This window comes from Streptomyces chattanoogensis (assembly GCF_001294335.1).
In the GTDB taxonomy this organism is placed as follows: domain Bacteria; phylum Actinomycetota; class Actinomycetes; order Streptomycetales; family Streptomycetaceae; genus Streptomyces; species Streptomyces chattanoogensis.
In genome coordinates, this window is the sequence record NZ_LGKG01000196.1 from 113,165 (window position 1) to 225,560 (window position 112,396).

General features: G+C 70.8%; 108 protein-coding genes and 3 tRNA genes (2 of these 111 cut by a window edge). 63 read left to right on the forward strand and 48 right to left on the reverse strand.

What is annotated here, in order from left to right; all coding sequences use genetic code 11:
• The 5 genes from ADL29_RS36985 to ADL29_RS37005 form a co-directional block, all read right to left on the reverse strand.
• Positions 1 to 215, reverse strand: partial view of a maleylpyruvate isomerase family mycothiol-dependent enzyme gene (locus ADL29_RS36985; protein ID WP_107095177.1) — the 5' portion only. Its footprint begins 556 nt before the window's first position; 215 of the gene's 771 nt are visible here — the first part of the coding sequence; it begins with the start codon at positions 213 to 215; the stop codon falls past the left edge of the window.
• Between the two features lie 104 nt (positions 216 to 319).
• Complete coding sequence (locus ADL29_RS36990; protein WP_053927875.1) at positions 320 to 682, reverse strand: cupin domain-containing protein; 363 nt, start codon at positions 680 to 682, stop codon at positions 320 to 322.
• A gap of 411 nt (positions 683 to 1,093) precedes the next feature.
• Positions 1,094 to 1,167: transfer RNA gene (locus tag ADL29_RS36995), tRNA-Ile, on the reverse strand.
• Between the two features lie 261 nt (positions 1,168 to 1,428).
• Positions 1,429 to 1,501: transfer RNA gene (locus tag ADL29_RS37000), tRNA-Asn, on the reverse strand.
• 5 nt (positions 1,502 to 1,506) lie between these two features.
• Positions 1,507 to 1,579 (reverse strand) — tRNA-Asn (locus tag ADL29_RS37005).
• 267 nt (positions 1,580 to 1,846) lie between these two features.
• On the opposite strand from ADL29_RS37005, the gene ADL29_RS37010 reads away from it, so the two are divergent.
• Positions 1,847 to 2,149: a hypothetical protein gene (locus tag ADL29_RS37010; RefSeq protein WP_053927876.1), complete on the forward strand. Its 303-nt coding sequence runs from the start codon at positions 1,847 to 1,849 to the stop codon at positions 2,147 to 2,149.
• A gap of 81 nt (positions 2,150 to 2,230) precedes the next feature.
• Positions 2,231 to 3,712: an FGGY family carbohydrate kinase gene (locus tag ADL29_RS37015; protein ID WP_053927877.1), complete on the forward strand. Its 1,482-nt coding sequence runs from the start codon at positions 2,231 to 2,233 to the stop codon at positions 3,710 to 3,712.
• A gap of 262 nt (positions 3,713 to 3,974) precedes the next feature.
• On the opposite strand, the gene ADL29_RS37020 is transcribed toward ADL29_RS37015, so the two are convergent.
• The 6 genes from ADL29_RS37020 to ADL29_RS37045 form a co-directional block, all read right to left on the reverse strand.
• The gene (locus ADL29_RS37020; protein ID WP_053927878.1) at positions 3,975 to 5,243 is read right to left on the reverse strand and encodes an RNA polymerase sigma factor; all 1,269 of its coding nucleotides are present in this window, start codon (positions 5,241 to 5,243) and stop codon (positions 3,975 to 3,977) included.
• A 116-nt stretch (positions 5,244 to 5,359) separates the two neighbouring features.
• Positions 5,360 to 7,264: a DNA primase gene (dnaG, locus tag ADL29_RS37025; RefSeq protein ID WP_046928158.1), complete on the reverse strand. Its 1,905-nt coding sequence runs from the start codon at positions 7,262 to 7,264 to the stop codon at positions 5,360 to 5,362.
• Positions 7,265 to 7,356: 92 nt separating this feature from the next.
• On the reverse strand, positions 7,357 to 8,388 hold the full coding sequence (locus ADL29_RS37030) for a pyridoxal-phosphate dependent enzyme (RefSeq protein ID WP_078971568.1): 1,032 nt from the start codon (positions 8,386 to 8,388) through the stop codon (positions 7,357 to 7,359).
• 9 nt (positions 8,389 to 8,397) lie between these two features.
• The gene (locus ADL29_RS37035) at positions 8,398 to 9,660 is read right to left on the reverse strand and encodes an NAD(P)/FAD-dependent oxidoreductase (protein ID WP_053927879.1); all 1,263 of its coding nucleotides are present in this window, start codon (positions 9,658 to 9,660) and stop codon (positions 8,398 to 8,400) included.
• Between the two features lie 218 nt (positions 9,661 to 9,878).
• Entirely contained in the window at positions 9,879 to 11,195 is a 1,317-nt protein-coding gene (locus ADL29_RS37040) for a deoxyguanosinetriphosphate triphosphohydrolase (protein WP_053927880.1), read from the reverse strand.
• A gap of 38 nt (positions 11,196 to 11,233) precedes the next feature.
• Positions 11,234 to 12,136, reverse strand: a complete 903-nt coding sequence (locus ADL29_RS37045) for a sirohydrochlorin chelatase (protein WP_078971569.1) — start codon at positions 12,134 to 12,136, stop codon at positions 11,234 to 11,236.
• A 161-nt stretch (positions 12,137 to 12,297) separates the two neighbouring features.
• Here ADL29_RS37045 and ADL29_RS37050 point away from each other — a divergent pair, with 161 nt between their 5' ends.
• Together ADL29_RS37050 and ADL29_RS37055 are read left to right on the forward strand one after the other, a co-directional pair.
• Entirely contained in the window at positions 12,298 to 14,430 is a 2,133-nt protein-coding gene (locus ADL29_RS37050) for a molybdopterin oxidoreductase family protein (protein ID WP_053927881.1), read from the forward strand.
• A gap of 114 nt (positions 14,431 to 14,544) precedes the next feature.
• Complete coding sequence (locus tag ADL29_RS37055; RefSeq protein ID WP_053927882.1) at positions 14,545 to 14,922, forward strand: 5-carboxymethyl-2-hydroxymuconate Delta-isomerase; 378 nt, start codon at positions 14,545 to 14,547, stop codon at positions 14,920 to 14,922.
• Positions 14,923 to 14,955: 33 nt separating this feature from the next.
• On the opposite strand, the gene ADL29_RS37060 is transcribed toward ADL29_RS37055, so the two are convergent.
• Both ADL29_RS37060 and ADL29_RS37065 read right to left on the reverse strand, forming a co-directional pair.
• The gene (locus ADL29_RS37060) at positions 14,956 to 15,966 is read right to left on the reverse strand and encodes an adenosine deaminase (protein ID WP_053927883.1); all 1,011 of its coding nucleotides are present in this window, start codon (positions 15,964 to 15,966) and stop codon (positions 14,956 to 14,958) included.
• Positions 15,967 to 15,971: 5 nt separating this feature from the next.
• Positions 15,972 to 16,493, reverse strand: a complete 522-nt coding sequence (locus ADL29_RS37065) for a gamma-glutamylcyclotransferase family protein (protein WP_053927884.1) — start codon at positions 16,491 to 16,493, stop codon at positions 15,972 to 15,974.
• A gap of 137 nt (positions 16,494 to 16,630) precedes the next feature.
• On the opposite strand from ADL29_RS37065, the gene ADL29_RS37070 reads away from it, so the two are divergent.
• On the forward strand, positions 16,631 to 17,338 hold the full coding sequence (locus ADL29_RS37070) for a SanA/YdcF family protein (protein ID WP_053927885.1): 708 nt from the start codon (positions 16,631 to 16,633) through the stop codon (positions 17,336 to 17,338).
• 23 nt (positions 17,339 to 17,361) lie between these two features.
• On the opposite strand, the gene ADL29_RS37075 is transcribed toward ADL29_RS37070, so the two are convergent.
• Both ADL29_RS37075 and cutA read right to left on the reverse strand, forming a co-directional pair.
• On the reverse strand, positions 17,362 to 18,438 hold the full coding sequence (locus tag ADL29_RS37075) for a trypsin-like serine peptidase (RefSeq protein ID WP_211274465.1): 1,077 nt from the start codon (positions 18,436 to 18,438) through the stop codon (positions 17,362 to 17,364).
• Positions 18,438 to 18,809: a divalent-cation tolerance protein CutA gene (cutA, locus tag ADL29_RS37080; RefSeq protein ID WP_078971571.1), complete on the reverse strand. Its 372-nt coding sequence runs from the start codon at positions 18,807 to 18,809 to the stop codon at positions 18,438 to 18,440. The genes ADL29_RS37075 and cutA overlap by 1 nt, the downstream gene beginning before the upstream one ends.
• A gap of 273 nt (positions 18,810 to 19,082) precedes the next feature.
• On the opposite strand from cutA, the gene ADL29_RS37085 reads away from it, so the two are divergent.
• Positions 19,083 to 19,448 carry a cupin domain-containing protein gene (locus ADL29_RS37085; RefSeq protein WP_053927886.1) on the forward strand — a complete coding sequence of 122 codons (366 nt, stop codon included), beginning with the start codon at positions 19,083 to 19,085 and terminating at the stop codon, positions 19,446 to 19,448.
• Between the two features lie 416 nt (positions 19,449 to 19,864).
• Here ADL29_RS37085 and ADL29_RS37090 read toward each other — a convergent pair whose 3' ends face one another.
• Positions 19,865 to 20,653, reverse strand: a complete 789-nt coding sequence (locus tag ADL29_RS37090) for a sulfite exporter TauE/SafE family protein (protein ID WP_053927887.1) — start codon at positions 20,651 to 20,653, stop codon at positions 19,865 to 19,867.
• A 108-nt stretch (positions 20,654 to 20,761) separates the two neighbouring features.
• Between ADL29_RS37090 and ADL29_RS37095 the strand changes: the two genes are divergently transcribed.
• Positions 20,762 to 21,613: an aldo/keto reductase gene (locus ADL29_RS37095; RefSeq protein ID WP_053927888.1), complete on the forward strand. Its 852-nt coding sequence runs from the start codon at positions 20,762 to 20,764 to the stop codon at positions 21,611 to 21,613.
• A gap of 25 nt (positions 21,614 to 21,638) precedes the next feature.
• Here ADL29_RS37095 and ADL29_RS37100 read toward each other — a convergent pair whose 3' ends face one another.
• The 3 genes from ADL29_RS37100 to ADL29_RS37110 form a co-directional block, all read right to left on the reverse strand.
• A complete protein-coding gene (locus tag ADL29_RS37100; RefSeq protein WP_053927889.1) occupies positions 21,639 to 21,833 on the reverse strand; it encodes a hypothetical protein in 195 nt (64 codons plus the stop codon).
• Positions 21,834 to 21,874: 41 nt separating this feature from the next.
• A complete protein-coding gene (locus tag ADL29_RS37105) occupies positions 21,875 to 23,179 on the reverse strand; it encodes a ferredoxin reductase family protein (RefSeq protein ID WP_053928064.1) in 1,305 nt (434 codons plus the stop codon).
• 435 nt (positions 23,180 to 23,614) lie between these two features.
• The gene (locus ADL29_RS37110) at positions 23,615 to 23,923 is read right to left on the reverse strand and encodes a hypothetical protein (RefSeq protein WP_053927890.1); all 309 of its coding nucleotides are present in this window, start codon (positions 23,921 to 23,923) and stop codon (positions 23,615 to 23,617) included.
• Positions 23,924 to 24,083: 160 nt separating this feature from the next.
• Here ADL29_RS37110 and ADL29_RS37115 point away from each other — a divergent pair, with 160 nt between their 5' ends.
• From ADL29_RS37115 to ADL29_RS37130, 4 genes are read left to right on the forward strand one after another with little or no spacing between them, the layout of a single operon-like run.
• On the forward strand, positions 24,084 to 24,914 hold the full coding sequence (locus ADL29_RS37115) for a helix-turn-helix domain-containing protein (RefSeq protein WP_053927891.1): 831 nt from the start codon (positions 24,084 to 24,086) through the stop codon (positions 24,912 to 24,914).
• Positions 24,911 to 25,132 carry a DUF397 domain-containing protein gene (locus ADL29_RS37120; RefSeq protein ID WP_053927892.1) on the forward strand — a complete coding sequence of 74 codons (222 nt, stop codon included), beginning with the start codon at positions 24,911 to 24,913 and terminating at the stop codon, positions 25,130 to 25,132. Before ADL29_RS37115 ends, ADL29_RS37120 begins: the two co-directional genes overlap by 4 nt.
• Complete coding sequence (locus tag ADL29_RS37125) at positions 25,129 to 25,353, forward strand: DUF397 domain-containing protein (RefSeq protein WP_053927893.1); 225 nt, start codon at positions 25,129 to 25,131, stop codon at positions 25,351 to 25,353. Before ADL29_RS37120 ends, ADL29_RS37125 begins: the two co-directional genes overlap by 4 nt.
• A gap of 12 nt (positions 25,354 to 25,365) precedes the next feature.
• Positions 25,366 to 26,571 carry a M20 metallopeptidase family protein gene (locus ADL29_RS37130; RefSeq protein ID WP_053927894.1) on the forward strand — a complete coding sequence of 402 codons (1,206 nt, stop codon included), beginning with the start codon at positions 25,366 to 25,368 and terminating at the stop codon, positions 26,569 to 26,571.
• A 9-nt stretch (positions 26,572 to 26,580) separates the two neighbouring features.
• Here ADL29_RS37130 and ADL29_RS43185 read toward each other — a convergent pair whose 3' ends face one another.
• Complete coding sequence (locus ADL29_RS43185; RefSeq protein WP_053927895.1) at positions 26,581 to 27,192, reverse strand: hypothetical protein; 612 nt, start codon at positions 27,190 to 27,192, stop codon at positions 26,581 to 26,583.
• 72 nt (positions 27,193 to 27,264) lie between these two features.
• On the opposite strand from ADL29_RS43185, the gene ADL29_RS37140 reads away from it, so the two are divergent.
• The gene (locus tag ADL29_RS37140) at positions 27,265 to 29,241 is read left to right on the forward strand and encodes a glycoside hydrolase (RefSeq protein WP_053927896.1); all 1,977 of its coding nucleotides are present in this window, start codon (positions 27,265 to 27,267) and stop codon (positions 29,239 to 29,241) included.
• A gap of 142 nt (positions 29,242 to 29,383) precedes the next feature.
• On the opposite strand, the gene ADL29_RS37145 is transcribed toward ADL29_RS37140, so the two are convergent.
• The gene (locus ADL29_RS37145; RefSeq protein ID WP_063788604.1) at positions 29,384 to 29,872 is read right to left on the reverse strand and encodes a hypothetical protein; all 489 of its coding nucleotides are present in this window, start codon (positions 29,870 to 29,872) and stop codon (positions 29,384 to 29,386) included.
• A gap of 182 nt (positions 29,873 to 30,054) precedes the next feature.
• Here ADL29_RS37145 and ADL29_RS37150 point away from each other — a divergent pair, with 182 nt between their 5' ends.
• The 10 genes from ADL29_RS37150 to ADL29_RS42185 all read left to right on the forward strand — a co-directional run bounded on the left by ADL29_RS37150 (position 30,055) and on the right by ADL29_RS42185 (position 42,492).
• On the forward strand, positions 30,055 to 31,332 hold the full coding sequence (locus ADL29_RS37150; RefSeq protein ID WP_078971574.1) for an NAD(P)/FAD-dependent oxidoreductase: 1,278 nt from the start codon (positions 30,055 to 30,057) through the stop codon (positions 31,330 to 31,332).
• Between the two features lie 2 nt (positions 31,333 to 31,334).
• On the forward strand, positions 31,335 to 33,974 hold the full coding sequence (gene nirB, locus ADL29_RS37155) for a nitrite reductase large subunit NirB (RefSeq protein ID WP_053927898.1): 2,640 nt from the start codon (positions 31,335 to 31,337) through the stop codon (positions 33,972 to 33,974).
• Complete coding sequence (nirD, locus tag ADL29_RS37160) at positions 33,974 to 34,339, forward strand: nitrite reductase small subunit NirD (RefSeq protein ID WP_053927899.1); 366 nt, start codon at positions 33,974 to 33,976, stop codon at positions 34,337 to 34,339. The genes nirB and nirD overlap by 1 nt, the downstream gene beginning before the upstream one ends.
• Before the next feature lie 83 nt (positions 34,340 to 34,422).
• Positions 34,423 to 34,926: an SRPBCC family protein gene (locus tag ADL29_RS37165; RefSeq protein ID WP_053927900.1), complete on the forward strand. Its 504-nt coding sequence runs from the start codon at positions 34,423 to 34,425 to the stop codon at positions 34,924 to 34,926.
• Between the two features lie 98 nt (positions 34,927 to 35,024).
• Positions 35,025 to 35,330 (forward strand): ArsR/SmtB family transcription factor, encoded by a 306-nt coding sequence (locus tag ADL29_RS37170; RefSeq protein WP_053928065.1) that lies wholly within the window; start codon positions 35,025 to 35,027, stop codon positions 35,328 to 35,330.
• Between the two features lie 119 nt (positions 35,331 to 35,449).
• Complete coding sequence (locus ADL29_RS37175) at positions 35,450 to 36,388, forward strand: oxidoreductase (RefSeq protein ID WP_053927901.1); 939 nt, start codon at positions 35,450 to 35,452, stop codon at positions 36,386 to 36,388.
• A 370-nt stretch (positions 36,389 to 36,758) separates the two neighbouring features.
• Positions 36,759 to 38,681 carry an APC family permease gene (locus tag ADL29_RS37180; protein ID WP_053927902.1) on the forward strand — a complete coding sequence of 641 codons (1,923 nt, stop codon included), beginning with the start codon at positions 36,759 to 36,761 and terminating at the stop codon, positions 38,679 to 38,681.
• A 129-nt stretch (positions 38,682 to 38,810) separates the two neighbouring features.
• On the forward strand, positions 38,811 to 39,638 hold the full coding sequence (locus tag ADL29_RS37185) for a maleylpyruvate isomerase family mycothiol-dependent enzyme (protein WP_053927903.1): 828 nt from the start codon (positions 38,811 to 38,813) through the stop codon (positions 39,636 to 39,638).
• 129 nt (positions 39,639 to 39,767) lie between these two features.
• A complete protein-coding gene (locus ADL29_RS37190) occupies positions 39,768 to 40,115 on the forward strand; it encodes a hypothetical protein (RefSeq protein ID WP_245689792.1) in 348 nt (115 codons plus the stop codon).
• A gap of 169 nt (positions 40,116 to 40,284) precedes the next feature.
• A complete protein-coding gene (locus ADL29_RS42185) occupies positions 40,285 to 42,492 on the forward strand; it encodes an SUKH-4 family immunity protein (protein ID WP_078971575.1) in 2,208 nt (735 codons plus the stop codon).
• Positions 42,493 to 42,749: 257 nt separating this feature from the next.
• On the opposite strand, the gene aac(6') is transcribed toward ADL29_RS42185, so the two are convergent.
• Both aac(6') and ADL29_RS37200 read right to left on the reverse strand, forming a co-directional pair.
• Positions 42,750 to 43,235 carry an aminoglycoside 6'-N-acetyltransferase gene (aac(6'), locus tag ADL29_RS37195; protein WP_245689801.1) on the reverse strand — a complete coding sequence of 162 codons (486 nt, stop codon included), beginning with the start codon at positions 43,233 to 43,235 and terminating at the stop codon, positions 42,750 to 42,752.
• 68 nt (positions 43,236 to 43,303) lie between these two features.
• Positions 43,304 to 43,597: a hypothetical protein gene (locus ADL29_RS37200; protein ID WP_053927905.1), complete on the reverse strand. Its 294-nt coding sequence runs from the start codon at positions 43,595 to 43,597 to the stop codon at positions 43,304 to 43,306.
• A gap of 306 nt (positions 43,598 to 43,903) precedes the next feature.
• On the opposite strand from ADL29_RS37200, the gene ADL29_RS46190 reads away from it, so the two are divergent.
• The 5 genes from ADL29_RS46190 (at position 43,904) to ADL29_RS37220 (ending at position 47,748) form a co-directional block, all read left to right on the forward strand.
• Positions 43,904 to 44,035, forward strand: coding sequence for a hypothetical protein (locus ADL29_RS46190; protein WP_281182021.1), 132 nt, complete (start codon positions 43,904 to 43,906; stop codon positions 44,033 to 44,035).
• A gap of 15 nt (positions 44,036 to 44,050) precedes the next feature.
• Complete coding sequence (locus tag ADL29_RS37205) at positions 44,051 to 44,356, forward strand: hypothetical protein (protein WP_244319188.1); 306 nt, start codon at positions 44,051 to 44,053, stop codon at positions 44,354 to 44,356.
• Between the two features lie 316 nt (positions 44,357 to 44,672).
• The gene (locus ADL29_RS37210; protein WP_053927906.1) at positions 44,673 to 45,914 is read left to right on the forward strand and encodes an ABC transporter substrate-binding protein; all 1,242 of its coding nucleotides are present in this window, start codon (positions 44,673 to 44,675) and stop codon (positions 45,912 to 45,914) included.
• Entirely contained in the window at positions 45,911 to 46,906 is a 996-nt protein-coding gene (locus ADL29_RS37215; RefSeq protein ID WP_425424311.1) for a carbohydrate ABC transporter permease, read from the forward strand. Before ADL29_RS37210 ends, ADL29_RS37215 begins: the two co-directional genes overlap by 4 nt.
• Positions 46,907 to 46,911: 5 nt before the next feature.
• A complete protein-coding gene (locus tag ADL29_RS37220) occupies positions 46,912 to 47,748 on the forward strand; it encodes a carbohydrate ABC transporter permease (RefSeq protein ID WP_053927907.1) in 837 nt (278 codons plus the stop codon).
• Positions 47,749 to 47,762: 14 nt separating this feature from the next.
• On the opposite strand, the gene ADL29_RS37225 is transcribed toward ADL29_RS37220, so the two are convergent.
• Complete coding sequence (locus tag ADL29_RS37225) at positions 47,763 to 49,307, reverse strand: MFS transporter (RefSeq protein ID WP_078971576.1); 1,545 nt, start codon at positions 49,305 to 49,307, stop codon at positions 47,763 to 47,765.
• 177 nt (positions 49,308 to 49,484) lie between these two features.
• Between ADL29_RS37225 and ADL29_RS37230 the strand changes: the two genes are divergently transcribed.
• Positions 49,485 to 50,543, forward strand: coding sequence for an Lrp/AsnC family transcriptional regulator (locus tag ADL29_RS37230; RefSeq protein ID WP_053927908.1), 1,059 nt, complete (start codon positions 49,485 to 49,487; stop codon positions 50,541 to 50,543).
• A gap of 475 nt (positions 50,544 to 51,018) precedes the next feature.
• Here the strand turns inward: ADL29_RS37230 and ADL29_RS37235 are convergent, their stop codons facing one another.
• A complete protein-coding gene (locus tag ADL29_RS37235; RefSeq protein ID WP_053927909.1) occupies positions 51,019 to 51,843 on the reverse strand; it encodes an ArsR/SmtB family transcription factor in 825 nt (274 codons plus the stop codon).
• Positions 51,844 to 52,300: 457 nt separating this feature from the next.
• On the opposite strand from ADL29_RS37235, the gene ADL29_RS37240 reads away from it, so the two are divergent.
• Entirely contained in the window at positions 52,301 to 53,131 is an 831-nt protein-coding gene (locus tag ADL29_RS37240) for an ornithine cyclodeaminase family protein (RefSeq protein WP_078971577.1), read from the forward strand.
• Between the two features lie 186 nt (positions 53,132 to 53,317).
• Here the strand turns inward: ADL29_RS37240 and ppdK are convergent, their stop codons facing one another.
• Entirely contained in the window at positions 53,318 to 56,014 is a 2,697-nt protein-coding gene (ppdK, locus tag ADL29_RS37245) for a pyruvate, phosphate dikinase (RefSeq protein WP_053928068.1), read from the reverse strand.
• 591 nt (positions 56,015 to 56,605) lie between these two features.
• A complete protein-coding gene (locus tag ADL29_RS37250) occupies positions 56,606 to 58,108 on the reverse strand; it encodes an MFS transporter (RefSeq protein WP_078971592.1) in 1,503 nt (500 codons plus the stop codon).
• A 101-nt stretch (positions 58,109 to 58,209) separates the two neighbouring features.
• On the opposite strand from ADL29_RS37250, the gene ADL29_RS37255 reads away from it, so the two are divergent.
• Positions 58,210 to 59,142 (forward strand): helix-turn-helix transcriptional regulator, encoded by a 933-nt coding sequence (locus ADL29_RS37255; protein ID WP_053927910.1) that lies wholly within the window; start codon positions 58,210 to 58,212, stop codon positions 59,140 to 59,142.
• Here the strand turns inward: ADL29_RS37255 and ADL29_RS37260 are convergent.
• Positions 59,139 to 59,753, reverse strand: coding sequence for a MarR family winged helix-turn-helix transcriptional regulator (locus tag ADL29_RS37260; protein WP_245689793.1), 615 nt, complete (start codon positions 59,751 to 59,753; stop codon positions 59,139 to 59,141). The two genes, ADL29_RS37255 and ADL29_RS37260, sit on opposite strands and share 4 nt — an antisense overlap.
• 201 nt (positions 59,754 to 59,954) lie before the next feature.
• Positions 59,955 to 61,091, reverse strand: coding sequence for a tRNA dihydrouridine synthase DusB (gene dusB / locus ADL29_RS37265; protein WP_053927911.1), 1,137 nt, complete (start codon positions 61,089 to 61,091; stop codon positions 59,955 to 59,957).
• 63 nt (positions 61,092 to 61,154) lie between these two features.
• Between dusB and ADL29_RS37270 the strand changes: the two genes are divergently transcribed.
• Positions 61,155 to 62,606, forward strand: coding sequence for an MFS transporter (locus ADL29_RS37270; RefSeq protein WP_053927912.1), 1,452 nt, complete (start codon positions 61,155 to 61,157; stop codon positions 62,604 to 62,606).
• Positions 62,607 to 62,614: 8 nt separating this feature from the next.
• Here ADL29_RS37270 and ADL29_RS37275 read toward each other — a convergent pair whose 3' ends face one another.
• Positions 62,615 to 63,529 carry a helix-turn-helix transcriptional regulator gene (locus tag ADL29_RS37275; RefSeq protein ID WP_078971578.1) on the reverse strand — a complete coding sequence of 305 codons (915 nt, stop codon included), beginning with the start codon at positions 63,527 to 63,529 and terminating at the stop codon, positions 62,615 to 62,617.
• Between the two features lie 101 nt (positions 63,530 to 63,630).
• On the opposite strand from ADL29_RS37275, the gene ADL29_RS37280 reads away from it, so the two are divergent.
• From ADL29_RS37280 to ADL29_RS37300, 5 genes are all read left to right on the forward strand, one after another.
• Positions 63,631 to 65,085, forward strand: coding sequence for an MFS transporter (locus ADL29_RS37280; protein ID WP_053927913.1), 1,455 nt, complete (start codon positions 63,631 to 63,633; stop codon positions 65,083 to 65,085).
• A gap of 133 nt (positions 65,086 to 65,218) precedes the next feature.
• The gene (locus tag ADL29_RS37285; RefSeq protein WP_053927914.1) at positions 65,219 to 66,223 is read left to right on the forward strand and encodes an aldo/keto reductase; all 1,005 of its coding nucleotides are present in this window, start codon (positions 65,219 to 65,221) and stop codon (positions 66,221 to 66,223) included.
• A gap of 166 nt (positions 66,224 to 66,389) precedes the next feature.
• The gene (locus ADL29_RS37290) at positions 66,390 to 66,980 is read left to right on the forward strand and encodes a TetR/AcrR family transcriptional regulator (protein ID WP_053927915.1); all 591 of its coding nucleotides are present in this window, start codon (positions 66,390 to 66,392) and stop codon (positions 66,978 to 66,980) included.
• A 113-nt stretch (positions 66,981 to 67,093) separates the two neighbouring features.
• Positions 67,094 to 67,711 carry a YwqG family protein gene (locus ADL29_RS37295; RefSeq protein ID WP_053927916.1) on the forward strand — a complete coding sequence of 206 codons (618 nt, stop codon included), beginning with the start codon at positions 67,094 to 67,096 and terminating at the stop codon, positions 67,709 to 67,711.
• A gap of 128 nt (positions 67,712 to 67,839) precedes the next feature.
• Positions 67,840 to 68,568 carry a hypothetical protein gene (locus ADL29_RS37300; protein WP_053927917.1) on the forward strand — a complete coding sequence of 243 codons (729 nt, stop codon included), beginning with the start codon at positions 67,840 to 67,842 and terminating at the stop codon, positions 68,566 to 68,568.
• 57 nt (positions 68,569 to 68,625) lie between these two features.
• On the opposite strand, the gene ADL29_RS37305 is transcribed toward ADL29_RS37300, so the two are convergent.
• Both ADL29_RS37305 and ADL29_RS37310 read right to left on the reverse strand, forming a co-directional pair.
• Entirely contained in the window at positions 68,626 to 69,264 is a 639-nt protein-coding gene (locus ADL29_RS37305) for a response regulator (protein ID WP_053928071.1), read from the reverse strand.
• 8 nt (positions 69,265 to 69,272) lie between these two features.
• Entirely contained in the window at positions 69,273 to 70,490 is a 1,218-nt protein-coding gene (locus ADL29_RS37310) for a sensor histidine kinase (protein WP_053927918.1), read from the reverse strand.
• A gap of 177 nt (positions 70,491 to 70,667) precedes the next feature.
• Between ADL29_RS37310 and ADL29_RS37315 the strand changes: the two genes are divergently transcribed.
• The 3 genes from ADL29_RS37315 to ADL29_RS37325 all read left to right on the forward strand — a co-directional run bounded on the left by ADL29_RS37315 (position 70,668) and on the right by ADL29_RS37325 (position 73,318).
• A complete protein-coding gene (locus ADL29_RS37315; RefSeq protein WP_053927919.1) occupies positions 70,668 to 71,108 on the forward strand; it encodes a hypothetical protein in 441 nt (146 codons plus the stop codon).
• Positions 71,109 to 71,292: 184 nt separating this feature from the next.
• Positions 71,293 to 72,351, forward strand: coding sequence for an RNA-guided endonuclease InsQ/TnpB family protein (locus tag ADL29_RS37320; protein ID WP_053927920.1), 1,059 nt, complete (start codon positions 71,293 to 71,295; stop codon positions 72,349 to 72,351).
• A gap of 25 nt (positions 72,352 to 72,376) precedes the next feature.
• Positions 72,377 to 73,318, forward strand: coding sequence for a hypothetical protein (locus ADL29_RS37325; RefSeq protein WP_053927921.1), 942 nt, complete (start codon positions 72,377 to 72,379; stop codon positions 73,316 to 73,318).
• Between the two features lie 107 nt (positions 73,319 to 73,425).
• Here the strand turns inward: ADL29_RS37325 and ADL29_RS37330 are convergent, their stop codons facing one another.
• Entirely contained in the window at positions 73,426 to 74,808 is a 1,383-nt protein-coding gene (locus tag ADL29_RS37330; protein ID WP_046928109.1) for a glycine--tRNA ligase, read from the reverse strand.
• A 156-nt stretch (positions 74,809 to 74,964) separates the two neighbouring features.
• Between ADL29_RS37330 and ADL29_RS37335 the strand changes: the two genes are divergently transcribed.
• The 7 genes from ADL29_RS37335 (at position 74,965) to ADL29_RS43870 (ending at position 80,570) form a co-directional block, all read left to right on the forward strand.
• On the forward strand, positions 74,965 to 75,927 hold the full coding sequence (locus tag ADL29_RS37335; protein WP_053927922.1) for a metal ABC transporter substrate-binding protein: 963 nt from the start codon (positions 74,965 to 74,967) through the stop codon (positions 75,925 to 75,927).
• Between the two features lie 32 nt (positions 75,928 to 75,959).
• A complete protein-coding gene (locus ADL29_RS37340; RefSeq protein WP_245689794.1) occupies positions 75,960 to 76,727 on the forward strand; it encodes a metal ABC transporter ATP-binding protein in 768 nt (255 codons plus the stop codon).
• 10 nt (positions 76,728 to 76,737) lie between these two features.
• Positions 76,738 to 77,631: a metal ABC transporter permease gene (locus ADL29_RS37345; protein ID WP_053927924.1), complete on the forward strand. Its 894-nt coding sequence runs from the start codon at positions 76,738 to 76,740 to the stop codon at positions 77,629 to 77,631.
• A gap of 104 nt (positions 77,632 to 77,735) precedes the next feature.
• Positions 77,736 to 78,179, forward strand: coding sequence for a Fur family transcriptional regulator (locus ADL29_RS37350; RefSeq protein WP_053927925.1), 444 nt, complete (start codon positions 77,736 to 77,738; stop codon positions 78,177 to 78,179).
• Positions 78,180 to 78,358: 179 nt separating this feature from the next.
• A complete protein-coding gene (locus ADL29_RS37355) occupies positions 78,359 to 78,724 on the forward strand; it encodes a WXG100 family type VII secretion target (RefSeq protein WP_053927926.1) in 366 nt (121 codons plus the stop codon).
• A 97-nt stretch (positions 78,725 to 78,821) separates the two neighbouring features.
• Complete coding sequence (locus tag ADL29_RS44340) at positions 78,822 to 79,889, forward strand: hypothetical protein (protein WP_053927927.1); 1,068 nt, start codon at positions 78,822 to 78,824, stop codon at positions 79,887 to 79,889.
• 84 nt (positions 79,890 to 79,973) lie between these two features.
• A complete protein-coding gene (locus ADL29_RS43870) occupies positions 79,974 to 80,570 on the forward strand; it encodes a hypothetical protein (protein WP_053927928.1) in 597 nt (198 codons plus the stop codon).
• Positions 80,571 to 80,659: 89 nt separating this feature from the next.
• On the opposite strand, the gene ADL29_RS37370 is transcribed toward ADL29_RS43870, so the two are convergent.
• Positions 80,660 to 81,478, reverse strand: a complete 819-nt coding sequence (locus ADL29_RS37370; RefSeq protein ID WP_046928102.1) for an isoprenyl transferase — start codon at positions 81,476 to 81,478, stop codon at positions 80,660 to 80,662.
• 73 nt (positions 81,479 to 81,551) lie between these two features.
• On the reverse strand, positions 81,552 to 82,298 hold the full coding sequence (gene recO / locus ADL29_RS37375; protein ID WP_044363845.1) for a DNA repair protein RecO: 747 nt from the start codon (positions 82,296 to 82,298) through the stop codon (positions 81,552 to 81,554).
• A 116-nt stretch (positions 82,299 to 82,414) separates the two neighbouring features.
• On the opposite strand from recO, the gene ADL29_RS37380 reads away from it, so the two are divergent.
• The 8 genes from ADL29_RS37380 to ADL29_RS37415 all read left to right on the forward strand — a co-directional run bounded on the left by ADL29_RS37380 (position 82,415) and on the right by ADL29_RS37415 (position 89,522).
• On the forward strand, positions 82,415 to 83,260 hold the full coding sequence (locus ADL29_RS37380; protein WP_053927929.1) for a helix-turn-helix domain-containing protein: 846 nt from the start codon (positions 82,415 to 82,417) through the stop codon (positions 83,258 to 83,260).
• Entirely contained in the window at positions 83,242 to 83,532 is a 291-nt protein-coding gene (locus ADL29_RS37385) for a DUF397 domain-containing protein (protein WP_053927930.1), read from the forward strand. The genes ADL29_RS37380 and ADL29_RS37385 overlap by 19 nt, the downstream gene beginning before the upstream one ends.
• A 240-nt stretch (positions 83,533 to 83,772) precedes the next feature.
• Positions 83,773 to 85,353: an ATP-binding protein gene (locus ADL29_RS37390; RefSeq protein WP_053927931.1), complete on the forward strand. Its 1,581-nt coding sequence runs from the start codon at positions 83,773 to 83,775 to the stop codon at positions 85,351 to 85,353.
• Positions 85,353 to 85,787, forward strand: coding sequence for a roadblock/LC7 domain-containing protein (locus ADL29_RS37395; RefSeq protein ID WP_053927932.1), 435 nt, complete (start codon positions 85,353 to 85,355; stop codon positions 85,785 to 85,787). The genes ADL29_RS37390 and ADL29_RS37395 overlap by 1 nt, the downstream gene beginning before the upstream one ends.
• Positions 85,784 to 86,143 carry a DUF742 domain-containing protein gene (locus ADL29_RS37400; RefSeq protein ID WP_046928098.1) on the forward strand — a complete coding sequence of 120 codons (360 nt, stop codon included), beginning with the start codon at positions 85,784 to 85,786 and terminating at the stop codon, positions 86,141 to 86,143. The genes ADL29_RS37395 and ADL29_RS37400 overlap by 4 nt, the downstream gene beginning before the upstream one ends.
• Positions 86,144 to 86,153: 10 nt before the next feature.
• A complete protein-coding gene (locus ADL29_RS37405) occupies positions 86,154 to 86,726 on the forward strand; it encodes a GTP-binding protein (RefSeq protein ID WP_078971579.1) in 573 nt (190 codons plus the stop codon).
• 238 nt (positions 86,727 to 86,964) lie between these two features.
• Positions 86,965 to 88,353 carry a cytochrome P450 family protein gene (locus tag ADL29_RS37410; protein ID WP_053927933.1) on the forward strand — a complete coding sequence of 463 codons (1,389 nt, stop codon included), beginning with the start codon at positions 86,965 to 86,967 and terminating at the stop codon, positions 88,351 to 88,353.
• A complete protein-coding gene (locus ADL29_RS37415; RefSeq protein ID WP_053927934.1) occupies positions 88,278 to 89,522 on the forward strand; it encodes a cytochrome P450 family protein in 1,245 nt (414 codons plus the stop codon). The genes ADL29_RS37410 and ADL29_RS37415 overlap by 76 nt, the downstream gene beginning before the upstream one ends.
• 182 nt (positions 89,523 to 89,704) lie before the next feature.
• Here ADL29_RS37415 and ADL29_RS37420 read toward each other — a convergent pair whose 3' ends face one another.
• Positions 89,705 to 90,412: a TerB family tellurite resistance protein gene (locus ADL29_RS37420; RefSeq protein ID WP_053927935.1), complete on the reverse strand. Its 708-nt coding sequence runs from the start codon at positions 90,410 to 90,412 to the stop codon at positions 89,705 to 89,707.
• Positions 90,413 to 90,761: 349 nt separating this feature from the next.
• A complete protein-coding gene (leuA, locus tag ADL29_RS37425; protein ID WP_053927936.1) occupies positions 90,762 to 92,540 on the reverse strand; it encodes a 2-isopropylmalate synthase in 1,779 nt (592 codons plus the stop codon).
• 332 nt (positions 92,541 to 92,872) lie between these two features.
• On the opposite strand from leuA, the gene ADL29_RS37430 reads away from it, so the two are divergent.
• The 5 genes from ADL29_RS37430 to ADL29_RS37450 all read left to right on the forward strand — a co-directional run bounded on the left by ADL29_RS37430 (position 92,873) and on the right by ADL29_RS37450 (position 97,782).
• Positions 92,873 to 93,967 (forward strand): M4 family metallopeptidase, encoded by a 1,095-nt coding sequence (locus ADL29_RS37430; protein WP_078971580.1) that lies wholly within the window; start codon positions 92,873 to 92,875, stop codon positions 93,965 to 93,967.
• Between the two features lie 65 nt (positions 93,968 to 94,032).
• On the forward strand, positions 94,033 to 94,302 hold the full coding sequence (locus tag ADL29_RS37435) for a protealysin inhibitor emfourin (protein WP_046928092.1): 270 nt from the start codon (positions 94,033 to 94,035) through the stop codon (positions 94,300 to 94,302).
• Between the two features lie 74 nt (positions 94,303 to 94,376).
• The gene (locus ADL29_RS37440; RefSeq protein WP_078971581.1) at positions 94,377 to 95,780 is read left to right on the forward strand and encodes a GH1 family beta-glucosidase; all 1,404 of its coding nucleotides are present in this window, start codon (positions 94,377 to 94,379) and stop codon (positions 95,778 to 95,780) included.
• Positions 95,777 to 97,018 (forward strand): MFS transporter, encoded by a 1,242-nt coding sequence (locus ADL29_RS37445; protein WP_053927937.1) that lies wholly within the window; start codon positions 95,777 to 95,779, stop codon positions 97,016 to 97,018. The genes ADL29_RS37440 and ADL29_RS37445 overlap by 4 nt, the downstream gene beginning before the upstream one ends.
• Positions 97,019 to 97,038: 20 nt before the next feature.
• Entirely contained in the window at positions 97,039 to 97,782 is a 744-nt protein-coding gene (locus ADL29_RS37450) for a hypothetical protein (protein WP_157878671.1), read from the forward strand.
• Positions 97,783 to 97,873: 91 nt separating this feature from the next.
• Here ADL29_RS37450 and era read toward each other — a convergent pair whose 3' ends face one another.
• From era to ADL29_RS37485, 7 genes are all read right to left on the reverse strand, one after another.
• On the reverse strand, positions 97,874 to 98,812 hold the full coding sequence (gene era, locus ADL29_RS37455; protein ID WP_046928088.1) for a GTPase Era: 939 nt from the start codon (positions 98,810 to 98,812) through the stop codon (positions 97,874 to 97,876).
• 49 nt (positions 98,813 to 98,861) lie between these two features.
• Positions 98,862 to 99,227 (reverse strand): cytidine deaminase, encoded by a 366-nt coding sequence (locus tag ADL29_RS37460; RefSeq protein ID WP_053928074.1) that lies wholly within the window; start codon positions 99,225 to 99,227, stop codon positions 98,862 to 98,864.
• A 153-nt stretch (positions 99,228 to 99,380) separates the two neighbouring features.
• Positions 99,381 to 99,788 carry a hypothetical protein gene (locus tag ADL29_RS37465; RefSeq protein ID WP_053927939.1) on the reverse strand — a complete coding sequence of 136 codons (408 nt, stop codon included), beginning with the start codon at positions 99,786 to 99,788 and terminating at the stop codon, positions 99,381 to 99,383.
• Positions 99,789 to 99,992: 204 nt separating this feature from the next.
• Positions 99,993 to 101,324 (reverse strand): hemolysin family protein, encoded by a 1,332-nt coding sequence (locus tag ADL29_RS37470; protein WP_053927940.1) that lies wholly within the window; start codon positions 101,322 to 101,324, stop codon positions 99,993 to 99,995.
• Between the two features lie 12 nt (positions 101,325 to 101,336).
• Complete coding sequence (ybeY, locus tag ADL29_RS37475; protein ID WP_053927941.1) at positions 101,337 to 101,834, reverse strand: rRNA maturation RNase YbeY; 498 nt, start codon at positions 101,832 to 101,834, stop codon at positions 101,337 to 101,339.
• A 56-nt stretch (positions 101,835 to 101,890) separates the two neighbouring features.
• The gene (locus ADL29_RS37480; protein WP_053927942.1) at positions 101,891 to 102,904 is read right to left on the reverse strand and encodes a PhoH family protein; all 1,014 of its coding nucleotides are present in this window, start codon (positions 102,902 to 102,904) and stop codon (positions 101,891 to 101,893) included.
• Between the two features lie 183 nt (positions 102,905 to 103,087).
• Positions 103,088 to 104,236 (reverse strand): carbohydrate kinase family protein, encoded by a 1,149-nt coding sequence (locus ADL29_RS37485; RefSeq protein ID WP_053927943.1) that lies wholly within the window; start codon positions 104,234 to 104,236, stop codon positions 103,088 to 103,090.
• A 66-nt stretch (positions 104,237 to 104,302) separates the two neighbouring features.
• Between ADL29_RS37485 and ADL29_RS37490 the strand changes: the two genes are divergently transcribed.
• On the forward strand, positions 104,303 to 105,631 hold the full coding sequence (locus ADL29_RS37490; protein ID WP_053927944.1) for a family 4 glycosyl hydrolase: 1,329 nt from the start codon (positions 104,303 to 104,305) through the stop codon (positions 105,629 to 105,631).
• Positions 105,632 to 105,870: 239 nt separating this feature from the next.
• Here ADL29_RS37490 and ADL29_RS37495 read toward each other — a convergent pair whose 3' ends face one another.
• Together ADL29_RS37495 and ADL29_RS37500 are read right to left on the reverse strand one after the other, a co-directional pair.
• Positions 105,871 to 106,500 (reverse strand): MBL fold metallo-hydrolase, encoded by a 630-nt coding sequence (locus tag ADL29_RS37495; protein WP_053927945.1) that lies wholly within the window; start codon positions 106,498 to 106,500, stop codon positions 105,871 to 105,873.
• Positions 106,500 to 107,585, reverse strand: a complete 1,086-nt coding sequence (locus ADL29_RS37500) for an S-(hydroxymethyl)mycothiol dehydrogenase (protein ID WP_053927946.1) — start codon at positions 107,583 to 107,585, stop codon at positions 106,500 to 106,502. Before ADL29_RS37500 ends, ADL29_RS37495 begins: the two co-directional genes overlap by 1 nt.
• Positions 107,586 to 107,880: 295 nt before the next feature.
• Between ADL29_RS37500 and ADL29_RS37510 the strand changes: the two genes are divergently transcribed.
• The gene (locus tag ADL29_RS37510) at positions 107,881 to 108,699 is read left to right on the forward strand and encodes an HAD family acid phosphatase (RefSeq protein ID WP_053927948.1); all 819 of its coding nucleotides are present in this window, start codon (positions 107,881 to 107,883) and stop codon (positions 108,697 to 108,699) included.
• A gap of 24 nt (positions 108,700 to 108,723) precedes the next feature.
• Here ADL29_RS37510 and ADL29_RS37515 read toward each other — a convergent pair whose 3' ends face one another.
• Together ADL29_RS37515 and ADL29_RS37520 are read right to left on the reverse strand one after the other, a co-directional pair.
• The gene (locus tag ADL29_RS37515) at positions 108,724 to 109,629 is read right to left on the reverse strand and encodes a ribonuclease Z (RefSeq protein ID WP_053927949.1); all 906 of its coding nucleotides are present in this window, start codon (positions 109,627 to 109,629) and stop codon (positions 108,724 to 108,726) included.
• 6 nt (positions 109,630 to 109,635) lie between these two features.
• Positions 109,636 to 109,995: a histidine triad nucleotide-binding protein gene (locus ADL29_RS37520; RefSeq protein ID WP_053927950.1), complete on the reverse strand. Its 360-nt coding sequence runs from the start codon at positions 109,993 to 109,995 to the stop codon at positions 109,636 to 109,638.
• Between the two features lie 331 nt (positions 109,996 to 110,326).
• Between ADL29_RS37520 and ADL29_RS37525 the strand changes: the two genes are divergently transcribed.
• Positions 110,327 to 110,755, forward strand: a complete 429-nt coding sequence (locus ADL29_RS37525) for an OsmC family protein (RefSeq protein WP_053927951.1) — start codon at positions 110,327 to 110,329, stop codon at positions 110,753 to 110,755.
• Between the two features lie 125 nt (positions 110,756 to 110,880).
• A protein-coding gene (locus ADL29_RS37530) for a hypothetical protein (RefSeq protein ID WP_053927952.1) crosses the window boundary here: on the forward strand, positions 110,881 to 112,396 show its 5' portion. Its footprint extends 1,019 nt past the window's final position; only the first 1,516 of its 2,535 coding nucleotides appear in the window; it begins with the start codon at positions 110,881 to 110,883; the stop codon falls past the right edge of the window.

Here is a 112,396-nt window from a genome sequence, read left to right on the forward strand (position 1 = left end):
CTGTCCGCGGCCCGCGCCACATGCGTGACGACATGGCCGCGGGTCCACGGCGGGATGAGCGTCGCCCCGGCGATCCCCCGCTCGGTGAGCCCGGCGACGGTCGCCACGAAGCGCTCGGTCGACGCGTCGACCGAGGCCAGAAGTTTCCCTCGCGCCGCCATCTCCGCCGCGTCCGCGTCCTCCCCCGTACCCCCCGCGTCCCCCCTGTGCCCCATGTCCCGGCCTCCCCTCCCGGCCCTTGGCAGGGCCGACCAAACGCCACAACTTCCACGAAACAAAAATTCAATACCGCATCACGGTAAACGCCACCGCGCGAACGTCAACTCTTCGCCTTGGCGTACTCCTTGGCCATACCGCCCGCGAAGTCGTACACGACGACCTGCTCGTCCCCGACCACCCAGGCGTCGTGCCCAGGCGGAACGACGAAGACGTCACCCTCGCCGATCTCGGCCTCCGAGCCGTCGTTCATCCTGATCCGCATCCGGCCCTTGACCACGAAACCGTTGTGGTGGACCTCGCAGCTCCGGGTCCCGGCGAGCGGTCCCACGGACTCCGTCCAGCGCCAGCCGGGCTCGAAAACGCCCACCGCGAAATCCAGTCCGGTCAGGTGCAGTGCCTCGAGGTGGCCCCGCGGGAAATCACGGCGCTCATCCGGCTTGTCGATCGTCTTGACCTCGATCATCGGGAATCCTCCCTTCTCCACCGGTGCTTCCATGGTGCGCCGCGGCACACCCCCCGGCCACAGGGAAAGACCGGCCCGCCGCCACGGCCGCCCCAACGCCCCGCATGCACCGCACCATTGGGAGCCCGCACGCCGTACGCGGGAGTCCGGCACGGAGCCGGCCCCCACCCGGACACCCGGACGGGCCTGGGAGCGCGGCGCGCGGGGCGGCCGTGAACATCCGGTCCGAGAGGCGGTTATCCAGCGGTCGCATTGGGTAGTCGCTTGATGACCATGCGTAGCTAGGGGGAGGGGGTGCCGTATGGCAGCCGGGGACGGGACGGGACGGACGCGAGGGCCGCCACGCCATGCGTGACGACCCTCGTCCGTGCGCTCGCCTGGGTCTGATCGTTTCTGCGCTGCCAGGCTGTGTGGGGCGGGTGGGACTCGAACCCACGGCCGACGGATTATGAGTCCGCTGCTCTAACCGGCTGAGCTACCGCCCCCTCACGGCGCGCCGCGCACATTTGTGCGCGCCGTCTGCCGCAGCATAGCCGCTCATACGATCTGCTGCCCGTGTGGGCTGCCGTTGGGCTGCCTTTGGGCTGCCGTCGTACGGCCATGCATGCCCAAGAGGACTTCGATCACCGGTGGTTCGGTTCCATCGCAGGGGAAATTCGGTTTCCCGGCACCTTCACGGCACGGCTTTCCGGCACGGTTGCACGGCATAAGAAAAAGGACCCCTTGCGGAGTCCTCGTTCTCTCTGCTCCCCCGACTGGACTCGAACCAGTAACCCTCCGGTTAACAGCCGAATGCTCTGCCAATTGAGCTACAGGGGACCGAGCTCCCCCGACTGGACTCGAACCAGTAACCTGCCGGTTAACAGCCGGCTGCTCTGCCAATTGAGCTACAGGGGATTGCTCTGTGTGCCTCGAATGCGCCCTCGTCCGGGTCTCCGGACGGCGCGCGCTCGCTGCGACACATACATTAGCGCAAGCAGGGGGGTGCTCCGCCAATCGGTATCCCCGCCGGTGGCCTCGGGTGATCCGGTGCCCGTCGGCGGGTAGGCGGGGGACACGGCCCGGCGGTCCGGTGCGGGACGGCGCCGGACGGGATCGAGCGCCATCGGAGCGCGGCAGCTGCGGCAGCGGCGCGCGGGAGCGACGAGAGGAATAGGTGGAGCGATGCGCTACCGGCTCACGTTCATCGCGGGACTGGCCATCGGATACGTGTTCGGCACCCGGGCCGGCCGGGAGCGGTACGAGCAGCTGCACAAGGCCGCCCAGCGGATCGCGCAGAACCCCGCCGTCCGGAACACCGCCGAGTCCGCGGCGCTGAGCGGACGCCATGCCGCGACGCGCGCCTTCGGCACGGTTTCGGCCAAGGTGAGCGACCGGCTGCCGGCGTCCGTCACCGACCGGGTCCGCTCGCTGCGGGAGCAGCGCACGTACGAGAACGAGGACGACTGGGGCACCAGCAACACCTGAGGCCGCAAGCCGCCGGGATACACCCTGACGCACTTACCCTGACTCCTTCTTTATGCGCCCCATGGGGCAAAATCTGGTGCCATGGGGATCGTCGCCGGGTTGGACAGTTCGTCCGCGAGCACACGGATCGTGGTCTGCGATGCGGATACGGGTGCCGTCATCAGGCAGGGGTATGCACCGCACCCCGCCGAAAAGGGTCCCGAGATCGACCCGCAGGCATGGCTGATGTCGCTGGGCGAGGCCGCGGGCAAGGGGCTGCTGGAGGGCGTCCAGGCGATCGGGGTCGCGGCGCAGCAGCACGGGCTGGTGCCGCTGGACGCGGAGGGGAATCTCGTACGGCCCGCGCTGGTCGGCAATGACCGGCGGGCGCAGAGCGCGGCCGCGGACCTGCTGGACGCGCTGGGCGGGCGCAGTGCGTGGGCGCAGGCCGTCGGGACGGTGCCGCAGGCGGCGCACACGGTGACCAAGCTGCGCTGGCTGGCCCGTACCGAGCCGGAGAACGCGGCGCGGATCGCCGAGGTCATGCAGCCGCACGACTGGCTGGCGTGGCAGCTGCTGGGGCGGCCCGCACGGCGTACGACGGACCGGGGCGGGGCCTCGGCGACGGGTTTCTGGTCGGCGGCCACCGAGTCGTACCGGCCGGATCTGATCGAGCTGGCGTTGGGCCATCAGGTGCGGCTGCCGGAGGTGCTGGGGCCGTCCGGGACGGCGGGGTTCACCCCGGAGGGGCTGCTGATCTCGGCCGGTACGGGCGAGACGATGGCGGCCGCCTTCGGGCTGGGTGTCGGCGAGGGCGACGCGGTGGTGTCGCTGGGCGCCTCGGGGTCCGTCTTCGGGATCCATCACGAGGCGCTGGCGGACCCGACCGGGACGATCACCTCGTTCGCGGACGCCACCGGGCGGCATCTGCCCGTCGTGCACACGACCAATGCGGTGCGGGTGCTGCGGGGTACCGCGGAGATGCTCGGGACGGATCTGGAGGGGCTGTCCGAGCTGGCGCTGGAGTCGTCGCCCGGTGCGTACGGCATGGTGATGCTGCCGTATCTGGAGGGCGAGCGGACGCCGCATCTGCCGCACACCGCCGGGTCCCTGCACGGCATCCGGCGCGAGAGCATGCGGCCGGAGCATCTGGCGCGGGCGGCCGTGGAGGGCATGCTGTGCGGGATCGCGGACGCGCTGGATGTGCTGCGCGGGCGGGGCATGGCGGTGCGCCGGGTCTTCCTGCTGGGCGCGGCCGCGGACCTGGGTGCGGTGCAGGCGGCGGCGCCGGGCCTCTTCGGAGTGCAGGTCGTGGTGCCCCAACCGGCCGAGTACGCGGCCCTGGGCGCGGCCCGGCAGGCCGCCTGGGCCTGGGGCGTCGCCCACGGCACCCTCACCCCGGCCCCCGGCACGGAGCCCTCCCCCGGCGGCGGCTCCCCGTGGATCGACCCGCCCCCGTGGCCGGCTGCCGCGAGCCAGGTCTTCGAACCGGGGGACGGACTGGCGGTCGGACAGGCGGTGCGGCAGCAGTTTGCGGCGGTGCGCGACGAGACCCATCCGGGGGCGTTCCAGCGGGAGGGGTGAGGGGGCCGGGGCCTCGGCCAGACCCCCGATATCCGGGCACCGCAGGGGAGTTGCCCCGCACTGCGGTCCAAGACCATCGCTGATCGAGGCGCGGCGGGTGTCGCATGCGGGCTTCAACCAGGCATCTACGCCCAGGCATCTACGCCGAGGCACAGATGGTGACGCCGATGAGGTCCGGACGGCCGGCGGCGGGCTGGTTGATCAGCTGTCCAGGACCCGGACTCCCGCAAAACCCGAGGGATGCCGCGCCCCCGGACGGGCCCTAGTCCAGGTAGCCGCGCAGCTGGTCCGCGAACGCGTGGTCGCGGAGCTTGCCGAGGGTCTTGGATTCGATCTGGCGTATGCGTTCGCGGGTGACGCCGAAGAGGCGGCCGATTTCCTCGAGGGTGCGGGGGCGGCCGTCGGCGAGGCCGTAGCGGAGCTGGACGACCTTGCGTTCGCGTTCGCCGAGGGTGGACAGGACGGCGTCGAGGTGTTCGCGGAGCAGGAGGAAGGCCGCGGATTCGACGGGTGAGGCGGCGTCGCCGTCCTCGATGAGGTCGCCGAGGGCGACCTCGTCCTCCTCGCCCACGGGGGCGTGCAGGGAGACCGGTTCCTGGGCCAGGCGCAGGACCTCGCTGACGCGTTCCTCGGTGAGGCCGAGGTGGGCGCCGACCTCTTGGGGGGTGGGTTCGTAGCCGCGCTCCTGGAGCATCCGGCGCTGGACGCGGACGACGCGGTTGATCAGTTCGACGACGTGGACGGGGACGCGGATGGTGCGGGCCTGGTCGGCGAGGGCGCGGGACATGGCCTGGCGGATCCACCAGGTGGCGTAGGTGGAGAACTTGTAGCCGCGGGCGTAGTCGAATTTCTCGACGGCGCGGATGAGGCCGAGGTTGCCCTCCTGGACGAGGTCGAGCATGGTCAGGCCGCGGCCCACGTAACGCTTGGCGACGGAGACGACGAGGCGGAGGTTGGCCTCGATGAGGCGGCGTTTGGCGATCCGGCCGAGGACCACCAACTGGTCGAGGTCGTAGGCGAGTTGGGAGTCCAGGTCGGGGGTGCTGGTGAGCTTCTCCTCGGCGAACAGGCCGGCCTCGACGCAACGGGCGAGCTCGACCTCCTCGGCGGCGCTGAGCAGCGGGATCCGGCCGATTTCGCGGAGGTACTGGCGGAAGAGGTCGGAGGAGGGGCCGCTTGTGTCGGGGCGGCGTGCGGGGCCGGGAGGTCCGGGGGGTTCCGCGGTGTGCGCCGGCTCCGGGAGCTCCGGGCCGGCCTCCTCGGCGAGCGACTCTGCGGCAGGTGCCCCGGGCTGCTGTGGCACGGTGACCGGTTCCGCGGCCGGTTCCGCGGCCGGTTCGGCGGCGGCCGGCGGATCGGCGAGGGTCTGCGTCTGCACGGGGGCGACCTCCAGGGTGATCGCTGCGAGGGCGGCAGAGGGACCGGGTACGGATGCGGCCGAGCCGCCGTCCGTCCCGTACGTGAAGAGGGGTTCCGCGGGGGATTCCGGATGAGGGCAGCCGGACCCGCCGCGCTCCGAGGACTCAGGCACCGTCCCTCAGTGTGGAGTACGACACACTCCCGCCACGAGGGGCGTGCGGCCACTTTTTGAGTCCGGTCCGTGACCGGGCGGCTACCGCGGGGTGGTAAACGGCCGGTGGGCAGGCGCTAGAGGGCGTCGTAGCCGCGTTCGCGGAGGGACTGGCCGTATTGCTGGAGGACCCAGAGTTCGTTCTGGACGGCGGCGAGGTGTTCGGGGTCGGCTCGGGGGCCCAGGCGCTGGAGGGTGCCGCGGATCTCGGTGACGCGTTGGTTGACGGCGGCCAGGCGGACGGCGACCAACTGGACGCCGGCGTAGGCCTCGTCGGGGTCGCGGCGGGTGTGGAGGGGCTCGACGGCGAGCTCGCGGATCATGGCGCGGACGGTGTCGTCGGCGGCGGCGTCGATGACGCGGCGGAGGTAGTCCTGGTCGGCGGCCGCGGCGCCGCCGGCGTCCTCGACGCACTGGCGGACCGTGGCGTAGGGCGGGGCGGTGAACTCGTCGGTGCCGTAGGCGTCGAAGGCCGGGGAGACCAGGTCGGGGCGCTGGAGGGCGAGTTTGAGGAGTTCGCGTTCGACGCGGTGGGCGGGGCTGCGGAGGTTGAGGGCCGGGCCGCGGGGGGCGGCGGGCTGCGGGGGTGCCTCGGCGGCCGGTGCCCGGCGGGGTGTGCGGGAGCGATCCTGGCCGTCGCGGCCGCGTTCGCGGGCCCAGCGGGCGAGCTGGGCGACGCGCTTGACCACGAACTGGGTGTCCAGGATGCCGAGCATGCCGGCCAGCTGGACGGCGGATTCGTGCTGGATGGAGCTGTTCTTGATGTGGGCGACGATGGGCGCCGCCTCGTCGAGGGCGGCGGCGCGGCCGACGGCGGTGTCGAGGTTGTGGCGGGAGACGACATGGCGGAGGGCGAACTCGAAGAGCGGGGTGCGGGACTCGACGAGGCCGGCGACGGCGTCGTCGCCCTTGGCCAGGCGCAGTTCGCAGGGGTCCATGCCGCCGGGGGTGATGGCGATGGAGGTCTCGGCGGCGAACTTCTGGTCGTCCTCGAAGGCGCGCAGGGCGGCTTTCTGGCCGGCGGCGTCGCCGTCGAAGGTGAAGATGACCTCGGCGTTGGCGTTGTCCATCAGCAGGCGGCGGAGGATCTTGATGTGGCCTTCGCCGAACGAGGTGCCGCAGGTGGCGATGGACACCGGCACGCCGGCGAGGTGGCAGGCCATGACGTCCGTATAGCCCTCGACCACGACGGCGCGGTTGGTCCTGGCGATCTCCTTCTTGGCGAGGTCGATGCCGTAGAGGACCTGGGACTTGCGGTAGATCGGGGTTTCGGGGGTGTTGAGGTACTTGGGGCCGTTGTCGTCGTCGCGGAGTTTGCGGGCGCCGAAGCCGACGACCTCGCCGGCGATGTCGCGGATGGGCCACATCAGGCGGCCGCGGAAGCGGTCGATGGGCTTGCCGCTGCGGCTGTCCTGGGCGAGGCCCGAAAGGATCAGTTCCTTGTCGCTGAAGCCGCGGCCGCGCAGGAAGCGGGTGAGGTGGTCCCAGCCGGCCGGGCTGTAGCCGACGCCGAAGTGCTGGGCGGCGGCCTGGTCGAAGCCGCGCTCGGCGAGGAAGCGGCGGCCGATCTCGGCCTCGGGGCTGTCGAGCTGATCGATGTAGAACTGGGCGGCGGCCTTGTGGGCCTCCACCAGGCGGGTGCGTTCGCCCTGCTGGCGGCCGGGGGTGTAGCCGCCCTCTTCGTAGCGCAGGGTGATGCCGGCCTGGGCGGCGAGGCGCTCGATGGTCTCGGCGAAGGAGAGGTGGTCGATCTTCATGATGAAGTCGACGGTGTCGCCGCCCTCCTGGCAGCCGAAGCAGTGGTAGAGCCCCTTGGCGGGGCTCACGTGGAAGGAGGGGGACTTCTCGTCGTGGAAGGGGCACAGGCCCTTGAGATTGCCGCCGCCGGCGTTGCGGAGCTGGAGGTACTCGGACACGACGGCGTCGATCGGGACCGCGTCCCGTACCGCCTTCACATCGTCATCGTTGATCCTGCCTGCCACGCGAGAATTCTACGGCCGGGGTCGGACAGTCCCTGCCGCCCGGCCGCGGCGGCAGCCGTCGCGGCGGGCCTCTTCGCGCCAGTTGCCGCAGGTCAGCCCAGTAGCTCCAGGAAGCGGTCCAGGCCGATGTTGCCGCCGGAGACGATCACGCCGATGCGGGGCGGGAGGGGGTCGATGCGGCCGGCGAGGAGGGCGGCCAGGGCACTGGCGCCGCTGGGTTCGGTGACGATCTTGAGGCGTTCGAAGGCCAGCCGCATGGCGGCGCGGATCTCGTCGTCGGTGACGAGAACGATCCGGTCGAGGAGCCGCCGGTTGATCGCGAAGGTCAGCTCGCCGGGGGCCTCGACGGCCTGGCCGTCGGCGATGGTGCGCGGGACGGGGACGGTGACCCGGTGGCCGGCCTCCAGGGAGCGCAGGGTGTCGTCGCCCGTCTCCGGTTCCACGCCGATCATGCGGATGCCGGGCACCAGGGCGGTGGCGGCGGTGGCCGAGCCCGCCATCAGGCCGCCCCCGCCGACGGGGGCCAGCAGGGCGTCCAGCGGGCCGGTCTCCTCGATCAGCTCGAGGGCGGCGGTGCCCTGCCCGGCGATGACGTGCGGATGGTCGTACGGCGGGATCACGGCCAGGCCGCGTTCCCCGGCCAGTGCGCGGGTGAGGGCGGCGCGGTCGCCGGTGTAGCGGTCGTACGTGACGATCTCGGCGCCGTAGCCGGCGGTGGCGTCCAGTTTGCTGCGCGGGGTGTCCTCGGGCATCACGATGACGGCCCGGCTGCCGAGCTCGCGGGCGGCCAGGGCGACGGCCTGGGCGTGGTTGCCGGAGGAGTAGGCGGCGACGCCGCGGGCCAGCTGCTCCGGTGACAGCCGTGAGAGGGCGTTGTAGGCGCCGCGGAACTTGAAGGCGCCGACGCGCTGGAAGTTCTCGCACTTGAGGTGGACCTCGGCGCCGGTCAGCGCATCGAGGGTCCGCGAGCGCAGCACGGGCGTGCGGTGTGCCACGCCCGCCAGCCGCCGGGCGGCGTCCCGGACGTCGTCGAGGGTGACGGCCGGAACGGCGGCCCCGGGGGCGGCGGTACGGGCGGGACCGGTGGGGCTGCCGGTCGTGTGGTCGGCCGTACGGTCGGTCATACGGCCACGCTACGGAAGGAGTGACTCCAGCGGAACATCCGGATCGGCCAGGGTGTCGGGGTCCAGCGGGGTCCCGGCGCGGATCAGCCGCCGGACCGGCTCGGCGACGTCCCAGACGTTGACGTTCATGCCCGCCAGGAGGCGGCCCTCGGCGAGCCAGAAGGCGAGGAACTCCCGCTTGGCGACGTCGCCCCGGCACACCACCTGGTCGTAGCTGCCGGGCGGGGCGTAGCCGGAGTACTCCATGGCGAGGTCGTACTGGTCGGAGAAGAAGTACGGGATGCGGTCGTGGCTGACGTCCTGGCCGAGCATGGCGCGGGCCGCGGCCGGGCCGCCGTTGAGGGCGTTGGCCCAGTGGTCGACGCGCAGCCGGGTGTGCAGGGAGGGATGGTCGGCGGCGGCCACGTCCCCGGCGGCGTAGATGTGCGGGTCGGAGGTGCGCAGCGAGGCGTCCACCGCGATGCCGCCGCCGTCGTAGCGGTCGACCAGGGCCAGGCCGGCCTGTTCGGCGAGGGCGGTGCGCGGGGCGGCGCCGATGGCGGCGAGCACGTCGTGGGCGGGGTGTTCCTCGCCGTCGTCGGTGCGTACCGCGAGCACCATGCCGTCCTGGCCGATGATTTCGGTGAAGCGGGCGCCGAAGTGGAAGCGGACGCCGTGCTCGCGGTGCAGGTCGGCGAACATGGCGCCCAGTTCGGGGCCCAGGACGCCGTGCAGCGGTGTCGGTTCGGGTTCGACGACGGTGACCTCGGCGCCGTAGGTGCGGGCCGCGGCGGCGACTTCGAGGCCGATCCAGCCGGCGCCGGCGATGACGAGGTGGCCGTTGTCGCGGCCGAGCGAGGCGAGCACGCCGCGCAGCCGTTCGGCGTGCGCGAGGCGGCGCAGGTGGTGGACGCCGGCCAGGCCGGTGCCGGGGATGTCCAGGCGGCGGGGTTCGGCGCCGGTGGCCAGCAGCAGCTTGTCGTAGACGATCAGGGTGCCGTCGCCGAGGCGTACGGTTCTGGCCGCGGCGTCCAGGTGGACGGCGGGCTGGCCGAGGTGCAGTTCGATGTCGGCCCGGGCGTACCAGGCGGGTTCGTGGACGAAGACGCTGTCCCGCTCCTCCTTGCCGAGCAGATACCCCTTGGAGAGCGGGGGACGTTCGTAGGGGTGGTCGCGCTCGTCGCAGATGAGGATCACCCGGCCGGTGAAGCCCTCCGAGCGGAGCGTCTCGGCGGCTTTCGCCCCGGCCAGGCCACCCCCGACGATGACGAACGTCTGGTGTGCGTCGACCACTTGCTTCCTCCTCGTTGCGGTGCCGTACGGCCGCGTCCGTCGTCCGCGTCCGTGAACGCCCCGGTGGTGCCCCCGTCGTTCGTGCCCCGTTTGCGCTTGCCCCATGGATGTGTGTGGTGCGGTCAGGGTTCCCCGTGCGGAACAGCCGTGCTCGAGCGTCCCGCACGGAGCGTGATGGGGGAAGGGGGGCCTCCTCCCCAGGGTCACCCTCGGTTTCCCTATGCGTTACCAGGGCGACGGGTGAGGCGGGCGTGAAGAGAGCGTGCCGAGGCGTCGGTGAGTGCGGCGATCTGGTCGATGATCGCGCGCATGCGGGCGGTGTCGTCCTCGGCGGCGCCGAACAGCGAACGGAACTGCGGATCAAGGCCGTCGGGGGCACGGGCGAGCAGCGCCTCCGCCAGTTCGGCGATCACCACCCGCTGGTCGGCGCGGAGCGCCTCCTGGTCGGGGCGCTGCATGACGTACCGGTCCGCGACGGCTTTCAAAACGGCGCATTCCAGCCGGGTTTCGGCCGGAACCATCAGCTGCGCTCCGTAACGGGTGAGCCGCCCGGTGCCCCATGCGGCTCTGGTGGCGCCCTCGGCGGCGAGGCAGAAGCGGCCGATGAGCTGGCTGGTGGCGTCCTTGAGGCGGGCCTGGGCGAGCGCGGTGCCGTCGTAGCCGTGCGGCCACCACTCCTGCTCGAGGAGGCGGTCGAGGGCGGCGGCCAGCTCCTCGGGGTCCGCGCCGGGCTCGTAGCGCACGGCGGCGACCGCGAAGATCTCGGCGCGTTCGGCGTCGGCGAGCAGGAGGTTGGGGTCGAGATGCCCGGCGTGCAGCCCGTCCTCGACGTCGTGCACCGAGTACGCCACATCGTCCGACCAGTCCATGACCTGCGCCTCGAAGCTGCGTGCGGCGGCGGGGGCGCCCTGCCGGAACCAGGCGAAGACCGGCAGGTCGTCGGCGTAGACGCCGAACTTGGGGGAGGCGGGATCGGTGGGGTGCGCGCCGCGCGGCCAGGGGTATTTGGTGGCGGCGTCGAGGGCGGCGCGGGTGAGGTTGAGGCCGACGCTGACGGCCGAGCCGTCCGGGCCGGGCACGAACCGTTTGGGCTCCAGACGGGCCAGCAGCCGCAGCGACTGGGCGTTGCCCTCGAAGCCGCCGCAGGGCGCGGCCACCTGGTTGAGCGCCTGCTCGCCGTTGTGCCCGAAGGGCGGGTGGCCGAGATCGTGCGCCAGGCAGGCGGCCTCGACGAGGTCCGGGTCGCAGCCGAGGGCGGCGCCCAGTTCGCGGCCCACCTGGGCGCACTCCAGGGAGTGGGTCAGCCGGGTGCGGGGGCTGGCGTCCCAGACATGGGTCTGGGTGCCGGGGGTGACGACCTGGGTCTTGCCGGCCAGGCGGCGCAGCGCGGCGGAGTGCAGGACCCGGGCGCGGTCACGCTGGAAGGCGGTGCGCCCGGGGCGTTTGTCGGGCTCGGCGACCCAGCGTTCGGCGTCCGCCTCGGTGTAGCCCGGGGTGCCGGGGGCCCGGCCGGTGGTCGATGGTGTGCCCGTCATACAGCGACGGTAGCCGCCCCTGTGCCCTGGGGCCCGGATCAGGTGCGCGCAAGGAGCGCCTGGTCGGCTGTCCGGTGGGGCGTCCGGCCGTGGGTCCGGGCGCGTGCCTCGTCGTAGCGGTGCAGGACGAGGCGGGCCAGCGCGGGGTGGTCTCCCAGGGGTGCGGCGGCGGTTCCGGGGGCGTGTGCGGCGCACTGGGCGGCGAAGCGGCCGGGGGCGGTGAAGCAGGAGGCGACGGCGATGCGGTCGTGGCCGCGGGCGGTGAGCAGGCGGACGGCCTCGGGGACGGTGGGGGTCGCTGCCGACGCGTACGCGGGGAGTACGGGCACGCCGTCGAGACGGGCCGAGAGAAGGCCGGCGATCTGCGCGATGTCCCGGGCCGACTGCGCCGCCTTGGAACCGGCCGAGGCGAGGACGACGGCCGTGCGCCGGCGGGCGGGCGCCTGGGGGAAGCCGGCCTCCAGGAGGCGGGCGTGCAGCGCCTCCGCCAGGAGCGGGTGTGCGCCCAGTGGCGCGGCGGTCCGGCCGGAGAGGTGGGGAGCGGCTGCCAGGGCGGCGGGCAGGTCGTGGGTGACGTGGTAGCCATGGCCGAAGAGCAGCGGAACGAGGACGGCCTCGCCGCGCAGCTCGGCCAGGGTGTCGGAGAGCAGCGGACGGTTCAGCTCGATATGGCCGAGCCGTACGGGCAGGCCGGGGCGGAGCGCGCGGACCCGGTCGAGCAGGGCGCGGACGGTGTCCAGGGCACGCGGATCGCGGCTGCCGTGGGCCACGGCGACCAGGGTGGGCGCGGCCTCGGCGGGGGCGGGCCGGGGGTGCCGGAAGCCGTGCAGGCGGACCCGGCTGAGCTGGGCGCTCAGCCGGTCGGTGATCTCGGTGGCGAGGCCGGCGGGGCAGAGGTCGGGCGGGGCCGGGGCGGGCTGGTGCGATATCGACTCCGTCATGGCGGGAGACTGGCAGCCGGTCGTTGCGGTTCCGTTTCGCCGCGGGGAAATCCGTGTGCCGTGCGGCCTCCGCGCGCCGTGCGCCGCCTAGGAGGTGCCCGCCGCGCACCCGAAACAGTGGTGAACCGCGCACGTAACACGCGCGTACCACGCTGGCGCGTATGAACGCCGCGGATGCCCCAACGGTCGACACCCACTGCCCTTACTGTGCCCTGCAATGCGGCATGGGGCTGCGGCCCACCGGTGCGCCCGAGGGGCCCGGCGTCCGGGTCGTCGAGCGGACCGCTTTCCCGGTGAACCGCGGCGCGCTGTGCGGCAAGGGCCGTACGGCGCCCGAGCTGCTGGCCCCGGGGGCGCGGCTGGCCTCTCCTCTGGTGCGGGACGCCGCCACCGGGGAGCTCGTCCCGGCCACCTGGGACGCGGCGCTGGACCGGGTGGCGGACGGGCTGCGCAGAACCGGCGCCGAGCACGGCCGGGACGCGGTCGGGGTCTTCGGCGGCGGCGGGCTGACCAATGAGAAGGCGTACGCCCTGGGGAAGTTCGCCAGGGTGGCGCTCGGCACCTCGCAGATCGATTACAACGGTCGTTTCTGCATGTCATCGGCCGCGGCGGCGCACGGCAAGGCGTTCGGTCTGGACCGCGGGCTGCCGTTCCCGCTGGCCGATGTGGCGCGGACCGGCTGCGTCATCCTGGTGGGCTCCAACCTGGCCGAAACCATGCCGCCCGCGCTGCGCTATCTCACCGAGCTGAAGGAGAACGGCGGCCGGCTGATCGTCGTCGACCCGCGCCGCACCCGCACCGCCGAACAGGCCGATCTGCATCTGGCCCCCCGCCCCGGCACGGACCTGGCGCTGGCGCTGGGGCTGCTGCATCTGGTGGTGGCCGAGGGCCGCACGGACGAGGAGTTCATCGCGGCGCGCACCGGCGGCTGGGAGGAGGCGCGGGCGGCGGCGATGGCCCACTGGCCGGAAATGGTCGAACGCATCACGGGCATCGCGGTGCCCCAACTCCGCGAGGCGGTCCGCCTGTTCTGTGACGCCGAGTCGTCCATGGTGCTGACGGCGCGCGGGCCCGAGCAGCAGGCCAAGGGCACCGACACCGTGGGCGCCTGGATCAATCTGTGCCTGGCGACCGGGCGGGCGGGCCGGAAGCTGTCCGGCTACGGGTGCCTGACCGGCCAGGGCAACGGCCAGGGGGGCCGCGAACACGGCCAGAAGGCCGACCAGTTGCCCGGTTACCGCAAGCTCGACGACCCGGTGGCCCGCCGGCATGTGGCAGAGGTGTGGGACGTCGACCCGGACACGCTGCCGGGCCCCGGGCGCAGCGCGTACGAGCTGCTGGACGCGCTGGGCGGCGATATCCGCGCGCTGCTGCTGATGGGTTCCAACCCGGTGGTGTCGGCGCCGCGGGCCGCCCACGTGGAGGAGCGGATCCGCTCGCTGGACTTCCTGGCCGTCGCCGATGTGGTGCTGTCGGAGACGGCCGCCCTGGCGGACGTGGTGCTGCCGGTCGCCCAGTGGGCGGAGGAGACCGGCACCACGACCAACCTGGAGGGCCGGGTCCTGCTGCGCCGCCGCGCCCTGGACCCGCCGCCCGGCGTCCGTACGGACCTGGAGGTACTCAGCGGGCTGGCGGCCCGGCTGGACCGGGAGAAGGGCTTCCCCACCGACCCGGAGGAGGTCTTCGACGAGCTGCGCCGGGCGTCCGCGGGCGGGCCGGCGGACTACTCCGGCATCACCTATGAGCGGATCGCGGCGGAGGACGGGGTGTTCTGGCCCTGCCCGGAGACCGATGCCGCGGGCCGTCCCGGCGTCCATCCCGGTACGCCCCGGCTCTTCCTGGACCGCTTCGCCACCCCCGACGGCCGGGCCCGGTTCGTCCCCGTCGCGCACCGCCCGGCGGCCGAGGAACCGGACGAGGCCTTTCCGGTGGTCCTGACCACCGGCCGGGTGCTGGCCCAGTACCAGTCGGGCGCGCAGACCCGCCGGGTGGCCGAGCTGAACGCCGCCGAGCCGGGGCCGTTCGTCCAGCTGCACCCGCGGCTGGCGGAGCGGCTGGGCATCGCGGACGGCGAGCCGGTCGCGGTGGTCTCCCGGCGCGGCCGGGCCGTCGCCCCGGCCCGGGTGACCGGCACCATCCGTCCCGACACGGTCTTCATGCCGTTCCACTGGCCGGGTCCGGGCCGGGCCAACACCCTGACCAATCCGGCGCTCGACCCTACGTCGCGGATGCCGGAGTTCAAGGTGTGCGCGGTGCGGGTGGAGCGGGTGGAGCAGGTGGAGCGGGTGGGCTGACGGCCCGCTCACCGGAGCGCCGAGACGTCGGCTTTCGGTTCGTCGGCCTGGCTTTCCGCTAGGTTTCGCTGCGTCATACACACGCGCCGAAGCCCTCCAGGAGAGGAACCGAACATGCCGCAGATACTCGTCGATTACGACGCGACGCTGCAGGACTTCCTCGACCGCCGTCGTTTCGCACGCGAACTGCATGCGCTGGCCGCGCAGACGGTCGACGGCATCACCGTCGAAAGCTGCAAGACCCGGTTCCGCTGCGTCGATGAAGCCGTCATCGCCCACGACGAGCCCCAGCAGTCCCTGATCCACGTGGACTTCGCGATCCTGCCGGGCCGCACGACGGAGGCCAAGTCCGCACTGAGCCGGGCGGTCCTCGACCTGGTGAGCAGCCACACGGCGTCGGCGACGGGGGTAACGGTCCATGCCTCGGTCGACGTCCGCGACCTCGATGCGTCGTACACCAAGCGGGTGGTACCGGCGACCGGGCAGCGGTGAGGACGGCCCGGAGCCGGTGCTCCGGGCGCCGCCCTAGTAGGCCTCGAGCTCCTTCAGATAGGCCGCCCGGGTCCCCTCGTCCAGGAACGACGCCTCGAACGAGTTGCGGGCAAGGGTGCGCAGCGCCTCGTCGTCGAGGCCGAGGGCGTCGCGTACCGCGGTGAAGTTGTCGTGTGCGTAGCCGCCGAAGTAGGCGGGATCGTCGGAGTTGACGGTGACCAGCAGTCCGGCGTCCAGCATGGCGGGGAGCGGGTGGTCGGCGAGGTCGTCGACGACGCGCAGCCGGACGTTGGACAACGGGCAGACGGTGAGCGGGATCCGGTCCGCCACCAGGCGGGCGACCAGCCGCTCGTCCTCCAGGGAGCGCACGCCGTGGTCGATGCGGTCGACGCCGAGGACGTCCAGGGCCTCCCACACATAGGCGGGCGGCCCCTCCTCCCCCGCGTGCGCCACGCACTTGAGGCCGGCCTCCCGCGCCAGTGCGTAGACCTCCTTGAACTTCGACGGCGGGTGCCCGACTTCGGCGGAGTCCAGGCCGACGGCCGTGATCCGGTCGAGGTAGGGGCGGGCCGCCTCGAAGGTCGCCAGGGCCGATTCGGCGCTCTCGTCGCGCAGGAAGCACATGATGAGCCGGGTGGTGATGCCGTAGGTCTCCGGGGCGGCGTCCAGCGCACGGGACAGCCCGCGGATGACGGTGCCGATCGGGACGCCGCGGGCGGTGTGCGCCTGCGGGTCGAAGAAGATCTCGGCGTGCCGTACGCCCTGTTCCCGGGCGCGCGCGAGGTAGGCGTCGGCGAGGTCCGCGAAGTCGTCCTCGGTGCGCAGCACGGCCATCAGCGCGTAGTAGAGGTTGAGGAAGGACTGCAGGTCGGTGAAGGAGTAGGCGCGGCGCAGGGCGTCCTGGTCGGCGTACGGGAGGGTGACGCCGTTGCGTTCGGCGAGCGCGAAGGCCAGTTCGGGCTCCAGGGTGCCTTCGATGTGGAGATGCAGCTCCGCCTTGGGCAGCGGGGACTTGGGGGCGGAAGGGGTGGGGGCGGGAGGCATACGGGTCAGACCTGTTCTGCGGTGCGGGCGGGATCGTCCAGGTTATCCGGGGACCGCTCGGGGGCTCCGGGTCCCACCGGGTTGCGGGCCCGTGCCACCGCCGTGGCGCTCAGCCAGCAGCCGCCCTCTATGAGGGGCCCGGTGGCGCGCAGCCGGGCGGCGAGGGGTGCGGCGGCCAGGTAGACCCAGGCCCGGACGGTGCCGCCGTCGGGGCGTACGGCCTCGGTGACCACCCGTTCGTAGACGTTCTCCGGGTCGCCGGGGGCGTAGCCCTCGAGCCGGTCCAGCACCGCGCGTACCTCGTCGTAGTCGGTGTCGCGGGGGTGGACGAGGGTGCCGTGGACGACGGCGTCGGCGGGCCCGGCCACCGCGTACGGGTACCCGGGGCCGTCGTACAGCAGCGCGCCGGCTATCCGGGCGGGCTCCTCGGCGGTGGTCCGGCCGCGCAGCGTCCAGGTGTGGTTGGCCTCGCCGGGGCGCAGCGTTCCGTAGACGAAGAAGGGCAGCCGTTCGGGCTCGGTGGTCATGGGCGGTCGGTCCTTTCCGGGGCTGCCGGGTGCCGTCTGAGCTGTGACGTTGTTCTCCTTACTGCAACCATGCCAGGCCACCGCGCGTCGCACCCTGCGACATCGGACAGATGAGCGGGACGGACGGGGGACGACAGATGCGAGGGCAGGGGCCTGGGCTCGCGCGGCGCATACGGAACGGTGCGCGCCGTGTACGACTGCCGCGCACCCGGCGCGGATGGCGCCGCACCTACCAGGCCGTGGTCGCCCTGACGGTGCTCGCGCTGGCCCCCGCGACGTGGCTGAACGCCACGGCCGGCCCCCGCGTCCGTACGGTCGCCGATGCACCCGCCGCCCCGGTGGCCGTCGTCTTCGGCGCGGGCCTGTGGAACGGCGAACCGTCCCCGTATCTCGCCCACCGTCTGGACGCGGCGGCCGCGCTCTACTCCCGTGGCACGGTCCGCGCCATCCTGGTCACCGGCGACAACAGCACCCACGACTACGACGAACCGGACGCGATGCGCGGCTATCTGCTGCGGCACGGCGTCCCGGCCCGGAAGATCGTCAGCGATTACGCGGGCTTCGACACCTGGGACTCGTGCAGCCGCGCGCACCGCATCTTCGGCGTCGACCGGGCGGTGCTGGTCAGCCAGGGCTTTCACATCCGGCGGGCGCTGGCGCTGTGCGAGGCGGCCGGGATCGACGCGTACGGGGTCGGGGTGGCCGCCAAGCACGATGTGACCTGGGCCTATGGCGGCGTACGGGAGATCTTCGCGGCGGGGAAGGCGGCGGCGGACGCGGTGCTGCGGCCCGATCCGCGCTTCCTGGGGCCGCGGGAGAAGGGGGTGGCGGAGGCGCTGCGGTAGCGCCTCCGCGCGTCCGTGCCCCCTCAGCCCTCCTGGGTGGCGCGGGCGTACAGGGCGAGGATCTCCGTCCCGAAGTACGGGCTGTAGGAGGTCCGGTCGCTGTTCGGGCCGGTCGGGCCGCCGCCGTTGAGGCCGCCGATCAAGCCGACGATGCGGCCCGTGCGGGTGCGCTCGTCGTAGTGGGTCAGCCAGGGGCTGCCCGAGGTGCCGCCGTAGAACCCGCCGCACTCCATGCGCAGTTGACGGGTGCCGGACAGGCGGGCGGTGCTGGTGTCACAGCGTACGGCCCGGTCCTGCGGGTCGTTGCGGACGCTCGGATAGCCGACGACGGTGACCTTGTTGCGGTAACCGGGCGTGGGGGTGAGGGTGTTGCCCCCGGTGACCGACTCGAGCGAGCGGCCCTGGTCGTCCGGCGCGACGGTGGCGAAGGCGAAGTCGAGGTCGGCGCCGGGCCCGGTGGTGCCGCGGCCGGGGTAGTCGTATTTGGCGTCGATCGCCCAGATCCCGTACGGCTGGGTGGCGGCGCCGGAGGTGTACTGCGGGACGAAGGCGGCGCGCGTGCCCGGGTTGCAGTGGCCCGCGGTGAGGATCAGATTGCCGCTCGGGCTGTGCACCACGCTGGCGGTGCAGTGGTGCGCCTTGGAGTCGCCGTCGACGGAGAACAGCACGCCGACGGACGGGATGCCGTCGAAGTGCCGGCCGGCGGGCACGCGTCCGGACGTTTTCTTTGCGCCGGACCGCCCCGTGAGCGGTGCGGTCGAGGGCCGGGACACGGTTCTGCCGTGGGCGGGCGCTATGGCCGCGGCCATCCGCTGCGGCGTCCAGTAGGCGGCGGCGTCCTCGCCGGTCCAGGTGGTGCGGGTGGTGCGGGTGCCCTCGTCATTGCCCCCGTTGTCGCCCCCGTCCTGGCTCCCCTCCTGGCTGCCGTCCTGGCTGCCGTCCTGGCTGCCGTCGTAGCCCCCGTCGTCGGCCGCGCTGCGCGCCGGTGCCGCGGTCACACCGCCGGCCTGTGCCACGGCCACGCCGCCGACGGTGACCGTCGCCAGGCCGATCGTGGCGCCGAGCACCACGGCCGCCGTCCTCCCCCATTGCTGCCGCATCAGCTGGTCTCCTTCGCGATCCAGGCCAGGTAGTCGGCGCCGCCCCGGGTGATCGGGGTGGCGATGATCTCGGGTGTCTCGTAGTCGTGCGTGGCGCGGATACGGGCCTCGAGCACCTCGTACCGCGCCGCCGTCGTCTTGAACAGCACCTGCCACTCCCGGCCGGTCTCGACGGCGTTCTCCCACCGGTACACCGAGGTCACCGGCGCACTGATCTGCGCGCAGGCCGCGAGCCGGCCCTCGACCGCGCCGCGCGCCAGCCGCTGGGCCCTGTCCTCGCTGTCGGTGGTCGTCATGACGGTCAGGAACCCGGCCGACTGGCCGCCCGGATCGGGAAGTTCGGCTGCGGGGTTCGGTTCGGGATCGGCCATGGGCACGCATCCTTCGTGGTGGGGGACAAGGACGGATCACGGTCGGCGTACGCTTTTTTGCGGATGATCGTCTCGCATCGTACGGAGCGCATCGTACGGACCGCGATCATCGTCGTGCCCAGGACGGGCCGCCCTTGGCGCGCATCCACCCGGACGCCCCGTTTCGTCCGGGAACACCCGCCCCATACGGGATCCTCCCGGTTGCGGCAACCCGTGGAGCGGCAAGGATGGAAGGGGAGCCCCGCCGCCGGTCCGCACGGAAAGGCCCGCACCATGAATGACCTGCACACCCTCGCCCGTGACCAGATCGACGACGCCAGGGCCTCCGCGCACGGCCGCAGCGCCCACCTCTTTCTGCACGACGGCCCGCTGCGGCAGACCGTGATCGCACTGATCGCGGGGGCTTCGCTGGACGAGCACAATGCACCGCCGGCCGCGAGCCTGCAGGTGCTCAAGGGCCGGGTGCGGCTGACCCGGCCGCACGGGAGCGAGGACCTGAGGGAGGGTCAGGTCGCCGCGATCCCGCACGACCGGCACGGACTGCTGGCCCTCGAGGACTCTGCGGTACTGCTGACGGCCGTGATGACAGTGGAGCCGCGGCCACTGGGACCACCACCGCTGGTGGCGCCGCGCGGCTGAGCACCTGCACCGCCTCCCACTCTTCAGATTCTTCTGAATATTCCACATCATCGGCAGCATGGGTTGGAAGCCGGACACACAGGTGCAGCTGACCGGGGAGAAGGAGACGCTCCTCGCCACGCTCTACGGCCGTGCACCCGACAGTCGCGCCAAGCACCCGATCCTCGGCGACAGCATGGCCGTCGACGCCGTACGGCGACTCGACTACGACTTCCGGAAACTGCGTATGGGCCCCGCCGACGCGGCGGGCGTGGCGCTGCGCGCCCGGCAGCTGGACGTCTGGACGGCACGCTTCCTCAAGGCTGCCGCTGCCCTACCGTGCGGCGGCGCGCCTGATGGCTCTGCTTCCCCCGGTGCGGAACATGGCCCGGATGTACCGCTGCCGCTTCTGATCACCGGGCGCGGCCGCCGAGCCGTCATCCGGCCAGCCACTGGTCGAAGGCCAGCTTGCCCAGCAGTGCGACGACCACGACGACCAGCACGCCCCGCACGAACCCGGCGCCCCGCTTGAGCGCCATCCGGGCACCCAGCAGACCGCCGACGAGATTGAACGATGCGAGCAGTGCGCCGAGTTGCCACAGCACGGTGCCCTGCACGGCGAACATCGTCAGCGCACCGATATTGGTGCACACATTGACGACCTTGGCGGTGGCCGAGGAGGCGACCAGGTCCATGTGCAGGATGGCGGCCAGCGTGACGATCAGGAAGGCCCCGGTCCCGGGCCCGATCAGCCCGTCGTAGAAGCCGATGCCCAGCCCCGCAACGAGGACCGCAGCCAGCATCCGCGCCCGGGTGACCGGCTCGGAGGGCGCGGGGGCGGTTCCGAAGCCGGGCCGTACGAGCACGAAGACCAGCACCGCCAGCAGTACGGCCATGATCAGCGGCCGCAGCACTGCGCTGTTGATACCCGCCGCGCAGAACGCTCCGCCCAGTGACCCGGCCATCGCGGCCAGCCCGATCCGCAGCCCCGTCCGGGCATCGAACGGCGTCTTGCGGACGTAGGTCACGGCGGCGGCCGTGGTGCCGACGATGGCGGTGGACTTGTTGGTGCCGAGGACGTACGCGGCGGGCGTGTGCGGCAGTCCGACCAACAGGGCGGGGAGGAGCAGGAGTCCACCGCCGCCCACCACGGCGTCGATCCAGCCGGCGGCGAGGGCGGTCACACAGAGGAGGGCCAGAGTGAGCAGCGATATGTCATGGGGCACCGGTTGATCTTAGGGAGGCGCTCCGCAGGGCCGCCCGCCGACAGGAGCCGGGGAAGCCGTCGTCGGACGATCTCAGGCACCGTCCCACGACGGCCTAGGCTCCAGGCCATGGACGCTGAAACGCTCTTTCCCCTCGGTGGGAGTCTGCCGGTGCGGCGGCTGGGGTTCGGGACCGGTGGGCTGGTGGGGCCCGGGTACTGGGGTGTGCGCTACGAGGATTCCGGGCGGGCCGTGGGGGTGCTGCGACGGGCCGTGGAGCGCGGGGTGACGCTGATCGACACCGCCGACAACTACGGCCCGGACGTGGCCGAGGAGTTGGTGGCGCGGGCCCTGTACCCGTATCCGGCGGGGCTGGTGATCGCGACCAAGGGCGGGGTGGTCCGTACCGGGCCGGATGTCTGGCATATCGCGGGGCGGCCGGAGCGGCTGCGGGCCATGTGCGAGGCGAGTCTGCGGCGGCTGCGCGTCGAGACGATCGACCTCTACCAGCTGCACCGGCTGGACCCCGAAGTGCCGATGGCCGAGCAGCTGGGGGCGCTGACGGAGCTGCGGGAGGAGGGCAAGATCCGGCACCTCGGGCTCGACAGCGTGGGGGTCGCGGAGCTGACGCGGGCGCTGGAGCTGGCGCCCCTCGCGTCCGTGCAGAACCGGTACAACCTGACGGAGCGGGACTCGGATGCGGTACTGGAACTGTGCGAGCGGCGGGGCCTGGCCTTTCTGCCGTGGTTCCCGTTGGGGCACGGGGCATTGGCAGAGAGTCCCCACCAGGGGCTGACGGAGGTCGCGGCCCGGCACGGTGCCACCACCGGGCAGATCGCGCTGGCCTGGTTGCTGCACCGCTCCCCCGCCCTGCTGCCCACCCCCGGTACGGGGTCGCTCGCCCATCTGGACGAGAACCTCGACGCGGCCGGGATCGCGCTCACGGACGGGGACATGGCGCGGCTGGACGGGGCCGGGTGACGGGTTGGGGTGACGGATTACGGGTTCACGGCGCGGCCTGCGGCCCGGGGGACGTATGGCTCGTCGGCGCCCGGTCCGGGGCGGCCGGGGCGGCCGGGGTGACCGTCAGCGAGAGGAAGGTGGCGGTGAGCGCGCTCGCCCCCGTCAGACAGGCGGCGAGCTGACGGCGGGCCCGGAGGGTGACGGTCGGGATGACCGGCGGTTTGCGATGTCTGGCCATGGAAGCGTTCAAGTCCTCTCGGTGGAGCCGTGGTCCGTGGTTCAGAAGGTGAAGCGCTCCGCATGGATGCGGGAGGCCGGGATGCCCGCCCGTTTCAGAGCGGTGATCGCTGCCCTGGCCATCCCGGGCGGGCCGCACAGATACACATCGTGTTCGGGCAGGTCGGGGACGAGGTTGCCCAGAGCGCGCGGGGCCAGCGGATCGAAGGGGCCGTCCGAGGGGCCGAGGAGGTAGTGGAGAGCGGCGCCGCGGGCTTCCGCGATGGCCTCCAGCTCGTCACGAAGGACCAACTGGGCGGCGCTGCCCGCCCGGTAGAGGAGGGTGAGGTCGCCGGGGCCGCCGGGGAGGGTTTCGAAGAGGGCGCGCATCGGGGTGATACCGACGCCGCCGGCGAGCAGCAGGACCTTGCGGCGGGTGCGCCGGTGGGCGGTCATGGCACCGAACGGGCCGGTGGCCAGCACCCGTACACCGGTGCGCAGGCGGCGCACCCGGCGCGTGTGGTCGCCGCACACCTTGACGGTGATCCGGAGGATGTCGTCCCGGGGCGGGGCGGAGAGCGAGAACGGCAGGGCGGTACGCCACAGCCGCCGGTCCAGAAAGCGCCAGCGGAAGAACTGCCCCGGCTCGGCGCGCAGCGCGTCCAGGGCGATGCCCTGCATGACGACCGAGACCACGCCGGGCCCCTCGGTGCGGACCTCGGTGACGCGGAGGCGGTGGCGCAGTGCCTGCCGTACGGGCACGATCACCCGGTACCAGATCAGCAGGACGCCGACGGTGGTGTGCAGCATCGTCCACAGCCAGGCGGCGAGCGGTCCGCCGGCCAGGTCGGGACCGGCGAGCTGGTGTCCGAAGGCGAGGGCGGCGCCGAGGTAGGTCAGCAGGTGGAGGGCGCGCCAGGTCTCGTGGCGGAGGCGGCGGCGTACGGCGCGGGCGGAGGAGATGCCGACGGCGGCCAGTGCTGCCGTACCCGCGGTGGCCGCGGCGAGCGCGGGGTAGCCCAGCAGGCCGAGGGCGGCGGTGAGCAGATCGGCACCGGTGGCGGCGGCGTAGGCGCAGAGCGCGAGGACGGCATGGGACAGGATCAGGGTGAGGACATAGCGTCCGCCGAGGGCATGCCAGCGGGCCAGGCGGTCGGCGCCGACGCCGTGTTCGATGGCGGGTACGCGGGCCATCAGCAGCAGCATGACGAGGATGCCGTACGCCGCGATCAGGCCGCCGAGATGCGCGAACGTGGCGAACAGCGCATCGAGCCGGAAGGACGGGGCGGCCTGTACCAGCCAGAGGACGACGACCAGCGCGGCGCCGGCGGCCAGCCCGGTGCGCAGGGCGCGCGGCGGGGTCCTCAGGGGCGGTGCGGGGGTGCGGGACGCCCGGACGGGACGGGCCGGACGGGCCGGACCGGCCGGACGGGCCGGTACGGTCTGGGGGGTGACCCGCGTGTAGAGCGGGTGCGGCGCGGTGTCGGGCTGGCTGGTCACGCGCCGAAACCTACGGCCGGGTCGGGTTCCGAAACACCAGCTCAGGCCGTAATTCGCGTTCCTTAAGGCGGCCTTGAGGAACGGCTGAACGCCGGTTAAGAACCGTCGGTGAATCACCGGGTCGGTTGCCGGGTCAGCGGCCCGCCGAGCTGCCTTGCGCGCCGTCGCTCAGCGGGCCGCCACGGCGCCCCTCACCGCCGGAGCGGCACCCCGCGTTCGGGGGCGGACGGGGCGGGAGGCGCGGCACGTCTGCCGCGGTCGCGCGGATTCCCGTCGGGAGGCGCCGGCCGGATCACTGAGCGCTCAGCGAACCGGGGTCTTGAGGTCGCGGTCGTCGGCGGGTACGGGCAGCCGGGCGCCCCGGCTCTCGGCGACGCGATGCGTGACAGTGAGGGCTTCGGTCAACTCGACTGCCATGAGCTGGAGTTCACCCGACGTCCACTTCCGCTCACGCAGGAAGCGCCGCGCCTCGCCGATGAGCTCCGCGGCCTGCTCGAGCTGCACCGCCTCTACGTCGTCGGCGAGGCGGGATACGAGGCCGGTTTCGTCGCCCACGAGGAAGCAGGGTTTGCCGTCGAGGCTGGCCCACGGGAGTAGTCGGGCGGGTGTCATGTTGCCAGCTCCTTGGGTTCTTCTCGGGTCACCGAATGTGGTTATTCGGTCACGCTGGCAACGCTACGGGCAATAGAATGGGGCTACTTGAAGCGGCAGTGTTCAAGGATGTGGCCTGCCGCGACGCTGGCGCCTGCCTGCATAACGAGAGGTCATTGCGTTGGACGAGCCGACCGACTCCGAGCACTTGAATCCACTCCAGCGCTTCGGACGTGACGTCAAACAGGTACGTCTCGCCCGCAAGCTCACGCAAAAGCACTTAGGCACGTCCACGGGCTACTCCGAGGGCTACGTCAGCAAGGTCGAGTCCGGGACGCTGCTGCCCCGGCCCAGCCAGAAGTTCGCCAAGGGCTGCGACAAGGTCTTCGGAACGGGTGAGCTGTTCGAGGGGCTGCTTCGGAGGATCGATGACGGGGATCACCCGAGCTGGTTTTCCCCGTACCTCAACCTGGAACGGAAAGCGTCGCGGATACTGGACTACTCGGCGACCCTCGTGATGGGCGCCCTCCAGACAGAGGAGTACGCGCGAGTCGTCTTTCGGGTGTCCAATCCCGGGGCAGCCGCGGAAGCAGTCGAGGGCAAGGTTCGCGCGCGGCTGCGGCGGCGTGAGGTCTTCGAGCAGGACAGGCCGCCGCTTCTGTGGGCCATCCTCCACGAGGCATGCCTACGAACCGTCGTGGGCAACGCCGAGGTCATGTCCCAACAGCTTGAATACCTGTTGGAGGCCGCCGAGTCACCCCACATCGTGCTTCAGGTCATGCCGTTCTCGGCGGGTGCTCCGACCGCACACATGAAGCCCTTCACTGTGCTGCACTTCACTGACTCCCGCTCGCTGCTGTACACCGAGACCCGGGTAGGAGGACGAATGCATGACTCCGCACAAACGGTCGACACGGCGCTGGATGACTATGATCTTCTCCGGGCGCATGCGTTGTCGCCGGATGAATCACTGGCCCTGATCAAGACTCTGCTGAAGGAGTACCGCCCATGATCCCCGACTTGGATCTGGCCGCCGCCACGTGGGTCAAGTCCTCCTACAGCGACGGCAGCGGAGGACAGTGTCTCGAATTCTCCCGCGCCCTCACCGCGCCCCACGGCCTCGTCCCCGTCCGTGACAGCAAGAACCCCGTCGGCCCGGCGCTCATCTTCCCCGCTGACCGCTGGTCGTCGTTCGTCACCGCCGTCAAGGACAGGACCTTCCCGTCATGACCGCGGACTTGGATCTCGCCGCCGCCGAGTGGGTCAAGTCGTCCTACAGCGAAGGCAACGGCGGCGAATGCCTCGAATTCACCCGCGCCCTCGCCACGCAGCCCCACGGCTTTGTCCCCATCCGCGACAGCAAAAACACCGACGGCGCCACCCTCGTCTTCCCCGCGGCGCACTGGTCCTCCTTCGTCAACGCCGTCAAGAATGGGGAGCTCCCCACATAAGGAGCGAACCCCGTGAACCTCCGCGACGACGCCCGTGCCCTCTCCGACGACCTCGTGCGGATGCGCCGCGCGCTGCACCGGATCCCCGAGACCGGGCTGGACCTGCCCCGTACCCAGGAGGCGGTACTGGCCGAACTGGACGGGCTGCCGCTGGAGCTCCGTACCGGGGACGGGCTCAGCTCGGTGACGGCGGTGCTGAGGGGCAGCCGACCCGGCCCGACCGTCCTCCTCCGCGGGGACATGGACGCGCTGCCCGTCGCCGAGCGCACCGGGCTCGATTTCGCCGCCGGCAACGGGCAGATGCACGCCTGCGGGCACGACCTGCACACCACCATGCTGGCTGGAGCCGCCAAACTGCTCTCCGCGCACCGGGACCGGCTGGCGGGCGATGTGCTGTTCATGTTCCAGCCGGGCGAGGAGGGTTACGACGGCGCGCGGCACATGATCGGCGAGGGGCTGTTGGAGGCGACGGGGCGGCAGCCGGACGCGGCGTACGCCATCCACGTGCTGTCGGCCGGTCTGGCCAGTGGGACCTTCCGGACCCGGGGCGGCCCGGCGATGGCCGCGTCCAACACGCTGCGGGTGACGGTACGGGGTGAGGGCGGCCACGGCTCGATGCCGTACCGCGCCAAGGACCCGGTGCAGGCGGCCTGCGCGATGGTGACCGCGCTCCAGGGGTGGATCACCCGCACCTTCGACGTCTTCGACCCGGTGGTCCTGACGGTGGGGACCTTCCACGCCGGAACGCAGTCGAACGTCATCCCGGAGACGGCGGAATTCAGGGCGACGGTCCGCAGCTTCTCGCACGCCGCGCAGGCACGCCTCAAGGACGGCACGGTGGAGGTGTGCCGGGGAATCGCGGCGGCGTACGGGGTGGGGGTGGACGCGGAGTTCGTGGAGACGTATCCGGTGACCGTCAACGATCAGGCGGAGGCGGACTTCGCGGTGGGGGCGATCCGCGAGGCGCTGGGCGAGGAGTACTGCGCGCCGATGCCGAATCCGCTGCCGGGCTCGGAGGACTTCTCCCGGGTGCTGGCCGAGGTGCCGGGCGCGATGCTCTTCCTCGGCTCCCCGCCGGCCGGGGCCGATCCCGAGCGCAGCCCCAACAACCATTCCCCGCTGGCCGTGTTCGACGATGCGGTGCTGGCCGACGGGGCGGCGGTGTACGCGGAGCTGGCGGTGCGGCGGCTGGCCACCGCTCCTACGGGCTCCGCATGATCGTGGCCCTCAGCACTTGAGGCCGACGACGCCCCAGCCGCGCCGGTCGGCCTCGCCCATGACCTCGCCCCAGCCGCGCAGGAGCGACGCAAAGGCGGCGTGGTCCGGGATCCAGCTCCCCGGGCCGCCCGCCGCATGGGCGTCGAAGGGCTCGCGCAGCCCGTCCAGGAGCGGCTCCGCGCGGGACCAGAGGGCGGCCAGGGCGGAGACGTCCGCGGGAGGGCGGCAGAGCAGCAGTCCCGATCGCCAGGCGTCGGTGTCCGGGGAGCGGTCGTCCCCTTCGTCGTCCCCTGCGTCGTCCTCGTCGTCGTCCTCCTCCGGGCTCCAGAGCCAGATGCCCAGCCCGGCGAGGAAACCGTCCAGCGCATCGCGCAGTTCCGGTTCGGCGTACTCCCGCGCGTCGTCCCAGGCCTCGCCCGCCCAGAAGTGCGGCTTGTAGGAGCAGTTCCGGAACTCGTAGACGCCCCACCAGGGTTGGCCGTCCGACGAAGGCCAGAACCAGCCCTCCTCGACGTCCTCCACCTCGTACGTCTCCTCGTACAGGCGGTCCACGCGTTCGCCGGCCGGGACCGCCTCCAGGCGACGCCAGTCGACCGCCACGACCTCGATAGCCAACCCCATGGGAACAAACTACCGACTCTTGGAACCACCGGCTCTTAGAAGGTTCTTAGTCCCGGTCACTATCCAGGACGCATGACATCCAAGATCACCCGCGCGATCGCCGCCTCCCTCGCGCTGACCGCCACCGCCCTGGGCGTGGCCGGCTGCGACAGCGCCGCCGCCGGGTCCCTCGAGGGCAGCCGGCTCGAACTGCCCGTCACCGGCGGCACGGCCGTCGTCGACACCGCTTCCCTGGCGGTGACCGCGCGCACCGGTGACGGGCGGCGTCTGGTGCTGTCCGAGGCGGCCGCGGGCGGGCTCGGCAAGCCCGGTCCGGTGACGCGTACGGCCGACGGGGCGCGCTGGAGCTATCCCGCCAAGGGGCTTCAGGTGACGGCCCGCTCGGAGCGCGGCCGGCTGCGGATCGGTCTGCGGTCGGATCGCGACGGGTCCGTCAACTGGCCGGTGACCGGCACCGATCCCGCCGCCTCCGCCGTGCAGCTCCCGCGCGGCGAGGGCCTGGACATCCCCGTACGGGACGCCTTCTGGAACGGGAAGGAGGGCGGGCTGGCGGGCAGCACGGTCGACGTGGGCGCCGAGCTGGCCCTTCCCCTCTGGGGCTACTCCATGAAGGGGACGGGGAAGGGGGCGGCAGGCCACGGGGTCAGTTATCTCGCCCCCACCGACATCGGGACCTCGCTGCGCTTCGCCTCCTCCGGCGGCCGCCTGCGGGCCACCGCCGCGCACGCCTTCTCCGGCGGCGAGGGCACCCGCGACTACGACATCACCTTCGCCCTCACCGACGGCAACCCGGTGGCCCCCGCCGCCGACTACCGCTCGTACCTCTCCCAGCACGGACAACTCGGCAGCCTGCGCGAGAAGATCCGGAAGAACCCGGCCAACGGCAGGCTGCTCGGGGCCTTCCACGCCTATGTGTGGGGGGAGGGCCGGAAGGCCTCCGGTGTCGCGGAGCTGCGGCGGCTGGGCGTGGACCGGATGTGGCTCGGCTACGACGCGGGGCCCGGCGGGATGGACGCCAAGGCCGTGCAGGCGGCCAAGAAGGCCGGGTATCTGGTCGGCCCGTACGACACGTTCGCCAACGGGCAGGACCCCAAGACCGCCGACAGCCCCACCTCGGTCTGGCCGGGCCGGGTCTACCCCGACTTCTGTGTGCGGAAGGCGGACGGCACGCCGGAGTCCGGCTTCGGGCACCGGGGCTGCTATCTCAGCTCGCGCGCCTTCGAGAAGGCCGAGCCGGGCAGGCACTATCTGGCCGACCGCACCCGCCGAATGGTCGCCAACGGCGCGGACAGCTACTTCCTGGACGTGGACGCGACCGGAGAGGTCTTCCGCGACCACGGCAAGGGCCATGAGATGACCAAGGCCGGGGACCGCCGGAACCGCCTGGCGCGGATGCGGCGGCTGGCCGGGAACCTCGTCCTCGGCTCCGAGTCCGCCCAGCCCTGGGCCAACCGGGTGCTGGCCTTCGACCACGGCTCGGGCACACCGGTCGCCGACGGTCTGTGGGGGCTGGAGCGTGACAGGGAGACGTGGGGCGGCTACTACCCGGAGAACGCCCCGAAGGCCTTCTTCAAGCCGGTGCGGCTCCCGGAAGCCCTGGCCACCGCCATGTACGACCCCAGGTACCGCGTCCCCCTCTACGAGACCGCCCTGCACGGCTCCCTCGTCAACGCCGAGCGCTGGGAGCTGTCGTACGAGAAGCTGCCGCGGCAGAAGACCACCCGTGCGCTGCTCGCCATGCTCTACAACACCCCGCTGAACTACGTCCTCGACGGCCCGTCGCTCCGGCAGCACGGTCCCGAACTCGCCGCGCTGCAGCGGTACTTCTCGCCGCTGCACCGCGCCGCCGGGGCCGACCGGATGACGTCCTTCCGGTGGCTCACGGCCGATCGCACCGTGCAGCACACGGTCTTCGGCGACGGCACGCTGACCGTCACCGCCAATTTCGGCACCCGGGCGCACGACGGGCTGCCGGGCGGCTGCGTGGACGCCAGGCTGCGGACGGATGCGCAGCCGCGGCGGCTGTGCCCGGCGCGGCTGGGCGGGTAAGGCTGCGGGTCCGGACCGGACCGGACGCGGGTGCAGACCGGACGCGGGTCCAGACCGGACGCGGGGCGAGGGTGCCCGCTGTCCTCGGCTCTCCGGTCGGCCGCCCGCCGCCCGGCCTCGTGGCCGAGCGTCGGTGGGCCCGCTATGCGCCGCCCGGTACCGGCCCGGTCCGCGGCGCGCGGCCGCCGTCCCCGGCGGCGGGCCGCGCCAGCCACAGGCCGCGGCCCACCGCCCACAGCAGCAGCCCAGCCAGCACCGGGGCCCCGGCCAGGGTCACCAGTCCGGCCCCGATGTTGGCCCCGATCACCCCGGCGGTCAGCACCCGCCAGCCGAAGCCGGCCAGCAGACCGGCGACGACCAGCGGCGTCAGGACCTGCCACCAGTGCGGGGCGAGGGTTTTGCGGCGGGTGGCGCGGGCCAGTAGTACGGTGGCGGCGCCCGCGGCCAGCAGGGCGGCCGCACCGAGCGCGGTGTCCAGGCTCGCCGGGAGTTCCGGCGGGCGTACCGCGTGGTCCAGCTGGTCCGAGGGCAGGCCCTGGTAGTCGAGCCGGCCCACCAGCCCCCAGGTGGCGACGGGTACGGCGACGGTCAGAACCGTGGCGGCTAACGCGGCCTTCGTACGTGCGTTCATCCGCCCAGGGTGACGGCATCCCGGCCGGCCGTCATGAGTACCCGTACTCATCGGTGCCCGTACTCATCGGTATCTGTATGCCTCCGCCTCACAGGCCGCCCGGCCCGCCACTGAGGTCAGCGTTCCGCGGGGGAAACAGGAGGGATGCGGGCGGGTAACAGCCGGACCGCAATCTGTCGAACATGACCTCGACAACGCGTGTGGTGGTGATCGGCGGCGGCATGGCGGGTGCCCGGCTCGCCCGCCGGCTGACGGCCGGGACCGGCTCCGGCGCGGCCGCCGCCCCCGTCACCGTGACCGTCATCGGCGAGGAGCCGCACCCGCCCTACAACCGTGTGCTGCTGGCCGAGGTGCTGGCCGGCCGCTACGCACCGGAGGTCATCGCGCTGCCCGCACCCGGCGGCGCGGTGGACTGGCGCGGCGGCGTGCGTGCCGTACGGATCGACCGGGACGTACGGCGGGTGGTCTGCGACGACGGCCGCGAGGTCCCGTACGACGCGCTGGTGCTGGCCACCGGCGCCAACCCCGTCCTCCCGCCGCTGCGCGGCCTCTTCGCCGCCCGCGGACACGGCTTCCCGGACGATCTCCCGGACGGCGTCCACCCCTTCCGCACCCTGGACGACTGCCGGGCGCTGGCCGCCGCGGCGCGTCCCGGCACCCCGGCCGTGGTGATCGGCGGCGGTCTGCTCGGGGTCTCCGCGGCCCGTGCGCTGGCCGGGCGCGGCGCCCAGGTGGTGCTCGCGCACCAGGGTGAGCATCTGATGGAGCGTCATCTCGACCCGGACGCCGCCCGGCTGCTCGGCGAGTATCTGGCCGCGCTCGGCATCGAGGTGCACACGGAGTGCCGGGTGCGGGGCCTGGAGACCGCCGACGGTGCGGCACGGGCCGTGGAGCTGGCCGACGGCTACCGCCTCGACGCCGAGCTGGTCGTCCTGGCCTGCGGTGTCCGGCCGCGCACCGGGCTCGCCCGCGCCGCCGGTCTCGACATCGGCCGGGGCATCCGCGTCGACGACTCGCTCCGCACCAGCGACCCGGACATCTTCGCCGTCGGCGACTGCGCCGAGCACCACGGCACGGTCTACGGCCTGGCGGGCGCCGCCCAGGAACAGGCCGACGCGCTGGCCCGCGTCCTGACCGGTCCCCCGCCCGCCCCGGCCCCGTACACCGGGACCCGGGCCCTGACCCGGCTGACCCTCGCCGGTCACCGGACCCCCACCGCCCCCTTCGACCTGGCCGCCTTCGGCGAGACCACCCCGCTTCCCGGCGACGACGTGGTCCGCCTGTCCGACGCCACCCGGACCGCGTACCGCAAGGTCGTCGTCCGCGGGGACCGGCTGGTCGGCGGCATCCTCCTCGGCGATCTCGGCACTGTCGGCGCGCTCGCCCGTACCTGGGAGGGCGACGAACAGCTCCCCGCAGCCCCCCTGCTCCACCTGCTCACCACCGACGGAGGCTTCTGATCATGGCCGCAGCCGCCAGCCCCACCAGCACCGACACCACCCGTCCCACCGTCGTCCTCATCGGGCACGGCATGGTCGGCCAGCGCTTCCTGGAGGAGCTCGCCGAACGGGGCGTCACGGAGCGGGCCCGGGTGGTCGTGCTCTGCGAAGAGCCCCGCCCCGCCTACGACCGCGTCCAGCTGACCTCGTACTTCGCCGGCCGCTCGCCCGAGGACCTGTCCATGGTCGAGGCCGGTTTCATGGAGAAGCACGGCATCGAACTGCGGCTGGGCGACCCGGCCGAGACCATCGACCGTGAGACCCGCACGGTGACCGCCCGCTCCGGTTTCACCGTCCGGTACGACCAGCTGGTGCTCGCCACCGGCTCGTACCCCTTCGTGCCGCCGGTCCCCGGCAAGGACCACAAGGGCACCTTCGTCTACCGGACGATCGAGGACCTCCTCGCCATCGAGGAGTTCGCACAGCGTCTGATGCAAAAGCAGGACGTCCCCTCCGGCTCGGTGGTCGGCGGCGGTCTGCTCGGCCTGGAGGCGGCGGGCGCGCTCAAGGGCCTGGGCCTGGAGACGCATGTCGTCGAGTTCGCGCCGCGGCTGATGCCCGTACAGGTCGACGAGGGCGGCGGCGAGGCGCTGCGCCGCACCATCGAGGACATGGGTGTCATCGTGCACACCGGCGTCGGCGGCAAGGAGATCACCGCCGGCGAGGACGGCGCGGTGACCGGCATGGAGCTGTCGGACGGCTCGCGCATCGACACCGACATGGTGGTCTTCTCGGCCGGTGTCCGGCCGCGCGACCAGCTGGCCCGGGACTGTGGCCTGGAGGTCGGCGAGCGCGGCGGCATCGTGGTCGACGCGGACTGCCGTACGGCGAACGACCCCGCGGTGTATGCGATCGGCGAGTGCGCGCTGGCCTGCGACGGCCGGGTGTACGGCCTGGTCGCGCCGGGCTACGAGATGGCCAGGACCGCCGCGTCCGCCATCGCCGGGGAAGGAACCGACGGCTTCGCCGGCGCCGACCTCTCCACCAAGCTCAAGCTGCTGGGCGTGGACGTGGCGTCCTTCGGTGATGCGCACGGCGCCACGGAGGGCTGTCTGGACGTCGTCTACGCCGACTCCCGCTCCGGCGTCTACAAGAAGCTGGTCGTGGCCCAGGACGGCACGCTGCTGGGCGGCGTCCTGGTCGGCGACGCCGAGGCGTACGGCACGCTGCGGCCGCTGACCGGCACCGTACCGCCGGTCTCACCGGAACAGCTGGTGCTGCCGGCCGGCACCGGCGGCCCGGTGGCCCTCGGCCCGTCCGCCCTCCCCGACGACGCGGTGATCTGCAACTGCCACAACGTCACCAAGGGCGCGATCCGTTCCGCAGTCACCGAGCACTCCTGCGGCACCGTGCCCGAGGTCAAGAAGTGCACCAAGGCCGGCACCGGCTGCGGCTCCTGCGTCAAGGCGCTCACCACCCTCGTCAACGACGAGCTGGAGGCCAGCGGCGTCACCGTGGACAAGGGCCTGTGTGCCTGCTTCCCGCACAGCCGCGCCGAGCTCTACGAGATCGTCCGCACCCTGCGGCTCACCTCGTACGAGGAGCTGCTGGCCTCGCACGGCCGGCCGGAGGCCCGGGGCGGCGACGGCTGCGAGGTCTGCAAGCCCACCATCGGCTCGATCATCGCCTCCCTCGCACCGTCCGTCGGCGCCGACGGCTACATCCTGGACGGCGAACAGGCCGCCCTCCAGGACACCAACGACCACTTCCTCGCCAACCTCCAGCGCAACGGCTCGTACTCGATCGTGCCGCGCATCCCCGGCGGCGAGATCACCCCGGAAAAGCTCATCGTGATCGGCGAAGTGGCCCGCGACTTCGGCCTCTACACAAAGATCACGGGAGGTCAGCGGATCGACCTCTTCGGCGCCCGGGTCGACCAGCTGCCGCTCATCTGGACCCGCCTGGTGGACGCCGGCTTCGAGTCCGGGCATGCGTACGGCAAGGCCCTGCGCACGGTGAAGTCCTGCGTCGGCCAGACCTGGTGCCGCTACGGCGTCCAGGACTCGGTCCGGATGGCCATCGACCTCGAACTCCGCTACCGGGGCCTGCGCTCCCCGCACAAGCTCAAGTCCGCCGTCTCCGGCTGCGCGAGGGAGTGCGCGGAGGCCCGCGGCAAGGACTTCGGCGTCATCGCCACCTCCAACGGCTGGAACCTGTACGTGGGCGGCAACGGCGGCGCCGACCCCCGGCACGCGGACCTGCTGGCCCAGGACCTGTCCGACGCCGAGCTGATCCGCCTGATCGACCGGTTCCTGATGTTCTACATCCGCACCGCCGACCGCCTGGAGCGCACCTCCGCCTGGCTGGAGCGGATCGAGGGCGGCCTGGACCACGTACGCGATGTCGTCGTCCACGACTCCCTGGGCCTGTGCGACGAACTCGAGGCCCTGATGGCCGCCCATGTCGCCCACTACCGCGATGAATGGGCCGAGACCCTCAACGACCCCGAGCGGCTGGCCCGCTTCGTCTCCTTCGTCAACGCCCCCGACGCCCCGGACCCGTCCGTCCGCTTCGTGCCCGAGCGCGACCAGGTCAAGCCGGACCTGACGGTGCTGGCCGGCCCGACACTGCCCATTCGCACCCTGGAAGGGACCTCTGCCTGATGACCACCGCGACCGCCACCGCGACCGCCACCGTCGAGATCCTCGGCTCCGACGGCTGGCTCGCCGTCTGCCCCCTGGACCGTCTGACCCCGGGACGCGGCGTCGCCGCCCTCCTCCCCGACGGCACCCAGGCCGCCCTCTTCATCGACCGCGCCGGCCGGACCTACGCCATCGGCAACCGCGACCCGTTCACCGGCGCCCAGGTCCTCTCGCGCGGCCTGACGGGCACCTCCGCCGACCGCCCCTTCGTGGCATCGCCGCTGCTCAAGCAGCGTTTCGACCTCGCCACGGGGGCGTGCCTGGACGATCCCTCGGTGTCCGTGCCGGCGTACCGGGTACGGACCCGGGACGCCCGGGACGCGTAAACGCAACCCTCGGGTTGCACCTTCCCGCCCATCGTGCAACTCTTGAGTTGCACGACATCGGTACCTGTATGGCGGGAGCTCCCATGAACACCCCGGACGACACCACCTCCACCTCAACCTCCGCTTCCCCCTCCACCCCCGACCGCATCGAGCGGGAGATCACCATCGCGGCGCCCGTCGAACGCGTGTGGTCCGTCCTCACCGAGCCGGAACACGTCGGTTCATGGTTCGGACAGGGCGAGCCGACCCCGGTCGACCTGCGGCCGGGCGGCATCATGCACCTCGACCACGGCGAGTACGGCCAGTTCCCGACCGTGATCGTCACGGTGGACCCGCCGCGCTTCTTCTCGTACCGCTGGGCCAGCGCGCACCCCGGAGACGTGGCGACCGAGCGCAACTCCACCCTCGTCGAGTTCACCCTCACCCCGGAGGGCGACGGCACCCGGCTGCGCGTGGTGGAAAGCGGCTTCGCGGGCCTGCACATCCCGGAGGAGCGCAAGAGGACCGCCTCGTACGAAAGCCACTCCGAGGGCTGGTCCGCCCAGGTCAAGAACATCCAGCAGTACGCGGAGCGGCTCGCGGCATGACGCAGGCTTCACACGCTTCGGATGCTTCGCACGCTTCGGACGCGGGATCCGGCAGCGGCACGGGCCCCGGCACGGGCCCCGACGCACGGACGGACGCCGTGGCGGAGGTGCTGTCCGCGCTGGCGGACCCCACCCGCCGCCGGATACTCGACGCCCTCGCCGACCGCGGTGAGGCGACCGCCACGGTCCTGGCGGCGGAGCTGCCGGTCAGCCGCCAGGCCATCGTCAAACACCTGGGAGTCCTCGACCGGGCCGGCCTGGTCACCGGCCACCGGGAGGGCCGTGAGTCCCGCTACCGGGTCATACCCGAGCGGCTCGGGGTCACCGCCCGGTGGATGGACCGGGTCGCCGCCGACTGGGACTCCCGGCTGACGGCCATCAAGCGCCTGGCGGAAGGGCAATGACGACAGGCGGGTGGCACAAGGCGAGTGGCGGAAGGCGAGAGACGGGAGACGAGTGACAGAAGACGGGTGACGCCTGGGGCCGGGGCGTACGCTGGTGCCCCCCTACCGAGGAGTACGGCGTGACCCGGTGGAACACCAGCCACATCCCCGACCAGACCGGCCGCTCGGTGGTCGTCACGGGCGCCAACAGCGGCATCGGCTACGTCACCGCGCGCGAACTGGCCCGGCGCGGCGCCCGCGTGGTGCTGGCCTGCCGCAACGAGGCGCGCGGCGGCGCGGCGCTGGACCGGCTGCGCACCGAAGTACCCGCCGCCGAGGCCGAGTTCCGCCGACTGGACCTGGCCGATCTCTCCTCCGTACGGGACTTCGCGGCCGGCCTGGACACCTTCGACGGTGACCGCCTCGACCTGCTCATCAACAACGCGGGCGTGATGGCCCTGCCGTACCGGACCACCGCGGACGGCTTCGAGATGCAGTTCGGCACCAACCACCTGGGCCACTTCGCCCTGACCGGCCTGCTGCTGCCCAGGCTGCTGGCCACACCGGGCGCGCGCATCGTCACCGTCTCCAGCATGATGCACGCCCTCTCCGACATCGATCTCTCCGACCTCAACAGCGAACGCTCCTACCGCCGTTGGATCGCCTACGCCCGCTCCAAGAGCGCCAATCTCCTGTTCACCCACGAGCTGTCGCGGCGGCTGGCGGCGTCCGGTTCCCAGGTGATCGCGGCCGCCGCCCATCCCGGCTACGCCGCCACCAACCTGCAGACCGCGGGCGTCCGAATGGAGGGCCGCACCTCCGCCGAGCGCGTCGTGGACCTCGGCAACCGCCTCATCGCCCAGTCCCCCGAAGGCGGCGCCCTCGGCACTCTCTGCGCGGCCACCGCCCCGCACATGCGCCCGGATTCCTTCATCGGCCCCCGGAGCGGCCTGCGGGGCGCCCCGGCCCCGTCCTTCCGCGCACCGTGGACGAAGAAGGACGCCACGGGCGAGCGCCTTTGGGCCGCTTCGGAGGAGCTCACCGGGGTGCGGTATGCGGGTGCGGGGGTGGCGGGCTAGGCAGGGCCTGTCCGGCGGACCCGGGCTTCGGACAGGGGCGCGGGGCCGGGGCAGCGCAGACCGCGGGGCCGGGGCAGCGCAGACGCTGATACGGCGCTGATACCGCGGCCCGGAACCTTGACGCCGCGCTGACGTATCGCTCACGGGGCACCGCTCGGCGCGATCCCGCCGTCAAGAACGCGATTCCGCCGTCAAGGTTCCGTGAAGAACACCCTTTCGCCCGCCAAGGGGACGCTAGGGCGGGGAGCGAAGGGCCTCCGTACCCCACACGCTGTGCTGAGCCGGCACGAGGGCACTGACAGTGCAGCACAGACGCCGCGCGACCCAGCTCAGCTCAGCAGCCCATCGCGGCACGGAGGTACGACGAACGATGTCGATGGTGTCCCAGCCCGACAGCCGGCCCGAGGAACCGCCGGATACCGCCACGGAGACCGCGGCGAACGGCGAGCCCCCCGCGGGACGCCCCACCCCCGACGCCCCGGACCCCGACGCCCGCCACCGGCTGACCGCCCTCCAGGGCCTGGCCGCCCTCTCCCTCGACGCGATGGCGTCCGTCGCCTACGGTCCCGAGTCGATCGTCCTGGTCCTGGCGGCGGCGGGCAGTTACGGCCTCGGCTTCACGCTCCCCGTCACCCTGGCCATCGCCGCGCTCCTCGCCGTACTGGTCGCGTCGTACCGCCAGGTGATCGCCGCCTTCCCCAACGGGGGCGGTTCGTACGCCGTGGCCAAGACCCACCTGGGCCGTCGCACCGCACTGGTGGCCGCCGCCTCGCTGATCCTCGACTACGTCCTGAACGTCGCCGTATCGGTGACGGCGGGCGTGGCGGCGCTCACCTCCGCCTTCCCCGCCCTCTACGACGACCGCCTCTGGATCTGCCTCGCCGTCCTGGTCCTCATCACGGCAATCAACCTGCGCGGCATCGTCGAGTCCGCGAAAGCCTTCATCGTCCCCACCGCAATCTTCATCGCCGCCATCCTCACCATGGTCGTCGTCGGCCTCTTCCGCGACGCCCCGGCCTCCACCGTCACCGCCGACGGACACGCCTCCGTCCTGGCCCACAACGCCACCGCCGTCGGCGCCCTGCTGCTCCTGAAGGCGTTCGCCTCCGGCTGCTCCGCGCTGACCGGCGTGGAGGCGGTCGCCAACGCGGTGCCGGCCTTCCGGGCCCCGGCCGCCAAGCGCGCCCAGCGCACCGAGGCCGCCCTGGGTGTCCTTCTCGGCGTCATGCTGATCGGCCTGTCGCTCCTCATCGGCCGCTTCCACCTCCAGCCGGTCGAGGGCGTCACCGTCCTCGCCCAGCTGGCGGATGCCTCCCTCGGCCACAACTGGGCCTTCTACGTCGTCCAGTTCGCCACCATGGTGCTGCTCGCCCTGGCCGCGAACACCTCCTTCGGCGGCCTGCCGGTCCTGATGGGCCTGCTCGCCCGCGACAACTACCTCCCCCACGTCTTCGGCCTGAAGGCGGACCGCCAGGTACACCGCCACGGCGTCCTCGCCCTCGCCGCCGTGGCCGCGGCCCTCCTCGTCTTCTCCGGCGGCGACGTCAACACCCTCGTTCCCCTCTTCGCCATCGGAGTCTTCGTCGGCTTCACCATCTGCCAGGTGGGCATGGTCCGCCACTGGCGCGGCGAGCGCTCGCCCGGCTGGCGCGCCAAGGCCGCCCTGAACGGCTTCGGCGCCCTGCTCACCGGCGTCTCGGCCGTCATCGTCACCGCCACCAAGCTCACCGAGGGCGCCTGGCTGATCGTCGTCGCCCTCCCCCTCCTCGTCCTCGCCTTCGAGGCCGTCCACCGCGCCTACGCCCGGATCGCCGAACGCATCGGCCTCGGCCGCGTCCCCGAACCCCCGTGCGCCGCCCACTCCCTCGTCATCGTCCCCGTGTCCCACCTCTCCCTCCTCACCTCCGAGGCCCTGAACGCGGCGGTGTCCCTGGGCAATGAGGTGGTCGCCGTCACCGTCACCCACAACACCCCCGAGGACCGCCCGGACGCCGAGGCCCTGCGCCGCGACTGGGAACTCTGGAACCCCGGCGTCGAACTCCTCGAACTCCCCTCCCCCACCCGCTCCATCGGCCGCCCCATAGCCGACTACGTACGCGACCTGGCCGCCCGCCGGCCCGGCACCCGGGTCACCGTCCTCATCCCCGAGGCCGAACCCGCCCACGTGTGGCAGCGCCTGCTCCAGAACCAGCGGGGCGCGGTCGTCGCCCATGCGGTCCGCCGCAACACCGATGCGGCGATCTGCCGACTGCGCTTCCGCCTCGAGCCGGCCGGGCGCGACGGGAGGCGGTAGCGCAGCGGAACGCAAGAGGCAGGGCAGCAGGGCAGCGCGGCGCGAGAAGCAGGGCAGCAGGGCAGCGGCACGCACGAGGCAGGGCAGCACGACGGTGCATTGTCAGTGGCACCCTCTACCGTGAGCTACATGAATCTCACACTGAGCTACGGAGACCACTGCACCGAAATCGCCCACCAGGCAGACCTCCTGGCAGACCTCCTGGCATCCGCCCTCACCGACGCCGAGGGGCCCGTCGAAGGCGCGGCTCTCGCCGCCTCCGTACCCTCCTGCCCGGACTGGAACCTCGCCCAGTTGCTACGGCATCTGGGCGAGGGCCACCGCTGGGTCGACGAGATCGTACGGACCCGGGCCACCCAACCCCCGCCCGACACCGCCCTGCGCGTCCTCCCCCGCGACACCACCCAATCCCCCGCCGAACTCGCCATCTGGCTCACCCAGGGCGCCCGCCAACTCGCCGAAACCCTCCGCACCGCGGGCCCGGACACCCCCATCTGGACCCCACTCCCCTCCGGCACCACCCGCTTCTTCGCCCGCCGCATGGCCCACGAAACGCTCATCCACCGCGCCGACACCACCCAGACCCTCGGCACGGACTTCACCGTCGACCACCGCGTAGCCCTCGACGCCCTCGACGAATGGATGGAACTCGGCTCCCTCCCCGAAATGTTCGACCACCACCCCGAACGCCGCGCCCTCCTGGGCCCCGGCCGCACCCTCCACTTCCACGCCACCGACGCCCCGCCCTCGGCCACCCCCGACTGGCTCGTCGACCTCACCGGCAACACCCTCGCCTGGCGCCACTCCACCGGACCGGCCGCGGTGTCGGTGAGGGCACCACTGACGGACCTCTTGCTGCTGGTCTACGGGCGGCGCCCCGCCGACTCCGACACGTTCGAGATCCAGGGGGATGCGGAGCTTCTGGAGTTCTGGCTGGCGGAGGTGATCTTTGCGTGAGGGGGGAGGGAGCCGTGGGATTCGGGCGCCGACGGCTGCGCTTGGGCGGGGAGCTGCTTCTTGTGTGTCAGCGCCACGGGGCAAGATGCCAGGAGTCGACTCTCCCCTCTGTTCCAAGCGAAGGCCCACATGACACAGCCCCATGAATCCCATGAATCCCATGAGGCCCACGAGCCCTACCAGCCGGAGTACATCCCGGTGCCGGCCAGCGCCGAGGAAGCATTGGCAGCTGCCCGTACCCGCTTCGGACCGGTTTCCGAAGACGGCACCCCTGGCTCCCTCCACGTGGAGGAGTTCGACATCGGCTACCTCATCTACGCCGTCTTCCCCCAGCCCGCCGACCCCAGCACACCTCCGTCTTTCGGTGGCAGCAATCTGGTCATCTCCAAGATTGACGGAGCCCTCGCATACCTTCCCAACTTCCCCTCGGAGACGGCGATCGCGCTCTACCGCCGGAAATTTCGTCCCCACGCCTGAGCATCGTCAACTCCCGTAGGGGCGCGGGCCGATATGAGGTGTATGCCACGCTGAGGTGCCCGACCGGGGTCGGCATCGGGCCGGAGCTCCTGGCAGGCTGTCAACCCCCTCTACGAAGCTCTGGCATGGAGAACACTTTAAGTAACCGTTGCCAACACGGGGGGATGTTGTGGCAGGGGCGGGCGGCTTCCAGACCGACGTCGAGTCCTTGAAGACGGAGGGCACCAACTTCGTCAAGCTCGGCGACGACTTCAGCGATTCGGTGAGCCGACTGGTCAACGGCCTCGCCAAGCTGCGCGCGGGCGAACCCACCGATGATGTGAAAAAGAAGCAGAAGCAGCCGGAGGAGAAGTCGTTCGGCGAGCAGTTCTGGCATGTGGACTGCCATGGGCGCACGGCCCATGAAGTGATGAAGGAGGTCGCCCGCCGGGCGGCTGAGAACCCCGGGGCCACGTCGACGATCTATCTGGATAACGCGCGATGGGCAGGTCCGTTTCTCACCTCCTCAGAGCCCGAGCGCATTAATACCTCCGTTCGCACGCAATTGATGCATGATTTCGGCGTAGCGGTAGAGTTGACACCGCATTCCGATCCGGATAATTATATTCCCCCGCTCCAGCAAATCCTGCACTCCTCTCCCTTTCCCCGGGAAGAGACAAAGAAGATTCTGGCCGGTCTCGGAGCTCTGGAACAGCGCAGCACCCCGACATCCGTGTGGATGACCGTCGTGCGAGCCCTTGCAGGGCGATCTTTCCATGAGAACGATCTGTTGCAAATTGCAGAATCGTGGCGCCAGATCTTGACCATTGAGCGCGGCCACCATGGCAACGCCGTGCGCTGCGTGGATGATTCTGCGCATCAGGCCATCCGCAAGGAATTCCCGCTTTCCCGACGCGAACAGAGTGCTGTGGTACGGGAGCTGTGGGAGCTGTGGCCGCAAGCAGGACAACAATCCGAGAATCACCCAGTACAGACCTACGTCACACATACCCTCCCCTTGCATGCGGCGCTGGCGGGCCGGCTGGAAGAATTCTTGAGTGACGCGAAGTTCATCGCCCATGCTCACTGGTACAGCATGCTGCAGGCGCTGCACCTGGCGTATCCGCACGGAGTTCCGCCAGAAGGTATCGCTGCAGATATCCATTACTTGCATGTACAGGGTGTGCAACCTGCCACCCAGGCAGAATGGATTTCGTGGCTGCATCACGCAGCACTGAGCCGCGATGACACCGCATTGGCGACGTCCCTGTTGAGGGAAGCGGGTGAACTGCCGTGGAGAACTGTCTGGTCGCACTGGCGTTTGCCCGGCCACGGTGGGTCAGGTGTTCCAGATTCAGGAAATGTCGAGAATCTGCGAGCGGCCTCTCATGGTGAGTCCTGGGCCGTGACCACATGGCGGGAGACAAATTCATCCGGACTCGATGGTGAGCCGTATGAATGCCGCGTCTGGGACGCCTGGACCGGCAGATTGCTGGATGACCCTCGTCTACTTGAGCAGGATATACCTGTTAAATCCGCAGGCAGTCCCTTTCCCGGGGTTCGATATGCCATCAATATCAATGGGTGGAAATCAAGAGGGGAACAGTGCCCTCAAGTCCCCCGTGCCCCTCGTGCCATCCACGATGCAGTCCGGCTCGGCGAAGCCGAACAGAACTCCGGATCTGCACTGTGGGTGTTCGCCGGACTCGGTGGCCTTTTCGCCGCATTGGTGAATGAGAAAGCAACGGAGAATTTGCCGGGAGAACCTTGGGACGAGTTGTTCGTGCCCGGTCCGCTCACGCAGGTTGCGCCAAGGCCGTTGCCCTGGCCACTGCCATCCACGGACCCCCTCTCCCGCGAATGGCTCGAGCACCGGGGCGCATTCAGATCTTCCGCTTGTCGCCCCATCCCCGAAAACGCAGTTCCGTCATCGATTCAAGATCAAGGGACGCGGAGATTTCTTACCCAGATCGGTTGGCCAGTCTCACACGGCATCGGCGGCCTGCATTCAACAGACCTCAGCACAGACGGACTGCGACTGATCGAAGAAGGCTCGACCCTTCTATCGGGTCTTGGGCAACTCGGCAGCCTTCAAATTCTCCTCGACGGCGCAACGGGCAAGGTATTCATTGCCAATCACGATCGTTCCGAAATCCACCTGGCCGGCAGCAGCATCGAGCAGTTCCTCATTCTGCTGATCCTTCATCACACAGCACTCTGCTCAGATTTGGTCGCCGGACAGTACGAGATGTTCGACCTCGCTGAGAGCTTTAAAGAATGGTGCCATACAGTCGATCCGGGCGCGGCGGGGGAACCATTCTGGGAGAGTCAATTCGCGGGCTTTGATTCCCTCTCAGAGGATTACGACTTGATGCTGGAGGAAATAGAGGCGGAATAGCGTACTGGTCGACATTGAAGTGGGGGTTCCTTGCCGGAGCCTCGACTCCGGGTGACTACCTTGCGCACTCACCATCCCACTCGGCGAACCCGACCGCGAGGACGGTGATGTCGACATCGCCTGTACCGTTCGGGCCCGTGAAAATGATGCAATGCCGTCGCTGCTGAGTTGGCGCGGGTGGCTCGGACTGTCCAGGGCGCGTTTGGCGCCCTGGTCCTGGGGAGCGGCTGGTGCTGTTTTGGTTGGGCTTTGCGCCCTCATGTCAGCTCATCCGCCAGCAAATCCATCAGCAGCCCGTCCGCCCAACCTCCCGTCCGGTAGTCGCGCCCGTACGCACGCATGATGCCGACTGGCTTGAAACCGACCTTGCGGTAGCTGGCGATCGCTGCGGTGTTGGCGGCGGCGGGGTCGATGGTGAGGCGGTGGTGGCCGCGTTCGTGGATCAGCCAGTGGGCGAGGGTGCGGACGGCGTCGGTGCCGAGGCCTTGGCCGTGGTGGGACGTGGTGAGGAAGATGTCGATGCCAGCGTGGCGGAATTCGGGGTCGGTCTCTTCGGAGAATTGGATGGCGCCGATGACCTTGCCGGAGTGGGTGATGGCGAGCATGTCGGCGTAGTCGTCCGGTGGCGACCACCAGGCGGCGACCGCCGGTTCCCGGACGATGCGGTCGAGGGTTGCGGTGTCGGTGTCCTGCACCGGGCGGAGGAGGATGTCGGTTCCGCGGAGTTCGCCGGTTGGTTTGATCACGAGGGTATTCAAGTGCACGGCTGGTTCGGCCATTGCGCTCTGTACGCAGCCGGCCCGCCCGCTCCTCAGTCGATCCAGACGCTCGCGCCGGTGTCGGACTCGGCGAGCCGGCCCGGCTGGACGGCGGTGTCGATGTCGCCTGTGCAGTCGGGTCCGGTGAAGATGTACGCGATGGCGTCGTGGGTGCGGTTGGCCACGGTGGTGGGGGTGTCGGTGCTTTCGTAGCAGCCGCTGGGGTGGATGACCGGGCGGCCGTCGATGACGAGGAAGCCGTTGGCCGCGTGGGCGGGGCCCGGTACGGCGAGGCCGAGCAGTGCGGCGGTGGTGAGGGTGCCGAGGGTGGTGGCGATGCGGCGCATGGTCTGGTCTGCCTCCTGGCGGCGGTGGCCGCGCCCGTCGCGGCCCGCAGAGGAATGACCGTACGGGGTCGAGCGGTCGTCGTCATCGGTGCGAAGAGAGCCAAGGAGGGAGCCAGGGAAAGAGCCGGGGAATGAGCCAAGGAGAGAGCCAACTGGGGGTGCTGGGTGACTTCTTCACTCGGCGTCGGCTCAGCCAGTCGCGTCCAGCTCGAAGGTCCAACGTCCGGCCTTGTCCGTTCCCACAGAGGTTGGGGCGGTAGTGACAACGCACTGACGCGGCGTAATCGGTCGTGGAATTCTTGGGGCATGACGATGCCGCCCGAAGTGCCGTGCGAGGAGTGCCAGGGGAACGGCACCGTCGAGTGGGAGACCCAGAGCGGCCACATCACCACGACGCAATGCTCCCGGTGCATGGGCACCGGCACGGTCCCGGCGTAGGAGGCGGACGACGACGTGACGACCCCCCGTGAGGGCAACCGGCTGCGGGCGCTGCCCCCCGAGTACGTCGGCAGAATGCGCTGTACGCACTGCGAGCTGCGGAACATGAAGCTGCCCGGTACGGCAGGTGGGCTGTGCATCCCCTGCTACGCGATGGAGCGGCAGGCGGCGCCGCGCCGGACGAGTCAGGGGATGCAGCTGGCCAACTTCGTGTCCGATCCGTGCATGGGGTGCGGGTCGCATGCGGTGGATGCCAATGGGTGGGCGTTCTGGTGTGACGCGTGTGGGATGCAGGTGGCGGTTGCCTATCCGATGCCGTGAGGGCGGTTGCCTATCCGATGCCGTGAGGGTGGTTGCTGCCTATCCGATGCCCTGAGTGCCGCGTTGCCGCCCAACTGGTGGCAGCGCCCGTCGGAAACCGATTCGTAAAGGTGCAATGCGGTTTTCACGTGCGTGGGGCACAGTGGTCGGGCGCACCACACCTTGATCGACGATCACCGATCGACGATCACCTCGGGTCCACGACCACGGCATGACCACAGGGGGCGATACGGACATGGGCAGGAGCAGCGGAAGCAGCAGAGGCAGTGGAAGCAGCGAGAACGGCGGGACCGGGGGCGGCATCGGCAGGCGGCGGATGCTGGCCGCCGGTGGTGGTCTTGCGGCCGCGGGGGCCCTTGCCGCGTGTGGGTCCAACACCGGGCGGGGCGGCGGGGGTTCGGGGCCGGCGATCAGTCAGTGGTATCACCAGTACGGCGAGCCCGGGACCCAGCAGGCCGTGCAGCGGTATGCCGCCGCGTACAAGAAGGCCCAGGTGACGGTGCAGTGGCGGCCGGGGGACTACGACCGGCAGACGGCGGCCGCGTTGCTGACCGACTCGGGGCCCGATGTGTTCGAGGTCAACGGGCCGTTGCTGGATCAGATTCAGGGCGGGCAGGTCGAGGATCTCACGGCCGAGATCGAGCCGGTGAAGGACGACTTCCACCAGGCGGTGCTGGCGCCGAAGATCTGGCAGGGGAAGGTATGGGGCATTCCGCAAGTCGTTGACATGCAGATGCTCTTCTACCGGAAGAGTCTGCTGAGGGAGGCGGGGGTCGAGCCGCCGCAGTCGCTGGATGAGCTGGTGGATGCGGCGGGGAAGCTGAGCACGAAGAAGACCAAGGGGCTGTTCCTGGGGAACGACGGCGGGGTGGGGGTCCTCAGCGGGACGCCGCTGCATGCGGCGGGGCTGAGCCTGATCAATGAGGAGGGCAAGGTCGGGTTCGATGATCCGGCGGCGGCTCGTACGTTCGCCAAGATCCGGCAGTTGTACGCGGACAAGTCGTTGCTGCTGGGCGCGCCCACGGACTGGTCCGATCCGGCCGCCTTCATCCAGGGGCTGACGGCGATGCAGTGGTCGGGGCTGTGGGCGCTGCCGGCGGTCAAGAAGGCGCTGGGCGACGACTTCGGGGTGTTGCCGTTCCCGAAGGACGGGGCCGGCGGGAAGCCCGCCGTGCCGGTCGGTGCCTACGGTTCCGCCGTCAGTGCGCGCAGCCGGCGCAAGAAGGAGGCAAAGGCCTTCGCGAAGTGGCTGTGGGTGGAGCGCAGTGACTTCCAGCAGGACTTCGCGCTGTCGTACGGGTTCCACATTCCGGCGCGGATCTCGCTGGCGAAAAAGGCCGGGCAGTTGCAGAAAGGGGTGGCCGCGGAGGCGGTGCGGTTCGTGACGGAGTACGGGCATGCCGAGCCGCTGCTGTGGAACAGCGCGGACCGTACCGTCTATCAGGACGCGCTGAGCCGGATCATCAAGGACGGCGCGAACCCGGAGAGCGAGCTGAAGAGCGTCGTCCGCAAGGTCAACGCCGAGCTTCAGCGGGCCAAGAAGAAGACGGCGAAGTGAGCGTACGTACGTCACAGGTCGCGAAGGGCACCGCGCCCGACCGCACCCCGCCCGACCGCACCGCCCCCGGCCTCACCGCCCGGCTGCTCGGGCCGCAGCGGCGCACCCTCTGGTTCTGGGTCTTCGTCGGTCCGTTCGCGGCCGGGCTGGGGCTGTTCACGTACGTACCGCTGGTGTGGAGCCTCTACCTCAGCTTCTTCGACGCGCACAACACCGTCACGCCCACGGGGAACGACTTCGTCGGGCTGGGCAATTACGCGGCGATGGTGGGTGATGAGGCGTTTCTGAGCAGCCTGGGGACGTTCCTGCTGTTCACCCTCTTCATCGTGCCGGCGACATACGCGCTCTCGCTCTCGCTCGCGCTGATGGTCAACCGGCTGCGCATCGCCCAGGCGTTCTTCCGGTCGGTGTTCTTTCTGCCGACCGCATGCTCGTATGTCGTCGCGGCGGTGATCTGGAAGCTGTCGGTCTTCAACGGGGTGCGGTTCGGGCTGGCGAACACGGTCCTCGGGTGGTTCGGGGCCGATCAGACCGCCTGGCTGTCCACCACCGCCCCGCCCTGGTACTGGCTGGTCATCGTCACCGTACGGCTGTGGCTGCAGGCCGGTTTCTACATGATTCTGTTTCTTGCGGGGCTGCAGCGGATTTCACCGCAGCTGTACGAGGCCGCGGCGGTGGACGGGGCGCGGCCCGGCTGGCAGGTCTTCCGGCACGTCACGTTTCCGCAGTTGCGGGCCACGTCCGTGGCGGTGGTGCTGCTGCTGGTGATCAATGCGTTTCAGGCGTTCGACGAGTTCTACAACCTGCTGAGTGATGCGCGCGGCTATCCGCCGTATGCGCGGCCGCCGTTGGTCTACCTGTACTACACGGCGCTCGGACGGGATCAGAACCTCGGGCTCGGCAGTGCGGGAGCGGTGATCCTGGCGCTGATCATCGCGCTGGCGACGGTCGTCCAGGCCCGGTGGTTCGGCCTCGGCCGGAAGGAGGACTGAGCGCAATGCACGACGGGCTTGCACGGGTCGGGCGTGCCCTGCGATGGGTGCTGCTCATCGCCCTCGCCATGGTGTTCCTCGTCCCCTTCTATCTGCTGGTGCGCAACGGGCTGGCCACCGAGCAGGAGATCACCTCCCCCGCGTGGACGTTCTTCCCCCGCGAGCTCCAGTGGTCGAATCTCACGGAGGTGTTCCGGGACCCGGCCCTGCCCCTGGCGCGTTCGCTGCTCAACTCCACGGTGATCGCGGTGTCGACGACGCTCGGTACGGTGGTGCTCGCCTCGCTGGCCGGATACGGGCTGGCACGGATCCCATACCGGTACGCCAACGTCGTCTTCTACGCGATCCTGGGGACGCTGATGGTCCCGGCGGCCGTGACGTTCGTGCCGAGCTTTGTGCTGGTGTCGTCGCTCGGGTGGATCTCCACGCTGCGCGGGCTGGTCATTCCGACGCTGTTCAGTGCCTTCGCCTGCTTCATCTTCCGGCAGTACTTCCTGGGCTTTCCGAGGGAGCTGGAGGACGCGGCGCGGGTGGACGGGCTCGGGTACTGGCGGACGTACTGGCGGATCGTGGTCCCCAACGCCCGGCCCGTCTTCGCGGCGGTCGGCACCATCGTCTTCATCGGGGCCTGGAACGCCTTCCTCTGGCCGCTGGTGATCGGGCAGGACCAGGAGGCGTGGACGGTGCAGGTGGCACTGTCCACGTTCACCACTGCGCAGAATCTGATCCTGCATGAGCTGTTCGTGGCGGCGGCCGTGTCGATCGCGCCGCTGGTGGTCGTGTTCCTGGTGCTCCAGCGGTACATCGTGGCGGGGGTGGAGCGCAGCGGGATCGACGACTGACCTTCATCGGCAGGTCACTTCCGTAGTCGGTCAGTTGATCGCGCGCCCGTCGGCGTGCGTCCGTCGGCGTGCGTCCGTCGGCCACGTTCCGGTGTGGTCATGAACGCGGCGGCGACGCCGGTCACGACGATGAGGCCGACGGCCACCCAGAAGGCGTTCCGGACGCCGCTCAGCACCGCGTCGCCGGACGCGACGGTGTGGAAGAAGACCGTGCCCAGCAGGGCTGTGCCGAGGGTGCCGCCGAGTTGCTGGACGGCGTTGAGCAGACCTGCGGCCGAGCCGGTTTCGTTCGGTCGGACCCGGTGCAGGGCGGTGGTGAAGTACGGGACGGCGAACAGCCCCTGCCCCAGGCCGCCGAGCGCGAGCGCGGCGGGCAGCAGCCACGGATAGGCGGTGGCCGGGGTGGTGGCGTAGACGGCGATGGCTGCCAGGGCGCCCAGCAGCAGGGCCACCAGCCCGGCCGCCATCACGCGCGCCCCGTAGCGCGGCACCAGGCGGCTGCCCGCGATCCAGGACGCGACCGCCATCGCACCCGACCACGGCAGCAGCGTGAGCCCGGCGGGGAGGACGTCGATATGCAGTCCGAGTTCGAGCTGCAGCACGACGACCAGGGTCAGTCCGTTGATCACCGCGAAGAAGAGGGTGGACGCGGCCAGGGCGGCGGCGAAGCCGCGGTTGCGGAACAGACTGGCCTCGATCAGCGCGCTGCGGCCGCTCCGGGCACGGTGGCGCTGCTGGTATCCGAAGACGGCGGTGAGCGCGAGACCGGCGGCGAGGGCGGCCCAGTTCCGGGCCGGCCAGCCCGCCGTATCGCCCTCGATCAGGGGGAACACGGTCAGGCCGATGCCGAGGACGGCCAGCGTCGTGCCGAGGAGATCGAGGCGCGGCCGGTGAGCGGACCGGTCCTCGCGCAGGAGGGGCGACGCGGCGAGGACGCCGGCGCCGAGGGGGATATTGACCAGGAACACCGCCCGCCAGGAGGTGCCGAGCAGATCGGCGTGCGTCAGCACCCCGCCGAGCACCGGGCCGCAGACCGCGGCCAGACCCATGACCGGGCCGATGCTGCCCATGGCCCGGGCGAGTTCGGCGCCGTCGAACATGCTGCGGATCATGCCGATGGTCTGCGGGATCACCAGGGCGGCCGCGATGCCCTGGGCCACCCGCGCCGTGATCAGCATCCCGGCCGAGGGGGCCAGCGCGCAGGCCAGCGAGCCGAGGACGAATCCCACGACGCCGATGCGGAAGATCCGCTTGCGTCCGGCGATATCGCCGAGGCGCCCGCCGGTGATCAGGAACACCGCGAACGGCAGGGTGTAGGCGGCGCCGAACCATTGGATGTCGGACTCCGGTCCGCCGAGGCGGGCGTGGATCACCGGGGCGGCGACCGGCAGGATCGTGGCGTCGAGCAGATTCATCGCCTCGGCGATCAGCAGTGTGAGCAGTGCGGCCCAGCGCCATCGGTAGGCCGTGGTGGCCGTCGCAGCCGGATCCGTCGCAGCCGGATCCGTCGTGTCCGGGACCGTCGGTACGGCGTTCGCCGTGGGGGCTTTGCTCGCCATGGGCTCTTCCCTTCGTCGTGTGAGACCGAGGGTGCTGAGGGGCGGCGCCCGTGTTCCACTTGTTGCGGCGTCTTCGATGATTCCTTCTGTAAGAGGCGGGATAATTGAGGATCTGTTCCATCGAGGAGGATCTGTTCCATCGAGGATCTGGGATCCGATCCATCCCAAGGGGGCGCCATGCTCGATGACCTGGACCGCAGCCTGGTGCACGCCCTGCACCTCGACGGCCGCGCGCCCTTCAGCCGGATCGCCGCCGCGCTCGGTGTATCGACCCAGACCGTGACCCGCCGCTACCGGCGGCTGCAGGCCGATGCCGCGCTGCGGGTCGTCGGACTGCCCGACCCGCACCGCGCGGGCCGGGCCCAGTGGCTGGTCCGGCTCACCGCGAGCCCGCACACCGCTCAGGACCTCGCCCAGGCCATGGCCCGGCGGACCGACACCTCATGGGTCAAGCTCGCTTCCGGCGGCACCGAGATCGTCGCGGTCGTCGATACGCCGAGCGGCGCCGACAGCGGGCATTCGCTCGTCCTGCACGACATTCCGCGTACCGCGGGCATCACGGCGGTCTCCTCCCACTACCTGCTCCACACCTACCTCGGCGGCCCCACCGCCTGGCGTGGGCGCGCCAACACCCTCACGAGTCGGCAGCAAGACCAGCTCCGGCCGCCCGGCGGATCCGGCGGTTCCCGCGCCCCGGCCACCGGGAAGACCCCGTCCCCCGGGAAGACCCCGTCCCCCGGAAAGGACCTGGCGCCCACCGACCGCGACCTCCTGCGCGTTCTCGCGCAGGACGGCCGGGCCGGCCAGGCCGAGCTCGCCGCCGCCACCGGCTGGTCGCCGGCCACCGTCGCCCGCCGCCTCGCCGATCTCCGGGCCTCGGGTGCGCTCTTCTTCGATGTGGAGGTCGATGACACGCTGTTCGGTGCCACCACCCAGGCCCTGCTGTGGATGGCCGTCCCGCCGGCGCATCTCGACCACGTCGCCACCGCCCTCGCGCGGCACGACGAGCTCGCCTTCGTCTCCGCCACCACCGGCCCCACGAATCTGGTCGCCCAGGCCCTGTGCCCCGGCCCGGCCGCGTTGCACCACTACCTCACCCGCCGCCTCGGCACCCTCGACGCGATCCGCGCCCTGGAAACCTCCCCGGTGCTGCGCACCGTCAAGGCGGCGGGGCCCCTCACACCCGGCGCCCCGGTTGTCCGCCGGGCCTCCCCCGGCCGCCGCCGTCGGGGCTGAGTACGAGCCGCACCGGGCGTTGCCGGAGGGGAAGGTTCTGTTCTTCCGCAGGCACCATCGGAACATCTGAGACCGAGCGCGAATTCACCGGAAATTAGGGGGAGTTGGAGCCGGATGGAACCGGATCCCTTGTCGGTGCGGGGCCATGAGAAGCAGGCGGCGCGGGTCAACATAGCGGACTGTGTGATTCCGAGGTTCGAGAACGCGGGGCGCGCGGATGCCACGCGCACGGGACGCGATGAGGTCCGATACGACCACCGCGTACGACAATTTGCCTACGGAAATCCGTACCCGGCCGCCGACTGCGACCAACTGCAACCAACTGCCGCCATTTCAGGCGGGGTTACCTGCGCCACACAAGAGCAGCGCAGCCAGCGGACGGGCGGGGACCGGCCGTACCCCGACCGCACCCTCGGTACGGCCGCGGGCCGGGCCCGCCGTAAGCCGCCTCCCCTACACCTTCCCTACGCCTCCGCTACACCTCCGCCAGCCGCGACCCCCGCAGCAGCGCCGCGCCGAGCGGGGTCAGGGTGTGGAGTACGGCGTTGCCCTGGCGCAGCGTGTGCAGCAGGCCGGCGTCGCGCAGGACGGTCGCGTGCTGGCTGGCGGAGGCCAGGGAGACATCGACGCGGCGGGCGAGTTCGCTGGTGGTGCAGCCGACGCCGATGCCCTGGAGGATCTCGGAGCGGGTCTGGCCGACGAGGCGGCCCAGGGAGCGCTCGGGCGGGACGGGTGGGGTGAGGCGCGGCACCTGGTGTTCCACGGGATAGACCAGGACAGGCGTCAGGTCCGGGTTGTGGAAGGTGACCGGGGTGCGGCGGCAGAAGTACGAGGGCAGGAGCAGCAGCCCCCGTCCGCCCAGGTGGAGGTCGCGGTCCACCGGGTAGTCGCACTCCAGGACGGGCGCGCGCCAGCGGAGCATCGGCGGGAGCGAGGCGAGCAGGCGGTCCGCGCCGCCGTCCAGCAGGGCCCGGCCGCGGGTGGCCCGGTCGGCCTCGATGCGGCCCTGGACGCGCGGCCAGTACGGCGCGACCGCGGCCTCGTAATAGCGATGGAGGACGCCGGCGAGACGGCCGAGCGAGCGGGAGCTGCCCTCGGCCATGTCGCGTATCCAGGACGGGAGCGGGCGGGCGGCGGTGGACAGCCGCGCGAGCTCGTCGTGCAGCCGGACGGCCGGGGTTTCGCGCAGCGCCTCGAGCGCCTCGTCCATGCCGAGGTGCCCTTCGGCGGGCGTCAGGAAATCGGGGAAATAGCCGCGGGTGGGCACCAGCGGAGCCAGCAGCCGCGTTTCGCCATTCAACCTTCCCCGTGTTTCCGATCGCCATCTGCCGAATGCCGAATCGTCACGTCTGTCACGCAGCCGGTGAAAGCTCAATACGGTCTCCCACAGCGCGTCCGGGCGAGCAGCAATGCGCACCCGGGCCAGATCCAGGCCACTGAAATGGACGCGTAACACCGAACCCCCACCTTGGTTTCTTTGGGTGACCCCCCGGTACGCCCTGAGTATGCACGCCAACACGCGCGGTCACCATGCCCTTTTGGCCAGAGTTGAAACGGGTCGCGCCACCCGGCCGGCGAGAGGAATGCTGTACTCAATTCAACGGCGGTGCGAACGGAACGGATTGCTCGATCCCGTGGGGGGTGATGGGCAAATGACCGGCCGCTCAGCGGTCCGTTGAAGAGCCGCCTTCCCGCGCCGACCGGGGTGGCGGCAGCTCCCGAGGGGGGAGCCCGGAGAAAGAGCGGGGGCGGCACCTGTGCACAGGTGCCGCCCCCGCCCCGGTACGGCCACGGCCCTGATCCCCGGTGTGCTGCCCGGGGTCGATGCCTACACGGTGAAGGTCAACGCCAAGTTCCCGGGCGCCCGGCCCGCGTTGCGCGGCGTGATCTGTCTGCACAGCGGACGGGACGGCGAGCTGCTCGCGCTGATGGATTCGGCCACCGTCACCGCCTGGCGGACCGGCCTGGCCGCCGCGCTGGGGACCCATGTCCTGGCCGCGCCCGACCCGGCGGGCGCGGCGGTGCTCGGAGTGATCGGCGCGGGCGCGCAGGCCGAGCTGATGGTGCGCGGGCTGCGCGGGGTGCGGGAGTTCGGGGACCTGGTGGTGTACGACACCGATGCGGGCCGCGCCGCCGGCTTCGGGTCCCGGCACGGCGGGCGCGCGCTCGGCTCGGCGGCGGAGGTTGCCGCGGCGGCCGATACCGTGCTGCTGGCGACCTGGTCCCGTACCCCGCTGCTGCGCCTCGCGGACACCCGGCCCGGACAGCACTTCACCACCCTCGGCGCCGATGAACCCGGCAAGCAGGAACTCTCCGCCGACCTGCTCGAGGCCGCCGTCCTGGTGGTGGACGACCGCGAACTGGCCGCCGCCATGGGCGCCCTGGCAGCCGCCGGGCTCCCGGCCACCGCCGCCGACGCCACCCTCGGCGAGATCCTGCGCGGCGCACACCCCGGCCGTCCGGCGGACGCGGCACGAACCGTCTACGCGCCCGTCGGGCTCCCCTGGCAGGACCTCGCACTCGCCTGGGCCGCGTACCGGCGGGCGGAGCGGCTGGGCGTCGGAACCACGACCGACCTGCTGGCGTGAGACGAGGACCCGGCCTGACCGCCCGACCTGCCGCTCCCGGGAAAGGGGCGAGGGCGGCACCTCCGCACAAGGTGCCGCCCTCGTTGGGGCGCCGGAGCCGACAGCCAGGCAGGTTGAGGGTCGGGTACCGGGCGTACGCCGGCTCCGGTGGTTTGTCAGGGGGCCGGCGTGCGGCCCCCGTCCGCGTCAGCGGCTGTCGCTGCCCTGGGACTCGGCTGCCGCGCGGCCCGCCTCCAGCCGTGCGACCGGGATGCGGAACGGGGAGCAGGAGACGTAGTCCAGCCCGACCTCGTGGAAGAAGTGGACCGATTCCGGGTCGCCGCCGTGCTCACCGCAGACGCCGAGCTTGAGGTCCGGGCGGGTGGCCCGGCCGGCCGCGGCGGCGTTGCGGACCAGCGAGCCCACGCCGTCCTTGTCGATGGTCTCGAAGGGGCTGACGCCGAAGATGCCCTTCTCGAGGTACGCGGTGAAGAAGCTGGCCTCGACGTCGTCGCGGGAGAAGCCCCAGACCGTCTGCGTGAGGTCGTTCGTACCGAAGGAGAAGAAGTCCGCGGACTCCGCGATCTGACCGGCCGTCAGGGCGGCACGGGGCAGCTCGATCATCGTGCCGAGGGTGAGCGAGAGGCTGACGCCGCTGGTCTCCTCGACCCGGGCGATGACCTGCTCGGCCTCCTCGCGGACGATCTCCAGCTCCTGGACCGTACCGACGAGCGGGATCATGATCTCGGCGCGCGGGTCGCCGCCCGCCTTCCGGCGCTCGGCCGAGGCCTCTGCGATCGCCCGTACCTGCATGGCGAACAGACCGGGGATGACCAGTCCGAGGCGTACGCCGCGCAGACCCAGCATCGGGTTCTGCTCGTGCAGCTTGTGGACGGCCTGGAGCAGGCGCAGGTCGTTCTCGTTGGCGTCCTTGCGGGCCTCGGCGAGCGCGACCCGCACCGACAGCTCGGTGATGTCGGGCAGGAACTCGTGCAGCGGCGGGTCCAGCAGCCGTACGGTCACCGGCAGCCCGTCCATCGCCTCGAACAGCTCGATGAAGTCCGCCTTCTGGAGCGGCAGCAGCTCGGCGAGCGCGGCGTCCCGGTCGGCGTCGGTGTCGGCCAGGATGAGGCGCTCGACCAGCTCGCGCCGCTCCCCGAGGAACATGTGCTCGGTGCGGCACAGGCCGATGCCCTGGGCGCCGAACCGGCGGGCGCGGGCGGCGTCCTCGGCGTTGTCGGCGTTGGTGCGGACGGCCAGGCGGCGCTGGGAGTCCGCGTACGACATCAGCCGGTGCACGGACTTGACCAGGTCGTCGGTGTCTGCCGCGGCCGCGTCGACCTTGCCCTCGAAGTACTCGACGACGGGGGACGGCACGACCGGTACCTCACCGGCGTAGACCTTGCCGGTGGAGCCGTCGATGGAGACGACGTCGCCCTCCTCGACGACGGTGCCGTCGCTGGTCGTCATCCGGCGGGACTTGGTGTCGACCTCCAGCTCCTCGGCGCCGCAGACACAGGTCTTGCCCATGCCGCGGGCGACGACGGCGGCGTGCGAGGTCTTGCCGCCGCGGGAGGTGAGGATGCCCTCGGCGGCGATCATGCCGTTGAGGTCGTCGGGGTTGGTCTCGCGGCGGATCAGGATGACCTTCTCGCCGGAACGGGACCACTTGACGGCGGTGTACGAGTCGAAGACGGCCTTGCCGACCGCCGCACCCGGGGAGGCGGCGATGCCGCGGCCGATCGTCTGGGACTTCGCGTCCAGGTCGAAGCGGGGGAACATCAGCTGCGCCAGCTGCCCGCCGGTGACCCGCTGGAGGGCCTCGGCCTCGTCGATGAGCCCCTGGTCGACCAGCTGCGTGGCGATACGGAAGGCCGCACCCGCCGTCCGCTTGCCGACCCGGGTCTGCAGCATCCACAGCTTGCCGCGCTCGATGGTGAACTCGATGTCGCACAGGTCCTTGTAGTGCGTCTCGAGGGTTTCCATGATCTGCATCAGCTGGTCGTACGACGCCTTGTCGATGCCCTCGAGATCGGCGAGCGGCACGGTGTTGCGGATACCGGCGACGACGTCCTCGCCCTGCGCGTTCTGCAGGTAGTCGCCGTAGACGCCCTGGTGGCCGCTGGCGGGGTCGCGGGTGAAGGCGACGCCGGTGCCCGAGTCGGGGCCGAGGTTGCCGAAGACCATGGAGCAGACGTTGACGGCCGTGCCGAGGTCGCCCGGGATGCGCTCCTGTCGGCGGTACAGCTTGGCGCGGTCGGTGTTCCAGGAGTCGAAGACCGCGCGCACGGCGAGGTCCATCTGCTCGCGCGGGTCCTGCGGGAAGTCGCGGCCGGTCTCCTTGGCGACGATGTCCTTGAAGTGCGCGACGAGGTTCTGCAGGTCGGCCGCGTCCAGGTCGACGTCGACGACGACGCCCTTGGCGCGCTTGGCCTCCTCGAGGGCCTCCTCGAAGAGCTCGCCGTCGACACCCAGGACGGTCTTGCCGAACATCTGGATGAGACGGCGGTACGAGTCCCATGCGAAGCGCTCGTCACCGGCCTGCGCGGCGAGGCCGGAAACCGATGCATCGGAGAGGCCGATGTTGAGGACCGTGTCCATCATGCCGGGCATCGAGAACTTCGCACCGGAACGCACCGATACGAGCAGCGGGTCGTCGGCCTGGCCGAGCTTCTTCCCCATCTGCCGCTCGAGCGCCTCGAGGTGCTCGGAGACCTCGGCACGCAGTGCCGCCGGCTCGGTACCGCTCTCGAGGTAGACCTTGCAGGCCTCGGTGGTGATGGTGAAGCCGGGAGGGACGGGAAGCCCCAGGTTGGTCATCTCCGCGAGGTTGGCGCCCTTGCCACCGAGGAGGTCCTTGAGGTCCCTGTTGCCCTCGGTGAAGTCATAGACGAACTTCGCCACCGCGGACTCGGACGCGGACTGGTTTACGTGGGGATCTTGTGTTTCCGGCACGAGACTGACTCCTCGCCGACGGGCTGCCCTGACGGCGAGGAACATACCCAGATCGAAGGCGTATGGGTACGTCCACTTGGTCGACATACGTGCGTAACCGGGTGTCAGCCAGCGGATCGAAAGTCATCTAGCGTTTTGACTTAACTTCACTACCTGAATGCATGATTCCACTACGCAGTCGGATCGGCGGATTTTCTTACTCACTGCAACTATTCACTTGATCAGTCGAACGCATGACGCCTGGCACCCAGTGCCATCATTGGAGAGATGGAGTCGGGCGCAGAACGCTCATGTGAGCGGACCCCCTATCAGGGGTGGCGAGAATCACGCGCTCATGTGTGACGCGGTTCCATCATTTGGACCCTCTCCAGGTAAATGATCAAGGAATGCGTCCACGTCGATTCCCCCTCGATGGGACCTCGATGCCCCCCTGCTGGGGCCGGTCCTTCCGCATCACGGGCGCCAGGCATCGGGATCCGGCCATAGTTCCGGCCGCCGGAACCCCGCTCCGGCGGCCGGGTTCGTATACGAAGCGGGCCGTCAGTCCCGCTCCCGCAGCAGCGGCACCACCGCCAGCGCACTGGCCAGCGCCCCCGCCGCGACGGGCAGCACGGTCGCGCAGACCGCCTGGCCCGATGAACCCTGGTCGGCCGCGGCCAGGAACACGCTGCCGTAGACCGCGACGCCGACCACCTGGGCGATCTGCGGCACGGTCGTCAGCACCCCGCTGGCGTCGGAGGCATCGGCGGGAGCGATCTTCGACAGCGCGAGGGTCAGCAGCGGGCTGGTGGTGTAGCCCATCCCGAGGCCGACGACGAGGAGCAGGGCCGGGAGTGCAAGGCCGCCCGGAGTGCCGGTGCGCATGAGGAGGCCGATGCCGAGGTAGCCGGCCGCACCGAGCATCCAGGCCGCGGCGATCATCGCCCGGTGCCGGCGGGCCGGCAGCCGCTGCCAGGTGAGGCTGCCGACGGCGACCCCGACGGCCAGCGGGGCGAAGGTCAGACCGGCGCGGGTCGCGGACTCGCCGAGCCCCGACTGCAGATGCTGGGAGAAGGAGAAGAGGAAGCCCGCGTACCCGGCCATGCCGAAGAAGAGCGACGCCGCGCCGCACACCAGCTCCCGTGACCGCAGCACCCGGCCGGGCACCAGCGGCGCCCCGCCCCGGCGCGCGACCGCCCGCTCGACCAGCACGAACACCCCGAACGCCGGGGCCACGGCGGCCAGGCAGAGTGTGGTCCACAGCGGCCAGTGCTGCTCATGGCCGAGGACCAGCGGTACGACCAGGAGGAGCAGCGCCGCCGTCAGCGTGACCACGCCGGGCAGGTCCAGGCCCCTGGGCGAGCGGACCGCGTCGCGCGGCAGCAGGCGCGCCGCGCCGGCCAGCAGGGCGAGGCCGACCGGCACATTCATCAGGAAGACCGGGCGCCAGCCGGTACCGAAGAGGTCCGCGCTGACCAGCAGGCCGCCCGCAACCTGGCCGACCACCACGGCGAGCGCGACCACCGCCGCGTACAGGCTCAACGCCCGTGCCCGGGCCGCCCCCTGGAAGGTCAGCTGCAGCAGGCTGTAGACCTGAGGGATCATCAGCCCCGCGCCGACGCCCTGGACCGCACGGGCGCCGATCAGCACTCCGGCCCCCGGCGCCAGGCCGCAGGCGAACGATGCCAGGGTGAAGACGGTGAGGCCGGTCAGAAATATTTCCCGGTATCCGTGACGCGCACCGAGCCGGGCCCCCGTGATCAGCAGCGCCGCATAGGAAATCGTATAGCCGGAGACAATCAGCTGGAGGGCGGAGCCGGTGGTGTGGAGGCCGGTGCGCATGGCGGGGGTGGCGACATTGACGATTGTGGAATCCAGCAGGGCCATGAATACGGCACCAAGGACGACGAGGAGGATGCCGTTGCTGTTCTGGCTGGACTTTCGGTCGCCGTTTCCGTTGCCGGTTCGGTTACTGCTTCGGTTCGGGCCGGTGTCGGTGGCCCTGCGCCGGTTCGGGATGCGCCGCCGGATTACCGGAGTTCCGGCGTAATTCGTCTCGCTCATGACGGCGATCATCACGGCCGTCCCATTCCGGTACCAGTATCCGGTGATCCTGGTACCGGCAGTATCTGGCACCGCAGCACCGCATCCCGCAGGATGGTCCGGTGCCGATCACCACGCCGACCACCGCCCCCACCGCATCCTCCCGCCGCGCCGAACTCGCCGCGTTTCTGCGGCTGCGCCGCGAGCGCATCGCCCCGCAGGACGTGGGGCTGCCCGCCGGGCCGCGGCGGCGCACCCCGGGGCTGCGGCGCGAGGAGGTCGCCGAGCGGGCCGGGGTCGGGGTGGCCTGGTACACCTGGCTCGAGCAGGGGCGGGCCATCAATCCCAGCGTCCAGGTGCTCGATGCCATCGCCCGCGCCCTGCTGCTCGACCCGGCGGAACGCGACCATCTGCACCGGCTCGCGGACGTCCCCGGCGCCGCCCTGCCGCCGGCCGCGCCGCAGCCGCCGGCGGTGGCGCTGCCGCCCGAGGCGCAGACCATTCTGGATTCGCTGAGCCCGTTGCCGGCGGGCCTGGTGGGACCCCGTTACGACGTGCTCGCTTTCAATGACGCCTACGCCGCGCTCGATCCCCGTATGGTGGTCCTGCCGCCGGCCGACCGCAATGTGCTGTGGCGGATTTTCACCGCGGACGAGGAATCCCAGCCGCTGGTCGACTGGGAACGCGAGGCCTCTTTCATGGTCGGGTATTTGCGCGGCGAATTCGGGCGGCGGATCGGCGATCCGCACTGGCGGGCGTACATACGGAAACTCTCCGCTGCCAGCCGGCTGTTCGCGGAATTGTGGGCCCGGCACGAGGTGTCGGCGCCGGCCACCCACCGCAAGAAGTTCCGGACGGTCTACGGAAACGAGGTGACCATCACCGCAACCGGTTTCACGACGACCGCCGCGCCCGGTACCAAGATGTGGATCTACACACCGGCGGACGCGGACGCGGCCGGGGCGATCGAGGAACTCCTGTGCCGTTACCGGGAGATCGGGGCAGCGGGGATGGTGGCCGAGGCCGCGGCGGCCCGGCGGACCGGCACTCCCTAGCCGCTCTGTTCCGGCGCCTTCGGGCGCCGGCCGCTGCGCCGTGGCCGCGGGTCCTGGCCGTTGAGCAGCTCCAGCCGGCGGCTCTCGCCGTGTGTCTCGACCTGGACGACGATGCGGCGCAGCAGATCCGCCAGGTGCAGGATCTCGTCGTCGCTCAGCGGGCCGGTGACAAAGGATTCCTCGGCGTTGAACTGCGGGAAGACCTGCGCCATCAGCTTCTCCCCCTCGGGGGTGAGGGCGAGCAGCGCGAGCCGGCCGTCCGACGGGTGGGGGCTGCGCTCCATCAGGCCGCGGCCCTGGAGCGTACGGGCGACGCCGGTGAGCGTGCCCTTGGAGATCCCGGCCTCCTCGGCCACCCGGCGGGTCTCCATCTCGCCCCAGATCCACACCACCCACAGCACGACGAAGGAGGTCCAGCTCAGTTCGACCGTGCGCAGTACCGAGTTCTCGAAGTGCTGGCGCACGGCGGCCGCGGCGCGGTAGATGGCGGCCACCGCGGCCCTCGGCTCGTGCCGCACGGGTGTGTCGCCGAGCTTGGCCTGGACGGCCTTCTCCGTGTCCCCGGCGACCCCCTTTTGCCTGTCCCCGATGGGGGTGTGACCGGTCACCACGGCATCTCCCTCGATCGTGCCCGGTCCCCTGCCGGGACCCGTACGGGCTCAATCGATACCGCGCCCGGGGCCCGTCGGGCCGGATCCCCCGCCCGGGACGCCCGATCTGACCCGGCCGATCTCACCCGGCCGACGTCACCCGCCGGATGCCATGCGCCGGAATGCCGGCCTCGATGCCGACGTCGGTGCCGCTGCCGGATGTCATCCGCCGGACGTGTCCAGCTCCGCGTCCTCGCTGACGCCCGCGCAGTCGTAGGGGTCCTTCAGCCAGCCGTCCGGCAGCACCACCCGGTTGTTGCCGGAGGTACGGCCGCGGGGGCCGTCGGCGCCCTGCGGCCAGGGCTGGTCGAGGTCCAGCTCGCCGAGGCCGTCCTCGAGCTCCGCCAGCGAGCCCGTCATGGCCAGCCGCTTGCGCATCTCGGAGCCGACCGCGAAACCCTTCAGGTACCAGGCGACATGCTTGCGGAAGTCGATGACGCCGCGGGACTCGTCGCCGATCCACTCGCCCAGCAGCGCGGCGTGCCGCAGCATCACGGCGGCGACCTCGCGCAGGCCGGGGGCCTGGGGTGCGCCGGTGCCCTCGAAGGCGGCCACGAGATCACCGAAGAGCCAGGGGCGGCCCAGGCAGCCGCGACCGACGACCACGCCGTCGCAGCCGGTCTCGCGCATCATCCGTACGGCGTCGTCCGCCGACCAGATGTCGCCGTTGCCGAGCACCGGGATCTCGGGGACGTGCTCCTTGAGCCGGGCGATGGCGTCCCAGTCGGCGGTGCCGCCGTAGTGCTGGGCGGCGGTGCGGCCGTGCAGGGCTATTGCGGTGACGCCCTCCTCGACGGCGATCCGGCCGGCGTCGAGGAAGGTGATGTGGTCGTCGTCGATGCCCTTGCGCATCTTCATGGTGACGGGGAGGTCCCCGGCGCCGGTGACCGCCTCGCGCAGGATGGCGCGCAGCAGATTGCGCTTGTACGGGAGGGCGGAGCCGCCGCCCTTGCGGGTGACCTTGGGGACCGGGCAGCCGAAGTTGAGGTCGATGTGGTCGGCCAGGTCCTCCTCCGCGATCATGCGGACGGCCTTGCCTACGGTGGCCGGGTCGACGCCGTACAGCTGGATCGAGCGCGGCTTCTCGCTCGCGTCGAAGTGGATCAGCTGCATGGTCTTCTCATTGCGCTCGACCAGCGCCCGGGTCGTGATCATCTCGCTGACGAACAGTCCCTTGCCCCCGGAGAACTCCCTGCACAGGGTCCGGAACGGGGCATTGGTGATGCCTGCCATGGGCGCGAGCACCACGGGGGGCTGCACCGTATGCGGGCCGATCTGCAGCGAAGTCATGGAGCCCATTGTCCCGCACGGCGCGGGTGGCTCTGCCATGGCATATGTCACGGTTCGTTATAGCGTTCCCCTATGCCCGAGCTCAGCCACCGCCGACGTCTCGTGGTGCTGGCGATCTGCTGTATGAGCCTGCTGATCGTCAGCCTCGACAACACCGTCCTCAACGTCGCCCTGCCGTCGATGCAGCACGAGCTGGGCGCCTCGGTCTCCGGGATGCAGTGGACGATCGACGCCTACACGCTGGTCCTGGCGTCGCTGCTGATGCTGGCCGGGTCGACCGCGGACCGGCTCGGGCGGCGGCGGATCTTCCTGGCCGGGCTGGCGGTGTTCTCCGCGGGCTCGCTGCTGTGCAGTCTGGCGCCCGGCCTGGAGTGGCTGGTGGTGTTCCGGATGGTGCAGGCGGTGGGCGGTTCGATGCTCAACCCCGTCGCGATGTCGATCATCACCAATACGTTCACCGAGCCGCGGGAGCGGGCGCGCGCCATCGGGGTGTGGGGCGGCGTGGTCGGCATCAGCATGGCGGCCGGTCCGGTGATCGGCGGGCTGCTGGTGCAGAACGTCGGCTGGCGCTCCATCTTCTGGGTGAACGTCCCGATCGGCGCGCTCGCGGTCTTCCTGACGCTGCGGTACGTACCCGAGTCCCGGGCCCCCAGGCCGCGCCGCGTCGACCCCGTGGGCCAGCTGCTGGTGATCGCGCTGCTCGGTTCGCTGACGTACGCGATCATCGAGGCCCCGGAGGCGGGCTGGGCGTCGGCGGAGATCCTGGTGTGCGTCCTGGTGGCGCTGGTCTCGCCGGCGGCACTGGCCGGCTATGAGCGCCGGCGCCGCGAACCCCTCATCGACCCCCGGTTCTTCCACAGCGTCCCGTTCAGCGGGGCCAACATCATCGCGGTCTGTGCATTTGCCTCGCTCGCCGGCTTCCTCTTCGTCAACACCCTGTATCTGCAGAACGTGCGCGGGCTGTCCGCCCTGGATGCCGGGCTCTGGATGATCCCGATGGCCGGGATGACGGGGTTGTGCGCACCGCTGTCCGGGCGGCTGGTCGGCAGCCGCGGGCCCCGGCTGCCGTTGCTGCTCGCGGGCGTGTTCATGGGCGCGAGCGGGGTGCTCTTCGCGGCGTTCGACGGGCAGGCGACGACGGCTCTGCTGTTCACCGGCTATGTGCTGTTCGGTATCGGCTTCGGCCTGGTCAATGCGCCGATCACCAATACCGCGCTCTCCGGGATGCCGCGTACCCAGGCGGGGGTGGCGGCGGCGGTCGCCTCGACCAGCCGCCAGGTGGGGCAGTCGCTGGGCGTCGCGGTGATCGGCGCCGTGCTGGCGGGCGGGGCGGGGGCCGGTGCCACCGGGGCGGAGTTCCTCGCGGCCGGGCGTCCGGCCTGGTGGATCATCGCCGGGTGCGCTGCGGCGATCCTGCTGCTGGGCGCGCTGACGACGGGGCGGTGGGCGCAGGCCACGGCGCGGCAGACGGCGGAGCTGTTCGAGGAGGAGCCGCGGGGCGGGCACGCCCCGGCGAAGGCGTAGGGGTGTCGTCACACCCCGGCGAGGGTCAGCTTCTCCAGCTGGGCGAGCCGCTCGTGGGTCGTGTCGTCGACGGGGGCGTACGTCAGTACCTTGGGGCCGGGGTTGGGGCCCGTCCACAGGCTGCTGGCGGAGAGCTGGAGGATCCCCACCTGGGGGTGCCGGAAGACCTTGACGGAGCGCGCCGGGCGGACGACCTCGTGCTGCGCCCAGATCTCACGGAATTCCGGGGACGCGTCCATCAGCCGCGCGAGCAGTGCCTTCCAGGCCGGCTCGGCGACGTGTTCGGCCATCGCCGCCCGGAACTTGGCGGCCATGATCCGTTTCGACGCCTCCAGATCGACCGTCCTCGCCCGCCACTCGGCGTTGGTGAACGCCAGCCACATGCAGTTGCGGTCCTCCTCGGGCAGCTCGTCGAAGTCACACATCAGCCGCCCGTAGGTGCGGTTGTAGGCGAGGATGTCGAACCGGCTGTTCTGGACGACCGCCGGGAACGGCGAGAGCTGGTCCAGCACCTGCCGCAGCGCCTTCGGCACCCCCGTGCACTCGGTGCCGCGCAGCGGGTCGATCGCCCCGGCCAGCGCGAAGAGATGGCTGCGTTCGGCGCGGTCCAGCAGCAGCGCGCGGGCCACCGCGTCCAGGACCTGCGGCGATACGTGGATGTCGCGGGCCTGCTCGAGCCAGGTGTACCAGGTGACGCCGACCGCGCCGAGGTGCGCGACCTCCTCACGGCGCAGCCCGGGAGTACGCCGGCGGGCACCCCGCGGCAGGCCGACCTGTTCGGGTGTGATCCGCTCCCGCCGGCTGCGGAGGAAGGCGGCCAACTCGGCGCGGCGGGCGGCGTCGTCGCGCGGGGCGGTGGCGTACGGCGGGGCGTCGGCACCGGGGTGTGTGGCAGCCTGCGTCAGGGTCGCGTCGACGGTCATGCGTCCAGCGTGCCGCAGGCACCAGCCAGTTGCCAGGTAGCACTGATACCAGGATAAGGACACTCTGGTACCCGTCTGAGCGAACGGCGATCGTCGATGCCGTGAGCGATACCCGAGTTCAGACCCCCCTCCCCGAGGCGCCGCCCGCTCCCGACCGGAACCGGCCGGCGCCCGCCCCGCTGCTGACGCCGACCGGCCTGCTGACCGTCCTCCTCGGCGCGGCCCTCCCGATGATCGACTTCTTCATCGTCAATGTGGCGCTGCCGACCATCGATCACGATCTGCACGCGGGACCCGCGATGCTGGAGATGGTGGTGGCGGGCTACGGCGTCGCCTACGCCATGCTGCTCGTCCTCGGCGGCCGGCTCGGCGACATGATCGGGCGCCGCCGGCTGTTCCTGTGGGGCCTGGCCTCCTTCGGGCTGACCTCGCTCGCCTGCGGTCTGGCACCCGACGCCTGGAGCCTGGTGGCCGCCCGGGTGGCCCAGGGCGCCGCGTCCGCACTGCTGCTACCCCAGGTGCTGGCCACCATCCAGGCGACGACCACCGGCAAGCAGCGCGCCAAGGCCGTGAGCCTGTACGGCGGCACGGGCGGCGTCTCCAGCGCCCTCGGCCAGGTGCTCGGCGGCCTGCTGGTCTCCGCCGACCTGGCGGGCACCGGATGGCGCGCGGTCTTCCTGGTGAACGTCCCGATCGCCGTCGCGGCCTGGCTGCTGGCGGTCCGGACCGTGCCCGAGACCCGCTCCCCGTACCCGAGCCGGGTGGACAGTCCCGGGACCGCGCTGCTCGCCGTCACCCTGATCACCCTGCTGCTGCCGCTGACCGAGGGCCGGGCGGCGGGCTGGCCCCTGTGGTCGTGGCTCCTCCTGGCGGCCTTCCCCTTCGCCGCCACCGCGTTCGTCCTCGTCGAGCGCCGGGCCGAACGCGCCGGCCGCACACCGCTCGTGCCGCCGTCCCTGCTGCGCATCCCCTCCGTCCGCAGCGGGCTCTCCATGATCGTCCCGTTCTCGATCGGCTTCGGCGGCTTCATGTTCGTGGTGGCCGTGGCGCTCCAAAGCGGCCTGCACTACGGCCCGTTCGCGGCCGGGCTGTCCCTTGCGCCCCTGTGCACCACCTACTTCATCGCCTCGCTGGCGGGCCCGCGGCTGGTGCAGCGCTTCGGGCGGCGGGTGGTGCTGGCCGGCTCGCTGATCCAGGGCGCCGGACTGCTCTCCCTGGCGCTGACCGTGTACACCGGCTGGCCCGATGTCTCGGTGGCCGGCCTCGCGCCCGGCATGGCGGTCCTGGGTGTGGGCCAGGGCCTGTTGCTGCCGACCGTGATGCGTGTCGTCCTGAGCGAGCTGCCGGCGGCCCAGGCGGGGGTGGGCGGCGGCGTCATGGTCACCACCCAGCAGTCCGGCCTGGCCCTCGGCGTGGCCACGCTGGGCACCCTCTTCCTCGCCCTGCTCCCCTCCGTCGGCATCCGTGACGCGCTCATCGCGGCACTGGTGACGCAGCTGGTGATCGTGCTGGGGACGACGCTGCTCGCCCTTCGCCTGCCCCGGACGGTGCGCTGACCAGCGATTTCACGCACGATGCATACATGACGACTGACAGATGTTGAAATCTGTCAGTCGTCATGCGACAGTTGAGTCACGGCGACGGCCCGACCGTCCCGCAGCTGTCCCCTCCCCACCTCAGGAGCCCGCCGTGCAGACCCGCACTCTTGGCACCACCGGCCCGCAGACCTCCGCCCTCGGCCTCGGCTGCATGGGCATGTCCGCCCTCTACGGCGACGCCGACCGCGCCGAATCCCTCGCCACGATCCACGCCGCCCTCGAAGCGGGCATCACCCTGCTCGACACCGGCGACTTCTACGGCATGGGCCACAACGAACTCCTCATCAACGAAGCCCTGCGCACGGCCCCCGCCGCTTCCCGTGAAAAGGCTTTGACCAGCGTCAAGTTCGGCGCCCTGCGCACCGTCGAGGGCGGCTTCACCGGCTACGACGGCCGGCCGAACGCGGTGAAGAACTTCGCCGCGTACTCCCTCCAGCGCCTGGGCCGCGACCACATCGACATCTACCGCATCGCCCGGATCGATCCGGACGTCCCGGTCGAGGAGACCATCGGCGCCATCGCCGAGCTGGTCGAGGCCGGCCATGTCCGCCATATCGGCCTCTCCGAGGTCGGCGCCGAGACCCTGCGCCGGGCCGCCGCCGTCGCCCCGGTCTCCGACCTCCAGATCGAGTACTCCCTCATCTCCCGCGGCATCGAGGACGACATCCTGCCCACCGCCCGCGAGCTGGGCATCGGCATCACGGCGTACGGCGTCCTCTCCCGCGGCCTGATCAGCGGTCACTTCACCCGCGACCGCAAGCTCGCCGCCAACGACTTCCGCGGTATGAGCCCGCGCTTCCAGGGCGAGAACCTCTCCCGCAACCTCGATCTGGTGGACGCGCTCCGCAAGATCGCCGAGCAGAAGGGCGTCTCGGTCGCGCAGACCGCGATCGCCTGGGTGCTCTCCCGCGGCGAGGACATCGTCCCGCTGGTCGGCGCCCGCCGCCGGGAGCGGCTGACCGAGGCGCTCGGCGCGCTGGACGTCACGCTGGACGCCGACGACCTGGCCGCGATCGAGCGCGCGGTCCCGGCCGGCGCCGCCGCCGGTGAGCGCTATCCGGCCGAGCAGATGGCCCATCTGGACAGCGAGCGATGACCGGCCGGGGCGACGGGCGGGCCCGCCGGGTACGGTCCGTAGTAGCCGGCGGGGCAGCGCCCGGGCGTGCTCACCCACCCGGTGCGCCCGCCCGGCGGGTGTCCGCACCCGCCGGGTCTCCCGTCCGTCGTCCCACCCGCTCCCCTCCGAAAGGCCGGCCCGTCCCATGGCCCCCGAGACACTGACCCCCGAGCGCATCCTCGAAGCCACCGAGGAGGTGCTGCGCCGCTACGGCCCGGCCAAGGCCACGGTCGTGGACGTCGCGCGCGCCCTGGGCGTGAGCCATGGCAGCGTCTACCGCCACTTCCGCACCAAGACGGCGCTGCGGGAGGCGGTCACGGAGCGCTGGCTGGACCGTACGAGCCAAGAGCTGTCCGCCATCGTCACGGACGAGGGCCCGGCCGACGACCGTCTGCGCCGCTGGCTCGCCGCCCTCTTCGAGGCCAAGCGGCACAAGGCCGGCGACGACCCCGAGCTCTTCGCCACGTACATGACGCTGATCGGCGAGAGCGGCGGCGTCGTCGACCGCCACATCACCGACCTCGAATCCCAGCTCACCACCATCATCGAAGCCGGTGTCTCGCAGGGCGCCTTCCACACCCCCTCCCCTGCCACCACCGCCCACGCCGTCTTCGCCGCCACCGGCCGCTTCCACGACCCCTGCTACGCCCCCGAGTGGTCCCGCCCAGAGATCACCGCCGACTTCGAGGCCGTACGGGACCTGATCCTGCGGGGATTGCAGGCCCAGGCGGAGTGACCGCCCCCGGGCGGCAGTCCGGGCCGGCGTCCGGCCCCCGGGAATTGTCAGTGCGGGCGGCTAACGTGCGAGGCGGTGTATCCCGTACGCCCCTACCACCGCAAGGAGCGCCCATGTCCCAGCCCGCCCCGCTCGCCTTCACCCCCGCCGACGGGCCCGTGCGGGAACCCGTCACAAAGATCGGCGGGCAGCCGGTGTGGCAGGAGGAACCGCAGTGGCCGCTGTCACGGGAGACCGGCGAACCCATGCGGTTTCTGGGGCAGTTCGCGCTCGACGGTGGCCGCCTGGCCTGTCTGTTCATGACCGGACACCCCGACGACGACTGGATCGACGGCACCTGGGAGCCCGAGGGCGGTGAGAACGCCGTGGTGATCCAGCCGGGCGGCCGCATACCGGACTTCGTCTCCGTACGGGCGCAGGCCGAGGGGCCGACGGCCGGGCCGGATCATCTGCCGCGCGCCGGGAAGGCGGATACGGCCGCGGACACGACTGCGGACACCGAGACCGATGCGGATGCGGATGCCGATCGGGTCCCGTGGCAGTTCCTCGGCGGGCCCGGCATCGAGCCGCGGTGGCTGCAGGGCGAGGAAGAGCCGGGCGAGGGCTGGCGCCTGGTGGTCCAGCTGACCGACGGAGAGCCGTTCTTCCTCAACTTCGGCGATGCCGGCATCGGCTATGCCTTCCTGTCGCCGGACGGCAAGGAGGGCCGCTTTCTCTGGCAGTGTGCCTGAGGAGTCCAATTCCCCGTGCGGTCACCGCCGTTGACCGGAACAATCACCCTGGAAAGAGATCGGACAGAGATCGGACAGGGATCGGTCCGGACCGGTCCGGACCGGATCGGCAGGCAGGGGAGAGCCGCGTGCCCGCATCAAAAGGACCTCTCACCCGGGACAGCTTCCGGGTGAAGATCGCCGTGCAGCGGGTGCGGCTGGGAGATACGGAATACCGGGTGATCCGGCCGGCCAGGCCGCTGAAGAACGGGGCGCTGTACGCAAAGGGCGACACGTACCGGACATACGACATGTACGTGGACCGGGCGGACGGGCGGCGCATCGGGGCCCTCTGGCTGCTCGCGGCGCGCTCCCCCCGGTCCTTGGTCTACCTGCCGATGCGTACCACTCCGACCGCGCCCGGCATCGGCTGGGACAACGAACAGCCCCTCGATCTCGTCCTGGCCCACCCGGAGGTACAGCTCCGGCCGTCCCGCTGGAAGCAGCTGCGCACGCGCCTCAACGCGGCGCGCGCACCCCGCGAGCTGCGCACCGCGAGCGTGCCGGAGCGGGACCTGCCCGACCTCGACGGCGACTACGTGGTTCCGGACGACCCCAAGAAGGCGGATGCGCTGGTGCCCCGTCGCCACGTCGTCGCCGACACGCTGATACTGACCGGCGGCACGGCAGCGTTCCGGGAAGGGGCGAAGGAGATATACGCCGTCACCAGGGACGGGCCACCCGAGGCCGCGACCAAGCTCTACCTTCCCGGCGGCTGCAACTATCACATCTGCCGGTGTGTGTACGACTGGACGGAACCGGACGGACGTGGCTGGGAGCCGCTCCACGTGGAGTTCGCCCCGTCGTGGACGAGGTGACACACCCCGTCGTGGACGAGGTGACCGGCCCACACTCCCGAGCCGCCCCCCAAGCCGTCAGCCCGCAACCCCCATGAACCGCAACACCGCCAGCACCCGCCGGTGATCCGCATCCGCCTTCGGCAGATCCAGCTTCGCCAGGATGCTGTTGATGTGCTTGGCCACCGCGCTCTCGCTCACCACCAGTTGGGCGGCGATACCCGCATTCGACCGGCCCTCCGCCATCAGGGCGAGGACCTCGCGTTCGCGGCCGGTGAGACGTTCCAAGGGGTCGCTGGAACGGCGTACCAGCAGCTGGGCGACGACCTGCGGGTCCAGGGCCGTACCGCCGTCGGCCACCCGCCGCAGCCCCTCGATGAACTCCTCGACGTCCGCGACCCGTTGTTTGAGGAGATAGCCCACGCCGCTGGTGTTGGTCGCCAGCAGGTCGGCGGCGTAGCGCTCCTCGACGTACTGGGAGAGCAGCAGTACGGCGGTGGCAGGCCATTTCTGGCGGATCGAGAGGGCGGCCCGTACGCCCTCGTCGGTGAAGCCGGGCGGCATCCGCACATCGACCACCGCGATGCCCGGCCGGTGTTCCTCGACCGCCGCCAGCAGCGCCTGCGCATCGCCCACCTCGGCGGCCACCTCGAAGCCGGCCATCTCCAGGACCTTGACCAGCCCGATCCGCAGCAGGACGGAGTCCTCGGCGATCACGGCTCGCTTCACATCGGGCACGGCAGCTCCACACTCATCATGGTCGGGCCCCCCACAGGGCTGCTCATCCGGAATGTTCCGTCCACCGACCGCACTCGCTGGGCAAGCCCCTTCAAGCCGGTCCCCTTGGCCGGATCGGCCCCGCCCACACCGTCGTCGGCGATCACCACCCGAAGTATCTCGCCGAGCCGGGTGACCGCCACATCCGCCCGGGTGGCCTCCCGTGCGTGCTTGGCGATATTGGTCAGCGCCTCGGAGACGACGAAGTAGGCGACGGCCTCGACGGCGGGCGAGGTGCGCTGCGGGGAGTCGTCCGGTATGTCGACGCGCAGGCGTACGGGCACCGGGGCGCGGGCGGCCAGTCCGGACAGCGCGGCGTCCAGCCCGAGTTCGTCCAGGACCGCCGGGTGCAGCCCGCGCACAAGGGTGCTCAGCTCGTCGATCGCGTCCTTGGCCTCGCGGTGCGCCGCGTCGATGACCTCGCGCGCCTCCGGGGGCAGATCAGTGAGCGTGGCCTTGGCCAGCCCCAGGTTCAGCGCCAGCGAGACGAGCCGCTGCTGTGCACCGTCGTGGAGATCGCGTTCGATACGGCGGCGTTCCGCATCGGCCGCGGCCACGGCGTCCGCCCGGCTCGCGGTCAGGTCCTCGACCCGCCGCTCCAGCTCCTCGGCCCGGCTCACGCCCAGGACCGCCCGCCCGACCAGGTTCTCCAGCCGTACGAGTCCGGCGGCCAGCGGCGGCACGGCGGCGATCGCCAGCAGCCCCAGGACGGTGGCCAGGACGGCCGACATGACGTAGACGTGCCGCTCCGGCGGCGGCACCGTCCATATCCACAGCAGGCTCGTGGCGGCCGCCACCCCGGTCACCAGCAGCGTGAACAGCGCGACCTCGAGTACCCCGAGCAGCGGCCCGACCAGGCAGTTGTAGCCGAACTGCCGCTTGGCCTGGGTGAACCGCAGCCGGGGCAGGTCCACCCCGCACAGCGCCCGGAACCGCCACCGCTGCACCTCGGTGAGTCCGTATCCGGCGATCGCCAGCAGCGCACTCGGCACCGGCAGGACCAGCGGCGCGGCGTCCGACGTCCCGTCCAGGATGCCGACCACCTGGGTCAGCGCCCAGAGGAACAGCGGCGGCGCGGCGAGGTGCGGCAGCACTCCGGAAGCGAGGAAGAGGATGTCGCGGCGCAGCCGTACGAGGGCGCGGCGCAGCTGGGGCGGAACGGTCATGATCCAACGGTATGGGGCGGCCGGATGACGTGGCCATGAAGGAAAGGTCCGGAACGGGGGTGTAGGTAGTGCCACCCCAAGTCGGAAAGCGGCGTTACTGACGGTGGCCGCCGTAACCGGGAGTGTTGATCACGAGCCCGAAGGACGGGTTCGTGACCGACGGAAGAGGCACTTTCCATGGCCCTCGTAGCCTTCAACTCCCCTTCGCAAGAAGGACGTTACGCGCTGCGTCGGACGGTGCGGACCGGCGCCGCCCGCCGCCGCCAGGGCCGGATCCTCACCGGCGCCGGGCTGGTCCTCCTCCCCTGGCTCGGCTACCTGGCCGGCACCCTCCCGCCCGCCGAGGCGGCGGCCTGGGTGACGCTGGACGCCCTGGAGGCCGTCTGCCTGCTGACCGCCGGCACCCGCCTGCTCCGTGCGGACGCCCGGTACCGCGCCCCCGCGGCCGCCGCGGCCGTTCTCCTCCTGGCCGACGCCTGCATCGACATGGCAACGGCCGCCCCCGGTACGGAACTGGCCACCGCGACAGCCATGGCCGTCGGCGCGGAGCTGCCGCTGGCGGGGCTGTGCGCGCTGCTCGCGGCCCGCTCGGCGAAGGCTTCGTTCGCCGCCAACTGACGCCGGACGAGCGGGAGATCCTCGGACCCGATTGTCAGTGGCGGGCGTTACCGGGGATATTGCAGAAGGCCCCGGCGTTCACCCTGGGGATGAATGCCCCTCAAGACTGCTCTGACCTGCGCTGTTACACGAACGTTCCTTCTGGCTCGGGGCGTTGTCAGTGGGCTCGGATAGCGTGTTGGTCATGCAGCTGCGCTACTCCTACCGGGCCTACCCGGATGCCCCGCAGCGCACGGCGCTGGCCCGCGCGTTCGGGTGTGCCCGTGTGGTGTGGAACGACTGCTTGCGTGACCGGAGGGAAGCACACGCGGCGGGGCTGCCGTATGTGAAGTCGGCGGACTTGTCCAAGTCGAAGAAGGACACCCGCCAGTCCATCCGACTGAACACCAACGCCTTCTCCGTCCAGGACGACGGCACGGTGTACGTGGCCAAGATCGGCGACATCAAGGTCAAGTGGTCCCGGCCGCTCCCGGCCGCACCGACATCCCTGACCATCATCAAGGACTGCTCCGGCCGGTACTTCATGAGCTTCGTTGTGGACACCAGTCCCGACATCCTCCCCGAGCTGGACACCGAAGTCGGCATCGACCTGGGCCTGTCCACCTTCGCCGTGCTCTTCGACGGCACCCGCATCCACTCCCCGAAATTCCTGCGCCGCGCCGAGAAGAAGCTCAAACGACTCCAGCGGGAGTTGTCTCGCAAGGCGAAAGGATCGAAGAACCGGACCAAGGCCCGTATCAAGGTCGCGCGGCAGCACGCCCGCGTGGCCGACCGCCGCCGGGACTGGCACCACAAGGCATCCACCCAGATCATCCGCGACAACCAAGCGGTGTACGTGGAAGACCTCGCGGTGTCCGGGCTCGCCCGTACCCGGCTGGGCAAGTCGGTGCACGACGCCGGATGGTCGGCGTTCGTCGGCATGCTGGTGTACAAGGCCATCAAGCACGGCCGGCACTTCGGGAAGATCGGACGGTTCGAGCCGACCTCGCAGGTCTGCTCGGTCTGCGGCGTCAAGGACGGCCCCAAGCCCTTGCACGTCAGGGAATGGACGTGCAAGGAATGCGGGACGGTCCACGACCGTGACGACAACGCTGCACAGAACACCCTGGCCGCCGGACGGGCGGACAGGCTAAACGCCTCGCAGAGCGCAGGTAAGACCAGGACGAAGGTCCTGGCGCAGCGCGGTGAAGCAGGAACACACCGAGACGGTCACACGACCGTGGCAGGAATCCCCGGCCGTTAGGCCGGGGAGACGTCAACTTCGGACCATGGACACCCTCGCGGACGGCGCATCCGCACGCGAATCGGCACGCACATCCGCCGGACTGGCTCTCCGGTTCTCCTGGGAGACCGCCGAGCACGAACCACCGGAGGCAGCGGAACTGACGGAGCTGGAGGAGGAGATACACACCCACTGCGCCGCCCTCCGGCAGGCGGCTCCCGACGACACCACTCCCGCCACGCTCCTGGCCTTCCTCGCCCTCGCCAAGCTGCGTGCGCATCTGGACGAGCCGGTGGATCACCGCGACGACCGGCACGCCGACCACGTCCGGCTGGACGACGATGACGAGCCCGGCCGCGCCCTCGCCACCGAGGTCGTACGGGCGTCCCGGCGGGCGCTCGCCCTCCGGGACACCGACAACATCGCCGCCTTCTCCCTCGCCTGCGCCCTGGAGTGGCTCGGCGATCACGCGGCGGCGGTCACCGCCTACTGCGAGGCCGTCCGCCTCGACCCGCACGACTCTCTCGCCTTGGCCCGCGCCGAGGTCCTGGAGGAGGGGCTCAGACTCCCCTGCCCGGTCCCCGGCCGCCGCCCGCTCCAGCCGTACGGCTTCTACCAGCTGGAACGGACCCGCGTCGTCGGCCACAGCGGGTCCGTCAAGGGCGTGGAGTTCCTGTCGACCGACCGCACCGCGATACGCAGGGCCGCGGAGCACCAGCTGGGCGAGTGGCTGGCCGACAGCGGCACGGGCCTGGACGAGGACTTCGCGCTGCGGACCTGGCAGCCCGGGGAGGAGCCGGGGAAGTCGCCGGGCCGGACGTTCTACGCCGACCTGCGCCAGGCTGCGATGCAGGCACCGGACGGCCGGCACGTCGTCGACTGGTCGACGGCACCCCTGCCCGATCTCCGCCACCCCCTCCCCGTCGGCCTCCCGATCCGCTGGTACGGCACCTGGCACTTCTACGGCGAGACCGAGTACGACGACTGAGCGCTGCTCCTGAAAACCGCTGCTCCTGGACACCCACGCGCACACAAAAGCGCCGGCCGGGCCCGAACGTATCCGGGCCCGGCCGGCGCCTCGTGAACGCCGAAGGATCAGCAGCCGAGCAGTCGGCCGCCCAGGTACGACTGGATCTGGTCCAGGCTGACCCGCTCCTGCTTCATGGTGTCGCGCTCGCGCACCGTGACGGCGTTGTCGTCGAGGGTGTCGAAGTCGACGGTGACGCAGAACGGCGTGCCGATCTCGTCCTGGCGGCGGTAGCGGCGGCCGATGGCGCCCGCGTCGTCGAACTCGATGTTCCAGTTCTTGCGCAGGTCCGCGGCGAGCCCCTTGGCCTTCGGGGACAGCTGCGGGTTGCGGGACAGCGGCAGAACCGCGACCTTGACCGGCGCCAGGCGGTGGTCGAGGCGCATGACCGTGCGCTTCTCCATCTTGCCCTTGGCGTTGGGGGCCTCGTCCTCGGTGTACGCGTCGAGCAGGAAGGCGAGCATCGCCCGGCCGACACCGGCCGCCGGCTCGATGACGTACGGGGTGTAGCGCTCGCCGGCCTCCTGGTCGAAGTAGGAGAGGTCCTGGCCGGAGGCCTTGGAGTGCGCGGTGAGGTCGTAGTCCGTGCGGTTGGCGACACCCTCCAGCTCGCCCCACTCCGAGCCGCCGAACTGGAAGCGGTACTCGATGTCAGCGGTCCGCTTGGAGTAGTGGGACAGCTTCTCCTTGGGGTGCTCGTACCAGCGGATGTTCTCCTCGCGGATGCCGAGGTCGCGGTACCAGTTCCAGCGCTGCTCCATCCAGTACTCCTGCCACTGCTCGTCCTCGCCCGGCTTGACGAAGAACTCCATCTCCATCTGCTCGAACTCGCGGGTGCGGAAGATGAAGTTGCCCGGAGTGATCTCGTTCCGGAAGGACTTGCCCATCTGCGCGATGCCGAACGGCGGCTTCTTGCGCGAGGTCTGCTGGACCTGGGCGAAGTTGGTGAAGATGCCCTGTGCGGTCTCGGGGCGCAGGTAGGCGACCGAGGCGGTGTCCTGGGACGGGCCGAGGTGGGTGGAGAGCAGACCGGAGAACTGCTTGGGCTCGGTGAAGCCGCCCTTGTTGCCGCAGTGCGGGCAGTTGACGTCGGCGAGGCCGTTCTCGGGGAGCCTGCCGTGCTTGGCCTCGTACGCCTCCTCCAGGTGGTCGGCGCGGAAGCGCTTGTGGCAGGAGGTGCACTCGGTCAGCGGGTCGGTGAAGGTGGCGACGTGGCCGGACGCCTGCCACACCTCGGGGGCCAGGATCACCGACGAGTCGAGACCGACGACGTCCTCGCGCGAGGTGACCATGTTGCGCCACCACTGGCGCTTGATGTTCTCCTTGAGCTCGACGCCCAGCGGACCGTAGTCCCAGGCAGCACGGGAGCCACCGTAGATCTCACTGCAGGGGTAGACGAAGCCACGGCGCTTGCTCAGGCTGACGATGGTATCGATCTTGTCGGCGGCCACGGTGCTCTCTTCATTACGACGACGAACAGCGAATGATTCAGGTTACCGGCGGGCGTACCCCCCGGACCAAATCGGTTCCGGCCGCCCCTGTCGCACCGCTCACACCCGGCCTGACGCCGTTGACAATCGTTTCCATCTTTGTTGAAAATGACTGTCATGAACATACGCCGTCAGATATCCACCGCCGTCGTCGCCGGAGCGTCGGTGCTCGGCCTGCTGGCCCTCTCCGCCTGCTCCGCCCACGGCACCGGGCGCACGGATGACGGCAAGCTGCGGGTGACGGCGTCCTTCTATCCCATGGAATTCCTCGCCGAGCAGATCGGCGGCAAGCACGTCGAGGTGGCCAACCTCACCAAGCCGGGTGTCGAGCCGCACGACCTGGAGCTCAACCCGAGGCAGACCGGCGAGCTCGGCGAGTCCGGCGCGGTCGTCTACCTCAAGGGTCTGCAGCCCGCCGTGGACGAGGCGATCAAGCAGTCCGGCGTCAAGAACGTCCTCGACGCCGCCTCCACCACCTCCCTCGAAGCGCACGGCACCGAGGTCGACGGCCACCACCACACCACCGGCGACAACCACTCGCACTCCGAGGCCGAGGGCGGCAAGGACCCGCACATCTGGCTCGACCCCGTGAAGTTCGCCGAGGCCGCCAAGGGCGTGGGCAAGACCCTCGCCAAGGCCGACCCGGACCACCGGGCCGACTACCGGAAGAACACCGACGCCCTGGTGAAGAAGCTCGAGGGGCTGGACAGGGAATTCAAGGACGGGCTGACGAAGCGGTCCTCCGACACCTTCATCACCACCCACGCCGCCTTCGGCTACCTCGCCGAGCGCTACGGGCTGACCGAGGAGGCCATCAGCGGCCTCGACCCGGAGTCCGAGCCCAGCGCCCACCGCATCAAGGACCTGCACATCCTCGCCGAGAAGCACCACGTCTCCACGGTCTTCTTCGAGACGATCGCCAACCCGGCCACCGCCAAGGCCCTGGCCGGCGATCTCCATCTGAAGACCGATGTCCTCGACCCGCTCGAGGGGATCACGGGCAAGTCCCGCGGCAAGGACTACTTCGGCGTGCAGCGCGCCAACCTCGCCGCCCTCCAGAAGGCCCTCGGCAGCAAGTGACGCACAGCGCACCGCCCATGACGGAGGTCACCATGCACCAGCCGGTTATCGATCTGCGCGGCGCCACCGCGTCCCTGGGCGCCCGCCCCGTCCTGCGCGGCGTCGACCTGACCGTCCGCGCCGGCGAGGTCGTCGCCCTGCTCGGCGCCAACGGTTCCGGCAAGTCCACCGCCGTACGGTCGGTGATCGGCCAGGTGCCGCTCACCGGCGGCGAGCTGTCCCTCTTCGGTACGGAGTTCCGCCGCTTCCGGGACTGGGCCCGCATCGGCTATGTCCCGCAGCGCACCACCGCCTCCAGCGGCGTCCCGGCCACCGTCCGCGAGGTCGTCACGGCCGGCCGGCTGGCCCGTACGAAGCTGGGCGTGCTGCGCAAGGCCGACCGGGCCGCCGTGCACCGCGCCCTGGAGCTGGTGGGCATGGCGGACCGCGCCAAGGACTCCGTCAACGCGCTTTCCGGCGGCCAGCACCAGCGGGTGCTGATAGCCCGCGCCCTGGCGGGCGAACCGGAACTGCTGATCATGGACGAGCCGATGGCCGGCGTGGACCTCGCCAGCCAGGAGGTCCTGGCGAGCGCCCTGCGCGAACAGGTCGGCCGCGGTGCCACGGTCCTGCTCGTCCTGCACGAGCTGGGCCCGCTGGAGCCGCTGATCGACCGCGCGGTGGTGCTGCGCGACGGCTGCGTCGTCCACGACGGCCCGCCGCCGGAGGCCGTCGGCCAGCACGCGCTGCCCGGCCACGACCATGTCCACCCGCACGCCGACGCCGCCGCGGAGCCGATCCGCACCGGCCTGCTCAGCTAGGGGCCCCACCGTGGAAATCCTCGACTACGCCTTTATGCAGCGGGCCCTGCTCGCCGCCCTGATCGTCGGCGTCACCGCACCGGCCATCGGCATCTACCTCGTCCAGCGCCGCCAGGCCCTGATGGGCGACGGCATCGGCCATGTCGCCCTCACCGGCGTCGGCCTGGGCTTCCTGCTCAACTTCAGCCCGGTCTGGGTCGCCACCGCCGTCGCCGCGCTCGGCTCGGTCGTCATGGAGCTGATCCGCTGGTACGGGAAGACCCGCGGCGACCTCGCACTGGCCATGCTGTTCTACGGCGGTATGGCGGGCGGCGTGATGCTGATGAGCCTCTCCGACGCGGGCTCCACCGCCAACCTCAGCAGCTACCTCTTCGGTTCGATCACCACGGTCTCGCCGGAGGACATGACGACCATCTGCATCCTCGCCGCGCTGGTCCTGGTGATCACCGTCGGGCTGCGCCGCCAGCTGTTCGCGGTCTGCCAGGACGAGGAGTTCGCCCGGGTGACCGGCCTGCCCGTGCGGCTGCTGAACCTCCTTGTCGCCGTCACCGCCGCGGTCACCGTCACCGTCGCCATGCGCGTCGTCGGCCTGCTGATGGTCAGCGCGCTGATGGTGATCCCGGTCGCGGCCGCCCAGCAGATCAGCCGCAGCTTCGCGGTGACCTTCGCGGCGGCCCTCGGCATCGGCGTCACGGTCACCCTCACCGGCACCGCGACCTCCTTCTACGCGGACGTCCCGGCCGGCGCGACCATCGTGCTCTTCGCCATCGCCGTCTTCGTGATCCTCACGGCCCTCGCCGCGCCACTGGCGAAAAAGCGCGCCAGGGCTGCCGCGAAGGCGGGCAAGGGGTGCACCCTGGAGGTACCCGGCAGCCGGACCCCGGCCGACGACGTCAGCGTGTGACGACACCATCACCTGGCACAATGGCCGACGCACGGGCAGGGGGAAACGTGCAGGGGAATTCCTGAAGCCCTGGATTCCCCTCCTGACGTCCTAGGGAGGCAACGGTGGCGACGAGCGCGGGATCTCCGGTACGCGGCCGGTCGACGCGGCAGCGCACCGCGGTGTCGGCCGCACTCGACGAGGTCGATGAGTTCCGCAGTGCGCAGGAACTCCACGACATGCTCAAGCACCGGGGCGATTCGGTCGGGCTGACCACCGTGTACCGAACGCTCCAGTCGCTGGCCGACGCCGGCGAGGTCGACGTCCTGCGCACCAGCGACGGCGAGGCCGTCTACCGCCGGTGCAGCACCGACGACCACCATCACCACCTGGTGTGCCGGACCTGCGGCAAGGCCGTCGAGGTCGAGGGCCCCGCGGTCGAGAAGTGGGCCGACCAGATCGCCGCCGAGCACGGCTTCCAGGATGTGGCGCACACCATCGAGATCTTCGGTACGTGCGGTGACTGCGCCGCCGCCAAGCAGTCCGCCAAGCAGTCCGGACGGGACTAGCGGCACCGACCCACGGCACAGGAACAAGCCAGGGGGCCGCCTTCCGGACAGGGAGGCGGCCCTTTACCGTTTCCTGAAAGTCCCCTGTCGGTTGTCAGGTGCACGATGCTGTTAGCCTGCGTAAAGAAGGCGACAAGAGGTACCAGCGCAGTTCGGTACGCATCACACGGGGGGTAGCAGTGGGTCTTCTCGGGGACATCGGGGATCTTGTAGACGACGGCAAGAAGCTGGTCGGCGACGTCGTCGAGGTCGGCAAGGACATCATGATGGCGCCGGCCGAGATCGCGCACTGGGTGCTGGGCGAGATGTTCGGCGGCAGCGACGCCGACCTGCAGAAGATCGCGGCCGAGCTGGAGAAGCTGAGCAAGGAGCTGGAGGGACTGACCAAGGAGGTCAACTCCGTGCTCCACAACATCACCTGGCACGGCCCGGCGTCCGACGCCTTCGTCGCCGTCGCCAACGGCCGCGTCAAGGAGATGAACAAGATCTCCGACGATCTGTCGACGCTGGGCAAGTCGGTCACCCGGCTGTCCGAGGTCTACTGACGGCCGGGCCGACTGACGGCCGGGCCTCCTGACGGCCAGGGCTACTGACGGCCCGTCACCTTCTTCTCTTCACTGCTTCACCACGGGGGTTGCACTCATGGCACGCGATGCGTTCGGCGCCGAAATGGCGGAACTCGAAAAGATCGAGAAGGACTGGCGCTCGGCCAGCAAGCACATGGTCGAGCTGAGCCAGCGGCTGGGCGAGCTCAAGATGACGCTGTTCAAGGCGGCGTCGATCGACCTCGCGGCGTCGCCGCTCGCCTCGATCCCCGGCTTCGGCATCGCCTACCAGGTGGTCTCCGACGTGAAGGACATCGCGGACGCCGCCGAGCGCCTCGAGGAAGACAAGAAAAAGCTGCTCGAGGAGCTGGAGCAGGACGCCGAGAAGATCAAGAAGGTCAAGGCCGAGTACGAGGCCAACGAGAAGAAGATCGAGGAACACCTCAAGAAGCTCAAGAAAGAGCACCACGACGGCGGCTCCAAGTCGCCCCACACCGGCCTGCAGGGTGCCGGGGGCGGAGGCGGTGGCGGTGGTGGCGGCACCGGTGGCGGTGGCGGTGGCGCCGGCGGCGGCGGCAACGGTGGTGGTGGCGCCGGTGGCGGTGGCGGCGCCGGTGGACCGGCCCCCGACAAGGGGACCGGCGACGGCAAGTGGGAGACGAAGGGCGACTGGGACGCCTGGTCGCCGGGCAAGCACCACACGACCACCGGCGCGGGCGTCCAGGACGCCCCGGACACCTCCGGCCTGCCGAAGGAGCGCAAGGACATCATCGACCGCGCCCTGGAGCGGGTGAAGCACCGCATCGGCTACAGCCAGTCGGCCACCACCAACGGCTACCGCGACGACTGCTCGGGCTTCGTCTCCGCCGCCTGGGGTCTGCAGCCTCCGGGTCTGAACACCTACGGCCTGATGGAGAACAACGTCTCCCACCAGATCACCAAGGACGATCTGCAGCCGGGCGACGCCCTGATCGCCGGCGACCACACCGTCATGTTCGGCGGCTGGGCCGACGAGGCGCACACCAAGTACATCGCGCTGGAGGACAACGGCTCCCAGGGCACCGTCTCGCACGTCATCCCGTACCCGTACTACTCGGGCGACGCCGCGCACGAGAGGTCCATCGGCAAGCCGTACGTGCCCTACCGCCTCAACGGCCTCAAGTGATCTTCCGCACGGACAGCTGATCCCCCGTACGAGTCTCCGGTCCCCGCAGGAGCCTCAGACCCACCGACGAGAGAGAACGCCTGCATGTTCCCCCGCCGCCTGCTCGCCGCAGCCGCCGTCGCTGCGGCGCTGGCCACGCTCACCTCCTGCAAGGGCGAGGACGACGCCAAGGCCGATGCCCCGGAGTCATCCGCGTCCCCCGTGCCCGCGAAGTCCAGGACGGCCGACCCGTCGGCCGCCCCCAGCGCCTCGGCTTCGGCCTCGGCCTCGTCCCAGGCCTCGCCGCCGAGCGACCCGGCGCCCGGCACGGGAGAGCCGACCTTCGACTGCACACCCCGCAAGCTCGCCAAGGGCCACCGGATGGTGCAGATCACGGGCGCGCCGTCCGGCGGCGCGCTGCTCGCCAAGGAGGCGAAGTTCGCCTGCGATCCCAACGGCGGGGGCTATGCGGGGACGGGGAAGGCCGCCCGCTTCCGGCTGGCCTCGGGGGCCACGGCCGAGCTGGCCATCGGGGCGGTCGACCACCGCAAGGTGACCGTCGCCCAGCTGACCGAGCACGTCAACGCCTGCCTGAAGCACGAGCCCGTCAAGCAGCCGCTGATGTGCAGCGGGGACATCTACGAGCTCACCGTGACCGGGTCCGGTGACGTCTCGCACGTCAGCGAGGTCTGGCACCCCTGACGCGCTCTGACGCTCCCTGACAACGGCTGCGGCCCGGCTCCCCCACTGCGGGAAGCCGGGCCGCACCGCTGTACGCCGCCTGTCTCGCCTTACGTGGCGGACTCGCCCTCCGCCAAGCGCGCGCCGCCGAACCGGCGGTCCCGCTTGGCGTACTCCAGGCACGCGTCCCACAGGTTCCGGCGGTCGAAGTCCGGCCAGAGAATGTCCTGGAACACCATCTCGGCATACGCGCTCTGCCAGATCAGGTAATTCGACGTCCGCTGCTCGCCCGAGGGCCGCACGAAAAGATCCACATCCGGCATGTCCGGGTAGTACATGTACTTCGCGACGGTCTTCTCGTTGACCTTCGACGGGTCCAGCTTTCCGGCCCGGACATCCGCCGCAATCGCCGCCGCCGCGTCCGCGATCTCCGCGCGACCGCCGTAATTCACGCAAAAATACAGCGTCATTGCGTCATTGTTCTTGGTCTGCTCCTGGGCGATCTGGAGCTCCTGGACCACGGACTTCCACAGCTTCGGCATCCGTCCGACCCAGCGGATGCGAATACCCAGCGCATCCATCTCGTCACGACGGCGCCGGATCACATCCCGGTTGAAGTTCATCAGGAAGCGGACCTCGTCCGGCGAGCGCTTCCAGTTCTCCGTCGAGAAGGCGTAGAGCGAGAGGTTCTTCACGCCCATTTCGATGCAGCCCTTGAGGACGTCGAGGACGACGCCCTCGCCGACCTTGTGGCCCTCGGTGCGCGGCAGCCCGCGCTCCTTGGCCCAGCGGCCGTTGCCGTCCATCACGACCGCCACATGATTCGGGACGAGTTCGCCGGGAATCTTCGGCGGACGCGCACCGGACGGGTGCGGCTCCGGCGTCTGGTACTCGCGCCGATTGCGCCCCAGAATGCCGCGTACTGCCATGCGCCCCACGTCTCCTCTGTTCACTGCCGCACGCTTCGGTGCTTGGTTCTCTTGCCGCTTGTGCCGCTTGCTTCTACTGCTCTACGTACCGGAGAGAGCGCAGACCCCGCTCCAGGTGCCACTGCAAATACGCCGCGACGAGGCCACTTCCCTCCCGGACGTGCCGCGCCTCACAGGCATCCGCCGTCTCCCAGTCACCGGTCAGCAGCGCGCCCAGGAGGCCGATGGCCTCCGAGGAGGGTACGACGCTTCCCGGCACCCGGCAGTCCCCGCAGATCACACCGCCGGACGCGACCGAGAAGAACCGGTTGGGACCGGGCATTCCGCACCGCGCGCAGCTGTCGAAACTTGGCGCATAACCGTTCACGGCGAGGGAGCGCAGCAGGAAGGCGTCCAGGACGAGGTGCGGTGCGTGCTCACCACGCGAGAGCGTGCGCAGGGCGCCGACCAGGAGCAGGTACTGCTGGACGGCCGGCTCGCCCTCGTGATCGGTGAACCGCTCGGCCGTCTCCAGCATGGCCGTACCGGCGGTGTAGCGGGCGTAGTCGGTCACGATCCCGCCGCCGTACGCCGCGATCGTCTCGCTCTGCGTGCACAGCGGCAGCCCGCGCCCGATCAGCTCGCCACCCCGCGCGAAGAACTGCACGTCCACATGCGAGAACGGCTCCAGCCGCGCCCCGAACTTCGATTTCGTCCGCCGCACGCCGCGGGCCACGGCCCGCACCCGCCCGTTTCCCCGGGTGAGCAGGGTGATGATCCGGTCCGCCTCACCGAGCTTCTGGGTGCGCAGCACGATGCCGTCGTCGCGGAACAGACTCATGGGCTCATTCTCGCGCACGGGGGCGTGGGCCCCTCGCGCCGGTGAGATTTTCACGGTTCGTATCCTCGCGGTGACGCAGCGGCACCAGCCTGCCCGAGGAGAGGAAGGTGGTGCCCATGCCCAAACGCCAACCCCGTGATTCCCAGGAGGCCGGGTGGGAGTTCCTGGCTTCGGAGCTCAAACGCCGTCGACTGGCGGCCGGCTTGACCCAGGAAGAAGTGGGGCTGAGGGCGTTCGCCTCCGGCTCCTACATCACTCATTTCGAGAAGATGGGCCGCAAGCCGTCGCCGGAAATGGCAGCCCAGCTTGATGTGGCCCTGGAGACGGACGGATTTTTCGAGCGGCTGTGCCGGAAGCTGCTGGAGAAGTCTCCGTTCGCGGCCTACTTCGCGAAGGCCGCGGAGCTGGAGAAGCTCGCCACGAAGATCTGCGACTTCGAGTCGATGACGGTGCCTGGTCTGTTGCAGACGGCGGCGTATGCGCGGGCCCTCACGATCGCGCACCACCCGCTCGCGGAGGACGAGATCATCGAGGACTTGGTCTCGTCGCGCATAGAGCGGGCGCGGCTGATCACGGACACCCCAAGGCCCGAGTACTGGGCGATCGTGCACGAGTGCGCGCTGCACGTCCCTGTGGGCGGCCAGGCCGCCATGGCCGAACAGTTGGAGCACATCGCCGATCTGATGCGTGCCCGGAAGGTCTTGCTCCAGGTAATCCCGCTTCAAGCAGGGGCGCACTCCATCATGGGCAAATCGCTGCGGCTCATGGAATTCGACGATGCGCCGCCAACGGCCTATACAGAAGGCGCGTATTCGGGGAATCTGCTGGACGAACCAGCGATGGTGAAGCAGACCCAAGGGGCCTACGATCGACTGAGGGCCGCCGCCCTGTCCCCGGAGGCGTCCCTCCTCCTGATCGAAACGGCGGCTGAGGAACACAGACGATGTGCGACTACGACCTGAGCACGGCTCACTGGCGCAAGAGCAGCTACAGCGACGGCAATGGCGGCAACTGCGTCGAGGTCGCCCACGACTTCCCCGGCGCCGCCCGCTGGCGCAAGAGCAGCTACAGCGACCACAACGGCGGCGACTGCATAGAGGTCCGCGACGACCTCCCCGGCGTCGTCCCCGTCCGCGACAGCAAGAACCCCCACGGCCCCGCGCTCGTGATTCCCGCCACAGGCTGGACCGCGTTCGTCGGTGCGATCAAGTCCGGTGCGCTGCAAGGCAATTGACGTACCAGGCAAAAGAGACACAGGCCCCGCCGTCGCCGTATCGACCGCGGGGCCGCAACACGTCATCGTCCGCCCACACAGGGCCGAACACGACCTTCGGCACTTCTCACGCAGGCCTTGGCGCGAGCCTTACACGACGTCAGGTGCCCGGTAGCATCGCGTGATGATCGGCAAACACAACGCTGCGGAACACCACGCGGTGAACCGCCGGACACCACATTCCCCCACCCGAGGATCCCGATGACATCCATACCCGAGGCGCTGTTGTGGTGCCTCAGCGCCGGAACGGCCGCCGCCCTGGTACTGGCGGCGATGGTGGTCCGCGCGAGGATGCACAGCGCCGCCTTGAGACAGAAACTCAGCACCGCTGAGGAGCAGAACTCCACCTCGCTCCACGCCAACACGGAGCTGACGGCCCGGCTGCGGGCGACCGAGGCAGAGATCCGGCATCTGGCGGGGGCCCGCCTCCCCGATCTGACCCTGGCGCTGGCACATCCGCATGTGCCCGTCCGAGGGCTGCTGGACCCCCGGTTCGCCGGGACGGAGACCGATACCGCGCTGAACGCGGCGCTGGAGCAGATCGCCGAGGCCGTGACCAAGGAGCGGGAGCGGGTCGACGCGGCGGCGCAGTCCACGCTGCGGGGCGCGACCACCACCATCCAGGCGCTGCTGTACCAGCTCCAGACCCAGCTGCAGGCCATGCAGCACCGCTACGACGACCCGAACATCGCGCAGGACCTGCTGTCGGCGGACTTCCTCAACGAGCAGGCGCTGCGGCGTATTCAGGCGACCGGTGTCGTGTGCGGCGCCTGGCCCGGCCTCACCCGCGAGGACTCGTATCTGGCCGAGCTGGTCGTCGGCGCGACCTCCCGGCTGCGCGGCTACGAGCGCGTCCAGATCACCAACCAGCTGCGCGACCCGATCGCGGTCGTCGCCCGTGCCGTCGAGCCGATCGCGATCACCGTCACCGAGCTGCTGGCCAACGCGCTGCACCACTCGCACCAGGAGCTGCCCGTCAGCGTGACCCTGCAGCAGGGCAACCGCGGCGCCTCCGTGATCATCGACGACTACGGCGTCGGGATGCACGAGGAGGAGCTCCAGCACGCGGCGAAGCTGCTGTCCGGCGACGAGAACCTGCTTCTGACCCAGCTCGGCGACCCGCCGCGCTCCGGTTTCGCGGCGGCCGGCCAGCTGGTGCGGCAGTACGGCTACCGGGTGCACATCGAGTCGTCTCCCTATGGAGGTGTCCGCGCGATCGTGTACATCCCCGGCGACCCCCTGCTGACGATGCTCGACGAGAACACCCAGCCGATGTCCGTGATGGCGCCGGTCCCGCACCGGTCCTCCGCGCAGGACCGCGGCACACTGCCGACCCGTAACCCGGGTCACTCGGTGTCCCACACCCCGGCTCCCGCGCCCGCGCCTCTCGCGCCTCCGGCGCCCGACCCGGCGGATCTGCTCGGCACCGCGCCCTTCGGCACTGCCGGCTCCCCCGCCGCCGAATACCCCGCTGCCGAATCCCCCGCCGCCGGTCCTTTCGCCGATCCCGCTGCCGGTCCCGCCGCCGGATCCGCCCCCGGATCCGCCGCCGGATTCACCGCCGGTCCCGCTGCCGGTGACGAGCCCGAACTCCCGCGTCGGCGCCGACGCAAGCCCGTGTCCGAGCTGGACCAGACCGCAGCGCGCAGCGAGCCGCAGTCCGCGCGTACTCCGGAGGAGACCGCCTCCCGCTGGGCCGCGCTCCAGCAGGGCACCGAATCCGGCCGGGCCGCGGCACAACAGTCACAGCCCCCTCGCAGTACCGAAGGGAACCCCCAGTAATGAACACCCCCGCCACCGCTCGCCGCCGTAGCATCGAGGACAAGTCCTGGGTGCTGGCGCCTCTTCTGGAGCTGCCGCATGTTATCCACGCAGCCGTCATCTCCGGCGACGGTTTCATCGAGGGCTCCTCACCGGGCCTCAAGCGGGACGCCGCCGAGGGTGTGGCGGCCATGATGTCCGCGCTGCAGGGCGCCGGACGGGCGGTGACCGCGGCCTTCGCCGAGCAGCACGACGCGCGGCTGCGGCAGACCGTGATCGAGTCGGAGGAGGGCTGGGTCTTCGCGATACCCGCCGGTGAGAACACCTGCCTGGCCGTCTTCGCGGCACCGGAGGTCAACATGGGTGTGGTCGCGCACCATATGCAGGTCCAGGTGTCGACGCTCGGCAGCAAGGTCATGAACAGCCCGGCGCGAGATCTGGGCAACTCCGCATGACCCCCCGCCAGAGCAACCGGCGCCTCGTACCGGCCTATCTGGCCACCGGTGGGCGCGCCCGCCCCAGCCGCAACACCCTGGACCGGCTCTCCCTGCTGCACAGCGCGGGGATGCCCATCACCAGTGAGGTGCGCCCTGAAGAGCGCCGCATTCTGGAGCTGTTGCAGCCCGGGGCACTGTCTCTGGCGGAGGTCGCCGCCCATCTTCACCTGCCCGTCAGTGTGGTGAAGGTGCTGGTGGCCGATCTCGTCGATGCCGGGCGGCTGTTCGCCCGTGTCCCCATTCCCGAAGCCGAGCAATTCGACCGGCAGATCCTGGAGAGGGTTCTCGATGGACTCCGCTCTCTCAAGTCCTAGCACCGGCAGCATGTACCTTTCCGGCTCCGACCAGACACTCGTCAAGCTCCTGGTCGCGGGGCCGTTCGGAGTCGGCAAGACCACGCTCATCCGTACGCTGTCCGAAACCCCGCCGCTGCACACCGAAGAGGTGATGACACAGACCGGCGCGGTCGTCGACGATCTCGCCGGGGTGCGGGACAAGACCACCACCACCGTCGCGATCGACTTCGGGCGGCTGACGCTGCCCGGGGACCTGGTGCTGTATCTCTTCGGCACTCCCGGGCAGAAGCGTTTCCGCCCGCTGTGGGCGGACATCGCGCGCGGCGCCCTGGGCGCCCTCGTCCTCGCGGACACCCGCCGGCTGGCGGACTCCTTCGAGGTGATGGACATCATCGAGGAGGCCGGGCTGCGCTATGCCGTCGCGGTCAACGCCTTCCCCGACGCGCCGCACTACGACGTCGACACGCTCCGGGACGCGCTCGATCTGCACCCGGACACGCCGCTGGTGGTGTGCGACGCCCGGGACCGGAACCAGTCCGTCGATGCGCTGATCTCGCTGGTCACGCATGTGCTGGCGCATACGCCCCAGGACACCCTGTAAGGACGCGGGGAGACTGGTCAGGGCCGCCCGCCCGGTCGGTGCCGATCCGCGCCGATCCGCGCTTGTCCGTGCTGATGCGTGGCGGCTCTCGGCGGACGGCCCTGACCTGCTCCTGGCATGTCCCTGACGTGTTCCTATGCGCCCCTGACGCCCCGGCCCCGCCCTCGCCTGCATCCTCGTCTTCTGCCCCCTGCCCCCGTCTTCCGCCCCTGTCTTCTTCCTCGCCCCAGGAGATCCCGTGACTTCCCCGCACCCTCCCGGTGCCACCCCGCCGCCGGGCTGCCCGGCGCACGCCCACGGCGGCGCGGACGGCCAGCCCGCCACCCATCCGCTCGGCCGGCCCGACCCCTACGCTCCCCTCAAGCTGTACGGGCCGGAGTTCGCCGCCGACCCGAACCGCTACTACGAGTATCTGCGCCAGTACGGTGCGCTCGCACCGGTCGAGATCGCCCCGGATGTGACGGCCATGCTGGTCATCGACTACCGGGCCGCGCTGGACCTGCTCAACGACACCTCCACGTGGTCCAAGGACTCCCGGGAGTGGCAGAAGACCGTTCCGCCCGACTCCCAGGTCGTCCCGATGCTGGGCTACCGGCCCAACGCCCTCTTCAACGACGGCGAGACGCACCGGCGCTACCGGCAGGTCATCTCCGAGAGCTTCGAGCTCGTCGAGCCGCACATTCTGCGTGAGAAGGTCCGGCACGCGGCGGACACCCTCATCCAGGCGTTCGGCGCCAGCGGCGAGGTCGATCTCATCGGCGAGTACGCCCGGCTGCTGCCGCTGATGATCTTCAACGACATCTTCGGGATGCCCGACTCCTACAACGAGCGCCTGATCGCGGCGATCGGCGGACTGATGGAGGCCGCCTCGCCCGAGGCCGCCGCCACCGCGGACGCCGCGTTCACGAGCTACATCATGGAGCTGATCGCGGCCAAGACGGCCCAGCGCGGGCCGGACCTCACCTCCTGGTTCATGGACCACCCCAACGGGCTGTCCGTCGAGGAAGTCAGCATGCAGGTCGTACTGACGATGGCGGCGGGCAACGAACCGCTGGCCAACCTCATCGGCAACGCCCTCTCACGGATGCTGTCCGACGACCGTTACTACAGCACCCTCGCCGGCGGCGCCCTGACCGCACGGGACGCCATCAACGAGGTGCTGTGGAACGACCCGCCGATGGCCAACTACTCCGCGCACTACCCCCGTCGCGATGTGTTCTTCCACGGCACCTGGGTACGTCAGGGGCAGTTGGTACTGGTCTCTTACGCGGCCGCCAACGGCCAGTTCGGTGAAACGACGCTCGATCAGACCCGTACGGGAGGCGGCTCGCATCTGGCATGGGCGTCGGGACCGCACGCCTGCCCCGTCCAGCGGCATGCGCTGGTGATCGCCACCACCGCGATCGAGCGGCTCACCGCCTGGCTCTCGGACATCGAACTCGCGGTGACCCCCGACCAGTTGGTGTGGCGCCCCGGCACCTTCCACCGCGCGCTCGCAAGCCTTCCGGCCCGTTTCACCCCCATCACCCCCGATCAGGCAGGAGCTACCCCATGGGACAGCAGCCCGTCGTCATCGACCCGACCGGAGCCGATATCCACGGAGAGGCAGCCCGCCTCCGCGAACTAGGCTCCGCGGTCCTGATAGAGATACCCGCAGGCGTCCATGCCTGGGCCATCACCAGTCACTCCCTCCTCAAGGACCTGCTGACCGACCCCCGGGTCTCCAAGGACCCCCGCCAGCACTGGCCCGCCTGGCAACGCGGCGAATACCACGACAGCTGGCTGCAGACCTGGGTCGGCGTCACCAATATGTTCACCGCCTACGGCGCCGACCACCGCCGGCTGCGCAAGCTGATCGCCCCGGCGTTCACCGCGCGCCGCACCGACGCGATGCTCCCGCGCGTCGAGCGGATCACCGCCGCGCTGCTGGACGAACTCGCCGCCACCCCGGCGGGCGACGTCGTCGACCTCCGCGCGGCCTATTCACACCCCCTTCCCATGCAGGTCATCTGCGAATTGTTCGGCGTGCCGGACGACGAGATGCGCATCGAGCTGTCCCGGCTCTCCGATGCGATCATGGACCCCACTCTCACCCCCGAGCAGGCCGGGCAGACGTTCATCGACGTGCACACGCTGCTCACCAGGCTCGTGGAGATCAAGCGGGAGACCCCGGGCGACGACCTGACCAGCCTGCTGGTCTCCGCGCGGGACGACGACGGCGAGCGGATGACCGAGCAGGAGCTCGTCGACACGCTTCTGCTGGTCATCGTCGCCGGTCACGAGACGACCGTCGACCTGATCGGCAACGCGGTGCACGCCCTTCTGACGCACCCCGAGCAGCTCGAGCTGGTCCGTGCCGGCAAGGCCTCCTGGAACGACGTCATCGAGGAGACCCTGCGCTGGGACCCCAGCATCGCCAATCTCCCGCTGCGCTTCGCCGTCGAGGACATCGAGCTCCCGGGCGGCCCGACCATCCGCAAGGGCGAAGCGATCATGCCGTCGTATGTGTCCGCCGGGCGCGACCCCGAGCAGCACGGCACCACGGCCGCCGACTTCGACATCCAGCGCCCCGGCCAGGAACACCTCGCCTTCGGCTACGGCGTCCACCACTGCCTGGGCGCCCCCCTCGCCCGCCTGGAGGCCCGTACCGCCCTGCCGGCCCTCTTCGACCGCTTCCCCGACCTCGAACTGGCGGTCCCGACCGAGGAGCTGGTGCCCATCGAGGGCTTCATCTCCGGCGGCTACCGGACCCTGCCGGTGAGGCTCAGGCCCGCGTCGGCGTCCCCGTCGGCCTGAGGCATATCTCGTCGTTCATCATCGCCACCCCCGTAACGCCTTCCCCGTAGTGCGTTCTCGTAGTTCGTTCGCGTAGGGCGTTCGCGTAGGGCGCTCCGCGAAATTCGTCCGACACAGGGGAAACACCACGGCCGGCCGCTCGGTTGCACCGAGCGGCCGGCCGCTTTGCGCGGGCGGGGGTCTCAGGACGGCGTACGCGCCGCCGCCAGCAGCCGGTTGACGTCGGCCGGGCGCAGCATCAGCGCGGCGCCGACGGTGGCCAGGACCTCGCGTTCGGCGGGGGTGTAGGAGCCGTCGGCAAGGGCGATCCGCGCGCCCTGGAGAAGGAGCGATTCGCGGCCGGCCGGGGCGAGATGCGGGGCCAGCGGCTCCAGGGACTCATGGAGCTCTATGGCCAGCGCGGTACCGCACGGGTCGAGGCCGTGATGGCCGCAGTCGCCGCCGGTCACCGCGTCGTAGGTGCCGGTCAGCCGGCCGGTGTCGGCGGCGAGCGCGGCAAGAAGAGTGAGCAGCTGGTCCTCGGAGCAGTCGCCGAATCCGGACGCGCGCACCGTGGTGACGGCGGTGTCGCGGACGGCGCGGGAGGTGGTTCCCCCGGCGGCGAGGAGGGCGAGCGTCATGGTGTGGACGGCGTCCCGGAGCATCGCGGAGAGGCGGACGGTGGTGGGGTGGTCCAGCGCGTCCAGGCCGAAGTGCCCGTGACAGGCGGAACATTCGAGGACCGGGCCCGCGGCGCCGCGCGAGAGCAGGGGGACGCCGAGGACGGTGAGCCGGCGGCGGCCCGCCCGGCGCAGATAGTTGCGGTCCCCGCCGCAGTCCGGGCAGAAGAATTCCCCGTCGGCGACGGTACGCCAGGACGTGCGCACGCCCATCACACACATCTTGTGCATCACGTCAGCCCTCCGTCACTCTGCGGCCCCGTCGCCGTATTGGGACGTGATGTTAGCCACAGTGGTGATGTGGCGTCAGCACCCCGGACGGGACAACTGGCCGGATGGCACGGGGCCGCGGACCCGTGAACGAGCGTCGCCCGGCCCCCGTTGACGCCGGATGGGGTGCGGGGGAGAGCCTGGGGCGGCCGGGGATCTCGATGGCGGCGACGCGGGCGGTCTTGGCCGGAACGAGGGGGTCGGCAGCGCCCGGCGCCCCCGCCGCTCGCAGGGAGCAACGGGGGCGCCGGGCGCAACAGGACGCCGTGAAGCCGGAGACCGTCAGGAGGGGGCCGTCAGGAGGGGGCCGTCAGCGCGCCGAGCGGTTGACCGCCGAGACGACCGCCTTCAGCGAGGCACGCGTCGTGTTCGCGTCGATGCCGATGCCCCACAGCACCTTGTCGCCGATCGCACACTCGATGTACGAGGCGGCCTGCGCGGAGGCGCCCTCGCTCATGGTGTGCTCCTGGTAGTCCAGCAGGCGTACATCGACGCCGACGCCCTGCAGGGCGTCGAAGAACGCGGAGATCGGACCGTTGCCGGAGCCCGTCAGGACGGTGTCCTGGCCGTCGACGACCGCCTCGACCGTCAGCGCGTCGGTGCCGTCCCGGTCCGTCGTGGTCTGGCCGTTCTTGACCTGGATACGGCCCCAGGGGTTCTCGGGGTTGGGCAGGTACTCGTCCTGGAAGGCCGACCAGATGGCGGACGGGGTGACCTCGCCGCCCTCGCTGTCGGTCTTCTCCTGGATGATCCGGGAGAACTCGATCTGCATCCGGCGCGGCAGGTCCAGCTTGTGGTCGTTCTTCAGGACGTAGGCGATACCGCCCTTGCCGGACTGCGAGTTGACGCGGATGACGGCCTCGTAGGAGCGGCCGACGTCCTTGGGGTCGATGGGCAGGTACGGGACCGCCCACTCGATCTCGTCGACGGTCTTGCCGACGGACGCCGCCTGCGCCTCCATCGCGTCGAAGCCCTTCTTGATGGCGTCCTGGTGGGAGCCGGAGAAGGCGGTGTAGACCAGATCGCCCGCGTAGGGGTGGCGCGGGTGGATCTCCATCTGGTTGCAGTACTCGCTCGTCCGGCGGATCTCGTCGATCTCCGAGAAGTCGATCTGCGGGTCGACGCCCTGGGAGAAGAGGTTCATGCCCAGCGTGACCAGGTCGACGTTGCCGGTGCGCTCGCCCTGGCCGAACAGGCAGCCCTCGATCCGGTCCGCGCCCGCCATGATCGCCAGCTCGGCGGCGGCCACCGCCGTACCGCGGTCGTTGTGCGGGTGTACGGACAGGCAGACGTGCTCGCGCCGCGACAGGTTGCGCGACATCCACTCGAAGCGGTCGGCGTGCGTGGAGGGCGTCGAACGCTCCACCGTGGCGGGCAGGTTGAGGATGATCTCGCGGCCCTCCTCGGGCTGCCAGACGTCCATCACGCCCTCGCAGACCTCCAGCGCGAAGTCCAGCTCGGTGTCGGTGAAGATCTCCGGGCTGTACTGGTAGCCGAAGGCGGTCTCGTCGCCCAGCAGCTTGTCGGCGTACTCCATCACCAGGCGCGTACCGTCCACGGCGATCTGCTTGACCTGGTCCTTCGAGCCGCGGAAGACGACCCGGCGGAAGACCGGAGCGGTGGCGTTGTACAGGTGCACGGTGGCGCTGTGGGCACCGCGCAGCGATTCGACGGTGCGCTCGATCAGCTCTTCGCGGGCCTGGGTGAGGACGGAGATCGTCACGTCCTCGGGGATCGCGTCCTCTTCGATGATGGAGCGGACGAAGTCGAAGTCGGTCTGGCCCGAGGAGGGGAAGCCGACCTCGATCTCCTTGTAGCCCATGCGCACCAGGAGGTCGAACATCTCCCGCTTACGGGCCGGCGACATCGGGTCGATCAGCGCCTGGTTGCCGTCACGCAGGTCGGTGGACAGCCAGCGGGGCGCGACCGTGATCCGGTTGTCGGGCCAGGTGCGGTCGGGGATGTCGACGGCCTCGTAGCGGCCGTACTTGTGGATCGGCATCCCGGAGGGCCGCTGGCGCTGCGTCGCGGCCGTGATGGGGGTACGGCGGCCGACGGCGTGCTCGGCGGGGCTCGACGGATTCGTCATGGTGCGTGGGGCTCCTCGTATGTCCGCTGGAAGGGACGGCCGACGGGACGAAAGATCGCAACACCGAACTCCGCGGGGAGGGGGTCGGCCTACGACTACAGGCCCTCGCCGCGGCAGCTAAGGAGAAGCAGCCCGAAACGCATGATGGGCAGCAGCGTATCGGAGGACCGCGGCGATCGGTCGGTGCGTATCAGTATGCGGGACCGGCCTGACGTAAAGGGCTAACTGCGACGAACCACACGTTTTCGGGAATCTGCGGCGCGAGGAGTGACACGAGGATTACAGGGTGCCACCTTTTTGTTCACGGCTTCACCTACATGGAGGGCAACCACATGGAGCACCACCGCACGGACGGCTCCCGGACGGACCGCCGCCACGCCCGGCAGGCGCGCGCCACCCCGGCCTTCTGCACCATCGTCCCGCCGCACATCCTCAGCAATCTGGCCGAGCGGCACGAGCACGCGCGCCGCACCCTGGACCACGACGACACCCACCGCACCCGGCGCCTGGACGCCGTCGCCCGCGGCCTGACGCCCGGCGAGCCCGGCGCCGGCGCCGACAAGCCCCGGCGCACCATCTACGACGCCGGGCACCAGGAGACGGTGCCCGGCACCAAGGTCCACGAGGAGTCCGACGGCCCCTCCCAGGACGTCTCCGTCAACCGCGCGCACGCCGGCCTCGGAGCCACCTTCGACCTCTTCCTGAAGGTCTACGGCCGCAAGTCCATCGACGGCGCCGGGCTGCCGCTGGACGCCACCGTCCACTACGGCGAGAAGTACGACAACGCCTTCTGGGACGGCGAGCGGATGGTGTTCGGCGACGGCGACGGCGATCTGTTCCTGGACTTCACCATCTCCGTCGACGTCATCGGCCATGAGCTCACCCACGGCGTCACGCAGTACACCGCCAACCTCGACTACCAGGGCCAGTCAGGCGCGCTCAACGAATCCGTCTCGGACGTCTTCGGCTCCCTGATCAAGCAGTACGCGCTCGGCCAGAGCGCCGACGAGGCCGACTGGCTGATCGGCTCCGGGCTGCTGGGACCGGGCATCGACAACGGCACGGCGCTGCGCTCCATGAAGGCGCCGGGGACCGCGTACGACGACGATGTGCTGGGCAAGGACCCGCAGCCCGCGAAGATGAAGGACTACGTCGACACCGAGGACGACAACGGCGGGGTGCACATCAACTCCGGCATCCCCAACCACGCCTTCTATCTGTACGCCACCGCGCTGGGCGGCAACGCCTGGGAGAAGGCGGGCCAGGTCTGGTACGACGTGCTGACCGGCGGCGAGCTCGCCAAGGACGCGCAGTTCGCCGACTTCGCCCGGCTCACCGTCGCCGCGGCGCGAGCCCGCTACGGCGCCGGTGAGGAGCACGATGCCGCGATCAAGGCCTGGACCCAGGTCGGCGTGACGGCCCAGTGACCACCGCCTAGCGCAACCAGCCGAACGCGGGCGGTTCCGGGCGCCTGACGGGGTAGGAGGCCACCATGCGTATTCAGATCCGTCGCACCGGTGGCTTCGCGGGCATCGAGCGCCGCGCCGAGGTCGACACCTCGGCGCGGCCCGATGCCGACGAGTGGCACGCCCTGGCCGAAAAGTCCGTCGCCGACGCCCATGAGACGCCCCCCGTCGGGGTGCCCGACGGCTTCAGCTATCAGCTCACCGTCGACGGGCGGACGGTGTACTGCACCGATCCCCGGCTGACGGACGAGCAGAAGAAGCTGATCACGTGGGTGATGAAGGAGGGGGAGCGCTGAGCGGGGCGCGCCCCAACTGCCCGTCCGGGCAGACCTCTTGACTGTGTTACCGGCGGTAAACGAAGATCCGGCGCATGACCTCCGAGTCGGCGCCGTCGTCCCCCATGTCATCGCCCGCCCCCTCGCCCCTCCCCCGCTTTCCCCGTGACTTCCTGTGGGGAGTGTCCACCTCCGCCGCCCAGATCGAGGGCGCGGTGGACGAGGACGGGCGGGGCCGGTCCGCCTGGGATGCGTTCACCGCCCGGACCGGGCGGATCAAGGACGGGTCCGATGCCCGGACCGCCACCGACCACTACCACCGCTACCGCGAGGACGTCGCGCTGCTGAAGGACCTCGGCATCGGCGCGTACCGCTTCTCGGTGGCCTGGCCGCGGGTGGTGCCGGACGGCAGCGGGGCGGTGAACGGGGCGGGGCTGGACTTCTACGACCGGCTGGTGGACGCGCTGCTGGCGGCCGGGGTCGCACCCGTACCGACGCTGTTCCACTGGGACACCCCGCAGACCCTGGAAGAGGGCGGCGGCTGGCTCGTCCGGGAGACCGCCGAGCATTTCGCGGCGTACGCGGATGCGGTGGCGGCGCGGCTCGGGGACCGCGTGGAGCACTGGATCACGCTCAACGAACCCGCCGAACTCACCTTGCTGGGCTATGGACTGGGGCAGCACGCGCCCGGCCGCCGGCTGCTGTTCGACGCGCTGCCGGCCGCCCACCACCAGCTGCTCGGCCACGGCCTGGCCGTCCAGGCGCTGCGCGCCCGCGGCGCCGCCGGTATCGGCATCGCCAACTCCCACGGCCCCACCTGGACGGCGTCCCCGTCGACGGCCGACACGGAGGCGGCCGACTTCTACGACCTCCTCCTCAACCGGCTCTTCGCCGACCCGGTGCTGCTCGGCCGCTATCCCGACGAGGGCATCGCGGCGATGCTCCCGGGGCCGGTCGCCGACGACCTGAAGATCATCTCCCAGCCGCTGGACTGGTACGGGATCAACTACTACCAGCCGACCCTGGTCGGCGCCCCGGACCCGGACGCGGCGGCCGGGCCGTCCGACTTCGCGGGGATCGCCCTGCCCCCCGAACTCCCCTTCTCCCCCCGGGAGATCGAGGGCTTTCCCCGGACGGACTTCGGCTGGCCGGTGGTCCCGCAGGCCCTCACCGAGCTGCTCCTCTCCTTCCGCGACCGCTACGGCGCCGCCCTTCCGCCCGTCATGATCACCGAGAACGGCTGCTCCTACGAGGGCATCGAGGACACCGACCGGATCGCCTTCCTGGACGGACATCTGCGGGCGCTGCACGACGCGATGGCCGCCGGGGCCGATGTCCGCGGCTATTTCGTCTGGTCGCTGATGGACAACTTCGAGTGGGCGGAGGGGTACGCACGGCGGTTCGGCCTCGTCCATATCGACTACGCGACGCTGGCCCGTACGCCGAAGGCCTCGTACCGCTGGCTGCGGAACGCCCTGCGGGACCAGGCCCGGGGGTGAGTGCACCGGCGGCCCTGGCCGAGCCGTCGCAGCGGGTCGGCCGCGGCTGGATCGCCTCGCTGTCGCTGGCGAACGGCGCGATCTGGGTCGGCTGGTACGGGCCGATCCAGATCCTGCTCGCCCTCCAGGCCGCCGCCCTCGCACCGCCCGGCACCGCCAAGGAGACGGTGCTGGCATGGGTGACCGGCGCGGGAGCCGCCGTCTCCCTCCTCGCCAACCCGCTGTTCGGCGCGCTGTCGGACCGCACGGCCTCGCGGTACGGGCGCCGTACGCCGTGGATCCTGGGCGGGGTGCTGGGCGGGGCGGCGGCGCTGGCGCTGCTGGCGGAGGCCCGGACGGTGGCCGCGATGGCGCTCGGGTGGTGTCTGGTCCAGCTCACCCTCAACGCGGCGTTCGCGGCGATCACCGCCGCCGTGCCGGACCGCGTCCCGCATCTCCAGCGCGGCGTGGTGGGCGGCTGGCTGGGCGCGGCCCAGGTCCTCGGCGTGGTCGTCGGCACGGGCCTGGCCACGGTGGCCGGCGGCGTCACCGCGGGCTATCTGGCCTGCGCCGCCTTCACGGTGCTGGGCACGCTCCCCTACCCCCTCCTCCACAACGACCTGGTGCTGCCGCGCGCCGCCCGCCCGCCGTTCACCTGGCGCGGCTTCCTCGCCGGCTTCCGGATCGCCCCGCGCCGCCACCCCGATCTCGGCTGGGCCTGGCTGACCCGCTTTCTGATCAACCTCGGCAATGCGCTGGCGCTGCTGTACCTCCTGTACTACCTGCGGGATGTGCTGCATCACCCGGACCCGGACGGCGGGGTGCTGGTCCTTACGGCGCTCAACGGCGTGACCCTGCTGGCCACCGTGGTCGTCGGCGGCCTCTGGTCGGACCGGGTGGGCCGCCGGCGGCCGTTCGTCCTGTGGGCGGGAGTGATCATGGCGGCGGCCACCCTGCTGCTCGGGACGTGGCAGACCTGGACCGGTGCCCTGTGCGCCGCGGCGCTGCTCGGCATCGGCTTCGGCGTCTTCACCGCCGTCGACTTCGCCCTGATGACGGACGTCCTCCCGGCCGCCGCCCACCGCGGCAAGGACCTCGGCGTCATCAACATCGCCAACTCACTGCCCCAGGTGGCCGCCCCGGCACTGGCCGCGCCGATCGTGAACCATCTGGGCGGCTATCGCGTCCTGTACGCGGTGGCGGGGGCGATCGGGCTCATGGGGGCGTTGCTGGTGCGCCGTATCCGGGGTGTGGCGTAGGCCGCAGGTATGTCATGCACATGACCTTCTGCGGCTATACGATCTTGGGGTTCGAGTGCGCCCCGCCATGGGGCCACCCATGCGAAATCACCTGCAAAGAAACGGAGTTGGAGATCTTTACCGTACGGCACATCGCCGCCACCACTGCGCTGGTTTCCGCGGCACTGCTTCTGACCGCCTGCACCGACAACGAGAAGAAGGACTCAGCCGGCGGCCAGGACGCCTCGGCGAGCGCCAGCGCCACGCCTGGTGACGGCAAGAAGAACGACGACGGTCAGGACGACCCGAAGAACGAGAACACCACCGCGCCCGCGAGCGCCCGGCCGACGACGCCCAGCGGCGAGAACGGCGGCGACGGCCAGGGCGGCGAATGCGAGATCGTCCAAGACGGACACCAGCTCATGCAGGTCGACCAGGTCGAGGGCGCGGACAACCACGTCATCGCCTATGACGCCACGAGGAGGTGCCACCTCACGAAGCCGGGGACCGGGGCACCGCTGTTCCGTACGCCCGGCGCCAAGGCCCTGCAATACCCCATCAGCGACAAGCTCACGATGAACATCATCACCGGCGACGGCCTCAAGCGGACCGACATCGGAAATGACCTGCATCGCGGCATTTCGCACCTGAAGACCTGCGCGCCGACCCAAGGCTGGCAGCAGCCGAGTGGGGGAGGCGCCAAGGAGTACTGCCACGGCGGGAGCTTCTACGACGTGCAGCTCAAGGAAGGCAAGATCGTCAACATGTACGAGATCGTCAAGTAGATCCCCTTGCGGGAATGACGGAGGTCACCTGCTGGGCCGGGCGGAGGCGGTTCAGCAGGACCTCAGCAGGCCGCAGAGGCCTTAACAGGCGCTAGAACCCGAGCTTGCGCAGCTGCTTGGGATCCCGCTGCCAGTCCTTGGCGACCTTGACGTGCAGATCCAGGAAGACGGGCGTTCCGAGCAGCGCCTCGATGTGCTTGCGGGACTTCGTCCCGACCTCCTTCAGGCGCTTGCCCTTGGGGCCGATGATGATGCCCTTCTGGCTGGGCCGCTCGATATAGACATTCGCGTGGATGTCGAGAAGCGGCTTGTCGGCCGGGCGGTCCTCACGCGGCAGCATTTCCTCCACCACGACGGCGATGGAGTGCGGCAGCTCGTCCCGAACGCCCTCCAGCGCGGCCTCGCGGATCAGCTCGGCGACCATGACCTGCTCGGGCTCGTCGGTGAGATCGCCCTCCGGGTAGAGCGTCGGGCCCTCGGGGAGGAGGGGGACCAGAAGGTCGGCGAGCAGGGACACCTGCTTGTCGCCGACCGCCGACACCGGGATGATCTCGGCCCATTCGATCCCCAGCTCCTTGCCGAGCTGGTCGATGGCGATCAGCTGGGCGGCCAGCGCCTTGGAGTCGACCAGGTCGGTCTTGGTGACGATGGCGACCTTGGGGGTCTTCTTGATACCGGCCAGCTCGGTGGCGATATAGCGGTCGCCGGGGCCGATCTTCTGGTCGGCGGGCAGGCAGAAACCGATGACGTCGACCTCGGCCCAGGTGGTGCGCACGATGTCGTTGAGGCGTTCGCCGAGGAGGGTGCGCGGCTTGTGGAGACCGGGGGTGTCCACGAGGACCAGCTGGGCGTCGGGGCGGTGCACGATGCCGCGCACGGTGTGGCGGGTGGTCTGCGGCCGGTTGGAGGTGATGGCCACCTTGGTGCCGACCAGAGCGTTCGTGAGGGTGGACTTACCCGCGTTCGGACGGCCGACGAAGCAGGCGAAGCCGGCGCGGTGCGGGGCGGAGGAGTCTGTACGGACGCTCATGGCGCCCATTCTCCCTGATCGCCGGGGCCGCGCCGACCACCGCCAGGAGTCAGGCCCCGGGCCCGCCCGCGGGGACGCTGCTGCGCAGGGTGCCGTCCGGGCCCGCCACCAGCACCGGCGTCTCCGGCCCGCCGAGGTCCCGTACCGCCGCCCGGTCCGCGTCGGCGGCCTGCTCGGCCTCGGTGACCACGGCCGCGGCCTCCAGGGAGGTGGCACCGCTGGCCACGGCCATCGCCACGGCCGTCTGCAGCGCGCTGAGCCGCAGCGAGTCCAGGGCGACGGTGCCGGCCACATAGGTGCGGCCGGTCTCGTCCCGTACGGCGGCCCCCTCGGGCACGCCGTTCCGGGCCCGCGCCGAGCGCGCGAGCGTGATGATCTTGCGGTCTTCGGGGTCCAGCGGTGCGGAGTCGGTCATACGGGCGAGCATATGCATTCCCGTTCGGCGGGGTGGGCCGGGGCGGGAGCCGTTGGTGACTCCGGTGGGTGTGCGGGGTCCGGTTCGGGCTGAAGACGGCGGTTGCCCCGCTCCCCTGTGCCGGGGCAACCGCTCTTCAGCCGACGGCGGCCGTCAGACGGCGCCGCCGCAGTCCAGAACGAGGGAGGAGCCGGTGCTCTTGCCGGAATCCTCGTCGACCAGCTTCCCGTCGACCCGCATTTCGCACCTCACCTCCCCCTTGCCGGCGGCTTTCACCGGCGCCACCGCCATACTCGGATAGCGGCCCTTTTCCACCATGACGGTCTTGGACCAGGGCGCCGCGACATTCGCGAATTCCTGCGTGTGCCCAGCGGAACCCGAGATACCGGTCATGGCGATTTTCAGCGGCAGATTCGAGGCCACGGTAAACCGGACGGAAACCCTCCCGGCGCCGCTCCCCGCGGAGTCCTCCGTACGGTCCGGGCCGTCCGAGCTGCCGGAACAACCGGACAGCAGGACCGTCACGGCGGCCACACCCACCGCGACACCGAACGCACGCATTCCCCCGACTTTCCTCTCGTTGTGGTGGCCGGCAGGCATCGCCAACCACCCGAGCGATCTTTCCATGGCCATCGGGCCGGAATCCAGCGTCCCGAAACATGGAGTGCAGAAAAGTTGCAGTGAACTCGGGATCAGTACGAGGGAAGGGGAAGGGGAAGCGGGGGCAGGAAAAGGGGGGTGGGGAAAGGGGTGGGAAAAGAAGGGTCAGTTCCCGGAGCGCTGAGCCCCGGCTTCGCCGCCCGCTGACACACGGACCGGCTCGCACAGCACCGTAATGATCTTGTTGCGGCGGCCGGCCGGGGACTCGGCGGTCAGCCGCAGCGCCTTCAGCTCCGGGCCGTAGGCGTCGTCGGAGAGATCGACCTCGACCGTGGCGCCGGCGATCGGCACCTTGCCCAGGAGCTTGGCGAGCAGTCCGCCGACCGTCTCGACATCCTCGTCGTCCAGCTCGGCCAGGCCGTAGAGCTCGCCGAGGTCGCCGATGTCCAGGCGGGCGGTGACGCGGTAGCGGCCGTCGCCGAGGTCCTCGACGGGCGGCAGCTCGCGGTCGTACTCGTCGGTGATCTCGCCGACGATCTCCTCGAGGATGTCCTCGATGGTGACGATGCCGGCCGTGCCGCCGTATTCGTCGATCACCACGGCGACGTGATTGCGGTCCTGCTGCATCTCGCGCAGCAGATCACCGGCGTTCTTGGTGTCGGGGACGAAGACGGCGGGGCGCATCGCCGACGACACCAGCTCGGTCTCCGCGTCCCGGCTGATGTGCACCTTGCGGGCCAGGTCCTTGAGGTAGACCACGCCGACGACGTCATCCTCGTTTTCGCCGGTCACCGGAATCCGGGAGAAACCGGAGCGCAGCGCGAGGGTCAGCGCCTGGCGGATGGTCTTGAAGCGCTCGACGGACACCAGGTCCGTACGCGGCACCATGACCTCCCGGACGAGGGTGTCGCCGAGCTGGAAGACGGAGTGCACCATCCGGCGCTCCTCGTCCTCGATCAGTGACTCCTTCTCGGCCAGGTCCACCAGGGAGCGCAGCTCGGCCTCGGAGGCGAACGGGCCCTTGCGGAAGCCCTTGCCGGGGGTGAGGGCGTTGCCGATGAGGATCAGCAGCTGCGGGATGGGGCCCATGATGCGGGCCAGCGGCAGCAGGACATAGGCGGCGGCGGTCGCGGTGTTGAGCGGGTGCTGGCGGCCGATGGTGCGCGGTGAGACGCCGACGGCGACGTACGAGACGAGCACCATCACCGCGGTGGCGACCGTCAGCGCCTGCCACGTCCTGTCGAAGGAACGCAGACAGGCATAGGTGACGAGGACGCCGGCGGCCATTTCGCAGCCGACCCGCACCAGCAGCGCGACATTCAGATAGCGGGTGGGGTCGGCGGCGACGGCGGCGAGCTTGGCGCTGCCGCGGCGGCCGGAGCGGACGGCTTCCTCGGCCCGGAAGCTCGTCGTACGGGCCAGCCCCGCCTCGGCGCAGGCGGCGAGCCAGGCGATCACGACGAGCAGGACCGCGACGGCGATCAGCTGGGTGGTCATCGGGGCGTCCGGTCAGGTGATGGTGGGGGCCGGCGAAGGACCGGTCAGGCCCCGCTCGGACCGCCAGCCGTCGATGATCGCCGCCTGGAGGCCGAACATCTCGGCCTTCTCGTCCGGCTCCTCGTGGTCGTAACCGAGGAGGTGGAGCACGCCGTGGACGGTGAGCAGCTGCAGCTCCTCGTCCATGCTGTGCTCCGTCGGGGCCTCGGCGCCCTGCTTCTTGGCGACCTCGGGGCACAGCACGATGTCACCGAGGAGCCCCTGCGGGGGCTCCTCGTCGTCCTTGGCCGGCGGGCGCAGTTCGTCCATCGGGAAGGACATGACATCGGTCGGGCCGGGGAGGTCCATCCACTGCATGTGGAGCTGCTCCATGGCCTCGGCGTCCACGACGATGACGGACAGCTCGGAGAGCGGGTGGATACGCATCCGGGCGATGGCATAGCGGGCGACGTCCAGGACGGCCTGCTCGTCGATGTCCGTTCCGGACTCGTTGTTGACGTCGATCGACATGGGAGGGGTTTCGTCTCGCTTCCGGGTGCTGGGATGCCGCGCCGGTGGCCCGGTGGCTACTGGCCCTCGCGGCCGTTGCGGCTGTCGTACTTCTCGTAGGCGTCGACAATACGGCCGACCAGCTTGTGCCGGACCACGTCCTTGCTGGTGAGCAGGGAGAAATGGACGTCCTCGACGCCGTCCAGGATCTCCCGGACCTGGCGCAGACCGCTCTTGGTGCCGCCGGGGAGGTCGACCTGGGTGACATCGCCGGTGACGACGATCTTCGAGTCGAAGCCGAGGCGGGTGAGGAACATCTTCATCTGCTCGGCGCTGGTGTTCTGCGCCTCGTCGAGAATGATGAAGGCGTCGTTGAGGGTGCGGCCGCGCATGTACGCCAGCGGCGCCACCTCGATCGTGCCCGCCGCCATCAGCCGCGGGATGGAATCGGGGTCGAGCATGTCGTGCAGCGCGTCGTAGAGCGGGCGCAGATACGGGTCGATCTTCTCGTAGAGGGTGCCGGGCAGGAAGCCCAGCCGCTCGCCCGCCTCGACCGCGGGGCGGGTCAGGATGATGCGGTTGACCTGCTTGGCCTGCAGCGCCTGGACGGCCTTGGCCATCGCCAGATACGTCTTGCCGGTGCCGGCCGGGCCGATGCCGAAGACGACGGTGTGCTTGTCGATGGCGTCGACATAGCGCTTCTGGTTGAGGGTCTTGGGGCGGATCGTGCGGCCCCGGTTGGAGAGGATGTTCTGGGTGAGTACCTCGGCGGGAGTCTCGCTGACCGCGCCCCCGCCGTCCTCCGCCGCGCGCAGCATGGCGATGGAGCGTTCCACTGCGTCCTCCGTCATCGGTTGTCCGGTGCGGAGCACCAGCATCATCTCGTCGAACAGGCGCTGGACCAGTGCGACTTCCCTGGCATCGCCGACAGCGCTGACTTCGTTGCCCCGGACATGGATGTCGGTCGCCGGGAAGGCCTTCTCGATCACCCGCAGCAGCGAGTCTCCGGATCCCAGGACCGTCACCATCGGGTGTTTGGCCGGGACGGTGAACTGGGCACTCGCCTGCGGTTGCATGGGTGTCTGCGTCATGGGCCGGCTCAGTAGCCTGCTCAACCCCCATCCTTTGTTCATTCAGAGGTGCCCGCTGCTGGGAACGCGGCGCCTTGGGCCTGACTCTCCTTGGGATACAAGAGTACGACGGGGCACTGACAAGGCCGAAGGCTTTTCCTGCGGCCGGAGAGACGGGGACGGGACGGACCCGCGCCACCCCGCTCAGGCCGGGTGCCGGAAGCCGAGCGTGGGGACGGCGCGGGCCAGCGGGGCGGGCCGGTAGGCGGCGGGCAGGACGTCGTCCAGGAACCCGTACCGGCGGCGCAGCGCGGCCGGCGCCGCCCCGTCAGACATCCGTACCCCCTGCCACCAGGCCGCGATCTCGGCCCAGCCGGGCGCGGCGAGCGAACCGCCGAATTCCTGCACGGACAGCGCGGCGCTCAGCCCCGCGAAGGACAGCCGGTCGGTGAGCGGCCAGTCGGCCAGCGTGCCGGTGACGAAGCCGGCGACGAACACGTCTCCGGCACCGGTGGGGTCCAGCGCCTCCACGGCGATGGCGGAGACCTCGGCGGTCTCGCCGGTGCGGCCGTCCGCGGCGCAGGCGCCCTCCGCGCCCATGGTGACCACCGCGAGCGGGACCCGTTCGGCCAGCCTGCGGGCCGCCGCGCGCGGGCAGTCGGTGCGGGTGTACCGCATCGCCTCCTCGGCGTTGGGCAGGAAGGCCTCGCAGTGTTCGAGGTCGGCGAGGTCGGCGGGGTCCCAGCGGCCGCTGTCGTCCCAGCCGACGTCCGCGAAGATCCGGCTGCCGCGGCCGGCCGCGCAGCCCAGCCAGCCCTCCCGCCGGCCGGGGACCAGCGAGGCGATGCAGGCGCGGGACGGCGGCGGGCAGCCCGGCGCGTGCCCGCCGTCGAAGGCGGACTCGGGCGGCGGCGCCTCATGGCCGTGCGACACCATCGTGCGCTCACCCTCGTACGCCATGGAGACCGTCACCGGGGAGTGCCAGCCGGGGACCGTGCGTGACATCGACAGATCGATGCCCTCGCCCTGCTCGAGCGCCTCCCAGCAGTACTCGCCGTACTTGTCGTCGCCGAACGCCGCCGCCAGAGAGGTGCGCAGCCCCAGCCGGGCCAGCGCGGTGGCCATGTTGGCGACGCCGCCGGGGCTGGAGCCCATGCCGCGGGCCCAGGACTCGGTGCCGCGGACCGGCGCGGAATCCAGGCCGGTGAAGATGATGTCCAGGAAGACCGTGCCGGTCAGATAGACATCGGTGGGCGGATCACCCGCGCGCCGCACCCCGGCCAGCGGGTCGAGGGCCGTCGGCACGGCGGCCGGGCCCGTGGGCGGCTGGACATCGCGTCGGCCACTGCTCACCGCGCTCGCCCCTCTCCTGTCGGCAGGTGCCGCCAGTGTGCCTGATGCTGCGGTACGTTCCGCCTCATGAGGCTCACGATTCTCGGCGGTGGCGGCTTCCGTGTCCCGCTGGTCTACCGCGCGCTGCTGGACGACCCGGCATGTTCCGTCTCCGAGGTGACCCTGTACGACACCGACGCGCGCCGGGTGACGGTGATCGCCGAGGTGCTCGCGCGGCTGGCGCAGGGCCGTCCCGATCCGGTGACCGTACGCGTCGCCCAGGACCTCGACAAGGCCCTGACCGGCGCCGACTTCATCTTCTCCGCGATCCGGGTGGGCGGTACGGCGGGCCGGGTACGCGATGAGCGGATCCCCCTGGCCGAGGGGGTGCTGGGCCAGGAGACGGTCGGCGCGGGCGGGGTCCTGTACGGGCTGCGGACCATCCCGGTGGCGCTGCGCATCGCCGAACGGATCGCGGCCCTCGCCCCGCAGGCCTGGGTCATCAACTTCACCAACCCGGCGGGCATGGTCACCGAGGCGATGTCGCAGGTGCTGGGCGACCGGGTCATCGGAATCTGCGATTCACCTGTGGGGCTGGTGCGGCGGGCGGCCCGTGCGGCCGGCGCGGACCCGGACCGGGTGGCGTACGACTACATCGGTCTCAACCACCTCGGCTGGCTGCGGTCGTTGACGCTCGACGGCGCCGAGCTGCTGCCGCGGCTGCTCGCCGACGAGGCCGCGCTGGGCTCCTTCGAGGAGGGCCGCCTCTTCGGCGCCGACTGGCTGCGCACCCTGGGCGCGCTCCCCAACGAGTATCTGCACTACTACTACTTCCGCCGCGAAACCCTGCGCTCCGTACAGGAGGCGGCCGAAACCCGCGGCGAATTCCTCGACCACCAGCAGGGCGGCTTCTTCGAGCGGGCCGCGGCAGCGGGCGGCCCGGAAGCGGCGTACGAGCTGTGGGAGCGGACCCGGCTCGAGCGCGAGGAGACGTACATGGCGGAGAGCCGGGAGGCGAGCGGGGGCTGGCAGCGCGACGGTCACGACCTGGAGGGCGGCGGCTACGACCGGGTCGCACTGGCCCTGATGCACGCCCTCGCGGACGACCGCGGCACCCGGCTGATCCTCAACGTCCGCAATGGCTCGACGGTGCCTCAGCTGGCGCCGGACGCGATCGTGGAAACGGTGTGCGAGGTGACGTCCCAGGGCGCCCGCCCGCTGCCCTGCGCCCCGCTGCGCGAGGACCAGTTGGGCCTGATGCTGCAGGTCAAGGCGGTGGAACGGGCAGCGGTGGAGGCCGCAACCTTCAAGGACCGCAACGCGGCACTACGGGCGCTGGCCCTGCATCCCCTGGTGGACTCCCCCACGGTGGCCGCCCGCATCCTGGTGCGGGCGGCCGGCTCGGCTGCGCCTTAGGTTTCTCCCCACGTTGTTGTCTGCGGCGCCGCGGTGTCGTCTCGCCGTTGCGCCTGGCGGCGGGCGGGGGTTGTTTGTCGGCAGCGGTGCCGGGCTGTAGCGGCGGAGCCGTGTAAGCCCGGCACCGCTGCCGAACAGCCCCGCGCAGCGGCACCAGCCCGCCGCAGACGCAACGGCGAGAAACAACCGCGGCGCCGCAGACAACAACGTGGGGCCCAGGCAAAGCGCAGCGGACCGGCCTAGCGACCCCCCTCGATCCACTCCTCCAGATGCGGCGCCTCGTCCCCGATGGTCGTCGACTCGCCGTGTCCCGTACGGACCTCGGTCCCCGGCGGCAGGGTCAGCAGCCGGTCCCGGATCGAGTCGATGATCGTCGGGAAGTGCGAGAAGGACCGTCCGGTGGCGCCGGGGCCGCCGCGGAAAAGGGTGTCGCCGGTGAAGACCGTGCCCAGGTCCGGCGCGTGGAGGCAGACCGCGCCCGGTGCGTGCCCCGGGGTGTGCAGCACCGTCAGGTCGACGCCGGCGATGGTCAGCACCTGGCCGTCGGCCAGATAGGCGTCCGGGGCGGTGTCGGGGTGGGTCTGCTTCCACAGCGGCAGGTCGTCGGGGTGCAGATGGATCAGCGCGCCGGTACGGGAGGCCAGCGCCGGGGCGGCGTCGATGTGGTCGTTGTGCGCGTGGGTGCACACGATCGCGCGGAGCGTCCGGCCGGCGAGCGCCTCCAGGATGGCCTCGGCGTCATGCGCCGCGTCGATGACCACGGCCTCGACGTCATCGCCCACGATCCACACGTTGTTGTCGACGTCCCAGGTGCCGCCGTCGAGCGAGAAGGTCCCCGAGGTGACGAGGTGGTCGATACGGGCCGCCATCAGAGCATCACCACCGAGCGAAGGACATCGCCCGCCTGCATCCGCGCGAAGGCCTCCTCGATGTCCTCGATGCCGATCGTCTCGGTGACGAAGGCGGCGAGGTCGATCCGGCCCTGCTGATGCAGATCGATCAGCATCGGGAAGTCGCGGGAGGGCAGGCAGTCGCCGTACCAGGAGGACTTGAGGGCACCGCCGCGCCCGAACACGTCCAGCAGGGGAAGCTCCAGGGTCATCTCGGGGGTGGGGACGCCCACCAGGACGACGGTGCCGGCGAGATCCCGGGCGTAGAAGGCCTGCCGGTACGTCTCCGGACGCCCCACCGCCTCGATGACCACATCCGCTCCGAAGCCACCGGTCAGTTCGCGGATCGCCTCGACGGGGTCGGCGGTGCGGGAGTTGACGGTGTGGGTGGCGCCCATGGAACGGGCGGTCTCCAGCTTCCGGTCGTCGATGTCGACGGCGATGATCCTGGCCGCGCCCGCCAGCCGCGCGCCCACGACGGCGGCGTCCCCCACCCCACCGCAGCCGATGACCGCCACCGAGTCGCCGCGCCCCACGCCTCCGGTGTTGATGGCCGCGCCGATGCCGGCCATCACTCCGCAGCCCAGCAGCCCGGCGACGGCCGGTGCGACCCCGGGGTCGACCTTGGTGCACTGCCCGGCGGCGACCAGCGTCTTGTCGGCGAACGCCCCGATGCCCAGCGCGGGGCTCAGCTCGGTCCCGTCCTTGAGCGTCATCTTCTGCCGCGCGTTGTGTGTGTCGAAGCAGTACTGCGGGCGGCCGCGCAGACAGGCCCGGCACGCTCCGCACACCGCACGCCAGTTGAGGATGACGAAGTCCCCCGGCGCGACATCCGTCACCCCGGCCCCGACCGACTCCACGACCCCGGCCGCCTCGTGCCCCAGCAGAAACGGGAACTCGTCGCTGATCCCGCCCTGCTTGTAGTGCAGGTCGGTGTGGCACACGCCGCACGCCTGGACCTTCACCACGGCCTCACCGGGGCCGGGGTCCGGCACCAGAACCGTCTCCAGCCGGACCGGTTCGTTCTTCCCCGGCGCGATGACGCCACGCACTTCCTGTGCCATTCGGTCAGCCCCTCTCAAAGATCAGGTACGGGACCACTCTGACGTACCGCCACGGAGTGGTGCCATACCGTACGCAGGGCGGGGTGGCCCGCCGGTGCGGAACCGCCTGAATGCGCCGGTCGGGGCCGGCCGTCCGCACGGCCGCGGCGTCGTCGCGGGCACGCCGCGCCCTGCGGAACCCCTCACCCATAAGCCTTTACCATCCTTTGAATCTTCGCGCGTAGATACCGAATTGGCGGCTCTGTTAGATCTACGTGAGTTCCCCTCACGCCCCACCCCCCTTAAGGAGCCGCGCATGCCCCGCATACGCACAGCCCTCTCCCGCCGCGCCCGGCTCGGCGCCGCGACGGTCGCCGCAGTGGTCACCGGCACCGCCCTCTTCGGCGTGGGCCAGGCGACCGCCGAGCACTCGGTCCCGCGCACCGACAAGGAGATCCCCAACCTCACCCAGGTGCAGGACAAGATCAAGGCCTACTACGGCGACACGGTGACGGCCGACGGCCAGCACTACGCCTCGCCGGACAGCAACTACGCCCGCCAGGTCCGCGGCATAGAGGCGAAGGCGCGCCACTATCTGGCCAGGGCCCTCGCGAAGCCCGCCACGCAGTCCGGCAGCGACGCCAAGCCGGCCAAGCCCGCCATCGTCCTGGACATGGACGACACCACCCTGCTCACCTACAACTACGAGCTTCAGGTGGGCTTCCACTTCACCCCGGAGAGCCAGGACAAGTACCTGGCCTCCACCGACATGGACCCGGTCTTCGGCATGAACCGGCTCGTCAACTGGGCGCACGACAAGGGTGCCGAGGTCTTCTTCATCACCGGCCGCAAGGAGGCGCAGCGCGAGTGGAGCGTGCGCAACCTGAAGAACGTCGGTTACGGGGTGCCGCTGGACCGTACCCACGTCTTCCTGAAGAACAAGGAGAACCCGCCCCCGTACCTGCCCTGCGGGGCGGACTGCTCGACCGTCGAGTACAAGTCGGGGACGCGGAAGCACATCGAGTCGCTCGGCTACAACATCGTGGCCAACTTCGGGGACCAGTACACCGATCTGCAGGGCGGCGCCGGGGACCGGACCTTCAAGCTGCCGAACCCGATGTACTACCTGCCGTAGGCGCAGGCCGGGGCCCCGGGGGGATCAGCGCCTCTTGGGGAGGGGCACGCGCATCAGGTCCTGGGCGATGGTGAGTTCGCCGGTGAAGCCCGCTGCGCGTGCCTGCCGCTCGAATTCCTCGGGGTCGGCGTAGCGCTGCGAGAAGTGGGTCAGGACGAGATGGCGCACGTTCGCCTCGACCGCCACACCGGCGGCCTGCCCGGCGGTCAGGTGGCCGTGTTCGACCGCCAGTTGGAGGTCCTCGTCCAGGAAGGTCGACTCGATGACGAGCATGTCCGCGTCCGCCGCCAGCGCATACACCCCCTCGCACAGCCGGGTGTCCATCACGAAGGCGAACTTCTGGCCCCGCCGCAGCTCGCTGACCTCTTCCAGCCGTACGCCGTTCAGCTCGCCGGTGCGCTGCAGGCGGCCGATGTCGGGGCCGGCGATGCCGTGTTCGGCGAGCCGGTCGGGCAGCATCCGGCGGGCGTCCGGCTCCACCAGGCGGTAGCCGTACGACTCGACCGGGTGGGAGAGCTTGTGCGCCTGAAGGGCGTACGACTTCGACCGGTCGAGTTCGCCGTCCTCGGCCACCGGGCGCTGCTTGAGCCGGACCGTCTCGCGGTAGGCGGTGGCGTACCGCAGCCGGTCGAAGAAGCGCTGGCCGCTGGCCGGATAGTGGGCGGTGACGGGGTGCGGCACCCGGTCCAGGTTGATCCGCTGGATCACCCCGGCCAGACCCAGGGAGTGGTCGCCGTGGAAGTGGGTGACGCAGATCCGGTTGAGGTCGTGCGCGGCGACCCCGGCACGCAGCATCTGGCGCTGGGTGCCCTCACCGGGGTCGAAGAGCAGCCCCTGGCCGTCCCACCGCAGCAGATAGCCGTTGTGGTTGCGGTGCCGGGTGGGGACCTGGCTGGCGGTGCCGAGGACGACGAGTTCGCGTACGGACATGGCTCGTTACCCGGGGGGCCACTGGAGGCCACGGCCGCCGAGCACATGCAGGTGGGCGTGGAAGACGGTCTGGCCCGCGCCGGAGCCGGTGTTGAAGACGACCCGGTAGCCCGTGTCCTCGACGTTGTCCTCGGCGGCGACCTCGCGGGACTCGCGCAGTATGTCGGCGATGACCTGCGGTTCGGCGGCGGCGAGTGCCGCGGCGTCCGGGTAGTGCACCTTGGGGATCACCAGGACGTGCGTCGGGGCCTGGGGGTTGATGTCGCGGAAGGCGACGGTGGTCCCGGTCTCGCGGACGATGGTGGCCGGCACCTCCTTCGCCACGATCTTGCAGAACAGGCAGTCGGCCTGCGGTTCTCCCGCCACCGGCGAGCTCCTTACGGGTCGCGCCGCATGCGCCGTACGCACCGGCCGTACGCACCGTGCGTACGGCCTCGGATGCTACCGGGCAACGGCCCGATCACCCGGTTGCAGGGCCCGGGGATCACCAGGGGCTGTCCGGCGGATCAGGACCGGGAAGGCCGCGGCGTCCGGTGCGGTGCCTCGCAAGGCGCGGCCCGATGGCGGAGCTGTCAGGACGTTTCGGCCACGCCGCGAGGTGCCGTGCCAGGCGTCGCGGACCCGGCCGTGATCCGCCGGACAGGCCCTAAGCTGGCCCGGCAGACCGCTTTTCGCCCACAACCGGGAGTTATCCACCATGGCAACCACGCGCACCGCCAAGACCCACTGGGAAGGCAACCTCCTGGAGGGCAAGGGCCAGGTCTCCCTGGCCTCCTCCAACATCGGTACGTACGACGTGAACTGGCCCGCCCGCGCGGAGCAGCCGAACGGCACCACCAGCCCGGAGGAGCTGATCGCGGCGGCCCACTCCTCCTGCTACTCCATGGCCTTCTCGCACGGCCTGGCGGGCAAGGGGTACACCGTCGCGTCCCTGGACACCCAGGCGGATGTCACCTTCCAGCCGGGCGAGGGCATCACCTCCATCGTGCTGACCGTCCGGGCCAGCGTCCCCGGCCTGTCCGAGGAGGACTTCCAGGCGGCCGCCCAGGACGCCAAGGCCAACTGCCCGGTGAGCCAGGCGCTGGCGGGCGTCAAGGACATCCGGCTGGACGCGCAGCTGGTCTGACGCATGGTCAGGTGAATGAGCGGCGGTGCGCCGGCGGGTCCTCGGGGCCGGCCGGCGCACCGCTGCGTTGTCAGTGGGGCGTGCCACGATCGATGGCGTACCGCTGCTCCGCGAAGGGACCGCCCATGACCGACAGCACCCGCTCCGCGCTCTGCCTCGCCCTGAGCCTGGCCGACCCGGAAACCGCCGACGGGCTCGCGGAGCGCCTGCAGGCGGACCTCCCGGCCGTCCTCGCCGACCGGTTCGGGCTGCCGGAGGAGATGACGGAGGAGCTGCTGGGGGCGGATCCGGCGCAGATGCGGGCCGCGCTGGGCATCGATCCCCAGGAGTGGCTCCTGGGGGCGGCGGAGCTGGGCGATCCGGTGGTCGGCCTGGCGCTGTGGCATGCGTGGTACCGCGACGACTCGGGCCACCAGTGGCGCGCGATGGCGGTGATACCGGACCTGCTGGCGACGCTTCTGGAGGCCGCCGATCTCTCGGATCCGCGCTGGTACGAGGACGACGGACTGTTCCAGGAGCTGCACGAGGTGATCTCGGGCCCGCTGCTCGTCGCCGTGCTGACCAGCGGGTTCCTCGGGGTGACGCTCGGTTCCCTCGCGCAGTTCGGGATGCACCTCCCGCCCCCGGCCGTGGTGGACGTCTGCCTCCGTTTCCAGGCGCTGTGGGGCACGGAGGCGTTCTCCCGCTTCCTCGGCCTCCTGGAGGACGTACCGGAGCTGGACACCGGGCATCCCTGGCTGCCGGATCTGCTGCGCAGGACCCTCGAGGCACCGGATCCGGAGGCGTTCCTCAGGGAGCACCGGCCCGCCGGGTGGGAGGACCCGGAGCATCTGCGCGCGATGCTGGAGCTCCGTTACGGCGACAGCCTGCTGGAGTTCCACACCGGCCGCGGCTTCCCCGCCCGACCCGCCGGGCTGGACTGGGGCCTCATACGGCGCGAGCATGAGCGCCGGCCGGTCGGCCTGGTGGAGGGCGAGGAGGAGGAGAGCTCACTGACCGCCGGGCTCCTCCGGCTGATCCAGTGGGAAGGATGCCCCCACGATCTGGTGATGGAGAGCTTCGGGCGGAGGCCCTGGGAGACCGCCGAGTACGCCGACGAGCTGCCCTTCGAGGCGTTCACTCAGCCCATGGAGTATCCCGCGTCCGTGTACGGCCGCACCCTGGGCGACGGCGTCCGTGCGGGCCGCCTGCCCGTGGAGCGGCTGCTGGCCGAGGCGATCCCCGCGGACGACGTGCTGTGGCATCTGCCGGACGACCACGAACCGACCCGCAGAGCGCTCACCGGCCTGGTGGCCCGCCTCGGCACCAACCCCGTCAACTGGCTGACCTGCTACGCCCGGATGCAGCGCGCCCCCACCAGCAGCGTCGCCGAGCTGATCGAGGACGCCGTGCGGACGGACACCCGCAGGAAGCGCTACACCAGCTGGCCGCGGCCGGAGGAGGCACCGGCCTTCGCGCACTTCGTGCCGAGCTCCCGGCGGTCGTTCCTGATGATGTTCCGGTGCGCCTCCGAGGAGGCGCAGCTCGCCGTCGTCCCGTATCTCGACCCGAGGGGCGTGCAGGATTTCCTGATCCACGGTGAGCCGTCCCCGGCGGTCCGCGAGGCGGTGGTGGCCGCCCACGGCCTCCCGGCCCTGGTGA

Bases quoted from the DNA above. Each gene is read 5' to 3' on its own strand.
- ADL29_RS36990 (WP_053927875.1), bottom strand. From the start codon at position 682: ATGATCGAGGTCAAGACGATCGACAAGCCGGATGAGCGCCGTGATTTC.
- ADL29_RS37010 (WP_053927876.1), top strand. From the start codon at position 1,847: ATGCGCTACCGGCTCACGTTCATCGCGGGACTGGCCATCGGATACGTG.
- ADL29_RS37015 (WP_053927877.1), top strand. From the start codon at position 2,231: ATGGGGATCGTCGCCGGGTTGGACAGTTCGTCCGCGAGCACACGGATC.
- ADL29_RS37030 (WP_078971568.1), bottom strand. From the start codon at position 8,388: ATGACCGACCGTACGGCCGACCACACGACCGGCAGCCCCACCGGTCCC.
- ADL29_RS37040 (WP_053927880.1), bottom strand. From the start codon at position 11,195: ATGACGGGCACACCATCGACCACCGGCCGGGCCCCCGGCACCCCGGGC.
- ADL29_RS37045 (WP_078971569.1), bottom strand. From the start codon at position 12,136: ATGACGGAGTCGATATCGCACCAGCCCGCCCCGGCCCCGCCCGACCTC.
- ADL29_RS37050 (WP_053927881.1), top strand. From the start codon at position 12,298: ATGAACGCCGCGGATGCCCCAACGGTCGACACCCACTGCCCTTACTGT.
- ADL29_RS37055 (WP_053927882.1), top strand. From the start codon at position 14,545: ATGCCGCAGATACTCGTCGATTACGACGCGACGCTGCAGGACTTCCTC.
- ADL29_RS37060 (WP_053927883.1), bottom strand. From the start codon at position 15,966: ATGCCTCCCGCCCCCACCCCTTCCGCCCCCAAGTCCCCGCTGCCCAAG.
- ADL29_RS37065 (WP_053927884.1), bottom strand. From the start codon at position 16,493: ATGACCACCGAGCCCGAACGGCTGCCCTTCTTCGTCTACGGAACGCTG.
- ADL29_RS37070 (WP_053927885.1), top strand. From the start codon at position 16,631: ATGCGAGGGCAGGGGCCTGGGCTCGCGCGGCGCATACGGAACGGTGCG.
- ADL29_RS37075 (WP_211274465.1), bottom strand. From the start codon at position 18,438: ATGCGGCAGCAATGGGGGAGGACGGCGGCCGTGGTGCTCGGCGCCACG.
- cutA (WP_078971571.1), bottom strand. From the start codon at position 18,809: ATGGCCGATCCCGAACCGAACCCCGCAGCCGAACTTCCCGATCCGGGC.
- ADL29_RS37085 (WP_053927886.1), top strand. From the start codon at position 19,083: ATGAATGACCTGCACACCCTCGCCCGTGACCAGATCGACGACGCCAGG.
- ADL29_RS37095 (WP_053927888.1), top strand. From the start codon at position 20,762: ATGGACGCTGAAACGCTCTTTCCCCTCGGTGGGAGTCTGCCGGTGCGG.
- ADL29_RS37100 (WP_053927889.1), bottom strand. From the start codon at position 21,833: ATGGCCAGACATCGCAAACCGCCGGTCATCCCGACCGTCACCCTCCGG.
- ADL29_RS37110 (WP_053927890.1), bottom strand. From the start codon at position 23,923: ATGACACCCGCCCGACTACTCCCGTGGGCCAGCCTCGACGGCAAACCC.
- ADL29_RS37120 (WP_053927892.1), top strand. From the start codon at position 24,911: ATGATCCCCGACTTGGATCTGGCCGCCGCCACGTGGGTCAAGTCCTCC.
- ADL29_RS37125 (WP_053927893.1), top strand. From the start codon at position 25,129: ATGACCGCGGACTTGGATCTCGCCGCCGCCGAGTGGGTCAAGTCGTCC.
- ADL29_RS43185 (WP_053927895.1), bottom strand. From the start codon at position 27,192: ATGGGGTTGGCTATCGAGGTCGTGGCGGTCGACTGGCGTCGCCTGGAG.
- ADL29_RS37140 (WP_053927896.1), top strand. From the start codon at position 27,265: ATGACATCCAAGATCACCCGCGCGATCGCCGCCTCCCTCGCGCTGACC.
- ADL29_RS37145 (WP_063788604.1), bottom strand. From the start codon at position 29,872: ATGAACGCACGTACGAAGGCCGCGTTAGCCGCCACGGTTCTGACCGTC.
- ADL29_RS37150 (WP_078971574.1), top strand. From the start codon at position 30,055: ATGACCTCGACAACGCGTGTGGTGGTGATCGGCGGCGGCATGGCGGGT.
- nirB (WP_053927898.1), top strand. From the start codon at position 31,335: ATGGCCGCAGCCGCCAGCCCCACCAGCACCGACACCACCCGTCCCACC.
- nirD (WP_053927899.1), top strand. From the start codon at position 33,974: ATGACCACCGCGACCGCCACCGCGACCGCCACCGTCGAGATCCTCGGC.
- ADL29_RS37165 (WP_053927900.1), top strand. From the start codon at position 34,423: ATGAACACCCCGGACGACACCACCTCCACCTCAACCTCCGCTTCCCCC.
- ADL29_RS37180 (WP_053927902.1), top strand. From the start codon at position 36,759: ATGTCGATGGTGTCCCAGCCCGACAGCCGGCCCGAGGAACCGCCGGAT.
- ADL29_RS37185 (WP_053927903.1), top strand. From the start codon at position 38,811: ATGAATCTCACACTGAGCTACGGAGACCACTGCACCGAAATCGCCCAC.
- ADL29_RS37190 (WP_245689792.1), top strand. From the start codon at position 39,768: ATGACACAGCCCCATGAATCCCATGAATCCCATGAGGCCCACGAGCCC.
- ADL29_RS37200 (WP_053927905.1), bottom strand. From the start codon at position 43,597: ATGCGCCGCATCGCCACCACCCTCGGCACCCTCACCACCGCCGCACTG.
- ADL29_RS46190 (WP_281182021.1), top strand. From the start codon at position 43,904: ATGACGATGCCGCCCGAAGTGCCGTGCGAGGAGTGCCAGGGGAACGGC.
- ADL29_RS37210 (WP_053927906.1), top strand. From the start codon at position 44,673: ATGCTGGCCGCCGGTGGTGGTCTTGCGGCCGCGGGGGCCCTTGCCGCG.
- ADL29_RS37220 (WP_053927907.1), top strand. From the start codon at position 46,912: ATGCACGACGGGCTTGCACGGGTCGGGCGTGCCCTGCGATGGGTGCTG.
- ADL29_RS37225 (WP_078971576.1), bottom strand. From the start codon at position 49,307: ATGGCGAGCAAAGCCCCCACGGCGAACGCCGTACCGACGGTCCCGGAC.
- ADL29_RS37230 (WP_053927908.1), top strand. From the start codon at position 49,485: ATGCTCGATGACCTGGACCGCAGCCTGGTGCACGCCCTGCACCTCGAC.
- ADL29_RS37250 (WP_078971592.1), bottom strand. From the start codon at position 58,108: ATGAGCGAGACGAATTACGCCGGAACTCCGGTAATCCGGCGGCGCATC.
- dusB (WP_053927911.1), bottom strand. From the start codon at position 61,091: ATGGGCTCCATGACTTCGCTGCAGATCGGCCCGCATACGGTGCAGCCC.
- ADL29_RS37270 (WP_053927912.1), top strand. From the start codon at position 61,155: ATGCCCGAGCTCAGCCACCGCCGACGTCTCGTGGTGCTGGCGATCTGC.
- ADL29_RS37275 (WP_078971578.1), bottom strand. From the start codon at position 63,529: ATGACCGTCGACGCGACCCTGACGCAGGCTGCCACACACCCCGGTGCC.
- ADL29_RS37290 (WP_053927915.1), top strand. From the start codon at position 66,390: ATGGCCCCCGAGACACTGACCCCCGAGCGCATCCTCGAAGCCACCGAG.
- ADL29_RS37295 (WP_053927916.1), top strand. From the start codon at position 67,094: ATGTCCCAGCCCGCCCCGCTCGCCTTCACCCCCGCCGACGGGCCCGTG.
- ADL29_RS37310 (WP_053927918.1), bottom strand. From the start codon at position 70,490: ATGACCGTTCCGCCCCAGCTGCGCCGCGCCCTCGTACGGCTGCGCCGC.
- ADL29_RS37315 (WP_053927919.1), top strand. From the start codon at position 70,668: ATGGCCCTCGTAGCCTTCAACTCCCCTTCGCAAGAAGGACGTTACGCG.
- ADL29_RS37320 (WP_053927920.1), top strand. From the start codon at position 71,293: ATGCAGCTGCGCTACTCCTACCGGGCCTACCCGGATGCCCCGCAGCGC.
- ADL29_RS37325 (WP_053927921.1), top strand. From the start codon at position 72,377: ATGGACACCCTCGCGGACGGCGCATCCGCACGCGAATCGGCACGCACA.
- ADL29_RS37335 (WP_053927922.1), top strand. From the start codon at position 74,965: ATGAACATACGCCGTCAGATATCCACCGCCGTCGTCGCCGGAGCGTCG.
- ADL29_RS37340 (WP_245689794.1), top strand. From the start codon at position 75,960: ATGCACCAGCCGGTTATCGATCTGCGCGGCGCCACCGCGTCCCTGGGC.
- ADL29_RS44340 (WP_053927927.1), top strand. From the start codon at position 78,822: ATGGCACGCGATGCGTTCGGCGCCGAAATGGCGGAACTCGAAAAGATC.
- ADL29_RS43870 (WP_053927928.1), top strand. From the start codon at position 79,974: ATGTTCCCCCGCCGCCTGCTCGCCGCAGCCGCCGTCGCTGCGGCGCTG.
- ADL29_RS37370 (WP_046928102.1), bottom strand. From the start codon at position 81,478: ATGGCAGTACGCGGCATTCTGGGGCGCAATCGGCGCGAGTACCAGACG.
- recO (WP_044363845.1), bottom strand. From the start codon at position 82,298: ATGAGTCTGTTCCGCGACGACGGCATCGTGCTGCGCACCCAGAAGCTC.
- ADL29_RS37380 (WP_053927929.1), top strand. From the start codon at position 82,415: ATGCCCAAACGCCAACCCCGTGATTCCCAGGAGGCCGGGTGGGAGTTC.
- ADL29_RS37385 (WP_053927930.1), top strand. From the start codon at position 83,242: ATGTGCGACTACGACCTGAGCACGGCTCACTGGCGCAAGAGCAGCTAC.
- ADL29_RS37390 (WP_053927931.1), top strand. From the start codon at position 83,773: ATGACATCCATACCCGAGGCGCTGTTGTGGTGCCTCAGCGCCGGAACG.
- ADL29_RS37395 (WP_053927932.1), top strand. From the start codon at position 85,353: ATGAACACCCCCGCCACCGCTCGCCGCCGTAGCATCGAGGACAAGTCC.
- ADL29_RS37400 (WP_046928098.1), top strand. From the start codon at position 85,784: ATGACCCCCCGCCAGAGCAACCGGCGCCTCGTACCGGCCTATCTGGCC.
- ADL29_RS37405 (WP_078971579.1), top strand. From the start codon at position 86,154: ATGTACCTTTCCGGCTCCGACCAGACACTCGTCAAGCTCCTGGTCGCG.
- ADL29_RS37415 (WP_053927934.1), top strand. From the start codon at position 88,278: ATGGGACAGCAGCCCGTCGTCATCGACCCGACCGGAGCCGATATCCAC.
- ADL29_RS37420 (WP_053927935.1), bottom strand. From the start codon at position 90,412: ATGCACAAGATGTGTGTGATGGGCGTGCGCACGTCCTGGCGTACCGTC.
- leuA (WP_053927936.1), bottom strand. From the start codon at position 92,540: ATGACGAATCCGTCGAGCCCCGCCGAGCACGCCGTCGGCCGCCGTACC.
- ADL29_RS37430 (WP_078971580.1), top strand. From the start codon at position 92,873: ATGGAGCACCACCGCACGGACGGCTCCCGGACGGACCGCCGCCACGCC.
- ADL29_RS37435 (WP_046928092.1), top strand. From the start codon at position 94,033: ATGCGTATTCAGATCCGTCGCACCGGTGGCTTCGCGGGCATCGAGCGC.
- ADL29_RS37440 (WP_078971581.1), top strand. From the start codon at position 94,377: ATGACCTCCGAGTCGGCGCCGTCGTCCCCCATGTCATCGCCCGCCCCC.
- ADL29_RS37450 (WP_157878671.1), top strand. From the start codon at position 97,039: ATGACCTTCTGCGGCTATACGATCTTGGGGTTCGAGTGCGCCCCGCCA.
- era (WP_046928088.1), bottom strand. From the start codon at position 98,812: ATGAGCGTCCGTACAGACTCCTCCGCCCCGCACCGCGCCGGCTTCGCC.
- ADL29_RS37460 (WP_053928074.1), bottom strand. From the start codon at position 99,227: ATGACCGACTCCGCACCGCTGGACCCCGAAGACCGCAAGATCATCACG.
- ADL29_RS37465 (WP_053927939.1), bottom strand. From the start codon at position 99,788: ATGCGTGCGTTCGGTGTCGCGGTGGGTGTGGCCGCCGTGACGGTCCTG.
- ADL29_RS37470 (WP_053927940.1), bottom strand. From the start codon at position 101,324: ATGACCACCCAGCTGATCGCCGTCGCGGTCCTGCTCGTCGTGATCGCC.
- ybeY (WP_053927941.1), bottom strand. From the start codon at position 101,834: ATGTCGATCGACGTCAACAACGAGTCCGGAACGGACATCGACGAGCAG.
- ADL29_RS37480 (WP_053927942.1), bottom strand. From the start codon at position 102,904: ATGACGCAGACACCCATGCAACCGCAGGCGAGTGCCCAGTTCACCGTC.
- ADL29_RS37490 (WP_053927944.1), top strand. From the start codon at position 104,303: ATGAGGCTCACGATTCTCGGCGGTGGCGGCTTCCGTGTCCCGCTGGTC.
- ADL29_RS37495 (WP_053927945.1), bottom strand. From the start codon at position 106,500: ATGGCGGCCCGTATCGACCACCTCGTCACCTCGGGGACCTTCTCGCTC.
- ADL29_RS37500 (WP_053927946.1), bottom strand. From the start codon at position 107,585: ATGGCACAGGAAGTGCGTGGCGTCATCGCGCCGGGGAAGAACGAACCG.
- ADL29_RS37510 (WP_053927948.1), top strand. From the start codon at position 107,881: ATGCCCCGCATACGCACAGCCCTCTCCCGCCGCGCCCGGCTCGGCGCC.
- ADL29_RS37515 (WP_053927949.1), bottom strand. From the start codon at position 109,629: ATGTCCGTACGCGAACTCGTCGTCCTCGGCACCGCCAGCCAGGTCCCC.
- ADL29_RS37525 (WP_053927951.1), top strand. From the start codon at position 110,327: ATGGCAACCACGCGCACCGCCAAGACCCACTGGGAAGGCAACCTCCTG.